The 115,343-nt window shown below is 48.0% G+C and carries 104 protein-coding genes and 2 pseudogenes (1 of these 106 running past the window's edge); 56 read left to right on the top strand and 50 right to left on the bottom strand.

Annotation, left to right across the window (positions count from 1 at the left end; genetic code table 11):
• Positions 1-678, top strand: the 3' portion of a protein-coding gene (locus tag KH703_RS03100) for a hypothetical protein (RefSeq protein WP_304294045.1). It extends 42 nt beyond the left edge of the window; the window shows 678 of its 720 coding nt (coding positions 43-720); the start codon falls outside the window, past its left edge; it ends in the stop codon at positions 676-678.
• Positions 679-831: 153 nt separating this feature from the next.
• Here KH703_RS03100 and KH703_RS03095 read toward each other — a convergent pair whose 3' ends face one another.
• From KH703_RS03095 to galU, 3 genes are all read right to left on the bottom strand, one after another.
• Positions 832-1,230 carry a VOC family protein gene (locus KH703_RS03095; protein WP_304294043.1) on the bottom strand — a complete coding sequence of 133 codons (399 nt, stop codon included), beginning with the start codon at positions 1,228-1,230 and terminating at the stop codon, positions 832-834.
• A gap of 234 nt (positions 1,231-1,464) precedes the next feature.
• Positions 1,465-2,727: a glucose-6-phosphate isomerase gene (locus tag KH703_RS03090; protein WP_304294041.1), complete on the bottom strand. Its 1,263-nt coding sequence runs from the start codon at positions 2,725-2,727 to the stop codon at positions 1,465-1,467.
• A complete protein-coding gene (galU, locus tag KH703_RS03085; protein WP_297948736.1) occupies positions 2,714-3,550 on the bottom strand; it encodes a UTP--glucose-1-phosphate uridylyltransferase GalU in 837 nt (278 codons plus the stop codon). The genes KH703_RS03090 and galU overlap by 14 nt, the downstream gene beginning before the upstream one ends.
• 70 nt (positions 3,551-3,620) lie before the next feature.
• On the opposite strand from galU, the gene KH703_RS03080 reads away from it, so the two are divergent.
• Positions 3,621-4,229: a YigZ family protein gene (locus KH703_RS03080; protein WP_304294039.1), complete on the top strand. Its 609-nt coding sequence runs from the start codon at positions 3,621-3,623 to the stop codon at positions 4,227-4,229.
• 221 nt (positions 4,230-4,450) lie between these two features.
• On the opposite strand, the gene KH703_RS03075 is transcribed toward KH703_RS03080, so the two are convergent.
• Positions 4,451-5,659, bottom strand: a complete 1,209-nt coding sequence (locus tag KH703_RS03075; RefSeq protein ID WP_304294036.1) for an MFS transporter — start codon at positions 5,657-5,659, stop codon at positions 4,451-4,453.
• 162 nt (positions 5,660-5,821) lie between these two features.
• Between KH703_RS03075 and KH703_RS03070 the strand changes: the two genes are divergently transcribed.
• The 3 genes from KH703_RS03070 (at position 5,822) to KH703_RS03060 (ending at position 7,852) form a co-directional block, all read left to right on the top strand.
• Positions 5,822-6,193, top strand: a complete 372-nt coding sequence (locus KH703_RS03070; protein WP_304294034.1) for an HIT family protein — start codon at positions 5,822-5,824, stop codon at positions 6,191-6,193.
• On the top strand, positions 6,190-7,008 hold the full coding sequence (locus KH703_RS03065) for a cache domain-containing protein (protein WP_304294033.1): 819 nt from the start codon (positions 6,190-6,192) through the stop codon (positions 7,006-7,008). The genes KH703_RS03070 and KH703_RS03065 overlap by 4 nt, the downstream gene beginning before the upstream one ends.
• Before the next feature lie 121 nt (positions 7,009-7,129).
• A complete protein-coding gene (locus KH703_RS03060; RefSeq protein ID WP_304294030.1) occupies positions 7,130-7,852 on the top strand; it encodes a hypothetical protein in 723 nt (240 codons plus the stop codon).
• A 91-nt stretch (positions 7,853-7,943) separates the two neighbouring features.
• Here KH703_RS03060 and KH703_RS03055 read toward each other — a convergent pair whose 3' ends face one another.
• From KH703_RS03055 to KH703_RS03030, 6 genes are all read right to left on the bottom strand, one after another.
• A complete protein-coding gene (locus KH703_RS03055) occupies positions 7,944-9,062 on the bottom strand; it encodes a HAMP domain-containing sensor histidine kinase (protein ID WP_304294029.1) in 1,119 nt (372 codons plus the stop codon).
• Complete coding sequence (locus KH703_RS03050) at positions 9,055-9,708, bottom strand: response regulator transcription factor (protein ID WP_304294027.1); 654 nt, start codon at positions 9,706-9,708, stop codon at positions 9,055-9,057. Before KH703_RS03050 ends, KH703_RS03055 begins: the two co-directional genes overlap by 8 nt.
• Positions 9,709-9,734: 26 nt before the next feature.
• On the bottom strand, positions 9,735-10,706 hold the full coding sequence (nrfD, locus tag KH703_RS03045; RefSeq protein ID WP_304294025.1) for an NrfD/PsrC family molybdoenzyme membrane anchor subunit: 972 nt from the start codon (positions 10,704-10,706) through the stop codon (positions 9,735-9,737).
• A complete protein-coding gene (locus KH703_RS03040) occupies positions 10,699-11,265 on the bottom strand; it encodes a 4Fe-4S dicluster domain-containing protein (RefSeq protein WP_304294023.1) in 567 nt (188 codons plus the stop codon). Before KH703_RS03040 ends, nrfD begins: the two co-directional genes overlap by 8 nt.
• An 11-nt stretch (positions 11,266-11,276) precedes the next feature.
• Complete coding sequence (gene phsA / locus KH703_RS03035; protein WP_304294021.1) at positions 11,277-13,541, bottom strand: thiosulfate reductase PhsA; 2,265 nt, start codon at positions 13,539-13,541, stop codon at positions 11,277-11,279.
• Positions 13,542-13,626: 85 nt separating this feature from the next.
• Positions 13,627-14,859 carry an MFS transporter gene (locus tag KH703_RS03030; protein WP_304294019.1) on the bottom strand — a complete coding sequence of 411 codons (1,233 nt, stop codon included), beginning with the start codon at positions 14,857-14,859 and terminating at the stop codon, positions 13,627-13,629.
• 156 nt (positions 14,860-15,015) lie between these two features.
• Here KH703_RS03030 and KH703_RS03025 point away from each other — a divergent pair, with 156 nt between their 5' ends.
• Entirely contained in the window at positions 15,016-15,582 is a 567-nt protein-coding gene (locus KH703_RS03025; RefSeq protein WP_005870765.1) for a PAS domain-containing protein, read from the top strand.
• Positions 15,583-15,751: 169 nt separating this feature from the next.
• On the opposite strand, the gene recO is transcribed toward KH703_RS03025, so the two are convergent.
• Positions 15,752-16,366 carry a recombination protein RecO gene (recO, locus tag KH703_RS03020; RefSeq protein WP_304294013.1) on the bottom strand — a complete coding sequence of 205 codons (615 nt, stop codon included), beginning with the start codon at positions 16,364-16,366 and terminating at the stop codon, positions 15,752-15,754.
• Between the two features lie 93 nt (positions 16,367-16,459).
• On the opposite strand from recO, the gene accD reads away from it, so the two are divergent.
• From accD to KH703_RS02985, 7 genes and pseudogenes are all read left to right on the top strand, one after another.
• The gene (gene accD, locus KH703_RS03015; RefSeq protein ID WP_005872426.1) at positions 16,460-17,359 is read left to right on the top strand and encodes an acetyl-CoA carboxylase, carboxyltransferase subunit beta; all 900 of its coding nucleotides are present in this window, start codon (positions 16,460-16,462) and stop codon (positions 17,357-17,359) included.
• A pseudogene (locus KH703_RS03010) lies at positions 17,359-17,810 on the top strand (23S rRNA (pseudouridine(1915)-N(3))-methyltransferase RlmH). Before accD ends, KH703_RS03010 begins: the two are co-directional and overlap by 1 nt.
• Positions 17,811-17,819: 9 nt before the next feature.
• On the top strand, positions 17,820-18,176 hold the full coding sequence (gene dksA / locus KH703_RS03005) for an RNA polymerase-binding protein DksA (RefSeq protein ID WP_005872423.1): 357 nt from the start codon (positions 17,820-17,822) through the stop codon (positions 18,174-18,176).
• Positions 18,177-18,178: 2 nt separating this feature from the next.
• Entirely contained in the window at positions 18,179-19,180 is a 1,002-nt protein-coding gene (locus KH703_RS03000) for a LapA family protein (RefSeq protein ID WP_304294009.1), read from the top strand.
• Positions 19,181-19,720: 540 nt separating this feature from the next.
• Positions 19,721-20,647, top strand: a complete 927-nt coding sequence (locus tag KH703_RS02995) for a tRNA-dihydrouridine synthase (RefSeq protein ID WP_304294007.1) — start codon at positions 19,721-19,723, stop codon at positions 20,645-20,647.
• 22 nt (positions 20,648-20,669) lie between these two features.
• Complete coding sequence (locus KH703_RS02990) at positions 20,670-21,107, top strand: hypothetical protein (RefSeq protein WP_304294005.1); 438 nt, start codon at positions 20,670-20,672, stop codon at positions 21,105-21,107.
• A 112-nt stretch (positions 21,108-21,219) separates the two neighbouring features.
• Positions 21,220-21,951, top strand: a complete 732-nt coding sequence (locus KH703_RS02985) for a metallophosphoesterase (RefSeq protein WP_304294004.1) — start codon at positions 21,220-21,222, stop codon at positions 21,949-21,951.
• Between the two features lie 122 nt (positions 21,952-22,073).
• Here KH703_RS02985 and KH703_RS02980 read toward each other — a convergent pair whose 3' ends face one another.
• The gene (locus KH703_RS02980; protein WP_304294002.1) at positions 22,074-22,904 is read right to left on the bottom strand and encodes a prephenate dehydrogenase; all 831 of its coding nucleotides are present in this window, start codon (positions 22,902-22,904) and stop codon (positions 22,074-22,076) included.
• Between the two features lie 81 nt (positions 22,905-22,985).
• Between KH703_RS02980 and bamA the strand changes: the two genes are divergently transcribed.
• From bamA to ribD, 11 genes are all read left to right on the top strand, one after another.
• Positions 22,986-25,241 (top strand): outer membrane protein assembly factor BamA, encoded by a 2,256-nt coding sequence (gene bamA / locus KH703_RS02975; protein ID WP_298831607.1) that lies wholly within the window; start codon positions 22,986-22,988, stop codon positions 25,239-25,241.
• 562 nt (positions 25,242-25,803) lie between these two features.
• Positions 25,804-27,183, top strand: a complete 1,380-nt coding sequence (locus KH703_RS02970; RefSeq protein ID WP_304293999.1) for a M23 family metallopeptidase — start codon at positions 25,804-25,806, stop codon at positions 27,181-27,183.
• A 50-nt stretch (positions 27,184-27,233) separates the two neighbouring features.
• Positions 27,234-28,118: a UDP-3-O-acyl-N-acetylglucosamine deacetylase gene (lpxC, locus tag KH703_RS02965; RefSeq protein WP_304293997.1), complete on the top strand. Its 885-nt coding sequence runs from the start codon at positions 27,234-27,236 to the stop codon at positions 28,116-28,118.
• Positions 28,111-28,581, top strand: coding sequence for a glycoprotease (locus KH703_RS02960; RefSeq protein WP_304293996.1), 471 nt, complete (start codon positions 28,111-28,113; stop codon positions 28,579-28,581). Before lpxC ends, KH703_RS02960 begins: the two co-directional genes overlap by 8 nt.
• A gap of 8 nt (positions 28,582-28,589) precedes the next feature.
• Positions 28,590-29,471, top strand: a complete 882-nt coding sequence (thrB, locus tag KH703_RS02955) for a homoserine kinase (RefSeq protein ID WP_304293994.1) — start codon at positions 28,590-28,592, stop codon at positions 29,469-29,471.
• Between the two features lie 21 nt (positions 29,472-29,492).
• Entirely contained in the window at positions 29,493-29,720 is a 228-nt protein-coding gene (locus tag KH703_RS02950; RefSeq protein WP_040304108.1) for a hypothetical protein, read from the top strand.
• Positions 29,704-32,412 carry a translation initiation factor IF-2 gene (gene infB, locus KH703_RS02945; RefSeq protein WP_304293991.1) on the top strand — a complete coding sequence of 903 codons (2,709 nt, stop codon included), beginning with the start codon at positions 29,704-29,706 and terminating at the stop codon, positions 32,410-32,412. The genes KH703_RS02950 and infB overlap by 17 nt, the downstream gene beginning before the upstream one ends.
• 470 nt (positions 32,413-32,882) lie before the next feature.
• On the top strand, positions 32,883-33,047 hold the full coding sequence (locus tag KH703_RS02940) for a hypothetical protein (protein ID WP_304293989.1): 165 nt from the start codon (positions 32,883-32,885) through the stop codon (positions 33,045-33,047).
• 552 nt (positions 33,048-33,599) lie between these two features.
• Positions 33,600-33,965 (top strand): 30S ribosome-binding factor RbfA, encoded by a 366-nt coding sequence (rbfA, locus tag KH703_RS02935; protein ID WP_304293987.1) that lies wholly within the window; start codon positions 33,600-33,602, stop codon positions 33,963-33,965.
• Entirely contained in the window at positions 33,958-34,377 is a 420-nt protein-coding gene (locus KH703_RS02930; RefSeq protein WP_304293985.1) for a ribosome maturation factor RimP, read from the top strand. Before rbfA ends, KH703_RS02930 begins: the two co-directional genes overlap by 8 nt.
• A gap of 548 nt (positions 34,378-34,925) precedes the next feature.
• Positions 34,926-36,083, top strand: coding sequence for a bifunctional diaminohydroxyphosphoribosylaminopyrimidine deaminase/5-amino-6-(5-phosphoribosylamino)uracil reductase RibD (gene ribD, locus KH703_RS02925; RefSeq protein ID WP_304293983.1), 1,158 nt, complete (start codon positions 34,926-34,928; stop codon positions 36,081-36,083).
• A gap of 4 nt (positions 36,084-36,087) precedes the next feature.
• On the opposite strand, the gene KH703_RS02920 is transcribed toward ribD, so the two are convergent.
• The 5 genes from KH703_RS02920 to KH703_RS02900 form a co-directional block, all read right to left on the bottom strand.
• On the bottom strand, positions 36,088-36,618 hold the full coding sequence (locus KH703_RS02920) for a hypothetical protein (protein ID WP_304293981.1): 531 nt from the start codon (positions 36,616-36,618) through the stop codon (positions 36,088-36,090).
• 62 nt (positions 36,619-36,680) lie between these two features.
• Positions 36,681-37,064 (bottom strand): transporter, encoded by a 384-nt coding sequence (locus KH703_RS02915; RefSeq protein ID WP_304293979.1) that lies wholly within the window; start codon positions 37,062-37,064, stop codon positions 36,681-36,683.
• Positions 37,065-37,221: 157 nt separating this feature from the next.
• Positions 37,222-37,578, bottom strand: a complete 357-nt coding sequence (locus tag KH703_RS02910) for a hypothetical protein (RefSeq protein WP_304293977.1) — start codon at positions 37,576-37,578, stop codon at positions 37,222-37,224.
• An 840-nt stretch (positions 37,579-38,418) separates the two neighbouring features.
• Positions 38,419-39,375 carry a cation diffusion facilitator family transporter gene (locus tag KH703_RS02905; protein WP_304293976.1) on the bottom strand — a complete coding sequence of 319 codons (957 nt, stop codon included), beginning with the start codon at positions 39,373-39,375 and terminating at the stop codon, positions 38,419-38,421.
• Between the two features lie 52 nt (positions 39,376-39,427).
• Positions 39,428-40,303, bottom strand: coding sequence for an ABC transporter six-transmembrane domain-containing protein (locus KH703_RS02900; RefSeq protein ID WP_304293974.1), 876 nt, complete (start codon positions 40,301-40,303; stop codon positions 39,428-39,430).
• A 166-nt stretch (positions 40,304-40,469) separates the two neighbouring features.
• On the opposite strand from KH703_RS02900, the gene KH703_RS02895 reads away from it, so the two are divergent.
• The 4 genes from KH703_RS02895 (at position 40,470) to KH703_RS10030 (ending at position 46,633) form a co-directional block, all read left to right on the top strand.
• Positions 40,470-40,844: a cupin domain-containing protein gene (locus KH703_RS02895; RefSeq protein WP_304293972.1), complete on the top strand. Its 375-nt coding sequence runs from the start codon at positions 40,470-40,472 to the stop codon at positions 40,842-40,844.
• A 213-nt stretch (positions 40,845-41,057) separates the two neighbouring features.
• Positions 41,058-41,693 carry an NAD(P)-dependent oxidoreductase gene (locus tag KH703_RS02890; RefSeq protein ID WP_304293970.1) on the top strand — a complete coding sequence of 212 codons (636 nt, stop codon included), beginning with the start codon at positions 41,058-41,060 and terminating at the stop codon, positions 41,691-41,693.
• 962 nt (positions 41,694-42,655) lie between these two features.
• Positions 42,656-43,066, top strand: coding sequence for an Rrf2 family transcriptional regulator (locus tag KH703_RS02885; protein ID WP_304293969.1), 411 nt, complete (start codon positions 42,656-42,658; stop codon positions 43,064-43,066).
• 366 nt (positions 43,067-43,432) lie between these two features.
• Positions 43,433-46,633: an N-6 DNA methylase gene (locus tag KH703_RS10030; RefSeq protein ID WP_369692719.1), complete on the top strand. Its 3,201-nt coding sequence runs from the start codon at positions 43,433-43,435 to the stop codon at positions 46,631-46,633.
• Between the two features lie 282 nt (positions 46,634-46,915).
• Here KH703_RS10030 and KH703_RS02870 read toward each other — a convergent pair whose 3' ends face one another.
• The 8 genes and pseudogenes from KH703_RS02870 to ileS all read right to left on the bottom strand — a co-directional run bounded on the left by KH703_RS02870 (position 46,916) and on the right by ileS (position 55,727).
• Complete coding sequence (locus KH703_RS02870) at positions 46,916-47,581, bottom strand: ThiF family adenylyltransferase (protein ID WP_304293968.1); 666 nt, start codon at positions 47,579-47,581, stop codon at positions 46,916-46,918.
• Positions 47,578-48,084 (bottom strand): carbon-nitrogen hydrolase family protein, encoded by a 507-nt coding sequence (locus KH703_RS10025; protein ID WP_369692720.1) that lies wholly within the window; start codon positions 48,082-48,084, stop codon positions 47,578-47,580. Before KH703_RS10025 ends, KH703_RS02870 begins: the two co-directional genes overlap by 4 nt.
• A gap of 438 nt (positions 48,085-48,522) precedes the next feature.
• Positions 48,523-48,771, bottom strand: a pseudogene (locus KH703_RS10020) (carbon-nitrogen hydrolase family protein); the annotation flags it as partial.
• A gap of 9 nt (positions 48,772-48,780) precedes the next feature.
• Positions 48,781-48,966, bottom strand: a complete 186-nt coding sequence (xseB, locus tag KH703_RS02860; RefSeq protein ID WP_005872361.1) for an exodeoxyribonuclease VII small subunit — start codon at positions 48,964-48,966, stop codon at positions 48,781-48,783.
• Positions 48,956-50,062: a homoserine O-acetyltransferase gene (locus KH703_RS02855; RefSeq protein ID WP_304293963.1), complete on the bottom strand. Its 1,107-nt coding sequence runs from the start codon at positions 50,060-50,062 to the stop codon at positions 48,956-48,958. The genes xseB and KH703_RS02855 overlap by 11 nt, the downstream gene beginning before the upstream one ends.
• A complete protein-coding gene (gene guaB, locus KH703_RS02850; protein ID WP_295152204.1) occupies positions 50,059-51,510 on the bottom strand; it encodes an IMP dehydrogenase in 1,452 nt (483 codons plus the stop codon). The genes KH703_RS02855 and guaB overlap by 4 nt, the downstream gene beginning before the upstream one ends.
• A 2-nt stretch (positions 51,511-51,512) precedes the next feature.
• Entirely contained in the window at positions 51,513-52,871 is a 1,359-nt protein-coding gene (gene gatA / locus KH703_RS02845) for an Asp-tRNA(Asn)/Glu-tRNA(Gln) amidotransferase subunit GatA (RefSeq protein ID WP_304293961.1), read from the bottom strand.
• Positions 52,872-52,967: 96 nt separating this feature from the next.
• The gene (ileS, locus tag KH703_RS02840; protein ID WP_304293957.1) at positions 52,968-55,727 is read right to left on the bottom strand and encodes an isoleucine--tRNA ligase; all 2,760 of its coding nucleotides are present in this window, start codon (positions 55,725-55,727) and stop codon (positions 52,968-52,970) included.
• 118 nt (positions 55,728-55,845) lie between these two features.
• Between ileS and KH703_RS02835 the strand changes: the two genes are divergently transcribed.
• The 7 genes from KH703_RS02835 (at position 55,846) to KH703_RS02805 (ending at position 62,949) form a co-directional block, all read left to right on the top strand.
• Positions 55,846-56,976, top strand: coding sequence for a CinA family protein (locus KH703_RS02835; RefSeq protein WP_297961547.1), 1,131 nt, complete (start codon positions 55,846-55,848; stop codon positions 56,974-56,976).
• A gap of 11 nt (positions 56,977-56,987) precedes the next feature.
• Positions 56,988-57,758 (top strand): hypothetical protein, encoded by a 771-nt coding sequence (locus tag KH703_RS02830; RefSeq protein ID WP_304293954.1) that lies wholly within the window; start codon positions 56,988-56,990, stop codon positions 57,756-57,758.
• Between the two features lie 52 nt (positions 57,759-57,810).
• Positions 57,811-57,939, top strand: a complete 129-nt coding sequence (locus tag KH703_RS02825) for a hypothetical protein (protein ID WP_304293952.1) — start codon at positions 57,811-57,813, stop codon at positions 57,937-57,939.
• Between the two features lie 375 nt (positions 57,940-58,314).
• Complete coding sequence (locus KH703_RS02820) at positions 58,315-58,845, top strand: NAD(P)H-dependent oxidoreductase (protein ID WP_304293950.1); 531 nt, start codon at positions 58,315-58,317, stop codon at positions 58,843-58,845.
• Between the two features lie 279 nt (positions 58,846-59,124).
• A complete protein-coding gene (locus tag KH703_RS02815) occupies positions 59,125-60,054 on the top strand; it encodes an aspartate carbamoyltransferase catalytic subunit (RefSeq protein WP_304293948.1) in 930 nt (309 codons plus the stop codon).
• Complete coding sequence (locus tag KH703_RS02810; RefSeq protein WP_304293946.1) at positions 60,051-61,331, top strand: dihydroorotase family protein; 1,281 nt, start codon at positions 60,051-60,053, stop codon at positions 61,329-61,331. The genes KH703_RS02815 and KH703_RS02810 overlap by 4 nt, the downstream gene beginning before the upstream one ends.
• A gap of 946 nt (positions 61,332-62,277) precedes the next feature.
• A complete protein-coding gene (locus KH703_RS02805) occupies positions 62,278-62,949 on the top strand; it encodes an RNA polymerase subunit sigma (protein WP_304293944.1) in 672 nt (223 codons plus the stop codon).
• A 28-nt stretch (positions 62,950-62,977) separates the two neighbouring features.
• On the opposite strand, the gene KH703_RS02800 is transcribed toward KH703_RS02805, so the two are convergent.
• Both KH703_RS02800 and KH703_RS02795 read right to left on the bottom strand, forming a co-directional pair.
• On the bottom strand, positions 62,978-65,431 hold the full coding sequence (locus KH703_RS02800; protein WP_304293942.1) for a molybdopterin-dependent oxidoreductase: 2,454 nt from the start codon (positions 65,429-65,431) through the stop codon (positions 62,978-62,980).
• Between the two features lie 197 nt (positions 65,432-65,628).
• Positions 65,629-65,991: a diacylglycerol kinase gene (locus tag KH703_RS02795; protein WP_304293940.1), complete on the bottom strand. Its 363-nt coding sequence runs from the start codon at positions 65,989-65,991 to the stop codon at positions 65,629-65,631.
• A gap of 67 nt (positions 65,992-66,058) precedes the next feature.
• Between KH703_RS02795 and KH703_RS02790 the strand changes: the two genes are divergently transcribed.
• The 5 genes from KH703_RS02790 (at position 66,059) to KH703_RS02770 (ending at position 73,886) form a co-directional block, all read left to right on the top strand.
• Positions 66,059-66,817 (top strand): exodeoxyribonuclease III, encoded by a 759-nt coding sequence (locus KH703_RS02790; protein ID WP_304293939.1) that lies wholly within the window; start codon positions 66,059-66,061, stop codon positions 66,815-66,817.
• Between the two features lie 240 nt (positions 66,818-67,057).
• Positions 67,058-68,704 carry a formate--tetrahydrofolate ligase gene (locus KH703_RS02785; protein WP_304293937.1) on the top strand — a complete coding sequence of 549 codons (1,647 nt, stop codon included), beginning with the start codon at positions 67,058-67,060 and terminating at the stop codon, positions 68,702-68,704.
• A gap of 1,433 nt (positions 68,705-70,137) precedes the next feature.
• Complete coding sequence (locus KH703_RS02780) at positions 70,138-72,768, top strand: hypothetical protein (RefSeq protein WP_304293935.1); 2,631 nt, start codon at positions 70,138-70,140, stop codon at positions 72,766-72,768.
• A 37-nt stretch (positions 72,769-72,805) separates the two neighbouring features.
• Positions 72,806-73,438: a tetratricopeptide repeat protein gene (locus tag KH703_RS02775; RefSeq protein WP_304293934.1), complete on the top strand. Its 633-nt coding sequence runs from the start codon at positions 72,806-72,808 to the stop codon at positions 73,436-73,438.
• Between the two features lie 169 nt (positions 73,439-73,607).
• Positions 73,608-73,886 carry a hypothetical protein gene (locus tag KH703_RS02770; protein WP_304293932.1) on the top strand — a complete coding sequence of 93 codons (279 nt, stop codon included), beginning with the start codon at positions 73,608-73,610 and terminating at the stop codon, positions 73,884-73,886.
• 21 nt (positions 73,887-73,907) lie between these two features.
• On the opposite strand, the gene KH703_RS02765 is transcribed toward KH703_RS02770, so the two are convergent.
• From KH703_RS02765 to KH703_RS02745, 5 genes are all read right to left on the bottom strand, one after another.
• Positions 73,908-74,621, bottom strand: coding sequence for a vWA domain-containing protein (locus tag KH703_RS02765; RefSeq protein ID WP_304293930.1), 714 nt, complete (start codon positions 74,619-74,621; stop codon positions 73,908-73,910).
• Positions 74,622-74,961: 340 nt separating this feature from the next.
• Complete coding sequence (locus KH703_RS02760) at positions 74,962-75,855, bottom strand: DMT family transporter (protein ID WP_304293928.1); 894 nt, start codon at positions 75,853-75,855, stop codon at positions 74,962-74,964.
• 356 nt (positions 75,856-76,211) lie between these two features.
• The gene (locus tag KH703_RS02755) at positions 76,212-76,787 is read right to left on the bottom strand and encodes a hypothetical protein (protein ID WP_304293926.1); all 576 of its coding nucleotides are present in this window, start codon (positions 76,785-76,787) and stop codon (positions 76,212-76,214) included.
• Between the two features lie 134 nt (positions 76,788-76,921).
• Positions 76,922-77,617 carry a hypothetical protein gene (locus tag KH703_RS02750; RefSeq protein ID WP_304293925.1) on the bottom strand — a complete coding sequence of 232 codons (696 nt, stop codon included), beginning with the start codon at positions 77,615-77,617 and terminating at the stop codon, positions 76,922-76,924.
• A gap of 178 nt (positions 77,618-77,795) precedes the next feature.
• The gene (locus tag KH703_RS02745; protein WP_304293923.1) at positions 77,796-78,344 is read right to left on the bottom strand and encodes a Crp/Fnr family transcriptional regulator; all 549 of its coding nucleotides are present in this window, start codon (positions 78,342-78,344) and stop codon (positions 77,796-77,798) included.
• Between the two features lie 144 nt (positions 78,345-78,488).
• On the opposite strand from KH703_RS02745, the gene KH703_RS02740 reads away from it, so the two are divergent.
• The 5 genes from KH703_RS02740 to KH703_RS02720 all read left to right on the top strand — a co-directional run bounded on the left by KH703_RS02740 (position 78,489) and on the right by KH703_RS02720 (position 82,681).
• Complete coding sequence (locus KH703_RS02740; RefSeq protein ID WP_304293921.1) at positions 78,489-78,776, top strand: hypothetical protein; 288 nt, start codon at positions 78,489-78,491, stop codon at positions 78,774-78,776.
• A gap of 382 nt (positions 78,777-79,158) precedes the next feature.
• A complete protein-coding gene (locus KH703_RS02735; RefSeq protein ID WP_304293919.1) occupies positions 79,159-80,319 on the top strand; it encodes a PepSY domain-containing protein in 1,161 nt (386 codons plus the stop codon).
• Positions 80,320-80,679: 360 nt separating this feature from the next.
• Positions 80,680-81,471: a hypothetical protein gene (locus tag KH703_RS02730; protein ID WP_304293917.1), complete on the top strand. Its 792-nt coding sequence runs from the start codon at positions 80,680-80,682 to the stop codon at positions 81,469-81,471.
• A 201-nt stretch (positions 81,472-81,672) separates the two neighbouring features.
• Positions 81,673-82,173: a hypothetical protein gene (locus tag KH703_RS02725; protein WP_304293915.1), complete on the top strand. Its 501-nt coding sequence runs from the start codon at positions 81,673-81,675 to the stop codon at positions 82,171-82,173.
• 37 nt (positions 82,174-82,210) lie between these two features.
• Positions 82,211-82,681, top strand: a complete 471-nt coding sequence (locus KH703_RS02720; RefSeq protein WP_304293913.1) for a hypothetical protein — start codon at positions 82,211-82,213, stop codon at positions 82,679-82,681.
• Positions 82,682-82,801: 120 nt separating this feature from the next.
• Here the strand turns inward: KH703_RS02720 and KH703_RS02715 are convergent, their stop codons facing one another.
• The 9 genes from KH703_RS02715 to KH703_RS02675 are packed head-to-tail and all read right to left on the bottom strand — an operon-like array spanning position 82,802 to position 91,346.
• Positions 82,802-83,293 (bottom strand): threonine/serine exporter family protein, encoded by a 492-nt coding sequence (locus tag KH703_RS02715; RefSeq protein WP_304294090.1) that lies wholly within the window; start codon positions 83,291-83,293, stop codon positions 82,802-82,804.
• A 1-nt stretch (position 83,294) separates the two neighbouring features.
• Entirely contained in the window at positions 83,295-84,110 is an 816-nt protein-coding gene (locus tag KH703_RS02710; RefSeq protein WP_304293912.1) for a threonine/serine exporter family protein, read from the bottom strand.
• Between the two features lie 25 nt (positions 84,111-84,135).
• The gene (locus KH703_RS02705) at positions 84,136-84,573 is read right to left on the bottom strand and encodes a hypothetical protein (RefSeq protein WP_304293910.1); all 438 of its coding nucleotides are present in this window, start codon (positions 84,571-84,573) and stop codon (positions 84,136-84,138) included.
• 2 nt (positions 84,574-84,575) lie between these two features.
• Entirely contained in the window at positions 84,576-85,958 is a 1,383-nt protein-coding gene (locus KH703_RS02700; RefSeq protein ID WP_304293909.1) for a murein hydrolase activator EnvC, read from the bottom strand.
• Complete coding sequence (locus tag KH703_RS02695) at positions 85,955-86,770, bottom strand: hypothetical protein (RefSeq protein WP_304293907.1); 816 nt, start codon at positions 86,768-86,770, stop codon at positions 85,955-85,957. The genes KH703_RS02700 and KH703_RS02695 overlap by 4 nt, the downstream gene beginning before the upstream one ends.
• Positions 86,757-87,446, bottom strand: a complete 690-nt coding sequence (locus tag KH703_RS02690) for a cell division ATP-binding protein FtsE (protein WP_295152369.1) — start codon at positions 87,444-87,446, stop codon at positions 86,757-86,759. The genes KH703_RS02695 and KH703_RS02690 overlap by 14 nt, the downstream gene beginning before the upstream one ends.
• The gene (trmB, locus tag KH703_RS02685) at positions 87,434-89,518 is read right to left on the bottom strand and encodes a tRNA (guanosine(46)-N7)-methyltransferase TrmB (protein WP_304293902.1); all 2,085 of its coding nucleotides are present in this window, start codon (positions 89,516-89,518) and stop codon (positions 87,434-87,436) included. Before trmB ends, KH703_RS02690 begins: the two co-directional genes overlap by 13 nt.
• Positions 89,519-89,521: 3 nt before the next feature.
• Positions 89,522-90,187: a fibronectin type III domain-containing protein gene (locus KH703_RS02680; RefSeq protein WP_304293900.1), complete on the bottom strand. Its 666-nt coding sequence runs from the start codon at positions 90,185-90,187 to the stop codon at positions 89,522-89,524.
• A complete protein-coding gene (locus tag KH703_RS02675) occupies positions 90,117-91,346 on the bottom strand; it encodes an RluA family pseudouridine synthase (RefSeq protein WP_304293897.1) in 1,230 nt (409 codons plus the stop codon). Before KH703_RS02675 ends, KH703_RS02680 begins: the two co-directional genes overlap by 71 nt.
• Before the next feature lie 53 nt (positions 91,347-91,399).
• Here KH703_RS02675 and KH703_RS02670 point away from each other — a divergent pair, with 53 nt between their 5' ends.
• Positions 91,400-92,506, top strand: a complete 1,107-nt coding sequence (locus KH703_RS02670) for an FtsW/RodA/SpoVE family cell cycle protein (RefSeq protein ID WP_304293895.1) — start codon at positions 91,400-91,402, stop codon at positions 92,504-92,506.
• 105 nt (positions 92,507-92,611) lie between these two features.
• On the opposite strand, the gene KH703_RS02665 is transcribed toward KH703_RS02670, so the two are convergent.
• From KH703_RS02665 to KH703_RS02625, 9 genes are all read right to left on the bottom strand, one after another.
• The gene (locus KH703_RS02665) at positions 92,612-92,938 is read right to left on the bottom strand and encodes a hypothetical protein (RefSeq protein ID WP_304293893.1); all 327 of its coding nucleotides are present in this window, start codon (positions 92,936-92,938) and stop codon (positions 92,612-92,614) included.
• Positions 92,935-93,627: a hypothetical protein gene (locus KH703_RS02660; RefSeq protein WP_304293891.1), complete on the bottom strand. Its 693-nt coding sequence runs from the start codon at positions 93,625-93,627 to the stop codon at positions 92,935-92,937. Before KH703_RS02660 ends, KH703_RS02665 begins: the two co-directional genes overlap by 4 nt.
• Before the next feature lie 669 nt (positions 93,628-94,296).
• Positions 94,297-96,249 carry an N-acetylmuramoyl-L-alanine amidase gene (locus KH703_RS02655; protein WP_304293889.1) on the bottom strand — a complete coding sequence of 651 codons (1,953 nt, stop codon included), beginning with the start codon at positions 96,247-96,249 and terminating at the stop codon, positions 94,297-94,299.
• A complete protein-coding gene (locus KH703_RS02650; RefSeq protein ID WP_304293888.1) occupies positions 96,233-97,321 on the bottom strand; it encodes a nitronate monooxygenase in 1,089 nt (362 codons plus the stop codon). Before KH703_RS02650 ends, KH703_RS02655 begins: the two co-directional genes overlap by 17 nt.
• Positions 97,321-98,526, bottom strand: coding sequence for a tyrosine--tRNA ligase (gene tyrS / locus KH703_RS02645; RefSeq protein WP_304293886.1), 1,206 nt, complete (start codon positions 98,524-98,526; stop codon positions 97,321-97,323). Before tyrS ends, KH703_RS02650 begins: the two co-directional genes overlap by 1 nt.
• Before the next feature lie 14 nt (positions 98,527-98,540).
• Positions 98,541-100,733, bottom strand: a complete 2,193-nt coding sequence (locus KH703_RS02640; RefSeq protein WP_304293883.1) for a bifunctional (p)ppGpp synthetase/guanosine-3',5'-bis(diphosphate) 3'-pyrophosphohydrolase — start codon at positions 100,731-100,733, stop codon at positions 98,541-98,543.
• Positions 100,711-100,929, bottom strand: coding sequence for a DNA-directed RNA polymerase subunit omega (locus KH703_RS02635; RefSeq protein ID WP_005872285.1), 219 nt, complete (start codon positions 100,927-100,929; stop codon positions 100,711-100,713). The genes KH703_RS02640 and KH703_RS02635 overlap by 23 nt, the downstream gene beginning before the upstream one ends.
• A gap of 23 nt (positions 100,930-100,952) precedes the next feature.
• Complete coding sequence (pyrH, locus tag KH703_RS02630; protein ID WP_005872284.1) at positions 100,953-101,672, bottom strand: UMP kinase; 720 nt, start codon at positions 101,670-101,672, stop codon at positions 100,953-100,955.
• A gap of 64 nt (positions 101,673-101,736) precedes the next feature.
• Positions 101,737-103,080 (bottom strand): apolipoprotein N-acyltransferase, encoded by a 1,344-nt coding sequence (locus KH703_RS02625; RefSeq protein WP_304293881.1) that lies wholly within the window; start codon positions 103,078-103,080, stop codon positions 101,737-101,739.
• Here KH703_RS02625 and yajC point away from each other — a divergent pair.
• The 10 genes from yajC to KH703_RS02575 all read left to right on the top strand — a co-directional run.
• The gene (gene yajC, locus KH703_RS02620; RefSeq protein ID WP_005872282.1) at positions 103,056-103,328 is read left to right on the top strand and encodes a preprotein translocase subunit YajC; all 273 of its coding nucleotides are present in this window, start codon (positions 103,056-103,058) and stop codon (positions 103,326-103,328) included. The two genes, KH703_RS02625 and yajC, sit on opposite strands and share 25 nt — an antisense overlap.
• Complete coding sequence (gene secD, locus KH703_RS02615) at positions 103,318-104,919, top strand: protein translocase subunit SecD (RefSeq protein ID WP_304293879.1); 1,602 nt, start codon at positions 103,318-103,320, stop codon at positions 104,917-104,919. Before yajC ends, secD begins: the two co-directional genes overlap by 11 nt.
• A complete protein-coding gene (gene secF / locus KH703_RS02610) occupies positions 104,906-105,874 on the top strand; it encodes a protein translocase subunit SecF (RefSeq protein ID WP_298979976.1) in 969 nt (322 codons plus the stop codon). Before secD ends, secF begins: the two co-directional genes overlap by 14 nt.
• 9 nt (positions 105,875-105,883) lie before the next feature.
• Positions 105,884-106,225 carry a DUF6394 family protein gene (locus KH703_RS02605; RefSeq protein WP_005872279.1) on the top strand — a complete coding sequence of 114 codons (342 nt, stop codon included), beginning with the start codon at positions 105,884-105,886 and terminating at the stop codon, positions 106,223-106,225.
• 9 nt (positions 106,226-106,234) lie between these two features.
• Positions 106,235-108,682 (top strand): leucine--tRNA ligase, encoded by a 2,448-nt coding sequence (leuS, locus tag KH703_RS02600; protein ID WP_304293876.1) that lies wholly within the window; start codon positions 106,235-106,237, stop codon positions 108,680-108,682.
• Positions 108,683-108,688: 6 nt separating this feature from the next.
• On the top strand, positions 108,689-109,228 hold the full coding sequence (lptE, locus tag KH703_RS02595; RefSeq protein ID WP_304293875.1) for an LPS assembly lipoprotein LptE: 540 nt from the start codon (positions 108,689-108,691) through the stop codon (positions 109,226-109,228).
• Positions 109,209-110,852: a bifunctional folylpolyglutamate synthase/dihydrofolate synthase gene (locus KH703_RS02590; protein ID WP_304293873.1), complete on the top strand. Its 1,644-nt coding sequence runs from the start codon at positions 109,209-109,211 to the stop codon at positions 110,850-110,852. The genes lptE and KH703_RS02590 overlap by 20 nt, the downstream gene beginning before the upstream one ends.
• Positions 110,845-111,738, top strand: a complete 894-nt coding sequence (locus KH703_RS02585; protein ID WP_005872272.1) for a M23 family metallopeptidase — start codon at positions 110,845-110,847, stop codon at positions 111,736-111,738. The genes KH703_RS02590 and KH703_RS02585 overlap by 8 nt, the downstream gene beginning before the upstream one ends.
• Positions 111,738-114,698: a DEAD/DEAH box helicase gene (locus KH703_RS02580; protein WP_304293870.1), complete on the top strand. Its 2,961-nt coding sequence runs from the start codon at positions 111,738-111,740 to the stop codon at positions 114,696-114,698. The genes KH703_RS02585 and KH703_RS02580 overlap by 1 nt, the downstream gene beginning before the upstream one ends.
• Positions 114,682-115,343: DUF815 domain-containing protein (locus tag KH703_RS02575; protein ID WP_304293869.1), on the top strand; the 662-nt coding region annotated here is incomplete at its 3' end. The genes KH703_RS02580 and KH703_RS02575, both read left to right, overlap by 17 nt.

The raw sequence follows: 115,343 nt of genomic DNA, 5'->3' as shown, positions 1-115,343 counted from the left end.
AAAGAGCCGATAGTTATAAAAAAGCTAGACGATCTGTTTTGGCTGATAGCTCTTGGAATTTTGTTAATTTGTTCTTTGATACAGAATTTGGACGGCGAGTATAAATTTAGGTTTTATATGAAAATATTACTAGGTTATGGCACCGCATTTTTCCTTATATACGCGGCAAACTTTATAAATAGCAAAAAAACGATAACCTTTATGAAGGACAAAATAGAATTTAAAAATAAAACAAAATGCGAAAAAGAGATGGCGTTAAAAAATATCTCCGTTTACAGATATGCTTATATGATTCCCAATTTTGCGCCCTTTGATGTGAAAATTGAATTTTGTGTTTTAGTTTTATTTATAATGATCGTCGTGGCATTATACAACTTTAAATTTTATATGTTTATTTTTATAATTATGGGCTTGTCGCTTATGCCTATTATTAAATTTCTCTGCTATATTCTATTTGAAAGAACCGCTAGGTTCTTGCTTTGTGATAAATTACTGATATGCAACGGTTTCGATTCCGAAGTATTTACGATCAATAATAAAAAGGAGTTTGGCAAGCTGCAAAAATATTTCTTGGATACGCTAAATATAGATATTGCAGAGGGATATTTATTTTGGAAACCGCCTTATGATATCGCAAAAATAATAGTGAATAAAATGAACAAATTTATGAAATTCTAAAAACAAAAGATAAGGTTTCAAAAATATATAAACGATACATAATTAGCATGTCGAGGGATAAGTAATTTAATCCGCAGAATATTGATCTTTAATGAAAGATAGAATTTAGAAAATTTAAATTTTAACGTTCCGCTTGAAATTTTATCTCAAAATTTACGCGCTATCATCGCTGCCTTCATATACGCCGAGCTCTACGAGATTGCCGTCAGGATCGCGCAGATAGATACTTTGCATAGCGCCGCGCGCGCCGTTGCGAGGTACGACGCCAAGCTCTATTTGCGCTCCTTTGCTTTCCAGCTCCGTTTTGAGCTGCTGTGCGCTTTGATCTTCGCAGATGAGGCAAAAGTCCGCTGAGCCTGCGCTAGGACGCGCCGCAAACGGCGCGAACTCGCCCGCGCGAGTGTGGATGTTGATCTTTGAGGAGCCGAAACGCAGGCTGTGTTTGTCGCCCTCGCAAACGTGCTCTAGCCCCAGAATTCCTTCGTAAAATTCCACGCATTTTTGCAGATCGCCCGTAACTAGTACAAAGTGATCGATTTCTGTGATTTTCATTTTGCCTCCTTGTGCGCTCGCAAGTCGTAAAATTTTTAAGCCTCGCGGTACAATTTTGGAATTTTACCGTGAAATTTTGCGAAAAAATTCCAAATGCTCGTAGCGCGAAATCAAAATTTCGCGGCGCCAATTTTAAAATTCTAAAATTTAGCCTAAGCAAAATAGGGTGCGAGTAGAGCCTGGCTTTAGTAAAATTTGACCCAGCGAAATTCCGTCTAGCTAGCGCCGCAAATTCTAATCTCGCGATTTCAAAACTAGCGATTTTAAAATTCTCTTACCTACCTCGACGCCCGGCTGATCGTAAGTGGTGACGCCCAGTATCGCTCCAGTAGCGCTGGTTAGCAGCTCGAAGTAGTAAAATAGCTCGCCCACGCTCTGTTCACTAAGCCGCGAAACCTCGATGAGATCGACGCTTATACCCTCATTTAGTACGGCTTGCAGCGTAGCATCGCACTGAAGATTTAGCACCTCATCCAGTCGCATGCCGTTTACGAAGTCACAGCCCTCAAGACCTTGCAGACTGATACCGGGCACCGCATCCGCAGTGCCGTTGTCCGTGAGCTTTAAGAAAGTCACGGTCTTATCCTTTACGCCGTCCATTATGAGCTGAAGGAAGCTGTGCTGATCGCGCGAGCCTACAAGCCCCACAGGAGTAAGCCCCTCGCGGCTAAAGCCGATCTTTTTACCTAGGCTTTCCGCCCATAGCTGCACGTACCACTCGCCCAATGCGCGCAGCGCATCGCCATAGCTAAAAAGGACGTTAATTTTCGCACTTTTGTGCGTGGCGTAGTGATGGGCTTTTCGTAGAATTTTATTCTCCGCGATTTTAGCGGGATCGCCTGCTAAAATTTCATCCAGATACCGCTCTTTTGCGGCGGCAGCTCCGCGTAGCATCGCGCTTGCATCAAGGCCTAGCCCAACTGCGGGCACTAGCCCTACCGCACTTAACACGCTAAAACGACCGCCTACGTTAGCGGGCATATTTATCACGCAGGCGCCGTGCTCGCGCGCGAAGACATCCAGCGGCGAGCCTGCATCGGTGATGAAGATGAAATTTTTTGCTAGCGTCTTTAAATCTGAAATTCCAAAACGCTGCAAAACGACCTTAAAAAGCGAGATCGTCTCAATCGTGCCGCCTGATTTGGACGATACGATAAAGATCGTGCGAGCAAAATTTAGTCCTTCGAGCGCGTGACGCACGCTAAAAGCGTCTAAATTATCTAAAATTTCAAAGCGCAAATTCTTTCTTACGCGCGGACGCAGCATCTCATAAAGCGCCCGCACGCCAACGCTGGAACCCCCGATGCCCAAAAGCACGACCCCGTCGTAGCTTCGCGCGCTAAAAAATTCCTCCGCCCGCGCTATTTCGTCTGCGCCTTGCTGCGGCAGGCGGTAGTAGCCTACCTCGCCGCTTTCGTATTCGGCGCGGATCTTTGCCGCTACCTCTTCTAGCGCGCCCTCTTTTGCCGGCGGGAAAAACAGCTCATTTTTTACCATCGCCGAATTCTCGCTCGTAGAAATATTTGATCGCCTCCACGTAGCCTTTTACCGAGCCGCAGTCGAAGCGAGTGCCTTTAAATTTATACGCGATCACCACGCCGTTTTGAGCCTGTTTTAAAAGCGCGTCAGTGATCTGCACCTCGCCGTTTTTACCCGGCGCCGTCTGCTCGATGAGATCGAAAATATTAGGCGTTAGGATGTAGCGCCCGATGATGGCTAAGCTCGACGGAGCCTCGCTAGCCTCGGGCTTTTCGATCATATCCGAGACCATTATCAGATCGTCGCTGATACTCTTTCCTGCGATGATGCCGTATTTGTTTACGTCTTGCGGCGGCACCTCCATTACCGCAACGACGCTGCAGCGGTATTTTTCGTAAATTTTAACCATCTGCGCAAGCACGCCCTCGCCGTTTTCGTTCACGCATAGATCGTCTGCAAGCACCACACCGAAAGGCTCGTCGCGGATTAAAATTTTACCCGTATAAATCGCGTTACCGAGCCCCTTCATCTGCTCTTGGCGCGTGAAAGAGAAGGTGCAGCGCTTCATAAGCGCTCTGATCTCGTCGAGCAGATACTCCTTGCTACTGCCTGAAATTTGATCCTCCAGCTCGTAGCTGCGGTCAAAATAATCCTCCAGCGCGCGTTTGCCGCGACCCGTGACGAAGGCCATATTGTCCATGCCCGCCTCCAGCGCCTCGTCCACGCCGTAGTGAATGAGCGGCTTGGTAAGGATCGGAAGCATCTCTTTTGGTAGTGATTTGGTCGCGGGCAAAAAGCGCGTGCCGTAGCCCGCCGCGGGAAATAAACAAGTCTGGATCATGAAGCTCCTTTGATCTTTTTTTGAACTTTTATTATAATGCAAAAAAGATAAAATTCCGCAAAGGAAAGCCTTGAAAACGATTGAAAAAGAGATCAGCGCCGCGCAGGAGATCAAAAAATCAAGCTTCATCGCCTATCTCGCGCCGATAGCGAGCTTTGAGGCGCTGCGTGCGCAGTTGCGGCAGCAACACCCCAAGGCGCGGCATATCGTATGGGCGTATCGCGCGCTGAACGAGCCCGGGCAGATCGTAGAAAACTCAAGCGACGACGGCGAGCCCAAATCGACCGCGGGCGCACCGTGTCTAAACGCACTTCGCGGCGCCGAGCTCATTAATGCCGCCGTGCTCGTGGTGCGCTACTTCGGCGGCATCAAGCTGGGTACCGGCGGGCTAGTGCGGGCATACGCTAGTAGCGCGAATGCCGCGATAGACGCCGCTGCGGACGCCGCAGAGCTAGTGGAATTCGTGCTGCGTAAGAAGTGCATATTTTTCGTGCCGTTTGCGGCGGTGGCGAAATTTGAACATTTTTTAAAAAAATCGGGTTTTATTTATGAAGCAAGCTTCGGTGCTGCGGGAGCGGAGTTTAGCACAGAGTTTAGCGTGGAGGAATTTGAAAAATTTAAAGGCTTTGCAGACGCTCTCGCGCCGGCTCTTAAAATGCTGCACGAGCCGAAATTTTAAAATTTCAAAATTCTATAAAATTTAAAAGCTCCTCTCGGCTAAATTTGAAAGCATAAGCGGATTTTGCATTTTATCGTAGCGGAATTTTAAAGCTAAAGTAAAATTTCATAGTGCGAAACATAAAATCCGATAAATTTTAAAATTTCCAAAATTCTGTCGTAATTTAGCTTGCAAAATTTCGCGAAAATTCCGTCCGTAAATTTCAAAATCCCATAAAATTTTTAAAATTTCACGTGCTTCATCTTAGCTTCACGCATAGGCAGGCTTAGCAGAGCTGCAATAGCCGCTAGTGTCATATCCAAATACCACATATAATCATACGCGCCGTATGCTCGCACCGCAAGACCTCCGATATATGCGCCAAAAAATCCGCCGATTTGATGCGAAAGCATCGTAAATCCAAATAGGCTTGCTAAATATCGCGTCCCTAATAGCTTACCGACGGCAGCCGCAGTAGGCGGTACGGTCGCTAACCAGGTAAATCCTAATCCCACGCTGAAGATATAAAACGTAAGGCTATCTTTGGGCGAGAGCACATAAGCACCAATAAGAGCGATACGCAGGGCATATATACAAAATAAAATGACTTTGCAGCGCACTTTGGAAACACACCAGCCTACTAATAAGCTGCCTACGATGTTAGCGATACCGATTAGTGCGAGCGAAAAGGACGCTACCTGCGCGCCATGCCCGCTTAGTGCTACTTCGCTAGGCAGATGCGTCACTAAAAACGCTACGTGAAAACCGCACGTAGCAAAGCTTAAATTTATCAAAATATAGCTTTTATCGCGCAGCGCTAAACGCAGCACTTCGCCTAAGCTGCGTTTATCTTCTTCATGCAGGCTGGTTTGCTCGCCGAATAGAATTTTACCGCCTGCCAAAAGTCTCGCAAGCGGCAGAATTAGCAAGCTAAGCCCTGCGAGCGTAAAAAATGCGCCGCCGTATCCCAAAGCAGGCGTTGCGATACAAAACCCAATCATTGGCGCAAATAAAAACTGCCCGAACGAGCCGCCTGCATTTAGCACTCCGCTAGCAACCGAGCGGATAGAAAATGGCAGGCGCTTCGCCATTAGGCTCATTAGAATTGGAAAACTACCCGCGCCAAGCCCCAGCGCAAGCCCAAAACCCATCGTTAATACAAGCGCGCTTTCGCTGCTAAATAACGGCACAAGAGTGCAGCTAATCGCCAGAAGCACGCTGCCCCAAAACAGCACGACGTAGGCACCGAGCCTGTCTGCAAGTATCCCACTAAGCGGTTGCGAAAAGCCCCATACCAGCTGCGTAGTTGCCATCGCAAAGCTTACTTGCGCGATGGATAGGGAATTTGCTTGCATTATAGGCTGCACGAAAAGACCTAATGACATACGAATGCCCATCGTAATCATCAAAATCGCCGCGGCGCATAGGATCATTACCCAAACTGATTTCATATATATTCCTTTTAAAAGATAGAATTATAACATAAAAATCACGAATATATCGAGATTTTATAGATATATTTAATTATTGTATTTTAGTATATTATTTATATAAGAGGAATTTACCGAGCTTTAATGGGCTTTGCATTAAAATTCCATTTTCAAGGAGAAGCGATGATTTACGAAGATGAGATGATTTATGTGGAGCGCGAGGAGCACGAAGTGCCGTGGGTGAAGGTCTTTACGAAGGCAAAATTTAAAGAGCTCAGCGACTGCGACGAGGCGACGCTGGTGCATCTGTGGCGCGCCGTGCTTCAGTGCGAAAAGAGCCTGCGGGAGTTTTACGCGCCCGATAAGATCAACATCGCAAGCTTCGCCAACTACGTGCCGCGCGTGCATTTTCACGTCCAAGCGCGCTTTAAAAACGACAGTTTTTTTCCAGAGTCCGTTTGGGGTAAAAAGATGCGAAACGGTAAGCTCGATCTGCCGGAATTTAGCGAATTTGCAGAAATTTTAGCGGCAAATTTAAAGATGGAATTCAGATGATAGGCGCGCGATCCAAAAAATACCTAATCCTTTTCGCGCTTGCTTGCTGCGTCGCTACCTTCGCGTTTTACCTGCGCTTTAAAAACGAGGAAAACGAGATAAAAATCAAGCAGCAGTTCGATTTTAGCGCGAGTTTGTTTGAAAAGATCGTGGACGAAGAGAAGCTAAACGCCTTTGCGATCTCGCTGATTTTATCGCAGAACAGCGACGTGGTGCGCTGCTTCGAAAGCGGCAAACATGGCGAGTGTATGGACGTGACGAAAAAATACAAAGACATCTTAAGCGCGGTGCCCTTCTACACGGGCGTGAAGATACATTTTCATACGCAAAACACCAGAAGCCTGGCTAGGAGCTGGAGCGACGAATTTTACGACGACGATCTGAGCTCGTTTCGCCATTCGCTTTTGCAGATCCGCCATAGTCTGCTTCCAAAAGCGCTCGTCGAGATGGGGCGGTGCGGGGTTTTTATGCGCGGAATTTCGCCCGTTTTTAGCGAGGGCAAATTTATCGGAAGCGCCGAGATAATGCTCGATTTCGAGCACGTCATCGCGCAGATCAACCGCATGGGAAACGATATTTTTATCCTCGTAGATAAGAGGTTTGAGACCGACTGCTTTTACGATAAAATAGGCGTTATCAAGGACTTTATCGTCGTAAACAGCGCGCCGGATTACGACGTTTTATCGATTTTGGCGACGCTTGATTTTGGGGCGCAGAGCTTTATCAAAAAGGACGGGCATTATTTTTACGTGAGGGCGTTTTCGGACGAAAACGGCACGAAGCTGGGCTATATAATTCTGCACCGCGAAGGCTAGCGGCAGGATTTAAATTTAGGCGACCGTGGCTTGTCTGCTTTGTAACGGCGGGCGTTTTAAATTTAATCGTAAAATCGCGGAAATTTGCGCTGAAATTTTAAATTTTAAAAGGAGCGTCGGTATGAAATTTTATAAATCCGTTAAATTTAAAGTGCTAGCTGGAGCGCTGCTTCTGGCGGCGATACTCTGTGCCGCATTTATCCGCATCGTACCAGATTACTCCACTTCACGAGGCTTCGTGATAGTTTCTACTTTCGATTACAACAAATACAAGCAAGGATACTGTCTTAAAGAGGATAGAATTTTACCGAAAGAGGAGCTGTATAGGCGCGCCGTCGGAGAATTTTTAGATAAAGAAATTATCGTATTAAAAAAGATAGCGAGTTATAGAGAGAACGATGATATAAAACATAAGTATTCCACTGATTATTATGAAATGCAAGACTTGAACTTTGAGAATTATCTTAAAATTTTAAAAAACAGCAGCAATAAAGTAAAAACTATTGAGGATTTCTATATTACAGAACTAAAGGCGACCGTAACGGATCCGAAACAATATCTGAAAGTTGATTCTGTCGATAAAATAGTCGGTTTTACGAAGCCTTTGATTTTGTGTTTTGAAGATAGCGTGTTTCTTATGTTGGATAAAAATTTTATAATTGGAGATAACTTTTTGCAATCCAAATCTATTTTGTTATTTGATAAAATTCCAACTGAATATAATTTAAGAACATACTATGAAAAATCTAGCAATTCGCCCAAATATTATTTCGATAATTGCGGCAACGTAAAATACGATGTGGAAAAAGAATACCTAGAAGGTAGGGAACTTAAAGGCGGCTGAAAAGTCGCGTTAAAATAAAATTCAAAAAGCCTTAGCCGCGCGAATTCTACTTCTAAATTTTAAAATTTACGCCTAAATTTAACGCGCCTTCTTAGTCTAAGAGCTTCTGCTTAAACAGCGGGATTTTGTAGCAAAAGGTGCTGCCTTCGTTCGGTTTTGAGCTGACGCTTTTTGCGATTCCGTAGCGCTTGCAAATTTTATCGATTATGTTTAGCCCAAGGCCAAAGCCGCCAAGAGCCGCGTTTTCGCGCGCATATCTCGCCCAGATGGCGCTCGTATCCTTTATGCCGATGCCGAAGTCCTGCACGCTAAAGGCCGCTATGCTTATGCCTTTTTCTAAACGAATGATGACGCGACCGCCGGGGCGCGAATATTTTACGGCGTTGCTTAGCGTGTTGTCGATGAGGCGCATTAGCGAAGTCTCGTCCATAAAAACGCTCACGTCCGGCGCAATGCGGGGCTGCAGGCTTATATTTTTGCTTTTTGCGACCAGATAGATGAAATTTATCCTAGCGCTCAAAAACTCGCTCATATCGATGCGCCGGCTTTTTAGGCTCATTTTGCCGCTTTTGATGAAGTACTCCACGTCCTCGTAAGTAATTACCATCTGCTTAAGCGCGGATTTGATACGCGCAGTGTGTTTGTCGCGCAGCCCAAGCATCTCGGTATTGATGAGCGCGACGCCCAGAGGGGTCTTTAGCTCGTGCATCGCGTCGTTGAAAAACGCCTTGATGAGGTTGCTTTGCTGCGCGTAGAAATTTTTTATGATTTTGTAGTTAAACAGCGCGATGATGAGCGCTACAAAAATCGTGATAAAGATCGTAGAGATCGCGATAAATTCTATCTTTGCGTAGCTTATCTTTTTTGAGATGACGAAAAAATGCAGCTTGCCCTCATGCAGAAAGTGGCGCTTAAAAAATACCCGTCCGCCGAATTTCAGCGTGATAAACGCAAAATCGGGCGGCTGCACACTTAGGTTTGATCTTAAAATTTCGCCGTTTGCGTTTAGGATCGCGTAGTCGTAGATGAGCTCGTCTTTTAGATCGGGATATGCGCCGGCTAGAGCTTCGCCACTTTTTTGTATCAGCTCGGCGACGTCGGCGCTCTCCTCGATTTTGGAGTTTAAATAGATGATATAAAGACTCTCGCTTATAAAAGCGCCGATGATGAAGATCGCGCTAAAAAGCGTAAATTTAAACCCTTTAAGCATTGATCTTATATCCGAGTCCGCGGCTGGAGAGGATGAAGTCGTTACTCGTTTTGGAGCGGAGGTTACTGATATGCACGCGCACATCGACGCTGCCCGCATCGCCGTCCCACACGTCAGCGATGAGCTCATCGACGCTTACGAATCTTTTGATATTGGCGAGCAGAAATTCTATGATTTTGATCTCTTTGGCGCTTAGCGATATCTCTTCGTCCGCGCGTTTTAAAATTTTTAAATTTGCGAAGTAGTGAAATTTATCCGCGATCTTGACGGCGCCCTTTTCGTCGCCGAAATACTTTCGCATCAGCTCGCTTACTCTAAATTTAAGCTCGGCTAGGTGGAAGGGTTTTTTTAGATATTCGTTGCAGCCTAGCTCGTAGCACTGGCTCAAATCGTCGATGTCGCCGAGCGAGGTCATCATCATCACGGGAGTGTTGAGTCCGAGGCTTCGCGCGTATCTCAACACCTCTTCGCCCGAAACCTCCGGCACTTTGATGTCTAAAATCAGCAGATGGTAGGCATTCGCGGCGATCTTATCGCAGGCTGCGTCGCCGCTGGCGCATTCGTCCACCTCGTAGCCAAGCTCCTGTAGATACTCGCTTACGCTGCTTCTATATTCAAAATCGTCTTCTAAAAGTAAAATTTTCAAACCCGTTCCCTAAATTGGGAGCGAGACTACGCTCCCGTGCAAATTTGCCCCGCATATACAACGAAGTAGCGAAGCAGAATGACGCCGCAAAGCACGACGAAAGAATTTAAAACTATAAACGCAGGCTTGTAGGCGTGGTTTTTCAGCGCCGTAAAGGCGATGATGATCGGAGCGATGAGCCCCATGCCTAAAACGCCGATCCAGAAAATTTTACCGTAAATTTCGTGCGTCAAAGCCTGCTGTGCCGCAAGCGCGCTAGTGCCGCCCTCAAAATACATCCCGACAAACAGAATGAATAAAAGCGGAATTTCAAAGAGTATCGCGCGCAGATCAAGCATCAAAAGGTATTTTATGCTATCTTTGTTTAACGAGCCTTTAAAAAACAAAAGTCCCACTAAAATGCTCGCCGCGATGCCGCTGGAAAAGCCGGATAGCAGAAATAAAATCGGTAGCACCGGAGTATTCCAAAGCGGAATTTTCATCACCGCGCTTAGCAAAAAGCCCGTATATGCGCCCACGCAAAGAGCAAGGATAAACAAAACTCGCTCGAATAGTTTAGAAGCCTTGGCGAATGAGCTTAGTAAATTTACGATAGGGCGCAGAAAAGCGAGCAGTTTAAATTTGCAAATTTCCTCGCCGAATACGCATAGCGCAAATACAAAGCTAAACGGCACGTAGATCAAAAGCGCCAAAACGCCGAGGCTCATCACCGAGCCGAAGTTAAATTTGATCAGCAAAAGATAAAAGCTAAATGGCTTGCCCAGATCAAAGATCAAAAGCAAAAGCCCCGCGCAGATCGCAAGTGGCGCCGTGATCGCACCCGCTCTAATCATCGCGTCCCAGATGGAATTTTGCTCGCTTTCGTGGCGATTCCATTTAACTAAAAGCGCCACCATCGTCGCTCCCGCGCTAAGACCCGCCAAAAATAGATAAATTGCAATCGGCCAAGGCCAGTAAATTTCAGAGTATTGGCTCATATCGCCCCACATATTATTCATAGCGTCCTCCTTTTTTGTTTTTGATATTTGCTAGACGCGGTTTGGTGTTTAGATACGCTTTTGGATATTCTACGCTTGTTTTGGCTAACAGTTTGTTTACCTCGGAATTTACGTCATTTACGTCGCCGAAAGTTAAAGCATCCGTTGGGCACACGCTTACGCAGGCAGGCTGCAAACCTTTGCTAGTGCGGTTCGTGTAGCAAAAGGTGCATTTGCCGATAGCGTGCGTGACGGGATCTACAAACCTCGCGTCGTAAGGACAGGCCAGGATGCAGTATTTGCAGCTGACGCAAAGCCTCTCGTCTATGAGCGTTACGCCGTCTTTGGTTTTAAAGCTCGCTCCCGTAGGGCAGACGTCCACGCAAGGGCTATTCTCGCACATAACGCAGCTGGCGCGCGAATAATCTAGCTTCAAATTTGGAAAAACGCCGCTTGTTTTGCCGTGCACCTGCAGCCTATAAACGCCGCCAGGTACGCCGTTTTCGTTCCTGCACGCAACCGAACAGGCTTGGCAACCTATACATAAATTTTCGTCGTGAATCATTATGAGTTTTTTCATAACCGCCCCTTTCAAATTTTAACTATATCGACGCCGACGTTGGTTACCATCGTGCTTACCACAGGACCCGCAGCCGGATCGAGAAGGACGCTTTGGTTCGTGCCTATGCCGTTCGTGCGCTTTAGCCCCGGGCTTACGTGCCCAAAGCCGTGGTATAAAAATAGGCAGTCGTCTCTGATGCCTTGCGTGACGAAAATTTTAGCTTTTTGCTCGCCGAATTTATTTTTGAGCTTCACGATATCGCCCGTCTTTAGCCCCTCCGCCTTTGCAGAAGCAGGGCTGATCCAAACCGGCGATTCGCTCATCATATCGTTTAAAATTTTGACATTTTGCGTATGGCCGTTGGTGTGAAGCGCGGTCTTGCCGCTCATCAGGCAGTATTTGTGCCCGCCGAATACGTCCATACCCTCGGTATTTAAGCAGCCGTATCCTGCGAAAAGCTCCTCCACCTTCGGCGCGAAAAGCTCGATCTTGCCGCTCGGGGTTTTAAATTTCATCTGCGAGCTCATTTCGCCGTTTTCGTCCACGAACTCCGCCGCGGCAGGATATTTATCGATAAATTTAGCCACGAGCTTCGGCTCTCGGTAATACAGCTTCGGCACCTTGTAGCTTACGTAGCCGTTTTTGATTAAATTTGCGATTAGCTCGGCGTTGCCTTTGGCTTGCTGCATACGGTATTCGTCGATATTGTTCCAAGTGTAGTCCTTATCGATCTTCATCACCCTTGCAAGCTCTCTAAAAATTTCATAGCCGCACTTCGTATCGCCCACCGGCTCGACGGCTTTATTTCGCATCACAAATCCCGGCGCGGTGCCGCCTTTGTTTTGAATCGACTCGTCGCGCTCCAAATACGTGGATTCGGGCAAGATCACGTCGGCTAAGCACGCGAAGTCGCTCATATACACGTCGATTGCGAGTACGAAGTCCAGCTTTTTGATCGCTTCTACGCTCTTATCCACGCCCGCAACGTTGATGAGGTGGTTAAAGCGCGTGCTGACCCAGCCTTTTACAGGGTAAGGTTTTTCGCTTAAAATCGTAGGCGCGATCTGCATCAAAACGCCGTGTTTGCGCGGCACGAAGAAATTTTCGCTACCTTCCTCGCCGCAGCCGTCGATGCGAGCGGTCTTTGGAATTTTAAACTCCTTATCCGGGTTTGAGATGGTAGGGAATAGATCCTCTTTGCAAAGCGCGTTGAAGGTTTTGGAATCTTTAGAGAAGTAAATTCCGCCTTTTTTCTCGACGTTTCCCATCAGCGCGTTTGCGATCGCGATGGCGCGCGTGCGGATATATTCGGCCTTGGCGGTCGTGGTTTTATGACCCCAATCGATTATGACTGCGGGAGCCACGGCGTAAATTTCATTTGCGATGCGCTCGATCTTGTCTGCCTTGATGCCCGTGATGCCCTCTTGCCAAAGCGGCGTCGTATCCTTCACGGACTGCTTTAGCTCCTCTAGCCCTACGGCGTATTGTTCGATAAATTTTTTGTCGTATTTGTTATCGCGCAGCCAGACATGAATCAGCGCCATCAAAAACGCCGCGTCGGTTCCCGGCTTTATCGGTAGCCACTCGTCGGCTTTGGAAGCTACGACGCTAAAGCGCGGATCGAGGACCAAAAGCTTTACATCCTCTCTGCTCGCGGCTTTTGCGAGCTTTTTTGTTTTTGAGATGTCGATGCCCTCAAAGAGATTGTGGCCGAAATTTACGATATATTTTGCGTCGCCGTAGTCTCTTTGCATATTGGCGCCGAAAGTGTGCGGCACGGCGATATTATAAGTGATCGGGCAACAGGACCAGTGCGAGTAGATGTTTGGGCTGCCGTAGGCACAGGCGAAATTCATCATCTGAGTGTGGTGCTCGCCCGTTTTAGAGGTAAAAACTACGCTCTGCGGGCCGTATTTTTGCGAAATCTCACCGAGCTTCTGCGCGCAAATTTTAAGCGCCTCATCCCAGCTCGCCTCCCTAAATTTGCCTTCGCCGCGCTCGCCCACGCGAATGAGCGGCTTAATGAGCCTTTGATCGTCGTAGAGCTGATTGATGCCCGCGCCTCCGCGAGCGCAGACCGAGGTTTTGTTTGAAAAGCGATGGTTGCCCTCGATGAGAGCGCCGCGACCGTTTTTGACGGTTACCTCGATAGGACAGCGCGAGGAGCACATCTCGCAGACGCTGGCGACTTTCTTTTCCGTCCCGCCGGTGACCGCGCTAGCGTTTAAATTTAGATTCAATGTCGCTAACGTGCCGATTGCGGCGGTGCTTTTTAAGAAATTTCGTCTATTCATAAAAACTCCTTACCTTTAAATTTCGGTAGGAATTCTAAGGCTTCATCGTAAAAATAAGGTTAATTTTGATAATGCAGCTTTTGGCTTAGACTTCATCTCGAAAGATAAAATGCATCCTGCACCGTATTTTAAAGCCGTAAAATAGCGCCAGCAGTAGCAAAATGCTAATTGCGCCGCAGATTGCAAGGGCTACGCGAGCGCCTAATAACTCGGTAAAAAAGCCTGATATGAGCGCTCCAAATGGCGTACTACCTATTAAAAAGAGCGCGTATAAGCTAAGCACGCGTCCGCGGAATTCGTTGCTTACGTGCATCTGCACGGTGGAATTGATGCTGGAGTTTGTGATTACGAAAAGAAATCCAGTTACGGCAAGCCCTACCGCAGCCCATACGAAGGAATTCGCAGCCCCAGTAAGAGCTAAGCTCATCCCCATAGCGATCGCGCACGATCTTATTTTGCGGATGCCAAGTTTATCAAAAACCGCTACGAAAAGCGCGCCGCAAAAGGCCCCCACGCCTAGAGCCGACATCAAATATCCAAAGCTTCTCTCATCCGCGCCGAGGCTAAGCTTAACAAGTGCCGAGATTGTTACGTTGTAATTTGGCACCAGCGTCGCTACGATAAGTACTATTATCATTAGCTCGCTTAGAATTTTTTTGTGCAAGACATACGAAATTCCAGCACCGATCGAGGCAAAAACGCCTCCGCTTCTGCTAGATAGTGTAGTAGCGGATGGCGGAATTTTTATGAAAAACAGCGAAACGATGATGCCTAAAAAGCTAAGTGCATTGAATAAAAAGCAAAAGCCCACGCCCCACAGCGCCATCACGATCCCCGCAAGTGCGGGTCCTGCGATACGAGCGACGTTAAAGGACATAGAATTTAATGCTATGGCGTTGGCTAGATCGCGGGGCGAGTCGATGAGGTCTTTTACCATCGACTGACGGCTCGGGGCATCCATGCTGGTAAAGATGCCGCTTGCAAAAGCGCAAAATAAAATTTTGCCGAAAGAATATAGCTCGCAAAAGCTCATAATTGCGAAAATTGAGGCAGTCACCGCCATGCCTATTTGAGCAAGCAGAAGGATCTTTTTGCGATTAAACTTATCGAGCAGTACACCGGAAAACGGCGTGAAAAGTAGTGCGGGCAAGAACCTCGCCGCAGCTACGAGGCTGACCTTAAAAGCGTCTGCGGTGATGCTTAGCACTAGCCACGGCAGCGCGACGCTTTGCATCCAAGAACCGATCAGTGAGAGGTTCATCCCGATCCAATAAATTCTAAAATTTGAGTATTTAAGCGATAGGAAGGGATTTTTCAACGCACTGCCTTTTGAAATTTTGATTTGAGATTATACATTAAATTTTAAAAATTCACTTAAAGATTTAACATTTATAAAAATTTAACGAAAATTTAATATTTCTGAAAAGAAAAATTTTATATACTCTGCAATAAATTTTTAAGCAAAGGATTAAAAATGCAAAGACCGACTCCGATTAATCAGGAAATTAAACTCGATGAGAAGCGCTATATCGTTTCCAAAACCGATCCGAAGGGCATTATCACGTTTGCAAATCCGTATTTTTGTATGATTTGCGGCTATAGCGAGCTTGAGCTTTTGGGGCAGCCGCATAACATCATACGACATCCGGATATGCCGCGAATAGCGTTTAAGCTTATGTGGGATACGATACAACAAGGCAAGGATTTTACCGCCGTGGTAAAAAATTTAGCCAAAGATGGGCGCTTTTATTGGGTCATTACGGAATTTACTTCTAAAAAAGATCCTGTGACAGGGCAGATCACCGAATACACGGCATTTCGCAAGGCTCCGCCAAGATCTGCGATCGAAACTATAGAGCCTATTTATAGGGCGCTACTGGATGCTGAAAGAAACGGCGGTATGCAGGCTAGCCAAAAGGCGCTCGTGGACTTTCTAAAAAGCAAAGGCGAGACCTACGAGAGCTGGATCGCAAAGGTCTCAGGCAAATCAAATCCGCTCACCGCAATGTTTTTTAAGGCGATGAAAAAGCTTTTTAGCTAGTTTAGTTAAAATTTAATGCAAACTACGCGCAATGCGGGATTATTCGGCTTTGTGTTAGCAAAGCAAATAAAGCGCAAAGCCATCCCTTCATAAAATTTTGAAATTCTACGAAATTTTAAAATTTAGCTTGAGTTTTGAAATTTCACGTCTTCATAAAGTGCGTTGCAGATCAAAGCCCCTCAAGCGTTATGTCGTAGAGCCTCTCGACAGTTTCGTCGTTTAAATTTAGCGTCTTTTTACTTCGTAAAAATTCTAAAATTTCATCCTGCGCGAAGCCCGCTCTTTGCGCACAATGCTCGTGCGCGGGCAAAAAGCCGCGGCATAGCGTGATATCTTCCGAAATTTCTTCGTCGCATAAAAAACAATATGGCTCGTCGTGCAATCGCCCCTCAAATTTTAAAATTTCGGCGTAGCTTTCTACGATTATGCGACGCGGATTTTGTTTGCCGAAGCGCACAGAAGCCCGGCTTAGCAGCTCGTAATAGAATTTATCCAGATGCTCGGCGTCTTTTAGATGCGCGTGTAAAAGCCGCATGAACTGCTGCCAAAACAAGAGCTTCTCGCGGTTTCCGAGCCACGCGTATCCTAGATGCATTACTCCGCTAAGACGCGGCAGGAAGTTTTGATTTTGCGAGAGTTCGAAGTCGATTTTATAGCCCTGGATGATGTTTGAGTGGCGCGCGCCGTAAAAGCGGTACGCACGCACGAGCGCACTTTCGCTTAGCACGTCTACGATGCAGTCCTCATCCCTAACCTTGGTCGTTTTTAATATAAATCCTTGCATTTTCCTATTTTAGCGAAATTCACATATAAATTTAAATAAAGAATTTTAGGTTATAATCAGAAGTTTCATTTCATAGAATTTAAAGGAAATCATATGAATTTTGGAGATCTATTTTCAAAAATACGTAGGACGCAGCCTGCGCCGAGCGAAGCTCCTACGCACTGGATAAAGTGCCCAGGATGCGGCGCGCTGATGTATAGCAAAGAGGTCGAGCAAAATCATAGCGTTTGCCCCAAGTGTAACTATCACCTTCGTTTTGACGCGCAGGCTCGCATCGATCTGATCTGCGACGAAGGCTCTTTCGTGGAGTACGATCAAAATTTGCAGCCCGTCGATCCACTAAAATTCGTCGATAAAAAATCCTACAAAAAGCGCATCTCCGAGAGCAAGGAAAAAACGGGCAGGTTTAGCGCGGTGATCGCGGGCGAGGGCGCTATAAGTCGCCAAAAAATTCAGCTCGTGGTGTTTGATTTTAACTTCATGGGCGGAAGCCTGGGCTCCGTGGAGGGCGAGAAGATCGTGCGCGCCGTAAAACGCAGTCTGGATAAAAACGAGCCGCTAATCATCGTAAGCGCAAGCGGCGGTGCTAGGATGCAAGAAAGCACCTTTTCGCTGATGCAGATGAGCAAAACCTCCGCCGCGCTTAAAATTTTATCCGAGCATAAAATTCCTTTCATCTCCGTTCTTACTGATCCTACGATGGGCGGCGTAAGCGCGTCCTTTGCGTGGCTGGGAGACATTATCATCGCAGAGCCCGGTGCTCTTATCGGCTTTGCCGGACAGCGCGTTATCAAGCAAACCATAGGCGCGGATCTGCCGGAAGGCTTTCAGAGATCGGAATTTCTGCTCGAGCATGGATTAATTGATGCGATCGTGCCTAGAGCTGAGATGAGGCAGTATCTAAGCGATATAATCAACGTGCTTAGCAAAAACGCTGTGCAGATCGATGATACTAGCGATAAGTCGTTGCACGAAGAGGGAAGCGAAGAGTAGTGCAGATAACGGTAAATTCCATCCAAAAGGGCGCGGACGAGTTCGCAGGCGCAATAAGCGATTATAAAAAAATGGCGGCTAAATTTGCCGAAGTGCGAGAGCAGACCTTTTTTAGCGCTAATATCGCTCGCGCCCAAGCAGCGTCCCGCGAGCTCGCACTTAGGGCATACGATGAAGCTTATCTACCGCGCCTTAGCGGATACGTCGTAGCTCTGGATGAGCGCGGGCAGGCACTAGACAGCGTGGAATTTGCGAGTATGCTAAAGGATAAAAGCGCCGTGTCGTTTTTCATCGGCGGCGCTTATGGGCTTAGTGAAAATTTTAAGGCAAAAGCCGATAAAATAATCAGTCTTAGCAGGCTTACGTTAGCGCACAAAATCGCTAAACTTTTGCTTTTTGAGCAAATTTTCGCGCTCTGTGCATTAACGCAAACCATCCATATCACAAATAAAGGGAAGTAATGAAGAAAAACGAGTTGAAATTTTACAAGAAAATTTTAGAAGAAAAAAGAGAGCAACTTATCGCCAATATTAATAGCTCTGTAAATGAAATTTCGGAATTGCGCGAAAATAAAGCTGCGGATGATTTTGACGTAGCGAGTATGAATACGGATTTAAGCATCGAATATTCGCTCAATGTTAATCAACAAAAGGCATTTTTAGAGATCGAAAGCGCGCTTAAGCGCATCGAAAACGGCACTTATGGGCTTTGCGAGAGCTGCGGTGAGCAGATAAGCTTAGAGCGCCTTAAGGTAAATCCGGAGGCGAGATTGTGCATTTCGTGCAAGGAACAGGCGGAAAAGCAAAATAGGAGTTAGCTATGAAAACCAAGCAATTCTTTTTATATTCGATCGTCTATATCGCAATCGTCGCGATTTTGGTCTTTACGCAGCAAAGCAGTAGCTATACGCTAGGGCTTTTCGGTTTTACTCTTACGCTTCCTGTGGCAGTGTGGATCGTACTGCCGTTAATTTTATATATGATTTTAGCGATTTTTCATATCGTTTTTCACAGCTTCGCGTTTTACCGCACAAAAAGGGCGATCGCAAAGGATCTAAGTGCATACGATGCGATGAGTAAAGAGGTTTTGCTGGGTCTTGATACCAATAAAGACTTTAAAACCGAGTATTTTAAAGACCCGAGCGAGCTTACTAAAATTTTATCTCCGTGGTACGATAGCACCGGCATAGACGTCAAAAATGAGGATCTAAAAGAAGTTATAGGCGTTATCGAGAAGGTTAAAAACGGCGAAGTTGCGGATCTGCGAAAATATAAACTTCCTAAAGATAACGGACTATTTTTGCAAAACGAGCTCAATCGCCTCGACGCCGAGCCTGCGTATGCGTATGAAATTTTAAAAACCAAAGGCGTTTATAGCGAAAATATCACTAAAAAAGCCTATGCCGTAGCGCTTGCCAAAGGAAGCTACGATAAGATCAAGGCCTATAAAATTCCTAAAGATATAGCTGAGGTAAATATTTTAGTGGATCGCGCGGTGAATGACGCGAGCTTTGAGATCAGCAGCGAGGAGCTTTTCGATCTCGTAAATAATGAAAAATTTAGCGAGCAGGATTTTATCGGCTTTGCTAAAAAGCTAAAAAATCATCTCGCTCCAGAGCAATACAAAGCCTTTTTCGAGCGGCTCAAAAACGAGAATCAAGAAGCGACGGAGGCATATCTGTACGCGCTATATGAGCTTGGCATGATCGACGAGTTTAGAGAACAGCTAAGCCTTGCCGACGGCGACGAGTTTGAGAAGTTTAAAATTCTGCTATTTTTGCGCGATAACGGCAAAAATGTTCCTGCGTCGCTGTTATTTTAGCTCGGTAATTTTGCGAGTTCGTTTTGTGCAAATAAAGGAAGCCACCTTTTACGCTCTTTGCGGCTATCAAACACAGCCTGCGCGATAAATTTTAAAGTGCGGATAAAATTTTAACTCGCGCAAATTTGAAATTTCAAAATTTATCGAAAGATCAATGCGCACAAGCGGTAAAATTTAAAAGATTTGTTTGTGTAGTGCGCGCGTAAACGGATTTTGTATTTATGCTACGAAATTTAAAATTTAAACGTAAAGCGCAAGACTTGCTAGCCGAATAAAGTGCTGAAATTTTAAAATTTCATGCGGCGTTTTGAAAGCTGCTTGCCAGGTTCGCCGTGCAAATAAAATTTGGTGGCGATCATCTTTGCTGCCGTTTTGCCGCCATGCAAATTAGCCAAGCTTAAAAATAAAATTCGCGCCTAAATGCGAATACGTAGCCTATGAAATTTAAAATTTTAAAGCTCGCGGCAAAACCCGCTGCAAGCATTGCGGTATTAAATTTAAAGGTTTAAATTCGGACGAAATCAAAATGAGAAATTTAAAATGACGGAAGATTTTTTTAAAAGAAACCCTCTATTTTTGGCGCCTTTGGCGGGCTTTTCGGATCCGCCGCTGCGGGGCGTAGTGAAAAAATTCGGCTGCGACGCTACCGTAAGCGAGATGATAAGCACAAACGCCCTTGTTTTCGAGGGCGAAAAGACGCTAAAGATGCTCGAAAAAAACGCCGCCGAAACCCCATTTTTCGTGCAGATCGCAGGCAGCGATGCGGAGATCGTCAAAAAGGCGGTTCTGCTCATCAATAAATTTGACGGCATCGACGGCATCGATCTAAACTGCGGCTGCCCCGTTCCCAAAGTCGTAAAGCAGGGTGCTGGCTCGGCGCTGCTGCTCGATCTACCCCGCCTATCGCGCCTGGTTGAGACGATCAAAAAGTATTCGAATAAAAAATTTACGAGCGCGAAGGTTCGGCTGGGCTTTGGCGCCGTGGATATCGAAAATATCGCGCGCGCTGTACAAAGTGCAGGGACCGATTTTATCGCGATTCACGGCCGCACCAGGGCGGGCGGATACAGCGCGGCGGTGGATTACGGCGCGATCGCAAGAGCTAAACGCGTGCTGCAAATCCCCGTGATCGCAAACGGCGACATAAACTCCTCCAATGCGCCCGCAGTGCGAGACCTTAGCGGCGCAGACGCGCTGATGATCGGTCGCGCGGTCATCGGCAGGCCGTGGATATTTCGCGAGATCAAAACGGGCAAGCAGGCAAGCGACGCGCTAAAAAGGGAGGTCGTGCTCTATCATTTCGCTCAAATGCTAAGCCATTACGGCGTGCGCGGCGTAGCGATATTTCGCAAGCATCTGCACGAATACTCCAAGGGGCGCGAAAATGCCGCGAGCTTTCGCGAGCAGATCAATCACGTCGCCGCCGAGAGTGAGATGGCGCGGCTGATCGAGGAATTTTTTAGTTAAATTTATAATTTTAGGAACTCTGATGATTATTTTAAAAATTATAGCCTGCGCATTTTCGATGAGTTTTTGCTTGATGAATATTTCGAGCTTGGGCGATTTTGTGGTATGGCGGATTTTTGACACGTCTAGCGTCTGGGATGACGATCCCTTAGAATGGCTACAGCAGAAGTGCGTATATTTCCTATTTTTGTGGATATCTTTTTGCGGGGTTTGTGCGGTGCTTGCCGCAAAGCTAAAGGATTTTGGTAAGCTCACGGATTTTTTCGTAAATTTATTTTTGCCTACAGCAGCAGTTTGGATACTATCGCCATTTTTAGGGATGATGATTGTGGCGCTGATTGTTTCAGATTTGCATCTTGCCACGTTTTATTCCTCATTGCTTAGCGCATTAATATTTATCGTTCTTTTTATGATCGTCGTAGCTGAGGTCCTAAAGCGGGTTTATCCGTCCAAGTCCTAGCGCGCGAAATTTTAAAATTTAGCGCAGAGCTTTGCCGCGAAATTCTCGCCTGCCGCCTATAATCACAGCTCGCGCGTTAAAAGGCGATGGCGTTAAAATTTAAGGAGAAATTATGCAAAATATCTACATCATAGGCGATGTGCATGGCTGTTACAGATCGCTTTTGGCGTTAATAGAACAGCTGCCGCGTAAATTTGATAGTAAAATTTGCTTTGTGGGCGATCTGATCGACCGAGGCCCTGCGAGTGCGGATGTGGTGGAGCTAGTGCGCACTCGCGGATATGACGCAGTGATGGGCAATCATGAAAGGCGCTTCATACGCAATGCAAAAACCGCTCTAAGATGCGCAAAAACGGGCAAATTTACTAGCTCAAACGACCCTTACGCATTTTTTAGCTTGGATGAAAGCTGGCTGTTTAATAACGGCGGTAAGGCGACGCTAGCGTCGTATTATCGTCACGGAGGCATGAAGCAATGCAAGGAGCATCTGCGGTTTGTCTCGCGGCTGCCGATTTACCTGGAGTATGATTTGCGTGATGAAAGCGGTCGCGCGCTCGTCGTATTGCACTCCGCAGTGGGTCGCGCGTGGGGGATCAGACACGATGCAGAGCGTACGAAAAGCTTCGCAGCTCACGTGCTAAGCGGGCGTGGCGACGATAGCGCGAATGATGGAATTTTTAACGTCTACGGGCACACGCCGGTGAAAAAGCCCGTCATTGCGGAATTTAGCGCAAATATCGATCTGGGCTGTGTTTATAAAAAGCACTGGGGTGAGAAGGCGAGGCTTTGCGCGCTGGAGTTTCCCTCAAAGAAAATTTTTACGCAAGAATGCATAGATTTTTGAGTTCGTATCCAGGCTCACACGTATTAAAATTTAAATTTACGCAGGCTATTTGAAAGCGAAATTTTAGAATTTAAAAGCGTGCTCTTGCGGCTCCCGTCGCGCAGTCTAGCCGCGCTGAAATTTTAAATAATATCCCTTAGCTTACGCGCTTCATACATCCACGCCTCAAGCTCATCCCAGTGCTCGTCACGAATCATCTGCACGCAAATTTCAAGCTCGTTTTTAAAAGCATCGATCGCGCCCAGCAGGTTCGTGCGGTTTTGCTTAAAAATATCGACCCACATCTGCGGCGAGCTTTTGGCGATACGGCTCATGCCCGAAAAGCTACCGCCGGCTAAATTTATGATGTTGCGGCGATTTTCCTCTTTTAGCACGCTATTTACGAGCGAGTAGCTGATCGCATGCGGCAGGTGTGAGATGAGCGCCACGTGGTGATCGTGGCTTTTTGCGTCCATAAATACGATCTTCATCCCCGCGAACGAAAAAATTTCGACCGCTCGTTTGATATGCACTTCATCCGCGCCGTGATCGTCGCAGATGACGACTACCGCGCCGTTTAAAAGCTCTTTAAACGCCGCTTGCGGGCCGGAATCTTCGGTGCCCGCCATCGGGTGAGCTGCGATGAAATTTCGTCTGATTTGCGGCGGGCAGTTTTGCAAAATTTTAAATTTAGTGCTTCCCAGATCGATGATTGTCGTCTCGCTTCTGCAGTCGCTTAGTTTTTGCAATGTCTCAATAATTGCCTCCACGGGGATTGCGAGAAAGATCGCGTCACAGATTTGCTTCATCTGCTCTAGGCTTAAAATTTCATGCACGAGCCCGAGCCGTAGCGCTTCTTTTTCGTTTTCGCGGCTGATGTCGCAGCCATAGACGGCGCTAATTATTTTGGTGCTTTTTAAACATAGCCCAAGAGAGCCGCCGATGAGACCCAGGCCGATAATTCCTATCTTCATAAAATTCCTTTTTGATATATGCAAGTTTTAATTTTAATGTGGTATTATACGCAAATTATTTTCGTTTTTAGGTAAAATTTTATGAAAAAAAGCGTTTTTTTACTCTTAGTAGGCGGGATTTCCGTGGCGTGCGCCGCACAGATCAAATCCATTAAATTCGAAGGTCTTAGGCATCTTTCTCCACAGGTCGCACAGCAAATTTCAGGACTTAAGGTAGGCGATGAGCTTAACGGCGAAAACACCAATGCTGCGATCTCAAAGCTATTTGAGCAGGGCTATTTCAGCGACGTTTATATCAGCGAACAAGGCGGCGCGGTCACTATCAACGTAACCGAAAAACCAACTATCGCTAAGGTCGAGATCAAAAACGTAGTTACCAACGACCGCGATAAGATAAATGAGCTCATCGGTTTGCGTCCGGGTCAGGTTTACGATGAGGTGGCTGCTAAAAAAGCGGAGACCCGCATCAAGCAATACTACGAAGTCAAGGGCTTTTTCGACACTGTGGTGGAATTTTATCCAAAGCCGATAAACGACGATAAATCGGTCATATTACTAACGATCGAGGTAAATCGCGGCGAAAATATCATCATCGATAAGGTAAATTTAGTAGGTGCGGACAAGCTCGACTATGATGATATAGAGCCATCTGTTGCCAATAAAGAACGCGAGATGTTGGGCTGGATGTGGGGCTTTAACGATGGCAAGGTAAAAACCGCAGAGCTTCCTAACGATGCAAATAGAATTCAAGAAGAATATTATAAAAAAGGCTACTTAGACGCGCAGGTTTCGGCGCCACTACTTAATGCCGATATGGATAATTACACTGCCGATCTTACCTACTACATCAGTGAGGGCGAGCAATACACCGTAAGCTCCGTAGATATCGAGTATCCTGCAGATATAATCAAGCTTGATAAAGAAAAGGTTTTGGACGATTTTAAGCTTCAAAAGGGCGATACGATGAATTCCGAGCGTTTGCGTCGCGATATGAATACGCTAGAAACTTTAGTCGCCGATCAGGGATACGCCTATGTGCGCATCGTGCCTAAGACTAAGCAGGACAAAGAAGCTCGCACAGTCGCTATCACGTATCAGGTTATCCCAGAGGATAAAGTCTATATTAGAAACGTAACGATCTCAGGCAACGATAAGACCGAGGATAAGGTCATCCGCCGCGAGATGTATCTGACCGAAGGAAATTTATATAGCAAAACCGACTACAACGATTCGTTAAATTCTTTAAAACGCACGGGATATTTCGATGAGGTGGAGATTAAAGAAAACCGCGTTTCTAACGATCAGATCGATCTTGAAGTCGCAGTCAAAGAAGCTCCTACGGGCTCTATCACGGGTGGTATTGGATATGGCAGCGAGGATGGAATTTTACTTAGCGGCGGTATCAGCGATCGTAACGTATTTGGCACCGGCCTTCACGGCGCATTCTCGGTCGAAAAGAGCGACGATCAGTTAAGCGGACGTTTGAGCTTAACCAATCCTAGAGTATTTGATTCTGAGTATAGCTTGGGCGGATCTATCTTTGCCAATGACTATGACTGGGACGATTACGATGAGAAATCTTACGGATTTTCAATCACGGGCGGTCGCAAGATCGGGCGCAATACCGATGTAAGCCTTACATATTATCTCGAAAAAAGCGAAATCAAGGGCTTAAATGAATATTACGCCAAAGCAGGCTATCTAGATGGCAAGAATTTAAAAAGCTCGATTATCCCGTCTATTACATATAACAGCACCGATGATTATTACTTGCCAAGAAGCGGTATGATCGCAAGTGCTAGCTTAGAATACGCGGGTCTTGGCGGCGATATGGACTACACCAAGGCGCGAGGATCATTTAACTACTACTTTGGCTTGCGAGATTATATCGATCACGACATTATCTTTAGATACAAAGCTGCAACGGGCTATATGTGGGAAGGTAATAAAAAGATCCCGATCAACGAAAAGCTATTCCTAGGCGGAATGAAAAGCATTAGAGGCTACGAAGGTCGCAGTATCCCGAAAAAAGAGATCTGCTTAAATTCAAATAATTGCCGCTATATTGAGACGGGCGGTATGCAGAGCTTCAATAACTCTTTTGAGCTAAGCTTTCCGGTGGTCGATAGGCTTAAAATGCGCTTTGTAACGTTTTTTGACTACGGAATGATCGGCGATCATGACTGGAACGAGGAGGAGCGCTACAGCACGGGTGCTGGTATCGAGTGGATGACGCCGATGGGGCCTTTGCAGCTATATTTCGTTAAGCCGCTTAATAAAAAGCCGCACGACGACACAAATAGCTTCGAATTTAGTATCGGCGCTAGATTTAATTAAACGCGACGACTTGCGAACGTTAAGGCGTGCGTAGAATTTCTACCGCACGCCTTAAAATTTAATAACGCTCGCGATTTTAGCTTTTTGTGTAGCGCTTATTTGCAGCTATTATAGGCGGTTGGTTTGAGCTAAATTTTAATTGGAATTTCCGCTCGGCTTAGGATGAAATTTAAACGCATAGCTTGTTTTGAATTTTTTAGAATTTTATTTATCAAAATAGTTTAAATTTTCATTCGTCTAGCAAAATTTTAGGTTAAGAGTTCTAAAAAATCAATACAAGCCATTAGCATAATTTAAAGAAATTCTAATATTGAAATTTTAAAGATCACGATATAAACGATTAAACGTCGCTTTGTCGCGCGCAGAATTTCACTGCTTAGTATTTAGCGCGCCACCAAATTTTAAAGCTCATAAATTTTGAGATTATAAAATTGCTAGAATTTAAAATCTGAAATTCGCCTCTTAAATAGCTAAAGATTTGCGTTAAATTTTGCCTCGCTTTACCGATAATTTAAGTTAAGCTTGTAAAATCGCGCTTTAAAATCATATCAAAGGCTCTTTTATGCGTAGAAATGGCAATGGAACGAAGCTTAAAATTTTAATATTTCTTATTATAATATGCGCTTTGGTTTATGGAATTTTTAGAATTTTTACCTCGCCGAAATTTGAAAAAAATCCTCCGCAAATTGCGCTGGAAAATGAAATTTATTGGAATTTAACCTCGCCTTTGAAGATTAAAATTTCAGATGATACCGGCATTAAGCTCGTTCGCGTTAATTTAAACGACGGAGCCAGCACGATACCGCTACTAAATGAGGAGCTGAACGTTCCGCAAACGACGCTAGAGCTTGCCGTGCAATTTCCTAAAAATTTGATGCTTAATAAAGATAAAAACTACAAGCTCGAGGTTTTTGCGAGCGATATTAGCTCGTGGAATTTTGCGCAAGGAAATAAGAGCGTAAAAACGACAAATATAATAATAGACGACAAAAAGCCCGTCATAAATATCATCAATCAATCCTATAAAATCACCAAAGGTGGTAGCGCCGTAGTCGTATTTTCGGCAAAAGACGAGCGCCTAAACGAAGTCTATGTCGAAACCAACTATGGCAAAATTTTTAAAGCGATTCCTTTCGTAAAAGATGGCTATTATGCGTCTCTCGTAGCGTGGCCTGCAAATTTAGAGGAATTTCGCGCAGAAGCGGTCGCCACTGATCGTGCAGGCAACGAAAGCATTTCGCAGATCAAGTATTTTTATCAGGACAAAAAATATAAAGTCTCTACTATCAAGCTGAATTCGGGTTTTATTAACGGTAAGGTAAGTGATCTGGCTAGCCAATATGCGCAGAATTTTAACTCGATGAGTGATCTGGAAAAATTTAAATTCGTAAATGAAACTTTGCGTAAGAAAAACGGGGATGACCTGCACGCTGCCACTAGCGCGGTGCACGAGGATAAAATAAATGGATTTGAGCTAAAGCCTTTTTATCCGCTTGCTAAAGGCGCAGCGGTAGCAAGCTTTGCCGATCATCGTATATTTTTTATGAACGACGAACAAGTAAGCGAGTCATGGCATATGGGGCTCGATCTAGCAAGCGTTGCAAACGCCGATATCAAAGAGAGCAACTATGGCAAGGTAGTTTTTGCGCAGGAAAATGGAATTTTCGGATTAAATTTAGGAATTTACTATGGCTTTGGATTATACGGCATCTACGGACACTGCTCGGCGACGCAGTTAAGTGTGGGCAGCGATGTAAAGCCGGGCGACATTCTAGCACAGACGGGCTCAAGCGGCTTTGCTTTCGGAGATCATCTGCATTTTGGCATCGTAGTTCAGGGCGTGGACGTAAGACCCGAGGAGTGGATGGATCCTAAGTGGATGAAAGATAACATTACCGACGTCTTAGAATCGTCCAAAAAAGTAATAGAAAAAGGTAAGTAAATTTTAAAATTTTCGCTATAATGCGCGGGTTAATGAAAACGAGGATAGAAATGAGACAGACAACGATAGCTAAGAAAGTCCATAACGTCGGCATCGGGCTGCACAAAGGTGAGCCTATCAGACTTACGTTAGAGCCTTTAGAGGCGGGCAGTGGAATCGTATTTTATAGAAGTGATCTTGGCATTAGTTTTAAAGCCGAGCCGGAAAACGTCATAAATACGCAGATGGCAACCGTCGTAGGAAATGAGAAGGGCTATATATCAACGATAGAGCATCTAATGAGCGCCATTAATGCCTACGGTATCGATAATATCCGTATCATCGTCGATGCCAACGAAATTCCTGTAATGGACGGAAGCTCCGCGAGCTTTTGTATGCTTTTGGACGAAGCGGGAGTAAGAGAGCTCGACGCGAATAAAAAAGCCCTCATCATCAAGCGAGCCGTGGAGATTCGCGAGGGAGATAAGCTCGTACGGCTAAGTCCTAGCAAGAGCCCGAAATTTGATTATACAATTAAATTTAGCCATCCGCTCATCGGTACTCAGCACCATGTTTTTGAATTTAGCAAAAAAGCCTATCTTAAAGAAATTTCGCGCGCCAGAACTTTTGGTTTTTTGAAAGACGTACAGGCGCTACGTTCCATGGGTCTAGCTCTAGGCGGTAGTTTAGAAAACGCCGTCGTAATCGATGAGAATAAAATTTTAAATCCGGAGGGATTGCGCTTTGAAAATGAGTTTGTCCGCCATAAAATTTTAGATGCAATCGGCGATCTTGCGCTCGTTGGCGCTCCGATTTTGGGTGATTATACGGCATTTGCGGGAAGCCACGATCTAAATCATAAGCTCACTTTGGCGGTTTTGGCCGATGCGAAAAATTTTGAGCTAGTAGATCTTACCGCCGAGGTTGTGCGCGAATATCAAAAAGTCTTTGCTTAAGGCTGCAAAAATTAAAGAGGTTGAAATTCTAATCGCTGCTCTTAGCGCTCCGTGCCTGCTCGGTGTGTATGAAAACGGCGCCAAGATAGCGGAATTTGCAAGCGTTGAAGGCGAAAAAGCCGATAAATTTCTGATCTGCAAATTTAGAGAAATTCTAAAAACTTATAAAATCAAAGAGCTCATCTACGCAAATACTCCCGGCAGCTTCATGGGTATGAAGGTAAGCTACGTGATATTGCGCACGCTTAGCATCGCTCTTGATGTGCCGCTATACGCAATCAGCGGCTTTGAGCTAAGCGGCTTCGGACCGATCAGAGCAAATAAAAACTTCAGCTACGTTTATGAGAACGGAGAAATCAAAATGAAAAAATGCGCCCCCGCCGTGCTATCTTTGCCGCAGGATTTATCGGTTTTAAATAAAAGCGATGATATACTTCCAAATTACATCATAGAAGCGGTTTAGGAGAGAGCTTGATTATAAGAATTCCTGCGACGAGCGCAAATTTAGGCCCCGGTTTCGACGCGCTCGGCCTTAGCCTAGGGCTATTTAACGAAGTAGAGATTATCGAGCAGAAGTTTTTTTGCGTATCGCTTAGCGGCGAGGGTAGCGACAGAGCGTGGCTTAAGAAGGGCAACGCTTTTTTGAATATTTTCAATGAAATTTACAGAAAACTAGGCGGCGGGCAAGAGATAAATTTTAAATTTGCTTTTCACAATAACATCCCGTTTTCGCGCGGGCTGGGCAGCAGCTCGGCCGTGATCGTAGGCGCCATCGCAAGCGCTTATAAAATTTGCGGTTTTGAGATCGATCGCGCTAAAATTTTAAACATGGCGCTGGAATATGAAAACCACCCGGATAATATCGCGCCAGCAACGCTCGGCGGCTTTGTCAGTAGCGTCGTGGACGGCAAGACGGTTCGCACGCAAAAATGCGAAATTTCGCAAGATCTGCAAGCTGTCGTCGTTATCCCCGATACGCCGATGCCTACGAACGAATCTCGCGGCAAGCTGCCTAAGAGCTTTTCGATCAAAGATTGCGTTAGCAACCTCTCGCACGCGGCGTTTCTGAGTGCTTGCTTTATGCGACGCGACTACGACAGCTTGCGCTACGCCTGTATCGATAAGATGCACGAGCAGATGCGCATGGGCGTGCTTCCGCAGCTTTTTAAGGTGCGAGAGATCGCCTATGATAACGGCGCGCTTATGAGCTCGCTCTCCGGCAGCGGCTCAAGCTTTTTAAATTTAGCCTACAGATCCGACGCCGCAAAGCTTAAAGCCTGCCTTAGCGAAAATTTTAAAAACTTCCGCGTCGAAATTTTAGAGATCGACAACGGCGGCTTTAATATTGACTAAGAAAAATAAAGATATAATCGCATGAGCGAACCGATTAGGATGTGCGTTATTTGCAAGGGGCGCTTCGCCAAGCGCGAGCTCCACGCCTTTTTGCAAAATTTTAAAAATATAAGCTCAAACAGACAATTTTATATTTGCGACGGTTGCATAAATCAAAAAGAGAAAATTTCAAAATATCTATCTAAATTTGCGTCTAGTGCAGATTTGGGACATATCAAGGAGAGGGTTTTAAATGGGTGTTCTGATTAAAGATATCGCGGACGAGCTTGGATACGCAAGCAAAGAGATAATCGAAAAAGCGCAGGAGATGGGCTTTAAGAGGGTAAAAACCGCGTCGAATAAAGTAAGCGAGGAAGAAGCTGCCGCTATTTACGATTATATTCAGACGGGAATTTTGCCGGGGAAAAAGTCAAAGCCCGCAAAGAAAAGCTCTGAAAAAGCGCAAGAAGACGAGAATAAGCCCGCTAAAAAACAGAGCGAAACTAAAAAAACCGCTAAAAAAGAGAGTCCTAAAAAGGCGGAAAGCTTAAAAGCTTCCGGATCCAAAGAGTCTGCGCAGAGCGCCAAAGAGCCTAGCGATGAAAAAGCGCGTACGCAAGAGCCTGGGGTAAAAACCGAAAAATCTCAAAATCAAAAAGAAGAAATTTCCTCCGCCGCGCAGGAGAAAGAGGAGAAGCAAAACACCGCTTCAAAGCCTGCTCCGGTGCAGATAAACAGCGGCGATAGTATCGCTAGCGAGAGCTTGCAAAAGCGCCGCGGTCTAGTCATCGTCAAAAAGAAAAAGGAAGTTCAAGCTCCGGCGGCACAAGATAGAACCGAGCCTAGGCGCGAAAAGATAAGTGCGAGCCTAGAGGCGATCTTTTCAAACGCTGAACTAAATTTGAAAAAGAAAAAGATCGAAAAGAAAAAAGCTCCCGCCGCTAAAAAAGAGGACGCCCTTAAAATTGACATCATTCCTGATCACGAGATGGCGGATATCGTCATTGAGGACGAGGACGTCGTGGTAATGCCCGATTTCACCGTCAAACCGATCCAAACCGAAAACCGCACCAAAAGTAAAAACCAACCTAATATTTATCGCGCCTCGCAGAATCAAATTTTTAGCAGTGAGGGCGGCATAAGTCGCGGCGGTCGCAAAAAGCATAAAAAAGCCCCTCGCGAGCAGGGTAGCGAAATCGTAAGCTCTGTAAATATCCCAAAAGAGATCCGCGTCTATGAGTTCGCCGATAAGATCAAAAAGCAGCCTAGCGAGATCATCGGCAAGTTATTTGCGCTTGGAATGATGACGACGAAAAACGACTTTTTAGACGAGGACGCGATAGAAATTTTAGCAAGCGAATTCGGTATCGAAGTAAATATCATCGATGAGGCGCAGGAGTTTGATTACATCAAGGCCTACGAGGACAGCGAAGGCGAAGAAAATTTAATCGCTAGAGCGCCGGTTATCACCATTATGGGGCATGTCGATCACGGTAAAACGAGCCTGCTTGATTATATCCGAAACTCTCGCGTAGCAAGCGGCGAAGCGGGCGGCATCACGCAGCACGTAGGCGCGTATATGGTCGAGAAAAACGGCAGAAAAATTACTTTCATCGACACTCCGGGTCATGAGGCCTTTACTTCGATGCGCGCGCGCGGAGCCGAGGTTACCGATATCGTAATCATCGTAGTGGCGGCAGACGACGGCGTCAAGCCTCAGACTAAGGAGGCTATAGCGCACGCCAAGGCGGCAAACGTGCCGATCATCATCGCGATAAATAAGATGGACAAGCCTAACGCCAATCCCGATCTCGTAAAAACGGGGCTTGCAGAGCTTGACATCATGCCTACCGAGTGGGGCGGCAGCTACGAGTTTGTGCCAATCTCCGCAAAGACGGGCGAAGGAATCGAAAATTTATTAGAGATCGTGCTTTTACAAGCCGATCTTTTGGAGCTCAAAGCAGATCCTAGCAAGCAGGCTAAAGCAACCATCATCGAAAGCTCCCTTCAAAAAGGGCGTGGTGCCGTTGCTACTGTCATCGTGCAAAACGGCACCCTGCACGTCGGAGACACCGTCGTAGCGGGCATCGCGTACGGTAAGGTGCGCGCACTTAGCGACGATAAAGGCAGGGCGCTAAAGCAAATTTTACCGGGCGAATGCGGCGTCATCATAGGCCTTAGCGAGGTTCCGGGCGCCGGCGAGACGTTGATCGGCGTTTCAAGCGATAAGGAAGCGCGCGAGTACGCGAGTAAAATTTACGAGCATCAGCGCCAAAAAGAGCTTAGCAAATCGACCAAGGTCACTATCGACGAGTTAAGCGCCAAGATCGCCGAAGGCTCGCTAAAAAGCCTACCCGTGATCGTAAAGGCCGATGTTGCGGGCTCGCTGGAGGCTATCAAAGCAAGCCTTGAAAAGCTCCGCAACGACGAAGTCAAGGTCGATATCATCCACAGCGGCATCGGCGGTATCACGCAAAACGACATCGCCTTAGCAAGCGCCAGCGAAAACTGCGTGATCTTGGGCTTCAACGTCCGTCCTACGGGTGAGATCAAAGAGCTTGCCAAGGAGCGCGGCGCGCAGATTAAGACCTACAACGTCATCTACAATCTAATCGACGATATCAAGGCGCTTTTGGGCGGTCTTATGAGCCCGATCATCAGCGAGGAGGCCTTGGGTCAAGCCGAGATCAGGCAGGTTATCAACGTGCCTAAGATCGGGCAGATCGCTGGCTGCATGGTTACCGACGGGCTTATCGCTCGCGGCGCGAAGATCCGCGTCATCAGAGAGGGCGTCATCGTTTTCGAGGGTAATGTCAGCTCGCTCAAGCGCTTCAAAGACGACGCCAAGGAAGTCGCCAAGGGCTTCGAGTGCGGCGTGGGCATCGAGGGCTACGACGATATGCGCGTGGGCGATTTTATCGAAAGCTATAAGCAAAAAGAGGAGCAGGCTACGATCGACTAATGCTCGCGGAATTCCGCGTGAGCATTCGCTTCGTTTGCACGGCTTGCAGCTAAATTTTAAGCCTCAATTGCGCTTTGAAATTTTATGCTCGTAAAATTTGGGCGTGAAATTTCGCCTTTTAAATTTAGCGGCGGAGCGCGCGAGCAAAGCTTTAAATTTTGTCGGTTTCTGCGCGAGGCTTTGCTGCATAGCGTCAGTTTTGAAATTTTAATGTTTAGACTTTTTGCGGCGCGGCTTTGCGATCAAATTTTAAATTTACGCCGTTTGCTGATAGCAGATTTTCCGTGCGACTTAAATTTTAAATTTAATCGCAAAGTTGAAATTTTAAAGCGGCAAAATTTAGATTTCGCGCGGTATCGAAGCGCTTTTAAATTTAAGATAAATTTCACAGCGACGCAGTGTGTGACAAAACGGCGACGCGGAGAATAGCGCGGTGCAGGCGGCGCAAAATAAGGCCGCAACGGCGTGCGGTGTCATTGCGACGCTGCCAAAAGACGGCAGCGGATATCGTAAATAGCGACGCAGTAAGCGAGCGTAGCGCAAAGAGGGTGCCGCCCGCGCTGTATTATTGCGCCGCCAAGACGGGCAGCGCGGCAGCGAATATAACGCGCCGTGGTGAGCAGAATACGGCATAGAGTAGCACCACGCTTTAGCGCGGTAGTATTTCTGCAGTGGCGATACGGCTATGTGATGAGCTTCCGTACTCGAGCCATGTATTTCTCGCGCGATTTGCATTTAAAATTTAATCGCAAAGCGCGCGAGTTAAATTTAAGAGCAAAATTTCAAAGTCAAGCTCACAGCTTTTAAAATTTAAAAGCGAAAGCGAAATTTTAAAAGGCGCAGTCGCTTGCAATACCTGCGCGCAGCAAACCGCTTAGAATTTAAATGGGCGCTCCGGCGCATCGCAAGCCGCGTCAAATTTAAACAGACCGCGTCGCCGCAGAACGGATATTCCGCCGTGCCAAAGCGAGATAGAATTCCGCGTCGCCATAAGATGGATGCGAGATAAAATTCTATGTCGCCGCAAGACGGACGTAAGATAAATTTTATGGCAACGCAATAAAATTTCGCGCCGCCGCAAGACGGACGCTCCGCTGCGACAAAGCAATAAAATTCCGTCATCGCAAGACGCAAAATAAAATTCCATCGCCGCGCAATCTGCGGCGATTTAAGATAGCGAGGTAAAGATGAATCCGACCGAACTCAGAAGACTGCGCACGCAAAGCGTGCTAAAGCAGCTCATCCCCGAAGCGCTCGCGAGCCTTGAGGACGAGCTTTTGCGCGGGCTGTGCGTCACCGACGTGGAGTGCAAGCGCGGGCGCTACGACGCGTTTGTGTATCTGGATAAAAACGCCTTCGACGAGCGCGAGCAGAAATTCGTGCTCGAAAAGCTCGGCCGCGTGGCGAGATATTTGCAAAACTTCTGCGCCGAGGCGGAGGGCTGGTACCGTTGCCCCGCGTTTCACTTCAAATTTGACGACCGCTTGGAGTATCAAAACAAAATGGACGATCTTTTTGACAAAATAGAGGAGGAGCTGCGCAAAAATGGTTGATTTAGAGGCTTTGGCGCGCGAGTGCGGCGTGCGGCTTTACGACGTGGAGACGGTGAGCGAAAACGGCAAAACGATCTATCGCATCAGTATCACGAAAGCGGGCGGCGTGGGCCTAGACGACTGCGAGCGGCTATCACGGCTGCTTTCGCCGATTTACGACGTGGAGCCGCCGCTTGAGGGCGAATGGACGCTGGAGGTCGGCTCGCCCGGGCTTGAGCGCAAGCTAAGCAAGCCGCAGCATCTCGCAAACTCCGTGGGCGAGCTGGTGCGCCTAAGCCGCACGGACGGGCAGAAGCTAAGCGGCGAGGTGCTCGACTGCGAAGGCGGCGTGCTTATACTGCGCACGGACGGCGGCGAGGTGAGCGTGCGACTTGACGAGATCAAAAAGGCGCGAACCTACGTGCAGTGGTAGCGGCGCGGATTTTAAAGCTCTGCGCGCAGCTTTGAAATTTTGCGAATTAGGCTTTAAAATTTGCCGCGCGAGATTTGCTGGTTTGAAATTTTAGCTTGGAATTTTGAGGTTTAAATTTTAAAATCGCTTTTGAAATTTACAGCTCCTAGCTGTTCTTAGCCGCTCTTGATCTCTCGCGCCGCTAAAAGTAATTTTTCACGCCACCGAGCGGTGCTTTGAAGTTTCACGCTGCACCACTAAAAGATAAGTTTTGCGTGACGATTGCGCGTTGCTTTAGAATTTCACGTCGCGTCTGAAAGCGGCTAAATTTAAAATTTACGTGCTGTTTTGGCGCAGTAAAATTTCAAACCTTTTACTGCAAAGTGGAATTTTAAATTTTACACTTTGTCGTAAATTTAGATTTTACCGCCCACGACAAATACTGCCTCTGCGAGTTTTGCAGCACGCACATTGCGATCGCACCCCGGTAACTATTTGCAACGCGGCTTAATCGCAAAATCGGCTAAGCAATCGCGGCGGAGCGGGACGATTTAAATTTTGGATTTTGCATGAACGACGAATTTTACATGGATTTGGCGCTGCGGGCTGCGTGGCGCTATCAGGCTCTGACGCTACCCAACCCCGCCGTGGGCTGCGTGCTTCTAGATAAGAGCGGCAGAGCTCTTGGCATAGGCGCGCACAAAAAGGTGGGCTTTTTACACGCCGAGGCAAACGCCGTTTTCGCCGCGCTGTGCGATCTGGACGCAAATTTCGCGCAGGATTTCGCTCGCGAATACGCCCGTAAATTCGGCGTTAAATTTCAAAATTTAGAAGCCCTAAAAAGCGCGCTTTTGCAGCCGAGTTTTACCTATGATTTCATTTTAAATCGCCACGGCGGGCTTTTGCGCGGCGCTTGCGCCTACGTCACGCTCGAGCCCTGCGCGCACCGCGGCAAGACCCCGTCTTGTGCCGAGCTTTTGGCGGAGCTCGGGCTATCGCGCGTGGTAATCGGCGCGCGCGATACGAACGCGCAGGCTGCGGGCGGCGCGGAAATTTTACGCCGTGGGGGCATAGAGGTAAAATTTGACATTTGCCATGCCGCGGCAGCGGAGCTTGCGGAGCCGTTTTATTTGGCGCGCGAGAGCGGCTTTTGCTTCATCAAAATCAACGCCACGCTAAACGGCGCGGTACATGGGCGGATCGGCAGCGATAAACAGCGCGCGTTCGTGCATGAGCTGCGCAGCGTATGCGATTACGTAGGCGTGGGCGGACAGACCGTGCGCGCCGATAGACCGACACTGGACGTGCGTGCGGCTAAATTTGATGAAATTAGCGCTTTGGTACGCAGTGCTGATATGCTGGCGCTAGATGCGCGCGTTGCGCCGCAAAATCTAAAGCTGCACTCGCCAGATGTTTGGATCCGCTCGCGTCGCGCGCTTTCGGATTTTGATGCGAGCATTCCGCTTTTTGGCGTCGAAGGGCGCAAGGTGGAGGTCTCGCGCTCGCTGCCTGCAGACGCGAAAATCACGATGATAGAGGCGGGGGCGAGTTCGTTTGACGAGTTTGCGCAGTTTGCGAGCCACGCGCTTATTTTTTACAGCGCGCAGATGAAGGACGCGGGAAATTTTAGAGCAAATGCCGCGCTACGGCCGCTTTTCATCTCCAGCGCAGGCGATCTGCACCTAGAAGCGAACGAATTCTACGGCTGGTTTAAAATTTTAAAATGAAAGGTTATATTACTGCCGATATAAAAATCAGCGCAACTACTATTATTATGACGAACAATAGCACTTTATCTATATTATATTTCCTTTTAGGGCTGCAATTTTGCAAGAAAGCCCCAAGCTTGTATTCACTGATATGAAATAGCCAAGCGGTCCAAATCGATCCGAGGGATAGACACATCGCCGCAAATGCCGTATCAGATTTCTGCCATACGATCATGCCGAAAATCAAAAACAAAGACAGAAAAGAAACGATAATCACGCCTATCGTCGAAAAGGCGATAAAAAATATAAAATTTAGCTTGCAATCGATGCCCAAGATGCGAAAATTAATAATTTTATTTGCGATATAAAATGCGGAGATTATCGTTAAGATAGCTTTTGCGAGCTCGGCCTTAAAAGAAGCGTAGGGCGATAGCGGTACGCCAAAAACTGCATTCGATATGATACCTACGTGCGATAAAGTAAAGCCGAGCGAGAACGAGAATATGCCCGTCAGTAAGATGCCTAAAAGCAATTTGTAGAAATATATTTTCATACGCAATCCTTAAAATTCTGCGAAATTATACGCAATAGCAGCTTAAAATTTTGATCGCAAATTTAGCGTAAGTTTTGAAATTTTTCACGTATGCCGCAAGCAACAACGCAGAGCGAGTATAAAAAATAGATATATGCCGCAAGCGGGACAAAAGCGACAAATCCCGAAGCATAAACTAGCGCTACTAATACATATGTCGCATTTGCCAGCGCAGGTATGCTATAAGTCCAAAGCTCTGGCTTTTCAAAAGGGGTGTAGATATTATTCAAATACAAAGCTAAATTTAAGACAAGCAGTAGAAAAAATATATAATTCTTTTTCATAAAAGGAAAAGCGGCGCAAACCAAGACTACTATCAAATTTAATGCGATAAGAAAACCTATGTAATTAATATCTATAAAGGTGCAAAGTAAGCCTAAAATCGCGATTAATATATCTCTTTTCATAACCGATTGCCGTCCTTTTTAATTCCTGCAATTATAATGCATAGGTTTAAATTTTGATAAAAAGTATTTCGTGCTTAAAATTTCGTCGCGCCGTGCGGACAATTCGCACTTATGAAATTTAGCGCAGACGGACGAAATTTAAACTGGGCATTGAGCTTTATCTAGAGGCGAAAAATATAAGACCCAACCAAGTTGCAGATATAATAAGCAGCAAGATAGGGAATAGCTTTTTATCGATCTCCCCGCTTCTTTTTCGGCTGATGATTTGTAAAAATTTACCGAGCTCGTAATTGCTTTTGCGAAATAAATATACCGTTGAGCAGATGCCCATGAATAATGCCGCGGCGGATAAAATCGCTACTAATTTTTTATCTAAATCCATACCATATATCATAAAACCGAACATCGCGATAAGAATGATGGCGGTAAGAGCTAAAATTCCTATCGTCGCAAATGCGATGAAAAATATAATATTAAGCTTGCGATCGATGCCTTTGACGTAAAAATCGCTCAAACTGCTGCTGACGTAAAAGGCGAATAGCTCAAGAATCGCCGTCGTAAAAGGCAGGCGAATATCGCCCGGAAATAAAAAATATCCCTTCAAAAAACCTATTACATCGAGGCCCGAGAGCATTGTAAGGTGCCACGAAGCAACGTAAAATGAAATCAAAAAAACTGCCAAAAAGACATTGCCTAAAAGGAACTTGTAAATTAGGTATTTTATGTTTTTGCGCACCTTGGCTCCCTGAAATTTCGCGAGATTATACGGCAAATTTGCTTTTAACAGGCTCAAATCGGCAGGCAAATAATGAGTGAAATTTAGCCAAAATTTTGATGCGTAGTTTAAATTTATGGCTCAATTTACAGCTCGATTCGCGGCACGGAATTTTAAAATTTAGAGGCGCGATATACCTGGCTAAATTAAAAATGTAGCGCGCGCTGTGTCGTTTCCGCGCTATTAAAATGAAAGGCGTTTAGCTAAATTTAAACCATTCCAAGCTTCTGCAAAATTTTGCTGAAATTGCTAGCCTGCCGCTCTCGTCAAATTAAAATTCTACAAACGCGTATAGGCGCCGTTTTGAATGATACGGCGACCCGCTGCGTAAAATTTGCAATTTTGCGCGCGTGGCGCCTGATTTTGAAATGGCGTCCGCGGGGCGAAATTTTAAAATTCCGCTATGCGAATGGATTTAAAATTTTATAACAGACACAGAATTTTAAAATTTAAAATCTCAAAATTCTAAAATTCCAAAATTCCACAGCGCGGGCAAATTTAAAATTTAAAACTTAAGCCAAATTTTAAATTTTAAACCGAGCGGAATTCTAAATTAAGCGGAATTTCAAATCCAAAAATTTAGTGATGATGCCCCAAATGCCCGCTTGCGTCGTTTGAGCGCACCTCACAGATGAGCTCGTCCGCGCAATCGTTATCGCTGCTTTCAAGCTGTAGCGTCGTGTGCGTGATGCCCAGATGCTCCATTTCGCGCGATATTTCGCGCAAGATCTGCTCCGCCTTGCGCACGCTCGGCTCGCCGCTAACTACGATGTGAGCCGTGAGCGCGTTTGCGCCGCTTGTGATACTCCAGACGTGCAGGTCGTGCACCGAAAGCACGCCGTCCACGCCCCTGATCTGCGCGACGAGCCCGTCCAGGCACACGCCCTTTGGCGAGCCCTCCATCAGGATGTTTAGGCTGTCTTTTAGCACGCCCCAGCCACTTTTTACGATGAGCGCGGCCACGAGCACGCTAGCCGCCGCGTCCGCCCAGCCCCAGCCAAAGCACATCATCAGCAGTGCCGCCGCGATCGCGCCCACAGAGCCCAGGGCGTCGCCCAGTACGTGCACATAGGCGCCGCGCATATTGACGTTTTCTCTCACGTCGCCGCCGCGCAGCATATATAGCGCCACGACGATGTTTACGGCAAGTCCCAGCGTGCTGATAGCGAGCATGCCCGCGGTGGCTACTTCGGGCGGGTTTTGGAAGCGCTGCACCGCCTCGATGACGATCAAAACGGCGATCGCGACGAGGGCGAGCGCGTTTATCGTCGCGGTTAAAATTTCGATCCGCCTGTAGCCGAAGGTCTTTTTCAGATTGCCTTTGCGTTCGCCGAATTTAAACGCAAACAGCGAAAGCCCGAGCGCTGCGGCGTCTGATAGCATGTGCCCGGCGTCCGAGAGCAGGGCGAGCGAGTTTGTCGCGAAGCCGCCCGCGACCTCGACCAGCATAAAAGCGGATATTATAAGGAAGGAATTTCTCAAAACGGTTTTATTTGACGTGTGAGAATGCTCATGATGAGCGTGATTTTCGTGCATTTTGACCTCGTTTTTTGGTAAATTTTAGGTACATTATACCCCAAAAAAGCGATTAAATTTTAGCCAAATCTCCCTCTAACTCGACGTTTACGCGCTTGCCTATATCTTTTAATTTGCTAAACTCTTCCACTAGCCTCGGCGCGTCGTCAAGACTGATCGCAAACGTCCATAGATAGGTAAGCACCGAGTAGATGTGACCCGCATTTGCATGATTGCTTGAGAGTAAAAATATCGCCAAGCTAAAAATCGCCGCCGCACTCGCGCCGATGATAAAAAAACTCATTGCCTCTCTGTTTGAAATGCGGATACGAAGCTTTGAAAGTACGTCGTAGTGGCGATTTAGCGTGTATTCGTCGCCTACGCTTATGCGTCCTGCTTCGCGCTCCAGTTGGTTGTTTAGCTTTAGATACAAGCGGTCGTTTTTAGTGATGTATTTTGGCAGCAAAATGCCAAAGACCGCGAGCAGAGCAAAAACGGCCAAACCTACGTAGAACTCGATAAACAAAAGCATGATCGCCGAGCCGAAAATCGAGACGACCGAGGTGAAAAACACGGGAAAATGCTGTTCGAAAAAATCCACGAATTCGCGAGATAAATTTGCCCTTGCGATTATGACGCTTTCGTCTTTTGCGGCTCTTTTTTCGTTCATTATCACGCTTACGGCAAGTCCTGCATATATCCTAGTAAATACCTGCGTATCCACACGCCGCCTAATCGAGCCGAGTCCCCAGCCGACGAACACTAAGCCCGAGTAGCTAAGCGCCAAAATCGTGTCGCCGGCTACGATGGCGTTTATGGCTATGCCGGCTAGTACGGGATAGACGAGAAATAGCCCGTTTTCCGCCAAAACTAGACTAAACGTTAAAAACAGTTTTTTAAAGTTTTTCTTTGCTATGAGCGTTAGCGTCTTAAATGCGCTATTTTGCATAAAAATCCTTCGGTTAAAATCGCGCGGATTTTAGCTGATTTTAAATTTCGCGTCAAATTTTTTGAAATTTCTGCTGTAACTCTTTACATTACAACAAAATTTGACTATACTTCGCTCATCAGTTGTAAGTTATAACATTACAACAAAAAAATCCAAGGAGACAAAGATGTCAAACTACAAGATCGTTTCAACGAAAAGCGAACCGAGAGTCGAGCTAAAAGAAGCACTAGGCTTAAGCGGCTGTGAGCTTTCTATCAACGAGCTTCCAGCAAACGCGAGCGTGCCGTTCGTGCATTCGCACAAGCAAAACGAGGAGCTTTATTTGGTGCTAAAAGGCGGCGGCACGCTCTTTATTGACGGCGAGGAAAAGGCGGTGGGCGAGGGCGACGCGATCCGCATCGATCCGGCTGGCAAAAGATGCTTCAAAGCGGGCGCGCAGGGGATGAAGTTTATCTGTATCCAAACTAAACGCGGCAGCCTGAAGCAGTACACGATGGATGATGGCGTGATAAACGAGGACGTAAAGCCTAGCTGGCTGTAAAATTTCGCAAGACAAGCGCGCGGCAAAGCGCAGGTGTAAAATTTAAACTGCGCAGCGCGGCAAAATGACGCCCTACGTGGCGGGCGCATCGGCCGCCACAGCGATAGACAGTCGCATGAGAGAGTGCATTGGCCGCGATGGCAAGTGAATTAGCTTGCAGCAGCGATAAGCGGCTGCGTCAGTAAACAAAAATCTAAATTTAAAGGATAGAAAATGAAAAAGGTAGCAATCATCGGAGCAAACGGGAAATCGGGCAGCGCGCTAGTTGCGGAGGCGCTAAGGCAGGGCTATGACGTAACGGGCTTCGCGCGAAACAAAGAGTATAAAAACGGCGCCATCAAGCTCGTGTACAAGGACGTTTTCGAGCTTAGCAAGGCCGATTTGGCGGGCTTTGACGTCGTCATTAGCGCGATCGCTGCATGGACGCCGCAGACCTTCCCGCTTCACGCGAAAATGACGCAGCACATCGCGGAGCTGCTAAGCGGCACGCAGACGAGACTTTTCGTCATTGGCGGCGCGGGTGTGTTATACACAGACGCTTCGCGCAAGACGCGCCTGATGGATACCCCGAGCTTTCCGGCTGAGTATATGGGCGTAGCCGAGGCGACTGCGGCGAGCTACGAGGTGCTAAAAGCGAGCAAAAATTTGATCTGGACCTACGTGATCCCCGCCGCGGAATACGACGCGAACGCCGCTCGCACGGGCTCATACGTCCTCGGAGGCGACGAGCTGATCCTAAACGGCAAGGGCAAAAGCTACATCGGCTATGCAGACCTCGCGCTCGCCGTAATAGATGAGATCAGGGCGCAAAAATTTATCGGTAAGCCGTTTACGGCGGTCGGCGAATAATGCGGCGTTGTCGCGTGTAAATTTTAAACTGCGCGGCACGGCAAAATTCTAATGTAAATTTTAAATCGTTTAGCGCAGTGAAATTCGAGCGCAAATTTAAAATTTAGCAGCAAAGCAAACTTGGGCTTTAATCAAAATTTAGCGCTAGGACAGAGCCTATGTTTGAATTAAAATTTAGAGCTAGAGCGAGCTACGGCTTGAAATTAAAATTTAGCGGCGGGGCAAACTCAAGCTAAAATTTAAAATTTAACGGTGACGGCAACGCCGCTGCGGTGCTAATGACGGCTGCGATTGCATTGCAGAACATCGGTAGCGATTGTATTCGAATAATAGCGGCGGTGGCGATAGCGGCGGATTGTATTCGCGACACCGCAGCAGAGGTAATGAACAGCGGTAGCGGCTGCAACGGCGGCAGTAGGCAGCAGCGGCACGGGTGGCGGTATTAGCGCCAGCCGTAATACAGCGGGCGGTAGCGAGAATATAATGAACGGCGCCGCGGCGACTGCAAACGGCGTAAAGATGATGAGCGATGGTAGCGTAATGGCAAGCAGCAATAGCGTTCGGCTGTAAATATAATGAATGGTAGCAGCGACGGCGACAACAGCGGCAAAAATAATGTAGTAGTAGCGACGATAGCGGCGGCGACGAGACGGGGATGGTCGCGCTATCGGTATCGGCTCGCGCGGCTCGCTATGTCGCGGATAAAATTTAGGCGCGATTAAAATTAATATATAAATTTTAAAAAATCGACTAGCGGATAAAATTTCGGAACGATTAAAATTTAATATCCGAATTTTAGGAAATCATTTAGCGAGTAAAATTTAGACACGATTAAATTTAAGATCAGAATTTTAAGAAAATCGCCTAGCGGATTAAATTTTAGCGCGATCTGAAATTTAGCGGTCGAGTTTAAGGAAAATTTCGCTTAAATTCTAAAACTCAGATCCAAATCAAGGAGCGAAATGCAGGTAGGTATAAAATTTTCACTCGCGGTTCACATCATGCTTTGCGTCGCGTATTTTCGCGAGGAGAAGGTCACGGGCGATTTCGTCGCCGCAAGCTCGGGGATAAACCCTGCCATCGCGCGCAAGCTGATCTCGCAGCTAAAAAATGCGGCCCTAGTGCTCACGACCGCAGGCGTGGGCGGCATCACCCTGGCTCGCGACGCGCGGCTCATCACGCTTTTAGACATTTACGAGGCGGTGAGCGAGGAGGACGCGATGTTTCGCCTGCATAAAGGCTCGCCTAGCGCCTGCCCCGTGGGCGGCAAGATCGAGGCGGTACTCGCGCCGCGCTTTGCTCGCATTCAGAATGATTTTAAAAAATCCCTATCAAGCGTGAGCTTGGCGGATCTGTTGCAAGATTTGGGGTAAAATTTTAATGTAAATTTTAATTTGGGTTTTGCTTAGACTTGGCACTTGCGAGCTAAATTTACACGTAAATTTCAAAAGTCATATTACATAAAATTACGATTTAATTTAACCTAAGCTATAATTCATCCTAAAATTTTAAAGGAAGCAAGCGGAAAAGATGCAATAAATCCAATTTGTGCTTGGCGATAAAGCGCATATACTTTAAGCATAGAATCGGGTAGCGTACTAGAGCTCGGTTATGATGCGATAGGATATGGATTAATACCTTTGAAATTTAAAAATCAAACTTGAAAGTTATCGCAAATTTAAGCGAAGACATAACATAATCTGAACGATTTTGATTTAAACCAATATTATGGAGAAAATATGTCAAAGTGGCAGTATGAAAACGATGTCGATGATTACGTAAAAGCGACTTTTAAAAATTTAGGACTTAAAAAATCGCGTGATTTTAACGAAAAACAAGCGATGACGCGGTATTTAAAAGAAGCGCTAAAGGGCTCGGCAAAGACTAAAACTAAAGAAAATTTCGGAGTTCCGGATTTTAGCTTGGAGATTTATGGCACTCCCGTAATCATAGAAAATAAATTCGGCTCGAAAAAATTAGTCGCCAAAGACAAAGACGAGATGAAATTTGACGACAAATCTATATCCGGTTACGCCGTAAACGGCGCGCTTCACTATGCCCGTTCTATAATCGCAAGCGGCAAATATCATGAAGCCGTTGCGATCGGTATCGCGGGCGATAGCGAAGAAAATCTGCAAATTTACGTGTATTTCGTTTGGGGTAGCAGCGAACTTACGTTTAAATTTATGGACAATTACAAAACGTTAGATTTTCTTGAAAATAAGAAGAGCTTTAAAAATTTTTACAAAGACGCCAAATTAACCGACGAAGACAAGCATAGATTTTTAATTACGTCGCGCGAAATTCTTAAAATTTACGCCAAAAAGTTAAATAAGCTAATGCATAATCACAATATCACCGCTCCGCAGCGCGTCCTTTACGTCTCAGGGATGCTGCTTTCGATGCAAGACATAAAAAATAACTACGGATTGACGCCCGATGATTTGAAAGGTTCTCAGCTAGATAACGAACGCGACGGCGTTTTAATAACTAATCGTATAAGTTCTTTTCTCAAAAATAGAAAAATTCCGCTCGAAAAGCTAAATTTAATGCTGGCCTCCTTTAATGAAATTTCGAAAAATTCGCAACGAGACGAGATAGATGAAACTAAGCCGAACGATAAAGAAGTTGCATATTTGTTGAAAGAAAAATCTAGCACGACCAAGCAAATTTTCACGTTTTTATATAGAAATATTTTTCAAAAAATAGACGGCTCCGGAGGCGAAAGTTTTGGACATATTGATGTTATGGGCGAGATGTATAGCGAGTTTTTAAAATATGCTTTAGGTGACGGCAAAGAGCTTGGCATCGTGCTTACTCCGCCTTATATAACTAAAATGATGGCTGAAATTTTAGATATAGACAAGGATAATCGCGTTATGGATTTGGCTACCGGAAGCGCCGGCTTTCTCATCTCCGCGATGCAAATCATGATAGAAAACGCTAACGAAAATTACGCCAAAGGAAGCTCTAAAGCGATAAAAAAGATAGACGAAATCAAAAGAAATCAGCTTTTAGGCGTGGAATTAAATGCCGAGATGTATACGCTTGCGGCTACTAATATGATATTGCGCGGCGACGGCTCAGCGCGGATAGAACACGGTAGTGCATTTAATCGCCCCGACAAGCTTTACTCAAATTTTAAAGCCGATAGAATTTTGCTAAATCCGCCTTTTACTTTTGAAGAGAACGGAATGCCCTTTATCGCTTATGGTCTAGATCGCATGGCAAAAAGCGGGCTTGGTGCTATTATTATACAAGATAGCGCAGGTAGCGGCAAGGCCGTGAAATCAAATCAGAAAATTTTAAAATCCCACACTTTGCTGGCGAGTATAAAAATGCCCGTTGATCTTTTCGTACCGGTGGCCGGCGTTCAAACCAGTATTTATATCTTTAAAGCGCATGAGCCGCACGACTTCGAGCGTTCCGTTAAATTTATCGATTTTAGAAATGACGGATATAAACGCACTTCTCGTTCTTTGCAAGAGCTAGACGAGCCGACGCAAAGATATGCCGATATAGTTAAAATTTATAAAGCGGGTAGGGCGGCAAAAGTGAGCTCGCAGTTATGGAATTTAGACGAAATTTATGTCGAAGATTTTATTACCGGTAGTGGTATGGATTGGAATTTTGATCAGCATAAAAAGATTGATTCGATGCCTACATTAGCCGATTTTAAAAAGACCGTGAGCGACTATCTAAGCTGGGAAGTGTCGCAAATTTTAAAAAAGGATAGTCCCAAGCAAAGCTTAATTAGCGAAAGGATTGCAAATTTAGAGCGAGAATTTAAAGCGAATGGCGGGAAATTCGAGGAATTTCGGATAGGGGATATTTTCGATATTCAAACGGGTTCGCTTTTAAATTCTAGTATTTTAATAAACGGCGATATAAAGCGAATTTCTGCAAAAAGCGAAGATAACGGCGTGATAGGGTCATATGATACACTGAATATCGGTGAAGCTAGGCATTACGAAAATTTTATCTCTGTAAATTTTTTCGGAGACGTATTTTATCATTCATACTTAGCCAGCGTTGAAATGAAGGTGCACGTGCTAAAATTTAAAAAATGCAAGGAGCTTGATTTTAAAGAAGTTGAATTTACGGGTTATTCCGGGCTTTATATTTCTAGTTGCATTAAAAATATTCTACGCGGCAAATTCGGATACGGTAATCAGCTTTCTAGTTCTAAATTAAGAGATGAAAAATTTGAAATCTTTTTGCCGACGTTAGGCGGCAAGATAAATTTTTCCTTTATGGAAAAATTTATCGAAGAGCTCGAGCGCGAACGCGTCGAAGAGCTCGACGCGTATCTTGCGGTAACCGGACTTAAAGATTATAAACTTACCGATAAAGAGCAAGCCGCGCTGGTTGAATTTGAAGAATTTAGCCAAATGAGGTCAGCTGGTGGATTTGAAAATGTAAAGGTAGGCGATCTGTTTGCGGTTAAGTCAAATCCGCAACTTAATAAAGATAGCTTTAAATTTTGCGATAACGGCGAATATCCATATTTTACAAGAACTGTTTTAAATAACGGCATAGCTGGATATGTGGAGTATTTAGATGATGCGCATAAAATCGCTGGAAATTCTTTAGCGGTCGGAATGCTAGGAATGCAATTTTTTTATATGGATAAAGATTTTTATGCCGGGCAATTTACAAAAACACTTTTTGCAAAATTTGATAAATTTTCACAAGTAGTGGCTCAATACTTCATAGTCTGGCTGAATAAAAATCAAAAAATTTATCAAGGCGGTTTAGTTAGAGATTTTGAAAAATTGTTAAATGCGACCGAAATTTCAATCCCGATCAAAAACGGCGAGATAGATTATGGCTTTATCACAAATTTCATAAAAGCTATCGAAAAGCTAGTCATAAAAGACGTCGTGCTATGGACGGAGCGAAAGATCGCCGCTACAAAACAAGTCGTAGAGGCTAATTAAAATTCCGCGAAAAGTAGCGTACTAAGCGAGAAGCAACGTTTCCAAAACAGGGAAATTCTAGAAATTTTCTATCGCGCTTTGCTACTAAAATGCATCTGGGCGTAAATTTTTAAATTCTATATTATGGGCTTGGACGCGTAAATTAAAATTTTGTCCAAACGCACAGAGAGTTTAAATCCACCGCACTTATTCACCCACGACATAAATCAAGAGAAGATAAAATAAAGTGGCGTTAAGTGTAAGTTGGATCAAGGTAAAATCCACGGAAACCTTCGCGCTAAGCTACAATTTTATCTTCCTAACTTCCAGCTCGCCGCCAAAAAAGTTCGCATAGTAAAGCAGGTCTTTTTCGACCTCAAGCCCCGCTAGGTAGCGCAGAGCGAGGTTTGCCTCAAAGCTTGCCGCAAACATCACAATCGCAGCCGTTATGCCCGCAGGCGTCGCGTTTAGGCTCGGGAAAAATTTAAAATCCGCATTCTGCACGAAGCAGACTTGGCACTGCCAGCTGTCCACCGACGCAAACACCCACGGCACGCCTATTTGCTTAGCAAAGGCATCGATCTGCGCGCGCGTGGCGAGATTATCGGTCGCATCCAAAATCAGATCAAATTTCTCGCCCGCGCCTATCGCGCTAGCAAAAAATTCCTCCGCGCGGATTTTGTGTACCTCCACGCTCACGCCGTCGTAGCGGCTTTCCGTGCGGCTTTTAAAAACGTCCGCTTTAAATTTGCCCTCGTCTGCGAGCGTGAATAAAATTTGCCTGTGGATGTTGTGAAGCGCCACCGTGTCGAAATCCACGACGCTGATCCTCCCGATACCGCTTGCGCCCAGAGCGTAAGAAAGGCTGCTTCCAAGCCCGCCCGCGCCGATGATTAGGATGCGCTTGTCCGCAAGCGCGCGCTGCGTCTGCTCGCCCCAAAGCTGGATCTGTCTGTGAAAGTAGTTCATAAAAGCCCCCTGCCGACTAGATTTTTTCGGAATTTCCACAGCCCGCGCGCTGCAGCGATCTCGTCCGCGTCCACTTCGCACATCAGCACGCCCTCTTCGTTTTTCAGCTCGTTTGCGATCTCGCCGCCGGGAGTTACGACGAAGCTCTCGCCGTAAAATTTAAACTCGCTTTCGCCGAATTTTGCCTCGCCGATGCGGTTGGCGCGGATGACGTAGAGCGAGTTTGTAAACGCGCGCATCTTCAAAAGCTCGCGCCAGCGCCCGCCGCTTTCGAAGGTTGAGGCGCACGGCACGAGCACGCAGCCGACGTTTTTCTGCATAAAATAGCGCCAAAATACGTCAAAATGCGCCTCGTAGCCGAAGCAGATGCCGAATTTCACGCCGCCTTCGCTAAAGATCATCGGCGAAATTTTACCGATTTTGCGGCTTTTGCGGTTGGCGAAAAAGCCCTCCTCGTTCCAGTGCGGATAATCCATCAGGATATTTTGATCGTAAAATTTCACCTCCGAGGGCGAAAATTTCGCGCAGGATTTCACCCAGATAGGCTCGTTTTCGCTCGCGCAAAAGATCTCCTCTTCGCTCGCATCTTTTTGGCTTTCGGCTTTTAAATTTGAAGCGTTCGAGTTACTCGGGATCGAAGCGCTTAAATTTAAACCGTCTGCGGAATTTACGGCTTTGAAATTTAAAGCGTGCGCACCGCAGGAGTTTAAAGCGCCTTCAGAATTTAAGCTGCCTTTGGAACTCTGCTCGCTCTTGGAATTTAAAGCGCCTTTAGAATTTGAACCATCGTTGGAATTTAAATCGCTCTTGGAATTTAGCTCGCCCTTGCAACTAGGCTCGCTTTTAAGGCTTAAGGAATTTTCGCCGCCGCCGCTCACACTTTTTTGAGCCGCGCCGCCGAAAATGCCCGCCTGCCTCAAAATCGCGCCGCTTGCGGCTCTGATTATCGGCGCTACGATATGCAGGTCGTATTTGGCGGCCAGCCGCGCCATCAGCTCCTGCTTGTGCTCGCTCTGTTCGCACGCGATGGAGCGGGGCATCTTTTTAAGCTCGCTAAAGAAGGAATTTAGCTCATATTCGCCCAGCAGCACGATCCGCGCGCCGTTATCTTTGGCGACCTTCATATAGTAATCAATCCGATTTTCGCTCATCGAAAGCGTCGGTAGCTGTAAAACGCATACGTTTATCATCGCCGCCTCCTAAGCCTGCTCGGGTGCGTTTATTTCGGCAACCTCGAGTTTGGCGTTTTCTAAAATTTCCTTCGCCTCCTTTAGCAGCGCGACGCCCTGTTTATACAGCTTCACGCTCTCCTCTAGGCTCAGATCCTTGTCGTTTAGGCTTTTTAAAAGCGCGTTAATTTTTTCCATTTTTTCCTCAAAACTCATCCAAAATCCTTTTTATGATGTAATCAAATTTTTCTATCTCGACCAAAAACGCGTCGTGTCCGTAGTCGCTGTCGATCTGCGCGTAGCTCGCGCGATCCTTTTTGCCCAGATCGCTCATCGCATCGTAAATTTCTTTCATTAGCTCCGGTGGAAAGAGCACGTCGCCTTTGAAAGAGATGAGGTGCAGGCGCGATCTGATCTGTGCGCAGGCGTTTTTGAGATTGCCGTAGTGACGCGTGCAATCAAATATATTCATCATCTTAGCGATGTAGAGATAGCACAGCGGATCGAACCTGCGCGCGAAATTTTCGCCGTTGTATTCAAGGTAGCGATCGACCTGAAAGCGCCCATTAATCTCGTAAAGACCGTCGGTTTCGACGTAGTTGCGCCCAAATTTTTCCTGCATCGAGCTTGGGCTTAAAAAACTTATATGTCCCGCCATGCGCCCCACCGCCATGCCGTCAAGTCCGTGCTCGGCGATCAGATTTTTATCGTAGTTGCCGCCTTTGAAATTTGGATCGCGCAAGATGGCCTCGGTCGCGATCTTATTAAACGAGATCGCCCAAGGCTGCGTAGCGTATGTGCTTGCGAGTACGAAAATTTCATCCGCAAACTCCGGATATTCGATCGCGTAGCACAGCGCCTGCATGCCGCCCAGGCTGCCGCCGATAACGGCGCGCGCGCGAGCGATACCGAGGCGCTTTAAAAGCATCATCTGCGCGCGCACGACGTCCGAGACGACCACTACGGGAAAGCGCAAGCGGTACTCGCGGCCGCTGCTTTCATCGACATCAAGCGGGCATGTCGAGCCGAACGGCGAAGCTAAAATGTTTATGCAGATGACGAAAAATTTTGTCGTATCGACCGCTTTATGATCGCCGATGAGTCCGTCCCACCAGCCGGGCTTAACGTCGCCTTCGTAAAGTCCCGCGGCGTGCGCGGAGCCGGTTAAGGCGTGGCAGATGACGATGACGTTTGATTTGTCCGGGTTTAGCTCGCCGTAGGTTTCATAGGCGAGCTTGAAGTTGGAAAAGACGCGGCCGCTCTCCAGATAGAGCGGCTCGTCGAAATTTTGAATTTTGCTTTGAAGGATCACTGATTTACTCGGTAATTCGGCGCTTCCTGCGTGATGATGACGTCGTGGACGTGGCTTTCTTTAAGACCTGCGCTCGTGATCTCGACGAATTCCGCCTTTTGCTGAAAGGTCGCGATATCCTTGCTGCCGCAGTATCCCATCGAGCTTCGCAAGCCGCCTAGCAGCTGAAAGATCACGTCTTTTAGCATGCCCGCGTAAGGTACGCGCCCCTCGACGCCCTCGGGTACGAGCTTTTCTTTTGCGGTGCCGTCTTGAAAGTAGCGATCCGAGCTTCCCTTTTGCATCGCCGCTAAGGAACCCATGCCGCGGTAGGTTTTGTACTGGCGACCCTGAAACGTAATGAGCTCGCCCGGCGTTTCGTAGCAGCCTGCAAGCAGGCTTCCCATCATCACCGAGCTTGCGCCCGCGGCTAGAGCTTTGGCGATGTCACCCGAGTATTTGATGCCGCCGTCTGCGATGATCGGAATTCCAAATTTAGCCGCTTCGATCGCGCAATCGTTGATCGCGGTAAACTGCGGCACGCCCACGCCCGCTACGATACGCGTAGTGCAGATCGAGCCCGGGCCGATGCCTACTTTAATCGCGTCCGCTCCTGCGTTTGCGATATCCTTTATGCTGGCGGGGTTTGCGACGTTTCCGACCACTACGTCGACGTCAAAATTTCGCTTCAGCTCCTTAAGCGTATCGATAATGCCTTTGGAGTGTCCGTGCGCAGAGTCCATCACAAGCGCATCGACGCCCGCTTTGACGAGAGCTTCGGCTCTTTGCAGATGGCCTACGCTGATTGCCGCGGCAACGCGAAGGCGGCCGAATTTGTCTTTATTGGCGCTTGGGTATTCGATGCGCTTTTTAAGGTCTTTAATCGTAATAAGCCCCTCTAAATGACCGTTTGCGTCGATTATCGGAAGCTTTTCTACCTTATTATTTCTAAAAATTTTCTCCGCATCATCAAGCGTGCAGCCTTTTGGGGCGGTAATTAGCGGAGCTTTGGTCATCTTCTCGCCTACTAGCGCGGCGGTGTCTGTTTCAAAGCGCAGATCGCGATTGGTCAAAATTCCAATCAACACGCCGTTGTCGTCGATAACGGGAATGCCGCTGATGTGGTACTCACCCATCAGATCGAGAGCGTCTTTGATCGTGGCGTCTGCCTTGATCGAGATAGGGTCTATAATGACGCCGCTTTCGCTCTTTTTTACGCGGCGAACCATCTTGGCTTGGGAGTCCTCGTCCATATTTTTATGGATCACGCCGATGCCGCCGAGGCGTGCCATCATTATCGCCGTGCGGTACTCGGTGACCGTATCCATCGCAGCGCTCACAAGAGGGGTATTTAGCGTGATATTTTTCGTAAAACTCGTGCTGATATCGACCTCTTTGGGTAAAATTTCAGAGTATTGCGGTACCAACAAAACATCCTCGAAGGTCAGAGCCTTTTTGACGATCTTCATACTTATCCTTTCACGATTTTTTCTAAACTCAAGCCGCCGTCCAGCACCGTTTGTTCGTCGTAAGCACGCCCGATGAGCTGCGCGCTGATATTAAGAGCCTCTTTGTTTTTCGCTACCGGCACGGAGATTGCGGGAAGCCCTGCTAAATTTACGCCGATCGTGTATATGTCGCTAAGATACGCGCGAAGCGGATCGCTAAGCTCGCCGAATTTATACGCCACGCCCGGCGCGATCGGCATAAAGATCAAATCGGCGTCTTTTAAAATTTCCTCATATTCGCTTTTGATGAAGGCCCTTGCCTTCTGTGCCTTGATGTAATACGCGTCGTAATAGCCGCTGCTTAGCACGAAGGTGCCTAGAAGCATCCTTCTTTTGACCTCGTCGCCAAATCCTTCGCCGCGGGTGTTGGCGTAGAGCTCTTTTAAATTTAAAGCCTTCGCGCGGTTTCCGTAGCGCACGCCGTCGTAGCGGCTTAAATTTGCGCTAGCCTCGGCGGTTGCGATGATGTAGTAGGTCGCGATGTCGTATTTGGAGCTGCAAAGATCGCGGTAAACGATCTCGTGCCCGAAGGATTTTAGCTTTTCTATAGCCGAATTTAGAGCCTCTTTGACCTGCTGCGAGGCTTCGTCGATATAATTTTTTATAACGGCGATCTTAAGCTTGCGATCCGCGTTTAGCTTATCCGCGGTGCTTTCGTAAGCGCCCGCGTAGCTCGTGCTGTCCATCTCGTCGCGGCCTGCGATGATGTCGTATAAAATCGCCGCATCTTCGACGCTGCGCGTGATCGGTCCTATCTGATCGAGGCTGCTCGAATACGCCGCAAGCCCGTAGCGACTGACCCTGCCGTAGCTCGGCTTAAAGCCTACGCAGCCGCAAAATGCCGCCGGCTGGCGGATCGAGCCGCCCGTATCGCTTCCGAGTGCGGCTATGGCGATATTTGCCGCTACGGCAGCCGCGCTTCCGCCGCTACTGCCGCCGGGTACGCGCGAGTGATCGGTCGGATTGAGAGTTTTGCCGTAGAATGAGCTTTCGGTCGTGCTTCCCATCGCAAACTCATCCATATTCGTTCGCCCAAATGGCGCCAAACCGCGCTCGCGTAGCTTTTTAATCACCGTCGCGTCGTACGGCGCAACGTAGCCTTGCAAAATTTTGCTCGCTGAAGTGACGCTCCAATCTTTTACCTGGATGTTATCTTTGATCGCGATCGGCACGCCCTCGCCGCTGACGTTTAAAGCCTCGCCCGTAAGCTGCTCGACGTAGGCGCCGAGCTCTTCGGTTTTTAAAATTTTATCCTTTAGCTCCGCTCTGAGCGTCGAAATTTCATCCGCGCTCAGCTTTAGAGCCTCTTTCAAACTTATCATCTGCCATCCTTAAATTTATTCACGAAATAGATCCCCACGCCCGTTGCTACGCAGATCAGCGCGATCGTAAAAAATACGAAGCCGAGACTTATGGGGCTAGCGAGCATGCATGACCTTCGCGCAGCGCGGGCAGAGCTCATCAGGCTCTTTTGCGTTAAATTTCCAGCATCTCGGGCATTTATGTTTAGAGGATTTTACGAGGCGGAAAATTTCGTCGTTTATCTTAAATTCCGCCAGAGCAGGCCCGCTTTGCAGAGTGTCCACGTCGCTTACCATGAACCAATCCGCCACGCCTAGGATGTCGTTTGATAAAATTTCGTTCGAGCTCGTCTGCAAAACCAGCTCAAGCGTCGATTTGATGATCTTGTCCTTTTTAAGCGCGTCGATAAGCTCGAAAAACTTCTCTCTCGATTTGATTAAAATTTCGTCGAATTCTAGAAAATCGTCAAATTCTATCGGCTTATATGTCAGATCGAAAACGTCTTCTTTGCCCTCTTTAATGATTTGCGGCGCAAATTCCATCACTTCGTCGATCGTGTAAGTTAGCGTAGGCGCGATTAAAGGTATCAGCGCTCGCGTAATCAGAGCGATCGCGCTTTGTGCGCTTCTGCGGCGCGGCTCGTCGGGTGCGTCGCAGTAGAGCCTATCTTTGCAGATATCAAGATAAATTCCGCTCAGATCGGCGCTTAAGAAATTTAGTAAGGCGTTGAAGCCTTTTGAAAAATCATAGTTTCTAAACGCCGCTTCCGCGCTCGAAAAGGCGTTTGTAGCGCGCGTTAGGATCCAGCGGTCAAGCCGCGTAAAATTGCTCGTCTCGATCTCATTTAAATCACTGGTGCTTGCGAGCAGAAATCTTATCGTATTTCGGATTTTGCGGTACTGCTCGCTTACCTGCTTTAGGATATTGTCACTGATCTTTAGATCGGTCGAGTAATCGCTCATCGCGACCCAAAGGCGTAAAATTTCCACGCCGTGGCTCTTTGCGACCTCTTGCGGATAGACGACGTTTCCGACGGACTTGCTCATCTTCTGGCCCTTCTCATCGACGGTAAATCCGTGCGTGAGGATGCTTTTGTACGGTGCGCATTCGTTGATCGCGCAGCTTAGAAGCAGTGAGCTCTGAAACCAGCCGCGGTGTTGGTCGCTGCCCTCAAGATACATATCCGCAGGGAATTTACCCGCATCATAGGCGCCGCTTTGCAGCACCGCTTTCCATGTAGAGCCGCTATCGAACCAAACGTCTAAGATATCCATCACCTTTTCTAAATTTTCAGCCTTATAGCCGATGTCCTGCGGCAAAAGCTCCGAAATTTCCATCTGCCACCAAGCATCCGCGCCCTTAGCCTTAAAAATTTCGTAGATATTATTTAAAATTTTCTCATCAAAGATCGGCTCTTTGGTGCTTTTATCGCGGAAAAATGCGATCGGCACGCCCCAATCTCTTTGGCGCGAGATACACCAATCGGGGCGGTTTTCTATCATCGAAGTAAGGCGGTTGATGCCGCTTTGCGGATAAAATTTAACCCCTCCGATCTGCTCTAGCGCCACCTGACGCAGCGTCTTGCCGCTAGGCATTGGCTCGTCCATCGCGATAAACCACTGCTTTGTCGCGCGGTAGATCACCGGCTTGTGCGTGCGCCAGCAGTGTGGATAGGAGTGGACGAATTTGCCGGATTTGATAAGCGCGGGGCCTAGAAGCTCTAAAATTTTCTCGTTTGCTTTGAAAATATGCATCCCCACGAGCTCATCTACGACGTCTGCGCGGAAGAGTTTTTTGGTTTTAAGTGTCTCGTCGAAACAGCCGCCCTCATCCACGGGCATAATCACCTCGATGCCGTATTTAAGCCCTACGAAATAATCGTCCTCGCCGTGTCCCGGAGCCGTATGCACGAGCCCAGTACCGCCGTCCATCAGGACGTGCTCGCCGAGGATAAATTTCGAAGCCCTATCGTTTAGCGGGTTGATCGCGTTTAAGCCTTCAAGCTCGGTAGCCTTAAATTCTTTTACGATCTTGCCCTTGGTGATGCCTAGGCTTACGAGGCTTTCGACCAAAGGTTTTGCAAGGATTAAATTTTCGCTCGTCAGCGCATAAATTTCATTCGGGTTCAAAGATATCGCGCCGTTTGCGGGCAGCGTCCAAGGCGTGGTCGTCCAGATGACCGCTTTGGCGCCTTTCGCGCCGATTTTAGCGTTCGCTTCATCGCTTAGATCGAACGCCACGAAGATCGAGTAGTCCTCTTTGTCTTTGTATTCGACCTCGGCTTCTGCGAGCGCGCTTTTTGCCGCCCAGCTCCAAAACACGGGCTTTGAGCGCTCGATCAGAATTCCTTTTTTTGCGATTTGGCAGAGCGCCTTGTAAATTTCAGCCTCAAACTCAAATTTTAGCGTCAGATACGGATCGTCCCAGTCGCCCAAAATCCCCATATCTTTAAATTCATTGCGCTGCACGTCGATAAATTCTTTGGCGTGCTGTCTGCAAAGCTCGCGGATCTGCACTTTTGAAAGCGATTTTTTCCGCTCGCCTAGCTTGATCTCTACTTGCTGCTCGATCGGCAGACCGTGGCAGTCCCAGCCCGGCACGTAGCGGATATCCTCGCCGAAGAAATAATGGGTTTTGGTGATGATGTCTTTTAAAATTTTATTCAGCGCGTGGCCGATGTGGAGGTGTCCGTTAGCGTACGGCGGGCCGTCGTGGATATTGAAGCTGACGCTTGCGCCCTTGCGCCTAGCTTTCATCTTTTCGTAAATTTTACGCTCGTCGTACCATGCCTTAAACCGCGCAGGTTCGTTTTGCGGTAGCGCGCCTCGCATCGCAAAGTCCGTCGTAGGAAGAAAGAGAGTATCTTTGTAGTCCATATTTGTACCTTTTCGTGTCTTAAAAAATTTGTGAAGTTTATCCAAAACGCCATTAAAAAGCTCTGAAAGAGCAGCCTGCGTTTATGCTATAATGTGCGAAAATTTAATGAGGGTCTTTATGAAAAATATCATCCTTGTAATCGGCGAGGAGATCCGCTACGACGCGGCTTTGATGAGCTATATTTCTCGCAGCTACGAACGAGTTTTCGGGCGGATGGACGATCTGAAATTCTTAAGCGAAAACGATAAGGTTTTACCCTTCGCGCTTGAAAAGATGATCGATTCGTACGATTTCATCACGATCTTTGCGGCAAACTCCGCTTACGCGGTCGTCGGTAAAATTTTATCGACGCTCTCTTTCGATTCACTTGAGCTGAAAAACGGAGAAACCCTAGCTCCCTCGATGGCGCGCACGGTGGCGAAAAACAGCTTCCTGCTAAACGTCAGAGGCTGCTCGGTAAACGTGATCAAGGCGCTTTGCTTGCAGAGCTTGCCGCCGATCCTTCAAGACGCGCCGAGCGCGGGCGAGAGCTTTTATCTCTTCGATTGCGAATACGAAAGCGTAAAGCAGCGCCTAGAAAGCCTCGCGATCAGTTATAAAATTTCGCTTACGATCAGCAGGCCCTGCTCCTTTTTGCTACTCGTGCGCGCCAGTGCGATGAAATTCGGAGCGCTGGACGCGTTTTTGCAAAGCGTCGGCAAGTATTATGAGAGCTGCTACATCGAAGGCGGCGATTTTATGGGCTTTGTGGTGGATAGACTGCGCGAAATAGGCGCTAAGATCACCTTTGCCGAAAGCTGCACCGCAGGGCTAATCGCCGCAAAATTCGGCGCGGTCGCGGGCGTGAGCGACGTTTTTGACGGCTCGCTCGTAAGCTACGCCAACGAGATAAAAAATCTCTGGCTCAACGTAGGCGAAGATACGCTCGCTCGCTACGGCGCGGTCAGCGCGCAGACCGTGGGCGAGATGCTGGAGGGCGCGCTACAAAGCAGCGGGGCGAGCTTCGCTCTTGCGGTAAGCGGTATCGCGGGCCCCGGCGGCGGAAGCGCGCAAAAGCCCGTAGGGACGGTCTTCATCGGCGCGAAGGAGCAGGGCGGCAAACAGATCGTCGGGGAATTTCATCTAAAGGGCGATCGAAACTACATCCGCGAACAAAGCGCCGATATCGCTATCTGCTTGCTTTTGAAGCTTAGAAGCGATCTGTTTTTCGGGCGGCTTCCGAGCGCGCCTGCGAGAGATGAAATTTAAAGGAGCGGATTTTGAAAAGACGAATTTTGAAAGAGTGCGGACGCGATTTAGCGCAGAATTTTATCCGAGCTAGCGGCGAGCCGGGCTTTAAACGGCTGCGAAATTTCATTTCGACGGGCAGCGGGCAAAATTTTATATCGGCGGATCGCGCTAGAAATTTTAGCTTTATAAGCGCGGTGCGAAATTTCACTTTGGCGCTAGCCGCGGCGTGTGTTTTGAGCGGCTGCGACGGCGGATCGGACGCGCAAGATCGTGAACAAAACGCACGCTCGGAGCAGAATTTTAGCGCGGGCAATCAAGGGCAAAATTTTAATAAAAGCGCGGATAGCTCGGAGCAAAATTCCGCTCAAAGCCCCGTGCAAAATTCTACGCAAGGCTCCGTGCAAAATTCCGTGCCGCATGGCTTTGAGAGCAAGCAAAAATCCGATCTAAACTCCACGATAGACGAGCTTGCAAACGATGCTAAAGTTTTGGGCGAGGCCTTGCAAAATTTACAGAAAAAGGCGCCTGAAGCCTTGAGCGATTTCGCCGCTCGCAACGCAGATAGGATCGAGGATCTGTTAAAGCAGGGCGAGGCGGCGGCACGCGAGGCGGGCAAAAATCTTGATCAGATGGGGCAAAGCCTGCAAGGAATTATAAAAGATGCGAACGAGAGCCTAGGCAAGGTCTTGGAGGGCTTTGGCGTGCAGCTCAGACAGGAGCCGCACGGCGGGCGCTCGCAGGAGCGTGATGAGCATCCGCAGCCCGATGACGGGAGCGGCAGACAAAGCTTTAGAATTTAAATTACGCTAAATTTTACTCAAAATTTTTGTTGCAACTACCACTCGCAAGGAAGTGGCAAGTCTTCGCAGGAGCGTGACGAGCCTGCACGAAAGCGTGACGGACACTCATAAGAGCGCGATGATAGCTTGGAGTCTGATGACGAAAGCGGTGGACAAAGCTTTAGAATTTAAACGTGGCTAAATTTAGCTTAAATTTGTTTGTTATGGCGAATGCTCGCAGAGAAACGGCGCTAAATTTTATTAAAATTTCCCCTGCGCGGCGGTTTCGTTAAAATTTTACTCGCGCGAGCCTCCGCAATGGAATATGAATATTTGCAAAGAAGTGGTAAATCTCTTTAAAATGCAACGAGTGCCCCAAGGGCGAGCATTTCTAAAATAAAGCGCGAGTATTGGATGAAGTTTGGAATTCAAAGCTCCGCTCTTTGACGCTGCTGTAAAGATAAGCGAGTGGCGGTCGGTAAAGCTTTAGAATTTAAGGCTGCTTGCGATAAAACAAGAAAAATTTTACGAAGTAGGGCTATAATGCGCCCCGCAATTTCAAATTTAAAGGATAGAAATGAAAACTCTCATTATTTTAGCCCACCCAAATATCGCAAACTCGCTTGTAAACCGCCACTGGAGGGATGCTGTGCTAGCCCATCCTGATAAGTTCGAGCTTCACGATCTTTATGCGCTTTATGCGGACTTTAAAATCGATGTGGAAAAGGAGCAAAAACTGCTCGAAAGCCACGATAAAATCGTGCTTCAGTTTCCGTTTCGTTTTTCAAACTGCACACCGCTTCTTAAGCAGTGGTTTGAGGATGTTTTTACGCGTGGCTGGGCTTATGGCGCAGAGAGCGGCGGCAAGCTTAAAGGCAAAAAATTCGCGCTTGCGATCTCGCTTGGCGCGACCGAGGCAAACTACTCTAAAAACGGCATCGTGGGCTTTAGCGTAGATGAGGTGCTAGCGCCATTTAAAGCTACATTTAATTTCGTCGGCGCGATTGCGCTACCAAATTTCGTCTCATACGGCTTTACTTACGATAAAAGCGAGCAAGCCGTAGAAAATAGTGCGAAAAATTATATAGAGTATTTAAATAAGCTTTAAATTCTTTGCTTTTCTAGCCGCCCGCTGCGCGTAAAGCTTTAAAATTTTACGTAAGCGGCGCGGCGGATTTTTTAAAATTTTCGCTCAAGAAGCCTAAATTTAATCTCAAAATTTTTAAATTTTACCCCGAAATTCCGCTCGCGCTTCGTATGCGAACTCAAATGAAATTACAAGCAAAATCCCGCGTCTAAATTTGAGCTCCGCTCTTAAATTTTAAAATTTTATCAGAGATTTTTTTATACAATTACGGCTGAAATTCGGCCCAAAAAAGGAGAGGGAATGTATAAGCTAAAGCATCTTCTTAGCGCGCAGGATCTGAGCCGCGAGGACATCTACGACTTTATAGATCTGGCGCGCGAGTTTAAAGCGCTCAACCGCAGCGATATCAAAAAATCCGACTCGCTTCGCGGCAAGACGGTCATCAACGCGTTTTTTGAAAACTCCACCCGCACACGCACTAGCTTTGAGATCGCAGCCAAGCGTCTGGGCGCAGACAGCATAAATTTCAACGCCGCAGATAGCAGCACGAAAAAGGGCGAGACGCTGATCGACACCATCAGAAATATGCAGGCGATGCGCACCGATATCTTCGTGTTGCGCCACAGCTGCTCGGGCGCGGCGAAATTCGTCGCGGCCAACTGCGATGCATCGATCGTAAATGCGGGCGACGGGCTGAACGAGCACCCGAGCCAGGCGCTGCTTGATCTTTTTACGATAAGCGAGCACAAGGGCAGGATCGAGAATTTAAACGTCGCGATCATCGGCGATATATTTCGCTCGCGCGTAGCTAGAAGCGACATCTGGGCGATGAAAAAGCTCGGCATAAACGTGCGGCTCTTCGGCCCTCCGATGATGTTGCGCGACTGCGACGCGTTCGGCTGCCCGATATGCAAAAGCGTAGAGGAGGCGATCGAGGGCGCCGACGTCATCATCATGCTTAGAATTCAGCTTGAGCGGCAGGACGGCGAGCCGAGTTTCCCAAGCGTGCGCGAGTACTCGAAATTTTTCGGACTTACCGCTAAGCGGATGCAAGCGGCGAAAGAGGGCGTCATGATAATGCACCCGGGCCCGATCAACCGCGGCGTGGAGATCAACTCCGACGTAGCCGACGATCCGCGCTATAGCTGCGTTTTAGATCAGGTAGAAAACGGCGAGGCGATGCGAATGGCGATACTTCATACGATAAATTTAAACAGGAGCGCACGATGAAAATTTTGATAAAAAACGGCACGATCGTTAATTGGGGCGGCAGCGAGGAAGCAAACGTCCTGATCGAAGGCGATAAAATTTCAAAGATCACGCGCGAGTGTCCCGCCGCAGATCGCGTCATAGACGCTGCGGGCAAGCTCGTGATGCCGGGGCTTATCGATATGCACGTGCATTTTAGAGACCCAGGGCTCGAATACAAAGACGACGTCATCAGCGGCAGCGAAACCGCGGTCGCAGGCGGCGTGACGACCTGCCTCCCGATGGCAAATACCAAGCCCGTGAACGATAACTCAAGCATCACGCGCGCGATGATCGCCAAGGCTAAGGCGCGCGGGCTTATCGATCTATTGCCCATAGGCGCGATCTCGCAGGACTGCAAGGGCGCAAAGATCGTCGAGATGGGCGATATGCTTGAGGCAGGCTGCGTGGCTTTCAGCGACGACGGGCTGCCCGTGACTGACAGCTCCGTGATGCGACAGGCGCTCGAATACTCCGCGCACTTCGGCTCGTTCGTGATAAATCACAGCGAGGATTGCTCGCTTTGCCACGGCGGCGTGATGAACGAGGGCAAGATAAGCGCGATCCTCGGTCTAAAGGGGATGGCGAGCGAAAAAGAGGAGATCATGATCGCGCGCGATCTGCTACTTGCCAAAAAGACGGGCGGGCACATCCACATCGCGCACGTAAGCTCGGCGTGGTCGCTAAAGCTCATAAAGCAGGCTAAACGCGAGGGCATCCGCGTCACCTGCGAGGCTACGCCGCATCATTTTACCTTCGACGAGCGCGAGCTGATGGGATACGATACAAATTTTAAAATGTCGCCGCCGCTTCGCACCCAAAGCGACGTGCAGGCGATCAGAGAGGCGCTTAAAAGCGGTCTGATCGACGCCATCGTGACCGATCACGCGCCGCACAACACCGACGATAAATTTGTCGAATTCGACCATGCGCCGTTTGGAATTTTGGGGCTTCAAACCCTCGTGCCGCTTACGCTGCGGCTCGTAAACGAAGGCGTCATCGGCCTTGAAGACATGGTGCGACTGTGCTCGTTTAACCCGGCTAAAATTCTAAATTTAAAAGACAAAGGCGAGATCAAAGAGGGCTTTTTGGCCGACATCACGATCATCGATCCGCAGATTTCTTACGTTTACGACGAGGCGCTAAATAAGTCCAAATCGCGCAACTCGCCGCTTTTCGGCAAGCAGCTTACGGGCGCTGCGGTATGCACGATCAAAGGCGGTCGCGTGGTCTATGAGTTTCCAAACGTCGTAGCGTAGGGCGCTTTCGGCGTGGGGATTGCGATCGGCGGCTTGCGGGCAGAGCTTGCGAGTGGTAGCTTGCCGACGAGCGGTATTCGTAGCGCAAATGGCGCTATTGCTTAATTTTAAATTTAGCTAGTTTGGACGCAACGGCTCGCTTTTAAAATTTCATAGCGCGAGCTTGCTTGGGATAGGCGCGATCCTCGATCCCGCAGTGCGACCGCCCTGGTTAAATTTAGTGACAGCTCACTTTTAAAATTTCATAACGCGAGCGCGATTGAAATTTCTTTAAAGCGGTTTGTCATTTTTAAAGTGCGCGTAAATTTAACGCACGTCGCCTTGTTTGTGGCATTTGTAGATTTCGGCTTCGGAATTTTATCCGTGCTCATGCGCGAGCTGCTCTAAATTTATAACGGCACCTCTTTCGATGCGGCGGCTTTTAAATTTATGTTCGCGGCGGTTGAGAATTCTATCTTTTCGCAGATTTGTTTTTGCTTCACGCGCAAATTTTATCGTGATTAAATTTGTCGCTAAGGCGCAAAATTTTAAAATTTTGCCGCCGCTAGCTTTTGGTGCGGAGCATAAATAATCCGCTGCATGAATGTAAGCGTCTAAATTTAAAGATATCTATAAATGGCGAATTATATTTCTCGTGCGCGCTGTGCGTCGCGCTAAAATCGGCTCTGCGCGGCAATCCTAAGCCGCCGCTGCAAGATCAAAAATATATAAAATATTTAAATTTTGAGTTTACAAAGGAGCATTTCCGCACCGCAGAGGGTGTGAGCCGCGCAGCGCATGGCGGCGTAAACGACGCAAGTAAAGCTGCGGAGCAAAAAGATGCGTACGGCGCAGTGCAGAGCAGTGTGACGGAGGCAGTGAAACAAAAGCGCGCGAACAGCAAAGAAGCGGCAAATGAAAAAGCGGCGAGAAAAAAGGCGCCGACGAAAGCACGGGCTCGCCACTTTTGCAAAAAGCGTGCGAGTTTTTCACCGGACGGCTCGCGCAAAAAGGACGCGAAGACGAGCCGATCTACGCGCAGCGGTGTTGGATAGAGCAGTGCCTAAAGCTCGGTCTGAAGGACGCGGGGCTTAGTATTCCAACTTTCGCAAAAGATAGAGCGCTTTTGGGCTTTTCGGGGATGAACGTAAACGGCATCGTCTGCCGCTTTGAGGACTTTGACGGCGTTTTTACGCCTGATTGGAAATACGATCGCGACAAAAAGGCTTGGTATGTGAAATACGTCGAGCGCCTTTGGCGCGGGATGCCGCGGTATGCGCTAAACGCACGCGATAACAGCGCAGAATTCGAGAATGTTTTAGTGCAAATCAGGGATTTTGCGAGTAAGATAGGCTGCGAAAACTTCGCGCAGACGTTTGATAATGCGCTTAAGACGCTGCGGGGCGAAGTCCCCGTAGGCGAGTATTACGCCGTTTCGTTTGCAGCGCTGCCGCAGCCGAGCTTGAGGGCGTTTGCCGCAGCGGGGATCGCCGATGTATTCGGTGCGATGGGTTCTTGGGACGATGAGCCGCCGTCTATGGCGCAAGAAATGGGGCTCGGGGACGAATACGACCGCCTCTCGGACGAGCTCTTGGCGCAGAAAAACTTAGCGATTTTGTTTGCGATAAACGGCTGGTAGGGCTTTGGCACAAGAGCTAGAAAGCGCGCTAAGCCTCTATCGTCGCGGGTCTATCAAACGCCGTTACGCTCGGCAGTTCGCCTTTAAATTTCTCGATCTGCACCATGCTCGTGTGCGCGGTGTTGCTTTGCGATAGCTGCGAGCTCGGTACGTCCCTCGTTAGCACGTTTATGTTGCCGTGTTTGCAAAGACTTTTCTCACCCCAGACGGCAGGATCGTACCACGCGCCCTCGCTTACGATCACGACGTTATCTTGCGCTGTATCGCTTACCAGCGCGCCGCAGAGGATCTCGCCTCGGTCGTTATAGATCCTTACTACGTCGCCCGTTTTGATGTCGCGCGCCTTTGCCGTGGCGGGGCTAATTAGCGCGGGTTCGCGGCCCGCAATCTCGGCGTAGTTGCGGATGAGCGAGCTGTTTAGCTGCGAGTGGAGTCTAAATTTAGAGTGCGCGCCGCTGATGGCGATAGGATACTTGCTCACGTCGCCGCCCAGCCACTCAAACGGCTCCATCCACGTCGCGTGCGGCGGGCAGTCGGCATAGCCTAGTTTTTCGACCGCTTCGGAGTGGAGCTCGATCTTGCCCGACGGGGTTTTTAGCGCGTTTTTCTCGGGATCGGCGCGGAAGTCCGCGTAGTTTGTGAAGTACCGCTTTTTCTCGTCTACTTGATCAAATTTAACGTAACCTTTTTGCCAAAACTCCTCAAATTTAGGCATCGCTATGCCCATGCCTTCGGCTTTTTGGACTGCATCGGCGTAGATTTCCTTCACCCACTCAAGCTCCGTTTTGCCCTCGCTAAAGGCCTGCTCGTACTCCTCGCCCCACTGCGCGCAGATGAGCCGCGCGATCTCAAAGTCGCTCTTGCTCTCGCCCGCGGGCTTTACTAGCGGCTTAATCGCAAAAAGATATTCGCTAGTCGAGTTTGCAAACTCGATATCCGTGCGCTCGCACTCAAGAGCCGACGGCAACACGATGTCGCTGAGCCTCGCCGTACTAGTCCAAAAGGGCTCGGTTGTGATGATCGCTTCTATCTTACGCATCGCTTCGACCGCGCGGTTGGTGTCGGGATGGCGGGTGAAGGTCGAGCCGTTGGCGTTAAACATCACGCGGATGTGCGGCATGACGTATTTTTTGCCATTGCGCTCGATTTCTTTGCCCGGCTCCATGATCGCGTCTATGAGCCTGCTGTTTGGTATCTCGTGGTATTTGGCCTTGGCTAGCTTGCCTTGCGGGGCGATGTATTTTTCGTTTACCGCGGGATTAAAGGCCTGAAGCTTTGGCGCGATGAAGCTAATATCGGCGTTTTTATGCATCTGATCGTTCATCACGTATCCGCGCCCCGTCTTGCCGATATCGCCTAGCATCGCAGCCAGCGTGATGAGCGCCCAGTACGCCATCTCGCCGTGGTGCTGTCGCTGTATCGCGTAGCCCGTGACTATGAGCGTGTCTTTTTTAGCTAGCGTGTCGGCTAGGCTTTTTAGCTCCTTTTCGCTCACGCCGCAAATTTTACTCGCCCATTTTAGATCCTTTTTCACGCCGTCTTTTGCGCCGGTGAAATACTCCTTAAATTTATCGAACCCGACCGTGTAGCGCTCAATAAATTCTTTGTCGTAAAGCCCGTTTTCGTAAAGATATTCGCAAAGCCCGATTAGCATCGCCGTATCGGTGCAAGGGCGCACGGCGAGATAGTGCGCGCCAAAATACTCCGCCGTTTCGTTGCGATAAACGTCGATGCTGTAAATTTTCATCTCGCCTTTTTTAAATTTCTCTTTCATAATCTCGTAGTAGGCGTAGGAGTTGTGCATCGGCACGCCGATAGCGATCTTGTTTGAGACGACGGGGTTCGTGCCCCAAAACACGATCGTTTTAGCCTCCTTTACCACGCCCTCCCAGCGCGTAGGATTATGCGTCGGATCGATTGATCCCGTCACGTGAGGCAAAAACGCCGTCGCCGCACCGTATGAGTAGCCGCCAAGCTCGCTCACGTAGCCTCCTAGCGCGTTTAGCATGCGCTTTGCGGTGCGCTGCGAGTGACCTACCTTGCCTAGGCTGCCCCACTGATAAAGCTGCCCGTAAATGGCCTGCGAGCCGTATTTATCGAAGTTTTCTTTTAAAATTTTAGCGCTTAGCTTTATCGCCTCGTCCCAGCTAACGCGCACGAAGGGCTCTTTGCCGCGAAGCTCGGGTTTTGGATCTGCGGGATCGGCAAGGAAGCTTTTGCGCACGTAGGGGTATTTCACGCGCGTTTCGTTTTGGATGTGATCGCTTAGGGCGTTGTTTAGCACCGTTGGCATCGCGTCGCCCTCGAACGGCTCGGTGCCCACGACCCTACCGCCGATGGTTTGGACGTAAAATGCGCCAAATTTATTCGCGCAAAGCCCCATCTGCTCGTCAAATATCGCCTGCGCCGCCGCGTCAAATTGTTTTGCCTGCGCTGAAGCCGCAGCTAGCGCACCTAGTTTTAGAAAGTCTCGTCTTTTCATGATTCTGCCTTAAATTTAAATTTGTTTGTTGGTTTGGTTTAAATTTAGCGGGATTTATGAGGTTGAACTTTGCATCGTTTGCCTTTATAACGTATTACGCGACCTCGCGTCTTGGCGGCGATTTTACGAAATTTAGGCTTAATTTGCCATTTATCTATGGCGCTGCGGCGAAATTAAATTTTTATACGCAGTTGCCGCTAAAATAGCTTATCTATCAGCGCGTAGCCCCACAGCGCGGCGTTGAGAAATAGGCTCATCATCACCGCCGTGCTTGCGGTGTCTTTGGCGCCCTTGGCTAGCGGGTGGATTTCGCTCGTGGCAAGATCGACCGCGCGCTCAATAGCGGAGTTTACGCACTCAAGAGCTATAGTAAAGATCGCACCGAAGATCAAAAATAGATTTAGTACTGCGCCGAAATTCCAAAAAAATAGCGACAGCAGAAGCGGCACGAACACGCAAAGCTCGAGTCTAAAGCTACGCTCGCTGCGAAGCATCTCGGCAAGACCCGCCATCGCGTAGCCCCAGTTGGCAAAAAATCGGTATTTGGGCTGATTGCGCATAATTTTCCTTTAAATTTAGTCAAAATTTCGTATAATCATACCAAAATTTTTAGGCCAAAGGCTAAATTTGAAACTGATTAGTTGGAACGTAAACGGGCTGCGCGCAGTGCTCGGCAAAGACGGCTTTGCGTGGCTTTCGGAGCAAAACCCCGATTTTTTGGGCTTGCAAGAGATCAAGGTGAGCGAAAAGGACGCTCCAAAAGGGCTTTATGAGCTTGGATTTTCTCAGATCGATCTAAATTCCGCCGCTCGCGCAGGCTATTCGGGTGTGGCGAGCCTAGCGAAATTTAAAAGCGAGACGAGCAAGGCGCTGTTTTTCCCCGACGACGAGGGGCGCGTGCTGCAGCACCGCTTCGGCGATGTCGTGCTTTTTAATATCTACTTTCCCAACGGACAAAAGGACGAGGCGCGGCTAGCCTACAAGATGGAATTTTACGCGAAATTCCTAGCCTACGCGCGCAGCCTTGCGGAGCAGGGACTCGGGGTGATATTTTGCGGCGACGTGAATACCGCGCACCGCGAGATCGATCTTGCAAACCCCAAAGCAAACTCCAAAACCTCGGGCTTTTTGCCGATCGAGCGGGCGTGGCTCGATGAGGTGGAGGCGGCGGGCTTCATCGATACTTTCCGTGCCGTGCGCGGCGAGCTGCGGGATGCCTACTCGTGGTGGAGCTACCGCTTTAACGCGCGCGCCAAAAACGTAGGCTGGCGGATCGATTATTTTTTCATCTCGGCAAATTTGCGCTCGCAGCTAAAGGACGCTTTCATCCTAAGCGACGTGATGGGCAGCGATCACTGCCCCGTGGGTATCGAGATCGAAATTTAGCGGGGCGAATTTTGCGCCGCGAGCTTTGATCTTGCGCGGCTCGCGGATAAGGTGCGCGTCCGCAAGGGCGGGCGGATTGCGATATCTGCGCGGTATCCGGACGACTTTCGGCTCGGCTTGCGGATTTGTCGCTCGCAGGCGGAGGGTTTTCGTAGAAATTTAGCGCTAGAGAGCCCGCGAGAGCCTAAGTAGGCAGCGAATAAACGCTGCGCGATAAAATTTTAAATTTAAGGAGAGAAAATGTTGAGCGATATCGAAATAGCAAATGCGGCGAAGCCGGATAAAATTTCAAACGTTGCGAAAAATTTGGGGCTTAGTGAGGATGAGATCGAGCTGTACGGCCACTACAAAGCCAAGCTAAATATCAAGCCGCGCTCGCGCGCTTCGAAGCTTATTTTGGTCACGGCGACCAATCCGACGCCGTTTGGCGAGGGCAAAACTACGACCTCCATCGGTCTAGCCGACGCGCTAAAACGTCTGGGCAAAAGCGTTTGCCTTGCGCTGCGCGAACCGTCGCTGGGGCCAGTTTTTGGTATCAAAGGCGGCGCCGCGGGCGGCGGGTACTCGCAGCTGGTGCCGATGGACGATCTAAATTTACACTTCAACGGCGATTTTCACGCGATCACCTCTGCAAATAACCTAATTTCGGCGGTCATCGACAACTCACTATATCAAGAAAACCCGCTAAAGATCGATAAAATTTTATGGAAGCGCTGCATGGATATGAACGATCGCGCGCTGCGCCACATCACCATAGGTCAGGGCGGACGTACCGACGGAGTAGAGCGTGAGGACGGCTTTAATATCACCGCGGCTAGCGAGATAATGGCGGTTCTGTGCCTCTCAAACGATCTTGCCGAGCTTAAGGAAAACATCGCAAACATCATGGTCGCCTACGATATGCAGGGAGAGCCGATATACGTGCGCGATCTGGGCTGCGCGGATGCCGTGGCGATCCTGCTAAAAGACGCGATGAAGCCTAATCTCATCCAAAGCCTTGAGCACACGCCCGCGCTCGTGCACGGAGGACCCTTTGCAAATATCGCGCACGGCTGCAACTCCATAATGGCGAGCAAGCTTGCGCTCTCGCTAGCAGATTACGCCGTGACGGAGGCGGGCTTCGGAAGCGAGCTCGGGGCTGAAAAATTTATCGACATCAAGTGCCGCCGCGCGGGTATCGCTCCAGATGCTGCGGTTCTGGTTAGCACGATCCGCTCGCTTAAATACAACGGCGGCGCGGATAAAGAAAGTATCGCGAGCCCTGATCTTGCCGCGCTTCAAAAAGGCATCGTAAATTTAGGCGGGCATATTGAAATTTTACAAAATTTCGGGCTAAATCCGGTCGTGGCGCTTAATCGCTTTAGCTTCGATAGCGACGGCGAGATCGCCTTCGTGCGCGATTATTGCAAGCAGCGCGGCGTGCAGATGGCGATTTGCGAAAATTTCGCCAAAGGAGGCGAGGGCGCGCTTGAGCTAGCCCGTCTCGTAGTAGATGAGTGCGAGCGCGCCAAGGAGCTTAAATTCGCCTACGAGCTTAGCGACGATACGGCGAGCAAGATCGAAAAGATCGCTACTAAAATTTACGGCGCGAGCGAGGTCGTTTTCGAGCCAGAAGCGCAAAAGGCGCTGCAGCACATCAAGGCCTTGGGACTTGAGCGGCTAAACGTCTGCATTGCAAAGACGCAGTATAGCTTCAGCGACGATGCCAAGGCGCTTGGGCGGGCGCGCGGCTTTAAGCTCAGCGTCAAAGATCTTCAAATTCGCACGGGAGCGGGATTCATCGTCGCCGTCTGTGGCAAGATAATGCTTATGCCGGGGCTACCGAAGGTCCCTAACGCGCTAAATATGAGGATCACGGACGATGGCGTAATAAGCGGACTGGCGTGATTTGGGATTTATTTTCGGCGCTCAAAACCAAAGCCGAGAATTCCGCGCTTGGGCGGTAAAATTTAGCTGCGGGCTTCGGCGGCGATAAATTTTGCTTGCAGGTTGCGGCGAGTTTATCGCGCCTCGGTTTTAATGCGTCATAGTTTTACTACGCTCGAGCTTTATCGCGCCGGATTTTAGCCGGTCGAGTTTTGGTTAGTCGGATTAGTCGGATTTTGGCGCGCCGAGCTCAGCCCGCGGAATTTCATTAAATTTCGCGCAATATCTACGCAGAAATTCGGCGCGAAACCCGCGCGGGTTTGCATTTGAAATTCCGCTCGCAAAATTCCACGCAAAAACCGAGCGCAAGATCTTAAGCCTAGCCGCCCGCGAGCTTGTGAGCTCACTCGCGGCAAGATTTAAAATTTCATAACGCGTGGGCTCGCCGTGAAATTTAAAATTTCACGCGGCTGCGCACAGCGCCATGTGTCGCTACGAGATTTTAAATTTCATGTCGAGCGCACCGTGAAATTAATCTGTCGGTCGTGCAGCAGATCGCCGCACGATCTAAAATTCGCGCTTGTGCCGCGACATACGCCGCGGCAAGTTAAATTATGCGGCAGGCAAGCTAAATTTTACGCTCGTACGATCAAGTCATGTTGGCGGAGGTTTGCAGTGCCCGGATTAAATTTTACGCACTGCCGTGCATCGCCTGCGGTGGGCACGGATGCTTGATCCGCTCTGCTTGCAAAGGCGCAGGCGGCTATAGCTGCGCGGTAACAGGATTAAATTTTACGAGCCGATGCGTCGCGGCAATGAAATTTTGCGCCGTGCTACCCGCTGCGACTAAATTTGTGCGATGATATGTCGGCTATGCGCTCGTAAATTAAATTGTACTCCACGCACCCGTCGTCTGATTGTCGCGCGGGATTGAAATTTGCGCGCCGCTTATCGCAGAATTTTAGGCCGCTGCACGCCGCGCCATAGCTGTCGTGAAATTTTAAATTGCATGTCGTACGCACGAGCTAGCCGTGAAATTTAAAATTTTATGCAGGCGTGAAATTTGCTTCGCGTTACGCTGTGTCGTACATCGTCGCGAGCCAAATTATGCGCTGTTGCGAAATTAAAAGTCTTGCATGCCCGCTGCTACCGCTCGCGCGCCGTATGCTTGGCGGCTCCGTTTTGCGATCCGTTCGCGCCGTATTTGTTGCGATCAGTTACGCGCGTCGCCGTCGCAGTGCGAAATTCCGCGTCGAGCTCTATTTTATTTGCAGCGAGATTTTACGGCGTGCAATGAATGGCGCTAAATTCCATCCTGCGTGAGATTTTGGAATTTTAAAATTCCCTTTCGCGGTATAATTATATGAAATGCTAAAATTTGCAGGATTTCAATAAAGGAATTTTAAAATTTATGCGGCGCGGCTTTGTGGCGCGCCCGCAAGAAAGGAGCGATCATGGACAAGCTGGATAAAGAGGAGCTTGCAGAGGCGTTTGTTGCTAGACTCAAAGCCTTAGCGCGTAGTGGCGGCGCCGATCTGCGCGAGCTTGATCGCGAGTTTTACGGATTTAGCGTGAGGCTTGGCGTGCGATATGACTTTGCCGGCAAGTTTAGCGTCTCGCAGATAAGTGGCGGTGAGCGTGCTCAGCTGCATTTCGCTGGCATCGAGCAGTTCGAAGCTCATGCGCGCGAGTGCCTGCGCGCGGCAAGTGCAGATGCGGAGCTAAGCGAGGCCTTTATGCTGCGTCTGCGCGCAGACCCCCAAAAAGCCGCTACGAATGCGGATCAAATCATAAAATTCCACGATTTTAAGCCCTTTAGCGTTCATCTGCGTTGCGAGCATTGCGGCGGATCTGGTAGGAGACGCTGCAAAGGCTGCGAAAGCGCAGGCAAGACGCCGTGCGCTAACTGCGGCGGGCGCGGGCGCTTGATCTGCCCCGATTGCAAGGGTACCGGCGGCTATAGCCGCGCGGCATTAAGCTCTACGAACGCTCATGCGCGCAGCCTTTCTGGAGGCGATTCTGCAGGCTCTGCGTCAAATTCTATGGGCTATCGCTTCATCCCCTGCGCTAGCTGCGGCGGTAGCGGCTCGCGCATTTGTCCCGCTTGCGGCGGCGCAGGTAGATTGCGCTGCGAAAAGTGCGGTGGTACGGGTGATTTTCGCTGCGAACACTGCGATGGGCGCGGGTATTTCACTCGCACCGGCAAAGTATCCGTTTATGCTCGCCCGAGCGTCAGCATAGGCGCTAGCTCGCAGGTTTTCGGGCGCGAGCTGCTGGAGTTTTTATGCAGCAAGGGCGTAGGTTTTGCAGCACGCAGACTTTTGTTTCGTCTAAGCTCGCTGCGAGCGGTGCAGGGCGGCTGCGAAGCGGTATTTAGCGCGGAGGATGATTTTTTGCGCTTGAGTTTTGCTGTCTGCGGCAAGGCTTACGATGCGGCGTGCTTTGGTGGCGCGACATTCGTAAGACCTAACTTTTTGGACGAAGTTTTTGCGTCGGAGCTTGCGGCGGTGCACGGCGTGCCCGCTAGGCTAGGGCAGAACGATGCGCAAAGCCTTTTTGCGCTATTTCGCGCAAAGCCTGTGCTGGATGTGGCGATGCGCCTAGCTAGTGCTAAGCTGCGCGGCGAGACGCTAAATCTCGAGCAGTTGCGCAGCGCGGATGGACATTTTAACTCTGTAAATTCTACTTGCGGCACGGCCGATTGCGATGCTTTGAGCCTTGCAAAAGACGCTTCGCGCAAAGAAAATCTCAAGGGCAGCGCAAGCATAAAATTCGCGGGCACGAAATTTGCTAGCGCTTCGGCAAATTCTATGGGCTTGGAAGATAATCGCTTGGAGTTGCGCGGAGAGCAAGGCAGGTTTGCAGGCGCCGTGAGCGGTGGCGTAAAATTTACAGGGGCAGATCTTTTGGAAGGTGGAGAGAATTCTGCCGGCGATTTTGAGGCTAGGCAGCAAAGCAGCGAAGCTCTCACGCAGAATGGATCTAATTTTGCAGGTTCGCAAGAGGGCTTAGGCGGCACTTCTGATCGCGCCGCGGAGGGTCTTTGCGAATTATACGGCGAGCGAGATTACCGAGATTTAAGCGCCTTGGGTGCTGAAAATTCCACAAATTTCATAGACTCCGCCGCAATAAATTCCGAAAATCTAGCCGCTGCAAAATTTAAAAATTGCGCGAATACGCGAGATCCTGCCGCGTCAAATTCTAAAATTTCGCCTTTTGCTCGATTAAAGAAATTATTTTTCCCGCATTCTTTGCGCGAGGATTGCGCGCAAAGTTTTGCCGCGGCGATTATGCGCGTTTGTGAGGGCTTTATTTCGCAGCAATGCGCTCGTGATTTGGGCGGAGCGATGGCTGGGGCGCTTGGCGTGCTAAGTCCGCGATATGACCGCGCGGTGTGGTGCATAGGCGGAGGCGCGCTCATCGCAGCGGCTATACTGGCGTGCGAGGGCTGCTTCGAGATGATCTTTGCGGAGCATTATTTTTGGGCACTTGCATGTGGCGTGGCAATCGCTGCTGCGGGGCTGTTAGGCGGTGTGGCGCTGTGGCTGGCAAGCGCAGTGCGGTGCGTCGTAAAAGCTCGTAAAATTCCGCGAGAGTATCGCTGCGGCAGGGGCGGCGCGGCGTTTGCTCGCTTTTGCAAAGCTCTGCTCTGCGCCGTTTTGGTTAGCGCAATCTACGGAGGTGCGGCAAATACGGGCTACGTACCGAAAACCGGCGCAGCAGGGCTGCTGCGAGGGTGGATGCCTGCATTTTTTGAGGACGAAAATTCCGCTTCCGCGAGTAATGGCGTAAATTCTGCAGACAAAAATTCTACGAGTGCAAGCTCTAGCGGCTCTGAAAGCCCTGCTTCAAATTCCGTTTCCGGGGCGACTAAGGATTCCGCTGCTATGCAAAAGGATAAAATTTTATATATCCAAAAAAGCATCGGAGTGAAGCAAGATGGGATTTTTGGCGCACGCACGCTAAAAAAGGCGAGAGAGGTTTTGGATCAAAATCTAAGCGGCGTCGATGAAATTTACGAGGCGCTAAAAAGCAAAGAGCAGGCGACGACAAATCTACGCCAATGCAATAAATCCGCACCTTAGGCTTAGCGCGCGATCTTAAAAAACGAAAAGGATGAAAATGAAAAATAAAATTTCAGTTCTAGCGCTTATCGCGACGTTTGCTGCAAATTTCGCGCTTGCCGAAAATTTTGAAATCACCGCAGACGATATAAGCTGGGCTACAAAATCCTGCGATAAGGGCGATGTGAAGGCGTGCGGGGCCTTGGCGCAGATTTATAATTATGGCTGGGGCGTGCCGCAAGATCTGCTAAAGGCTGCGCCGTTATACGTCAAAGCTTGCAAAGGCGGCGATGCGGAGTCGTGCGTAAATTTAGGCATTTTGTATCAAAGCGGAGAGGGGATGCCGTGCGATGAGGTGAAGGCGGCAGAGCTGTTCGACAAAGCCTGCGATGACGGGCACGCGATAGGCTGCAGTAACGCAGGCTCTGCGTATATCAAAGGCAGAGGCGTGCGCAAAGACGCTATAAAGGGCGTAGGTTACTATGTGCGCGGTTGCGATATGGATATCGCGGACAGCTGGCTTGCGTGCTTAAATTTAGCGCGTCTTTACGAGGGTGCAGATAATGCAAAAGCCGCACAGTACTATAAAAAAGCCTGCGAGCTGGGCGGCAAGGATAGATTTATGAGCTCGGTAGCGGAGCATGAAAGGGCATGGCAAAGCTCATGCGAAAGCTACGAAAGGCTTAAATAGCCGCGCAAATCCATGCTTTGAAGCAGACCCCCGCGCTCGCCGTGGCTACGGAGTAAGAACCATAGCAGATTTCGCATAAATAGTGCAAATCTAAACATTAAGTATCCTGTGGGAGCGGAAATATAACGGCGCAAGTTCTTAGCGGGCTCGTATTTTAGGAGACAAAATCATGACGTTAGCGCTGATCCGCCACGTTACGCCGCTGATCGATCGCGGCGTATGCGACGCCGCAGAAGCGGCACGGCGCGCGATCCTGTATGACGCTACGCAAAGCTTAGCTTTGTGGCAAACCGATAAATTTAAAAGCAGTGTCGCATACGAAAAGCTCGCCCGCGTAAGCCGAGTATGCTCGTCGCCGCTGCCGCGCGCCGCACTTATGGCGCACATTTTCACATCGCCGCCTATTTTAGTGCCGCCGCTCGTTTCCGAAGCGGCACTTCATTTCTAGCGCGCCTCGCCTCGCGATTTGCTATTTTTTGTCTTTAAGCACCTTGTCGCGCCATTTTGAGTTTGCTTTGTTGTCGGTCGCTACGTCTTTGGATATCTCGGCCGCCGCTTCGAAATTTTTACTCACGCCCTCTTTGGAATTCTCGTATTTTAAGGCGTTTTCGCTTTTGATGCCGATGCTTCGCGCTTCGCTTGCGGCGTCGATATTAGCGCCCAAAAAGATAAATTCCCAGTCGTATTTTTCCTGCTTGTCGCTAATCATCCTTTTAATCTGCGCTTTGGAGTATTCGCGGCTTGAGTTTTCCTGCCCGTCGGTGATGATGACGAAAAGCACGCGATTGTTTTTGGCATAGATGTCAGGCACTCGCTCGATACGCGCTATCGTGCTGCCGACGGCGTCTAATAGCGCGGTGTTGCCACCGGCGTAGTACTCTTTGGACGTTAGGTTTTCGACCTTTTTAAGCGGCGTGCGGTCGTGGATGACGTTAAATTTCGTATCGAAAAGCACGGTCGTGACGCTAGCGTCGATGCCCTCTTTGCGCTCCTTTTCTATCATCGAGTTAAATCCGCCGATCGTGTCGCTCTCAAGCCCGCTCATCGAGCCCGATTTATCTAGGATCAGCACCAATTCCAGGTGATTTACGCCGTCTTTATGATCGGGTGGTGTGGCGAGCTCTACACTTTTGGCAAACATTATGCCCGCAAGCGCGGCAACAAGAAGGATGATTTTTTTCATAGGGGCTCCTTTGTTAAAATTTCATTATTTTACTATTGTATCGCTTAATCAATGAAATTTTTGTATCGCTTAATCAATGAAATTTTATCGCTAAAGCTTCGCCGCACGCCCCAGCTACGTAAATTTTAATACGAAATTTTGTCGTGGAATTTTAACGTATCCTTGCGCACGGCGCCGCAAAATTCTGCGCGACATAGAATTTTGCATGGCGCGGAATTTCGCTGTGGAATTTTAAGGCGCAGAATTTTATGCAGCACGGAATTTTGCATGTAAATTTTATGCGGCACGGAATTTTATGGCGCAAAATTCCACGTGGCATGGAATTTATGGCGCCGTAAAATCAAACATCTGCGGATCTGCTACGTTTCGCGCTGAGGTAGCTTCCGATCTCGCTTATCAAAACGCCTGCGAGGATGAGTGCCGCGCCTAAAATTTGCATCGCGCTTAGCCTTTCGCCGCCCACAAATACGCCCATAATGCCCGCCGTTACGGGCTCTAGCGTGAAAAATAGAGCGGTTTTTACGGGCGTCGTGTATTTTTGCATCAAGGCCTGCGCAAAAAAGCCGAAAACCGTTCCCAGCAGGCAGATCACCGCCATCGCGACAAAAAAGCTTCTATCCATCACCGGCACGATGCTGACCCTCTCGAAAAAGATCGCCGCAAAGCAGCAAAGCACGCTTAAGCAGAGGATCTGTACGTAGGCGATGCCCGCTACGTCGCAGCTTTGCACGAAGCGGTTGGTCAGCACGATGTGAAACGAATATGCGCACGCGCAAACTAGCGCCAGCGCTTCGCCCTTGCCGAGCCCAAGCTGCGTATCGCCGATGAGATAGAGCCCAGCGATCGCGAGCGCGATGCCCGCGTAGGCGTAGGAGTAAATTTTATGCCTAAACAGCGCCGCGGCGATGAAGGGTACGAGCGCGACGTTTAGGCCGATGATGAACGCCACGGAGGAGCTTTGCGCAAATTTAAAAGCGAAGGTCTGCGACGTAAAACCCGCGAATAAAAACAGGCTAAGCACCGCGCCGTGCTTGATCTCGCGCGAAGTTATGGCTTTGAGCTTGGGAAAAAATATCGCGCCTGCGATGATGCTCGCGGCAAAAAAGCGCCAAAATAGCAGCACAAAGACGTTGTTGCTCGCAAGCGCCTGCGAGGTGGGCAGATACCCGAGCCCAAAAGCGATCGCCACGAAGAGCATTCCGATGTCGGCTCTGAATTCCAAACTTTTATTCATCTGCGTCCTTTTTTTGAAAATTTAAAGTCGTAATTTTACGAAATTTTAGGTAAAAAATAGGCTAAATTTAGGCGGAGCGGTTTGGAATTTTGGTTTTTAAAATCGCGAGTTAAATTTAAACGCCGCGCTCATTTTTTTTGAGCTTGCGTTGGGCTTATGCACACTTACTTGTACGCGCGATCATTGCGTCGCTTCGCCGCAACTTGTCATAAATACAGCTGCTACTCGCGCGATTATTATGCTGCTTTGCTACGGCTTGTCATAAATTTCATAGCTATTGCTCGCGCGTGGCTAAATTTAAAATTTAATCGCCCGCGCCCTCTTTGTCGTTTTTTAGAATTTCTATGTTTGCGCGCTCATTCGCGCCTTTTAAGCTTATAGTTTTTTTGAGCGCGGATTTTAAAAGGGGGAGTCTTTGCCTCTTTTGATTTCATCATCTTATAGCGCCTCTTTCTTATCTCTGCTTCGATAAATTTTATATCTTGCTGTGCGTATGGGAATGAGAGCATAAAATTTTTGCCGCTTTGCCCGTCTTCTACTATCAAAATCGGCATCTCGCCCCTCATCCCTTTCTCCGTAAGGGCGTTTTCTATATCGATCTTTGTGCTAAATTTAAACGATAAAAATCTACACTCTTTCCTTACGGTGCGGCTATCTATGATGACGCCCTTTTCGGATAACGGCAGTATGGCAATTAGCATCATTGCAAGACCCATCACGATCACAAGTGTGGTCTCGCCGCCGCCTCTTTGCATATACCCGCCTACGCATAGAGGATCGTTTGTATCAAAGCATGCAACTTTATCTCCGCCTCTTGTTGTTTTTATCCAAGGCTCATCAAACGCTACCAGCGAACCCCAGGATAAAAATAGCACGATAAGCATAGTTTTTGCTATGGGACTAGGAGGTATGAGCCAGGCGCCCTTTTGCACGGTTTTATAAGAGGCTTTGCTTATAAAAACCATGCTTTTAAAATGGCAAGCCCAAACAGTAAAAGATTTATGCCAAATACCAAATATAAAAATATCATGCCGCCGCCTTAAATTTAGATATTTTTAGCGTTAAATTAAGCCCAGGCATCTTGCTCGCTCGCTTTGGTCTTTGAAATTTCAGCTAGCTTTTCTAATATAAAATTTTGCAAAAAATCTATATCCCTTCGTGCATACAAAAATCCCGCCCCGAATTTAACGCCGCTAATTTTGCCGCGTATGCTGATTATTTTTACGCCTCTTATAAACCCTACGGCGCATATCATTTCGTCAAAGCCTATCTTTTCCGTATGCCTAAACGGCAGAACCTCCCATTCTTTGCAGATGCCGCTTTTATCTATTCTAATCCCTTTTTGAATTAGTACGATAAAAGAAAAAATTATGGCGCAGACAGATATGATTTTGCTAAGTATTAGTCTGGGCTTGCTTATTTGCAGATATCCATCCACGCATCTGGGATCGTCTTCTTCGAAGCATCTTAAATTTATGCCCGCCGCTTTGTATTCCTGCGAGCAAACTTTATCGTGGGTGTAAAAGCAGGGTATCGGCTCGCCGTTATGTTTTGCTACGTGCGGGCTGGATAGAGTGACTACGCCGAAGCTTAGGCATATTATAAATATAGGTATCTTTAAAAGCGGATCGGTTTGGATAAATAATGTCCCGCGATACACGGTTTTATACGATCTGTTTGTCTGAAGCAATGAAACAAGAAGGCAAAAGCCTATCGTAACATAAAGGATTATCGTAGCAAACTCGACTATACTTTGCGACATAATAATAACCTCGTTTTTTGGATTGCGGAAGCTCGCGTCTTTGGCAATTTTAGCGCAAAATTTCTAAATTTACGAGATTTTGATTGCGCTTTACGAAAGGGGCGCGTTAATTAAAGCTTTACTTTACCAGCGTGATCTTGCCGCGCGAAAGGCGGATCAAATTTTTAGCTTTGAGATCCTAAAGTACGCGGTTTATCACGTTGCGCGAAGTGCCTAGGCGCTCCGCTATCTCGGCATTTTTGATCGTGATCTCATCGGTGCCGAACGAGCGTAAAAGATCTAAAATTCTACTATCCAGACGCTTAAATTTTATATCCTCTATAAGCGTCGTAAGCGCGCCGTAGCGCAGCGTAAATAGCGAAAAGATCATCTTTTGATACTCTTTGTTGCGCACGATGAGCTCTTGAATGACGCTAGCGGGGATGAGCCAGCCGCTTATATCGGTGATCGCTTCAGCAGTAGCGACTGCGGGTGTTTGCGAGATCGCGCTTGCGATATTTACGACGCATTGCTCGCCGCCGCAAAAGTCGTAAAGCGGGATCTCGCTAGTGCCTTCGCCGCTGACGCAGAGCCTGATTTTGCCCTGCAGCAGATATAAAATTTCATTGCAAATCTCACCCTCGTAAAAAAGCACCGCACCCTTTTGCAGCCGCACGAGCTTGGATTTAGCCTTTAGCGCCTCCACTTCGTCCCGGCTCAAAACGCCGAAAAAATCAAAATTTTGCATAACCGCCTTCGTTTTTTCGTGATTATATCTTAAAATTTGCGCTACCTATGTTGTTTAAAAAATTTTTGCTTTTGCGTATAATCCGCCCGATTTAAGCTTACGAAGCCGCGAGTTTAAGTTGAAATTTTTCATAAGGAGAAAGAGATGATTAAGGCGTATTTACAGATAACTATGTTTATCGCAGATGCGAACAGGGCCGCCGCGGCGGGGGTTTATACAAAATACAAGGGGCCGTTTTTAAGCGGCGTCGCGGGCGCGAAATCAAAGGAGCTTTTGGTGCGTGATAGCGATGTGCAGGTGCTCCACGGCTTCGATAGCGTGGAGAGCGCAAACGCCTATCTTAGCAGCGAGCTTTTCAAAAACGACGTCGCGCGCGAGCTAAGCCCGTTTTTCGAAAAAGATCCCGACGTTAGAATTTACGCCGTAGCGTAGCGGCTCGCCGTTTAGCTCGCACAAGATGCGGGCTAGGCGCTTTGAAATACGGTGCGCGCGGGATAAAGCACTTTGAATGTGCGCCTCGCTACGGGTTAAAGCGCCCTAAGATACGGCGCGACGCAGATTTAAATTTTTAAATTTCACAAGATTTTGCGGTATCTTGCCGCGCAAAAGGCAGATTAAATTTTTAGCTTTTAGATCTTGCAGCACGCGGTTTATTACGTTTCGTGAAGTGCCTAGGCGCTCTTGCTATGCCATAGCGCGCCTTAAAATTTCGCAGCCTAAATCTTAATGATAATTATCTAAATATTTAAAATTGCACAATATAATTGCGAACCTCAATCAAATAAAGATTAAATTTATCTCGCAAGGATCTGCAATGAGCTCGCTTTTGAAGCGCAATAAAATTTTGTTTAACGTCCATCTTATTTTATCGATCGTTTTTTCTATACCGCTGCTTATCGTTGGCACTACGGGCGCGATTTTGTCGTATCAGCACGAGCTTGAGGCGCTAATAAACGCGGACTCTAAAAAGGTCGAAAAAACGGGCGAAATGCAAAGCGTAGAGAAAATTCTGCAAAGCTTTAGCGAGCAAATAGGCGCTAAGCAGCCCGTAAGGCTCGTCGTGCCCAAAAGCGATGATGAAGCCTTCGTCATTTACGCAAACAGAAATGATGCGTATCTGGTCGATCCATACACTGCGCAGATCATTGGCAAGGATCGCGGCACGGGCTTTGTGCTAACGGTGATGGCGTTGCATCGAAATTTGGGCCTAGCGCTAAGCGGCAACAAAACCGCAGCTGAGGTCGGTAAACAGATCGTAGGCGCGAGCGCCGTGGCGATGATACTGCTCGTAATAAGCGGCGTCTGGCTGCATTTCCCAAGGCTTAGGCGTAAATTTATCGAAGCTATAAGGCCAAATTTTAAACTCAAAAAATACGCTCTTTTTTATAACCTACACACGAGCCTAGGCTCGCTAAGTGCGGTGATTTACCTGCTTATCTGCCTAACCGGGCTTAACTGGTCGTACGGCTGGTATAACGATGCTGTGATGAAGCTTTTTGTAAGCTCGCAAAATTTGCCGCAAGCTAGCGCACCTAAAGCCGCCACTTCTAAAGATCACGCCGCCGCACCTGCTAAAGAGGAGGGCAAAAAGCCCGCTACGTATAAATTTAGCGACGCGCAGAGGGCTTATGAGATATTCAGATCAAGTGGCATAGAGTATAAAGAATTTACCCTAATGCTCGCATCCGGAGATAAGATCGGCGTCAGGTATTATGAGCCCGACGCGCCCGCTACCGCCCGTCCAAAAGGCGCGAGCGTGAAGCTAAAGGAGGGCAAAGTCGCACAGCAGAAGCAGACGGACGGTATCACCGTGGGCGAGTTTAAAGACGCGAACTATCAGCTACATACGGGCTATTTTTTCGGGCTAGCGGGTAAAATTTTATGGTCGATTGTCTCGCTTTGTATGGCGCTTTTTATCTTTAGTGGCTTTTATATGACGGCAAGAAGGGCGTTTAAGTCAGAAAAGCTCAGCTAAATTTACCCTCACAGCAAGAGGCGCGACGAGCGGAGCAAGAGAGCCCAATACCTACGAAGCATTGAGATGAAATTTGCCGAAGCGGATCAAGAAAAGCTCTGATTTAACTATATTTGAGACATGCTAAAATTATCGCAGATTAAGTCTATGTGAGGTATATTGCGGAAAATTTTAGGAGCGAAATTTGAAAACGAGATATTATCTGTGCTTGGCTTTCATCATAATAATATGCGCTTCCGGCATAATATTTTATTTGGTCGAAAAAGAAGAAGCCGATCCATATGAATGGGTATGCGATCTAGATGGTAATCTTACGGATATACAGCTTAAAGATAGGGCGCTAAAGTGCATGCTTAAAGATTGGCACTTTTTTATAACTTTAATAAAAGAGAATATGATAGACGAATTAAAGCAGTTAAAAAGGAATATGGCGATACGGCCAACGAAATCGGCGGCGGCGTAGAGATCCGTTATTCAGAATGCCATAGCGATAAACGCCCCGATGATAAATGCGAATTTTACAAGATAGATAAAAGGCTAAATTTAGATTATCTTATGGATTTGGGCTCAAAAATTTGCGGAAACGGCAAAGCGATACAAGATGCCGAAACCCATATAGATAAAGAAATTTTTAATACTGAAGTCGTATATCCTTGGGAAGATAAGGAAAATTTGGTTTTGGAAGATGGCTCCTTAAAGTACGGAATATTTTTTAATGATATTGATGAGGATAGTTATAGGGATAGGGAATCTAGGGAAATTATATTAACAGAAAAAATTTTTAACAATTCATTAGAGATTGATAAGAGTTTTGGTTTTGACCATACGGATATTGTATTTGTTATACCAATAAATTCGATATTTTTGAGTCTTTATGCATATATTGAGCCGAGTAATCCAAATTATGATATTTTTTGCCATAGGTATGAACTATTTAAAAATAGAATAAAAATTGATGAAGCGAGTTATAAAATAGATGATTTTAAGACGCCTATAGAATATCTACCGCTCCATGTTAATTATAGCTTCCTATTTATAGTAATAGATAAAAATATGAAATTTAACAAAAGCCTAGAATACAACTTGTTGTATAAATACTACTACGATGAAAAAGAGAAAACAATAAAACAAATATCGAATAATGAGCGATAAATGGAGGATATAATTAAATTTTACCTTCGCGGCAAGAGGCGAGATGAGCGGCGCAAGAGAGCCGAATACCTACAAAGCATTGAGATGAAATTTGCCGAAGCGGATCAAGAAAAGCCCTGATTTAACGATATTGAGGCATACTAAAATTATCGCAGATTAAGTCTATGTGAGGTATATTGCGGAAAATTTTAGGAGCGAAATTTGAAAACGAGATATTATCTGTGCTTGGTCTGCATCATAATAATATGCGCTTTGTGCGCGATACTTTCGATTATCGCGGAGTATAAATACCCAAATTCAGCCGAAAAAATTAAAACCGATCCGTATGAGTGGGTATGCGATCTGGATAGAAATCTTACCGATATACAGCTTAAGGATAAGGCGTTAAAGTGTATGCTTAAAAAGATGCATGAGAGCGAAAACTTTTCTAAAGAAAAAATCGCTAAAAAAATAGATGATATCAGAACAGAATATAAAAATATTCACATCAAAGAAGATATTAAAGATATAGAATTAAAAGATTATTTAACACGCATCTATAATAAATGTCATGGGAATAAACGCCCCGATGATAAATGCGAATTTTACAAGATAGATAAAAGATTAAATTTAGATTATCTTATGAATTTGGGCTCAAAAATTTGTAGAAACGGCAAAGCGATACAAGATGCCGAGACCTATATAGATAAAAAAAATTTTTAATACCGAAGTCGTATATCCTTGGGAAGACAAGGAAAGTTTGGTTTCGGAAAACGGGGATTTAAGATACAATCTATATTTTGCTAGCGAAAGCGATATGGATAAAGCAATAATAAATTATGGAGTTTATAAGTATAAGATAGATCTACAAGATCCAAATATAGATATTAATAATATCGAAGCATCGCTCATAATCCCTATAAATTTATTATTTCTTAATTTATATAAACCACTTAATCGCGAAGAAAATGGAAATTTTAAAAATAATTTGGAAGAATTTTGCATGACTTATAAAATTTATGAAAATAGCGATATAGACACTAGCCGTCCATTCAATAAAATAGCTTTCAAATATAGAGATAATTATGCAACATATGATTTTTATATCATATTGATAGATAAGAGCTTTAAATATATCTTGGGCTACAGAAATATGCTTTTGAGCTATATGGGATATTACTACGATGAAAAAGAGAAAACAATAAAACAAATATCGAATAATGGGCGATAAATGGAGAATATAACTAAATTTTACATTCGCAGAAAGGGCGGTAAATTTATAAAATTTTACCTCGCTAGCGAAGAATTTAAATTTACCCGCCCGCGTCTGCTTAAAATTTCTTGCTTAGCGTTATTTGCCTCTTGCTCCGCGAGTGATCATCAAGGACTGCTCGTAGAAAATTAGCAGCGTTATTGAAACGCCCGTGCCGAGCGCCAGCGAGATCGAGACCGTGGCGAGGGCGTTGTCGAAAAACGAGATGAGATGGGCGAGCTTCTGCTGTGCGCCCGCGGCTTTGATATAAGAAAACAGCGCCAAAACCGTCTTGTAAGCGTAGATGCCTGGGATCATCGGAAGCAGTGCGGGGAAGGCGATGATCTCTGCGGGCACCTTGAGGCGCTTGGCACAGAGCATCCCCAAAATGCCGATCAGAAACGACGCAAAAAGCGTCGCGGCGGCGATCGAAAAAATTTGGCTTTGAATCAGCAAAAACCTGCACGAATGCGCAACCGCTGCAAGCAGTGCCGAGAAAATGAGCGTCTTTTTAGGCGGCATGCACGCATACGCAAACCCCAGCCCCGCCGCAGCGGCAAAGCAGGCGTCCTTAAATACCGAAAGCGCTATATCAAACATTTACGAGCCCCAAATTTGAGATGCTAAGCGTTAGAAAAAGCCCGATCGCGATGCAGATGATCAAAAGCCCCGTATTTAGCCCTCTGCTGATGCCTACGAGCATATTTTCGTTTAGGATGTCAAATACCGAGTTGATCAGCCAGACGCCGGGGATCAAAAACAATATGCTCGATCCCACGGCTACGTCGGGCGTGGCGCTAAGCCCGTAGCGAGCGCCTAGCGAGACGATGAAGGAGACTGCGAACGAAACCGCGATGTATTGGATTTTTAGGTTGATTTTAAGTTTGCTAAGCAGATAACGAGCGCAAATTCCAAAAGCGGTAGCCGCAAAAACTAATGCCATCGCGCCGCCGTCACCGCCAAACAGCTCGCAGAATGCGGCGTTTGCGACGCTGAGCAGAACGAGAGTTTTGGCAAAGCTTTTCTTCTGCGAGGTTAAAATTTGAGTAAATGCGGCTTTAGCGCGCGCAAGGGGAATTTTCTCATCGTAAATTTCCCAGCTAAGCGCGCTTAGCTCCGAGATCAGATCGAAGCTGATCTGCGCCGCAGCGCCCGTTTTGACGTAGGTGCGGCGGATAGAGTTGTCCGCAGGATCCATCACGCTGATGATGAAGTGGCGCACAAAGATCATCAGGCTAGCCTCATAGTCGTAAGCGTCCGCTATCCTGCGCACGCAGTGCTCTATACGCGCGGTGTAAGTACCGATACTAAGCATCTTGGCGGTGTATTCACTAAGAAAATTGGTAAGCTCTTGGATTTGCGGTCTCACCGCTTCTGCTTCTTTTGTCGGTGCCATCTCTGCTATCATTATTTCCTCCGCTACCCTTGTAATCTCAATATCGTTTTGCGCTGTTTTCGTCGTTTTTACTTCTACGACGCTCGTTGTAGCTTCCTGTTTTTGCGGCGCCCGCCATCGTTTTTGATGTCGCTATGACGTCCGTTATCGCGGAATTTTTATTTTTAAAATTTAATGCAGCGGCTCCCGTGGCGGAATTCTCGCTATCTAAATTTGACGCGGCGACAATACCTGCGGCGGCAGAGCTTTGACTGCTTAAATTTTGATCGTTTAAATTTAACGCCGCTTTGGAATTTTCGTCATTCAAATTTAACGCCGAGGTTGAATTCTCGCCGCTAGAATTTCTTGTCACAGCAGCGGAGCTTTCATCGTTCAAATTTGAAGCGGCGGAATTTTGCTCTTTTAAAGAATTCTGCTCGCTTAAATTTAAACTTTCGGCATCCTCGCAAGATCCGCTAAATTTAGAATTTTTCACGCTTACCTCAGGCTGATGAGATCGAGCGGGTTGATGTGGTAGTTCTGCTGCGTCACCTCAAAGGTCAGATCCGAGCCGATGCGCCCGATGATGTAGCCCTTTTTGACATTGGAGCCGACGCGCACGGTAGGCGGGATCTGATTTAGATGCGCGTAGATCGTGTGGATGCCGCCGCTGTGCTCTAGGATCACGACCTTATCGAGTACGGCGGTTTCTTTGGCAAAGACCACTTTGCCCGGCAGCACCGCCTTAACCTGCGTGTCGCCGCTGTTTGAGCCCAGCACGATATTTTCGTTGAAAAGCTTGATGTTATACACGGGATCGTTGTAGTTGCCGAATTTTCGCTTCAAATACGCGCCGTTTAAAGGCGCTGCGGTCTTGGCTCCGCTGTATTTTTTAACGCGCGAGGACTGATAGCTAGAGCCGTACTGCTTGACCTTTTGGTTGATCTTGCTTACGCGCTCATCCGCGGGCTCGCTTACTTCTGGCTCGGGCTCGCTAGGAGGCGCAGGCTCGGGCTTGCCCGCCTTTTTGGCAGCTGCCTTTGCTTTGGCGTACTCTTTTTCGCGCGCCTGGCGCTCCTTTTGCTTCTGCGCTTCAAGCTTTGCTTGGCGTGCCGCTTCCTCCTTCTGAGCTTTGGCTTTCTCCTCGGCGTCGTCGATGATCTTAAGCTCCTGTAGGGTCTTAGATATGGCGTCTTGCTCGTCGTTTATCTTCTCCAGCTTCGCGATGTAGTCCTCTTTGTCCTTTTTCATCTGCGCGAGCTTTTCTTTTTGGGTGGTTTGCTTGGCATTAAGATCGGTTTTTTTCTTGTCGTAGCCCGCCATGCTCGCCTGGATCGATTTTATCTTTTTGTTCTGCTCGTTGATAAAATTTTGATTATTTTCGTAGTCTTTGATCAGCCCTTTCAGCTCGTCGTTCATAACGACGCCGAGCCCCTCCAAAATTTCGCTAGCCATGATAGAATCGGGCGTGGTGGTGGAATTTACGTCGGTGATGAGATCAAACGATAGCTCTTGTGAGATCACGCTTGCGATCTTGCTCTCCAGATCGTTTTGCACGCTAAGAAGCGTGACGTTTTGGCTATTAAGCTTTTCAAGCTCCTGCGCTTCGGCGGCGTATTGATCTTTTAAGCCCTCTATCGCGTCGCTTAGCTGCTTGATCTCGCCCTCGCGCTTTTTAAATCCCTCCTGCTCCTTTACGATTTGGCCTGCGATCTCATCGATCTTTTGCGAGAGCTGCATCCCCTCCTTTTGTGAGCTTTTGAGCTCTTGACCCGCTTTGGCGATCTTATCTTTCGTGCTTTGTCCCTTTGCGGGCGCGGCATAAGTAAGAGCCGCGGCGAGCCCCAGCGCAAGAAGCGGCGCTAAAAAAGCCCTTTTCATGCTCGTTTATTTCCGATTTGCAGCATCACAAAACTTACCGCGATGATAGATAGCGCTAAAGCCACGCCTAAAAGGATCAGCGCGTCGTAAGGCAGCACTATGGCGGTGCGTAGATCGCCGATACCTTTAAGCGTGGTCGAAAACACCTCCCAGCCTGGAAGCACTATGTAAAAGCAGGTCACGATCAGCGTAGCGATGAAAGAGTCTATTATCGCCATTCGGTAGAGCTTGCCGCTTTTTATCAAAAACGACGCGCCGAAAAGCTCCATGATCTCGATGCGCTCTTTGTGTTCGTAAACCCAGATACGCATCTGGCGGTGAATTAGCATCACGCCTAAAAGCACGATGAGAAACGCAAAGCCGTAAACAAGGCTTTTGATAAGCAATAAAATTTTAAAAATTTCATCATGGGTCTTTTTAAAAATTTCAACCCGCGTGAGCGAGCCTATGGATTTTAGATCCTGCTCGATCTTGGCAAGCTGCGCGGCGTCGGGGAAGCTTTCGAGCTTGACGCTATAAAATTTAGGCAAATTTTTACTCAGCTCGGCAAAGGCGTTTTGTGAAATTTTACCCTTCAGGCGCTCGGTGATGCCCGCGGTCGAAATTTCGCTAATCGAGCTGATTTTCGGTACCGCTTTTTGCGCGTCTTGCAGGCTGAGCGAGGTTTTGGAGACTAGCACGATGTTGTATTCGTTTTGGATCGAGCGCTCGTAGCTTTTGGTTAGGTTACTCATAAAAATTCCAAACTGCACGGAGAAAAGCAGCGCGACGAGCGAAAAGATCACGCCGAAATGGGTTTTAATCGATTTCATTTACTTTAGCGTCCTTAATCTCAAAATGTCGGTGCCTAAAACGCAGCGTGGCGGGCATTTTGTGCGTCACGATGACGACGCAGGCGTTCCACGACTCGCACGCCGAGCGCAGCAAATTCCAAATAATGGCGCTGGAGTAGTCGTCCAAATTTCCCGTAGGCTCGTCGCACAGCAGCAGGCGCGGATTATGCGCCATCGCGCGCGCCAAAGCCACGCGCTGTTGCTCGCCGCCGCTAAGCTCGAGCGGATACTTACCCATCTTATGCCCGAGCTCGACGTGGCGCAGTAGCTTTTTGGCTTGGTCTTGGCAGACCTGCTGATTGTAGCCCATTATCATTAACGGAAGCATTATATTGCGCTCGATCGTCCATTCGTTGATCAGGCGGTAGTTTTGAAATATAATGCCGATGCGCTGGCGCAGGGTGCGCAGATCGGAGTTTGTAATGCCTTTTAGATCGCACAGGCAGACATTCAGCTCGCCGCCGATGATGTCGATGCCGCCGTAGAAGGACTTAAGCAGCGTGGATTTGCCGCTGCCGCTCTTGCCCGTGATGATGACGAAGTCCTTCGCGCCGATGCCGAAGCTCGCGTCTTGGATGACCGCGCCCGCCTTTTCGTAGCCTAGCGTGAGGCCCGCTGCGGTGATGATGTTGTAATCGTCCGTTATCTCTGCCATTGTGAAAATATCTCCGAAATTTTTTGATGTGCCGCGTGGTTTTCGCGCGTAGGAAGCGGGCGGCGGATGAAGTAGCTCGTGCCACTTGCGTTTGCGCGGATGAAACACTGCTGCGGAAAGTCGAATGCCCCGAGCGAAAGCAGGATTAGCACATCTTGCGGCTCGGCATGTTTTAATTTGCCCTGGTGTTCGGCTTGCAACTCGTCATTGCTTGGCTCGCTTTGGTGACCGATTTGCGACTTGATAGAGTTTGACTTATTTTGTAATTCAGCTTGCTGTTCGACGGCGTGGTTTAGCTCGTTTTTTAGTTCGGCTTGCGGCTCATTTTTGCAAGGCGCGGCGCTTGCTTTTTTTAGAATTTTCGTAACGTTTGCTTTGTCTGTGCGGATCACATTTGATGCGGCGCTTGCTTTTGCTGCACGGGTCGCCGCGAATGAGCCGTCTAAATTCGGCGCATTGTTTGCATCTATTGTGCCGATCGCTGCGGGTGTAGTGCTCGTACCTGTCGCGTCGATAGCTGCAAGCGCACCCTCCGTGCCGCTAGCATTTAGCGCGCTGCTTGTTGCGATCTGCTCGCAGGCTAAAGCGCGCTTTTCGCTCGGGGCGGGGCGGCTAAATTTAGCGCTTACTGCGACAGAAACGTCGCTCGTTAAATCTATGCCGTTTGCGCTCAAGTGATCCTTGTTTAAATTTGTGTCGTCTTTTGCGCACGTTTCATCCGCGCGGTTTGTATTCAGTGCGCCGCTTGCTTTTTTTAGAATTTGCGTAGCGTTCGCGCAAGCTGAAATTTTATCTGCGGGTATCGCAGCTGAAATTTTACCGCAGTCTGTCGAAATTTCATCCATGCTCGCGCGCTTAGTTAAATTTTTTCCTCGCATTGCGTTTAAATTTATGGCTTCGGACATGCCGTCGGCGCCTGCTTCGTACGAGATAAAACCGCCATCTAAGTTTGCACAAGGATTTGAGTTCGTTTTTGAGGTAAAATTTGAGCCACTGCCTGCATAAAAATTTACGCCACCACCCGCGGTGCAAGCCCAGTCCGCGTCCAAGCTTTTTTGCGCGTCAAAGTAAAAAATTTCCTCAAAATGCACGAAAAAATCCTCGCCTTTGAAGGTGAAATTTTTAAAATTTCGCGCGATTGCCGCCGCGTCAAATTTTAAAAATTCCATCTCAAACCGCTGCGGCTCGCCACGGCCCGCGGTTTTGTTCTCGTAGATCAGATCGTAGATGTCTTTATCCATTTTGCGCCATCTATCCTCGTATTTGCTCGCTACGGCGGCGTCGCGGTTTTTGAAGTGCGAAATTTCGCCCGCTTTGCGCTGCACGTAGGGCGAGAGCTTTTGCATCGCGTAGAGGAAGTACTCCTCGCTGTCGGTGCGAAGCTCAAAGCGGCCGCTGCGCCCGAGCGTGCGTGCGATCTGTGAGGCGAACTCGTCGCTTATGACGCGGCGGTGCGGCGCGTCATCCCACGGCACGGGGAAGTGCAAAAACACGCGCTGCAGGCAGCCCGCGGAAAGCAGGCTTAGCAAAACCCGCGCGTCGGTGGCTATGAGAGCGATGTTTTGCAGCCCCTCGCGGATCGCTAGCTTTGCGACCTGTTCGATCGCGGGCTTGTAAATTTCGATACCGATTAGCAGCGCGTCTTGATTTGAGCGCGCTTGATGAAGCAGGTGTCTGCCCGAGCCGAAGCCGATCTCGATAAAAATTTTATTAAATTTAGAGCTTTTTACGAGGGATAAAATTTCATTTTCGTCCAAAATCAGCGGTGTTTTTTCGGTGAGCGAGCTGTCTTTGTAAGCAAACGCCTGCGAGATGATCCGTCCGCAGAAGCGTTCTTTAAAAATTTCGAGTGCTCGTTGCAGATGACCGATTTTGGCGGGCTTGGTGATCTTTTCGCCCTTTACTATCACTTTGCCGCCGCCGGGCTTTAGGGTGATAAAAAACTCGCTATCAAAGCTTCTGGTTCGCACGAGCGTTAAATTTCTGCCGCGTGCCGTTTCTAAAAATTCGGTCTCGCCGAGCTTAATCGGCAGCGGCGGCAGGCTCACGCTTTGGGTTATGAAATTCGGCAAACTTTATTCTGCCTGCGCTGCGGCAATGACTGCACTAGGCTTGGACAGCTCTCCGTTTTCGGTTTTGACGGTGATACGGTATTCATATCCTTCGCCGTAATCGATATTGTCGATATATTCGGCGCTAAGTCTGCCGCGAACCTCTTTAATCGTGCTCCATGACTCGCCTCCCTTAGGACGGCGCTCGATTAGATAAGAGCTTACTCGAAGATCCGGATGCGGACGCCAGATGATCTTAACGCGGCCCGGAAGCCCGTAGATCGCCTGCGCAAACGGCACGGATTCTAGCATCTTTGCTGTGCTTGCGATAGCGACTGGAGAAGGAGCCGAAACGCCCTTGGCGCCGTATGTGCGCACCGTATATTTATACGAAGTGCCCGGCTGCAGCCTCGTATCTACGTAGTGAGTGGAGTATGGATCTGCGATGGTGGCGATCTTTTTGGCTTCGCCGCCGCTTGCAGGCGCTCGGTAAACGACAAAGCCCAGTACGGCGGTATTGCTGTCATATCTAGGCCACTCAAGCCCAATCTCATTGTCGCTCGTGATTGTCCTAATGCCCTCTACGCGCGGCAGGCTCTCGTCGCTTGCGCTAGGCGCGCTATACGTAGCGCAGCCAGCCGCTAGTATCGCTAAAGTAGCGCTCAACATTAGTCGGTAAAATTTTTTCATAAATTTCATCCTTTACCTTTTGATTTGTCGTAAAATTTAGAAATTCGCTCGGCAAGCCCGCGCATATTTTCACCTCTTTGCCGCTTCGCGGATGGATGAAATAGAGCAAATAGGCATGGAGCAAAATTCTGCTAATTTTAGCGTTTTCGCTCTTAAATCCGTATAAATGATCGCCCAAAATGTGCCGATTTATCGAGCTTAAATGCACGCGGATCTGATGCGTGCGGCCCGTAAAGAGCTTTGCCGCGACGAGATTAAAGCTCTTTAGGTTTATCGGCGGCAGCTTATAGTTTTGAGCGGGATTTTTAAAATTTAAAAATTTATTCTCGGCGAGACGGGCGGCTCTGGTTTCATTTGCGCTCATTTTGGCGGTTAAAATTTTATCTGCGTTGTCCGCGCGGTTATTTAAAATTTCATCCGCCCCCGCGCTCTTGCCCGCAGCTGTACTATCGCTCGCGCTCGTACTTAAAATTTTATCGCACCTCTCGGCGGAGTTTTGAAGCTCGCTTAGTTCCGCTCCGCTTAAAATTTCATAAAACGCGCTCTTTGCGCTGCGTCCGCCGGGTACGATCCCCATTTTTAGACGGTTTGCAGGGTTGCGAGAGATCGGGCGCTCGATCACGCAGGGCTCTTTCAGCGGTAGGTCGATGAGCGCGAGGTATATCCGCCCCATGCTTTTATCGCTTAGTTGCGCCGAGAGCACGGCGTGCGCGGCGTTGTTTTTGGCGACGAGCAGGGCGCCGCTGGTGAGTTTATCCAGGCGGTGCACGATGCCCGCGCGAAGCTCGCCGCCGAGCGTGGAAAGCAGATAGCCGCGAGACTTGAGCCAGTCCACGAGCGTGGGTTCTTTGACGCTTGCGGCGGGGTGGACGGTAAGGCCCGCGGGCTTATTTACCACGAGCAGATCATCGTCCTCGTATAAAATTTCAACGTCGAAGTTTAGCCTATCCGCGCTTGTTTGCTGCGGCGCGGGCGCGGGGTAGTCGATGTGCACGAGCTCGCCCACAGATAGCTTGTAGCCGGGCTTAGTTTGCACGGCTCCGTCCACTCTGACCGCTGTGGATTTGATTAAGTTTGATATTTGGTTGCGCGAAATTCCAAGCTGCGAGCTTAAAAAAACGTCGAGCCTTTGGCTGCATTGTGCTATTAGATTATCCAAATTTATACCTTTTTTGGCTATTCTTACGTCAAAATTTTAATTAGGATTAAGCGTTGTTTAAAATTGACAAAAAGATTTTAGCATATTTTGATTTCATTCAACCTTTTTTGATCGTGCCGATAGTGGTTTTTTCATACGTTTTAATAAGCGAGGCAAACGACGTACTATCCTCGAAGCAGGTCGTTTATTTTGGCGTCGGATTTGCCGTTTTTACGCTGTTTTTTCTCTTTCCGATACGCAAATTTTTATATCTGATCCCGATATTTTATTGGATCAACACCATATTGCTGCTAAGCGTCGATTTTTTCGGCGTTAGCAAGCTAGGAGCGAGGCGCTGGCTGGAGATTCCTTTCGTGCATTTTACGCTGCAGCCCAGCGAGGTGATGAAGCCCGCGTTTATCCTGATGCTGATGTATCTGATACACAAAAATCCGCCGCCGAAAAACGGCTACGGGCTGAAGGATTTTTTGCGCCTTAGCTTCTACATACTTCTGCCCTTCGTTCTGATCGCGAAAGAGCCCGACCTAGGCACCGCCGCGATACTTTTTTTGACGGGATTTGCAATCCTTTTCATCATCGGCGTCGATAAAAAAATTTGGCTCACGCTGATCATCGTTTTTGTGGCCTGCTCGCCGATTTTGTACGAAAACATGCACGATTATCAAAAAAAGCGCATCGCCGATTTCATCAGCGAGGAGCCCAATTACCAGGTCAAGCAGGCGATCATCGCTATCGGAAACGGCGGCATCTACGGCAAAGATAGAGACGAAGCGACGCAGACGCACTTTAAATTTTTGCCGATTGCGACGAGCGATTTTATCTTCGCTTATACAATCGAGCGCTTCGGCTTCGTGGGGGCTGCCGCGCTGATCGCGCTGTATGCGTTGCTGATACTGCATCTGCTGAGCCTGAACTACGATTTTAAAAGCGACTATCTGATACGGGTCTTTACGAGCGCGCTTGCCTCGCTCATTTTCATTTATACGGGCGTTAATATCTCGATGGTGGTGGGTTTCGCGCCCGTCGTAGGCGTGCCGCTGCCGTTTTTCAGCTACGGCGGCAGCAGCTTCATCACCTTTATGATCCTCTTTGGAATTTTACAAAATTTGCTGACGTTTAGGATGAAGGATAACTACAAGACCTATAAGATCAGGATGTAAATTTAGCGTTCGCACGGGTAAATTTTGAAATTCTACAAAATCGAGCGAGACTTGTTTTTAAGTCGGCGGTGAAATTTGAAGCAGCGGGCTAAATTTTAAAGCTCGCTACAAAATCACGCCGATGCCGAGCGTAAAAACCACCGCGAAAAAGGCGTATGTAAAGGCAAATTCCAAAGTTTGCGAATTAAAAAATCCGTAGTACAAAACGCTCGTGAAAAATCCGCCCACGAAGGCTACGGCAAAGATCCCGATCCGCGCCGCGACTGGCTTTGTGCCGCAAAATTTGTATAGATAAAAAACCCCGCAGAAGCTGATCGCAAACCAGATCATCGCAGGCACCGGTCCGCTTAGGCCTATTATGCCGAAAAGATTGGCTAAATTTAAAAGCAGTAAAAATATCACCGCAAGCGCGATCAGCGCGGATCTGATCATCTATCGCGCCTTGCGTCGGGCGCGGAATTTTCAGCGCCCTGATTGAAATTTTGCGCAGAATTTTCACCCGCGCCGCCTTCGCCCGCGCTACCATTTGAAATTTTAAAATTTTCGTCGGAATTTTCTTCGGCGCCGCTCGCGAAATTTTCACCGAGATCGCCACTAGAGTTTAAAATTTCATCCTTGCTTTGAGAATTTGAAATTTCGTTGCCGCTTTTAAAGTTTAAAATTTCATCCGCCGCAGCGTCTTTGCTTTGCGGCTCCTGCGCATCTTTTGCGCCGCCGAAATCTGCGTCTTTTAAATTTGCGCCCTTATCATTTCTAGAGCCTTCGTCCGCAGAATTTTTATAAGCTTTATTTGAAAATCTTTTGTGCCTGATCTGTAGATAAAAGACGAAAGCGACGAACGCCGCCGCCGTGATCGCGATGTAGTAGCGGTTTTCGAAGAGCAGCACGCCCTCCACTAGCCCCGAAAACAGCGCCAGTAGCGAGGCGGTAAGAAACGGGAAGTGCACTACATCCTTTTCGCCGATCGCTAAGGCGATGAGCGCGACGCCGAAGATCGTGGCGTTTAGCAGCGCGCCTAGGATTTTGATTTCGGCGAAAAGATTTGGATTGACGCGCGAAGTGACGTAGAGTGCGAGCGCAACGGCTGCGAAAAGCAGGATCAAAAATACGATTTTTTTCATTTTGGACCTTTTAAAATTTATCTTTAAATTTACGATTCAGCTGCACCTTTAATGCACATAGAGCGCAGGCATCGACGCATCGCAACTGCCGTGTTCGCAGCATTACGCAAATATTGCGCGTCCTGCGGACATAGCGCGAAATTTCAGGACGCGACCGCGCTATTTTAAACGCGACTGGCGCAATATACACGCTCATAACTTAAACGCAATCCTAATTGCGCGGACGCGGTTTGAAACACGACTTGCGTTAGTGCGACAAAATCGCTATTTTCGTGCGGCTTAAATGCGATTCTGTCGGTAAATTTTACCGCTAGTCGCACTCTGCTGAGCACAAGTGGCGCCAAGTCTGTGCTTTAAAATTTTACGCCGAGCCGCGTTAAAATTCCGCATCTAAGCCGTATACGTCCCTAGCTCGTGGCGCCACAAGACGCCCCGCAAAATTTACCTGCCCGTAGTAAATATTTGACATGCGAGCGAAATTTGCATGCAAGCGCCCGCGCGTTTTGCTTTAAATTTAGCGCGGCGGGTTTTAAATTTTAAATTTACCGCCTTCGCGCTGTGTTTATCCGCAAGATCTATGCCGCTCGCCAAACTTATATCTGCGGAGCAAATCTCGCGCCTAAATAAAATTTCATCTAGCTCGCAAAATGCGTAGCGCGTAAAATTTCATCACTTGTTTTTCTGAAAGTACGCGTCCACGCCGTTTGCGATACCCTGAGCGATGCGGTCTTGATAGGCGCTTTTGCCTAAATTTTTACCTTCCTGCGGGTGCGTGATGTAGCCCATCTCCACGAGCACCGCGGGCATCGTAGCGCCTACGAGCACCCAAAATGGCGCCTCGCGTACGCCGCCGTCTCTGCTTGAAAAGCTCTTTTTGACCGAGCTTAGCATATAGCTTTGAATGTCGATGGCAAGCTTGTTTGAGGATATTATCTTCTCGCGATTTAAGAAATTTAAAAAGGTCTGCTTTGAGAAGGTGTTCATATCCTCCAGATCGCCCTTGTTTTCGAGTGCGGCGGCGTTTTTACTGCGCTCGCTTCTAGCCGGGCTTAAGAAAAAGGTCTCCACGCCGCTCATTTTAAGTGCTGAGCTAGCGTTAGGAGCGGCATTTGCGTGGATCGAAATAAACATATCGGCGTTTTTTTTAGCGGCGAAAGCGGTGCGCGATCGTAGATTTATAAAAACGTCGGTGCTGCGCGTATAAAGTACCTTGTATCCGCGCTTGGTAAGCAGCGCGCCGAGCTTTTTGGATGTGGCCAGCACGACATTTTTTTCTTTTAGCCCGTTTCCTACCGCGCCCGAATCGCTGCCGCCGTGACCCGGATCGATTACGATGAGTTTGCCCTTAGTGGATTTGTAAATTTTACCGGCGGCCACGGAGACCGATTTGGCGCCTTGAGATTCATCTATCGTGCTGATTTGCGGCTCGCTATCTTGCTCGCGTTCGCGCTTGCGCCCCGATTTTTGATCCTTGTTTTTTTCTGCGCGCGCAGATTTTGTGGCTTTTAAGCCTTCAGCCGTACTTAAAATCATCATATTGCCGTTAATTTCAACGTTTGCGTTGAATTCTTTCGGGTCGCTAAGTACGATACGCACGGTCTTGTCGTTGTATTGCGAGACGCGTACATCGCTAACGAAGCTATTTTTAAGCCGCGTTTTTTGTGACTTTTGCCGCGCGCTAAAATCAATCACGAAGCGAAAATTATCGCTACTTGCGATCGTAAAATCTTTATAATCGCCGCGCTTTAGATCGCGGTTAAACTCAAGCACGATCTCATCCCCATCACCGCGCAGCGATGCTAGAGCGAGTTTGGCATCGGAGGAGGATTTTTTTACACTGCTTTTGCGAAGTTCAGAATCTAGTCGCTCGGTTGCAGTGCTACTTGCGGAATTCTGCGCTTGTAAGGAGTCGTCGGCTCCCGCGGGATTTTCGCTTGTGTTGCTGCTATGCGCATCGTCTGTTGAATTTTTTGCGTCGTCCGCACCGCGGGGCCTAGTGGAGCGTAAAAACTCCAAATCCTCACTAGATAGCGAGCTTAGATCGGCGTTTTTTGCAGCTTGCGTTTTTTTAGCTGATGAGTTTTTGGATGTGGAGGCTTTAGAATTTTCCGAGGCGGAAGCTTTGGCGCTTTTATTCGCTAAATTTGAGGAGCTTTTGGAATTTTCCGCTTTGGAGCTTTTCTCGCTTTTTGCGGATTTTATTTTGGAGCTGCTCGAAGCTCGGGAGTCTTCATCGCTAGCAGAGCTTGCTTTTTTGGAATTTTTAGAGCTTTTCTTTTCGGCGGAGCTTGAAGCTTGTTTGTTCTCGTCGCTAGAGCTTTTGGATTTTGTTTTATCCGCGCCCTTTGTGTTTATGCGCGCGAGCTCCTTTTCATAGGCGGAGGAATCGAGCCCTAAATTTTTCGAGCTATAAACCAGCCTCTTTAGCGCTTTGATGCGAACTTCTTTATCGGACGCGCCTTGGTAGAGCGATTTTAGCTCCTTGTGTAGCGAGCGCTTGTAATTTGGTGTTGCTACGATGAAATCCTTGTCGAATTTCGCAAAAAACGCCTCGCTGGAAGCTCCAAACGCCAATACGCAGCTAAAAGCCGCGATTAGAAAAATTTTAACTATCTTCGCCATTTACAAGTTTTTCTATCAATTCCTTTACGGATATTATCTCGTTTAATCGCCATCCGTTCGCGCCAGTAAAAAACAGACCGCTTTGCGTTTTGCCCAAATATGCATCGCTTAGACGGTCGGCGATGCAGTATCCTACGGCGTTAGCGCCTTTGCCGCGCTCGCAGGGGCTTACGCAGTTGCTGATACAGCGGATTTTAGGCGCGCTGCCTGCGGCGATCATATCTTGCAGATTTGTATGAATTCCGCGCGCGGGATAGCCTACGGGCGATTTTAGGAGTTGGATGTCCTCTTTTTTGGCGTTAAGAAGCACTTGCTTAAATTCCTCCGCGGCGTCGCATTCAAAGGTGCCGATGAAGCGCGTACCCATCTGCACGCCATCCGCGCCCAAAGATTTCACGCGATCGATGTCGCTCTTATCCCAGATTCCGCCTGCGACAAAGAGCGGGAAGCTGCCCCATTGCGCAATTTCCGCTTTTACTTGCGGAATCAGATTATCCAGCGCAAACGCGGGATCGCCGCACTGCTCGTAGGTAAAGCCCTGATGTCCGCCGCTAAGAGGACCCTCCAGCACTACGGCGTCGGGAATTCTATCGTAGCGCTGCTTCCAGCGTTTGGCGATGATCTTAAGAGCCTTAGCTGAGGAGACGATAGGCACGAGCGCGACGTCCGGGAAATCTGCCGTAAATTCCGGCAGATTGGTAGGAAGCCCCGCACCGCTTATGATGATGTCGATACCTGCCTTGCACGAATCTCTTACAATGCGCTCGTAGTCGTTCGCCGCACACATTACATTCATCCCCAAAGGTGCATTGCCACAAATTTTACGGGCGTTTTGCACGATGGCAAAAAGCGCCTCTTTGCTATAAAAATTCTCGCTTTGATAGGGTCTGCCATCGAGCGATTTTTTGGCAAATTTAAGATTTTCGTAGTAGCCGGTGCCGACCGAGCTAATGACGCCTAGACAGCCGTTTAGGCTGACATTACCGGCTAGCTTATCCCAGCTGATACCAAGTCCCATGCCGCCTTGAATTATCGGGTGCGCAATCTCGTGTTTGCCTATTTTTATACTCATTAATCCACCTTTAATTTAGCGAATTTTTTCTTTCCTACTTGGAGTGTATATTCGCCCGAGCTAAGCTGAAGCTGCTCATCTAAAATTTTATTTTGATCGATACTGACGGCGTTTGATTTTATCAACCTGCGCGCATCCGAGCTGGATACGGCGAGCTTGCAGCTGATGAGCGCCTTTACGATCCATGCAGGCGAGCTTACGTGATATTGCTTGATCTCGCTAGGAAGCTCGCCGGCGCCGTGGACGCGGTCAAATTCCTGCTTGGCCTCAAAGGCGGTGTTTTCGTCATAAAATTGCGTGACGATCTCAGAGGCAAGCTCCTCCTTAACCGCCTTAGGATGGATCGAGCCATCCGCTACGAAGCCTTTTATTAGCTCAATATCTTCGCTGCTCTTTTGGCTTAGCAGATTATACCAATCCCACATTAACGCATCGCTGATACTCATCACCTTGCCGTACATATCATGAGGCGTATCGGTTACGCCGATATAGTTACCAAGGCTTTTGCTCATTTTGTTTGTGCCGTCGGTACCTACTAAAAGCGGCATCATCACGACGCTTTGCTCTTTACCGACATCATAAATTCTTTGTAGCTGGCGACCCATTAAAAGATTAAATTTCTGATCGGTGCCGCCGAATTCTATATCGCATTTCATGCAAACGCTATCGTATCCTTGCAGTAGCGGATACATAAACTCGCTGATGCTGATCGGCTGCTCTGCCTTGTAGCGCTTCTCGAAGTCGTCGCGCTCGAGCATCCTGGCAACATTAAAAGTGCTTGATAGCTCGATCATACCGCTAGCACCCAGGCGGTTGGTCCATTCGGAGTTAAACATCACCTTGGTTTTGGCGGGATTTAGAATTTTAAAGACCTGCTGCTCGTAGGTTTTGGCGTTTTGAAGCACGACTTCGCGCGCTAGTTTTTTGCGAGTCTCGCTCTTGCCCGTAGGATCGCCGATTTGAGCGGTAAAATCGCCGATTAGAAACTGCACGATCGCGCCATGGTTTTGCAAAAACGCAAGTTTATTTAGCACGACGGCGTGCCCTAGGTGCAGATCCGCAGCAGTGGGATCCATGCCGATTTTGACGTAAAAGACCTCGCCGCTGTCGTAATAGCGCCTAATCAGTGCCTCGATCTGCTCTTCGCCGATGATCTCGGCGACGCCGCGCTTAAAATTTTCCATAATGCCTTGAATGTCAGCCATTTGCTCTCCCTTATTTAGTTTTTATATACGTCCGTAAGCGATACGAAATCCACGATTTTAAAGCGGTTTTTGAGTTTATCTTTAATCTCCGTGGAGTCTAAATTTTCGTTTAGCTCGATGATGATCTCAAAATAATCCGACGTCGTTTCGCTATTTTCGTTGAGGCTTATCGACACTAGATCGACCTCGAGCTTGACTAAATAGTTCAAAAACGTCGCCAGCGAGCCGCGCTTGTTTTCTAAATTTAATATGATCTTGTAGCGGTGCGGCGCATTACGCGTCCATTTCACGAAGATCATCTCATCGGTTTTGATTAGCTCGCTTGCACGTTCGCACAGCTTATGATGCACCGTCACGCCGTGCCCGTTGCGAAAGCCGATGATGTCGTCGCCGCGCTTTGGGTTGCAGCAGTAATCAAACTCGACCTCGTCGATTTTAAAATTTGAATACACCACGATGTTGTCAAATTTTTGCTTCTCGATCTCATACTTGCTGCGAAATTTCATATTGAAGAATTTCTCTTTGAGCGGGTATTTTTTCAGCGCGTTTACGACGTCTTTTAAAAATACCGAGTCGTAGGCAGCTTTGCCGATCTTTTTGCTTAAATTTTCTTTTTCAAGCCAGCTTAGAATGCTCTCCTTGCTCGTCGTAAAGATCGCGCATAAAATTTTAATCGCTACTTCAAAATTTATATCTCTGATCTTTTGCTTGCAAAACGCTTTTATCGTCGCGCGCGCCTTGCCGGTTTTGACCGAGCTTAGCCAGCTGCAGCGGTAGTGTGGCTCGCTTCCGGTGATGATATGAACGATATCTCCGTTTTTAAGCTCCGTAAGAAGCGGCACCTTGACGCGGTTTATAAAGGCCTCGGTTGCTTTTAAGCCCACTTGAGAGTGTATCTCGTAGGCGTAATCAAGCGCCGTAGCGCCGCGCGGCAATGTAAAAATTCCGCCCTTTGGCGAATACACGGCGATATCTTCTACGTAGAGGCTGTCTTTAGCGTATTCGTAAAGATCCTCGGCGTTGGCGTCGTCCTCTTCCTGCATGCCGATGTCGTTTAGCCAATCAAGCTTCGGATTGATTGAGCCGCTATATTTATATTTCCAGTGAGCGGCGACGCCGAATTCTGCGGTGTTATGCATATCAAAGGTGCGGATCTGTACCTCTACGATCATACTTTCGTTAAAGACGGTCGTGTGGATCGTCTGGTAGCCGTTTTGCTTCGGAAGCGCAATATAATCCTTAAAGCGTGAGATCAGAGGATTAAATTTAGTATGGATTATACCCAAAGCCAAGTAGCAATCCATCGGCTTTTGCACGATGATGCGGATAGCCAAAAGATCAAGCACCTCCTCGATCGAAATTCCTTTGCGCTGCATCTTTAAAAAGATCGAATAGTAGTGCTTCATTCGCTTTTGGATCTCAAAGCTGCCCTCACTAAAGCCGTTTGAGAGCATATACTCCTTGATCTTTTCGCTAAATTTGCTCAAGCTCATCTGAAGCTGCTGCTTGTGCTCCTCGACGTAATCGGCGATCGCCGAGTACTCCTTGGGCATGACGTATTTGAAGCTAAGATCCTCAAGCACGTTTTTGATCGATGAAATTCCAAGCCTGTGCGCGATCGGCGCGTAAACCAAAAGCGTCTCCTCGCCGATGCGTTTTTGCTTATCGGGGCGAAGTGCGTCTAGGGTTAGCATATTGTGTAGCCTGTCGCAGAGCTTTACGACTAGGACGCGCTGATCGTTAATGGAGATCATCAGCATCCTGCGGAAGGTAAGTGCGGTGGTGCGAAGCTTGGCGTTGCTATCGCCAGATGGAGCCAGTTTATCCTCCCTGATGTTTACGATTTTAGTAAGCCCTTCTACGATTTTGGCTACTTCGTCGCCGAATCTTTGTCTAACCTGCTTGATGCTGTAATCTGTATCCTCTACTACGTCGTGTAGTAGCGCAGATATCACCATCGCGTCGTCTCCGCCCATAAAAGATACGAAGCAAGCTACCAAAATCGGATGGATTGCATACGGCTCGCCGCTTTTGCGAAACTGCCCGTTGTGCTGAGCGATGCATAAATTTATAGCATCCACCAGCAGTGGAGTGGGCTCTTTTAGATTATAAAGCAGCTGCTTGGCGCTTTGAATGTCTTTGGTATCGACGACATCGTCGATAAGACTTTCTAAGAAGTTATCATTAATCCTTGTCAACGATTCCATCTAATGCGATCTTACCTTCGGCTAGTTCCAAGATTGCTATATCGGCAAATTTCATCCTGCGAGTATCTACGTTATCTATTAACGGCGGTTCGCCCGCAGCTAGCTGCTCGGCGCGTTTGCTTATCATCAAAGATAGCTTATATCTATCTCCGCCCGTTACTTTTAAAGCCTTGGCTACAATTTGTTCGGTTCTCATCAATTCTCCTTAAATTTAAAATTTCAGTTTTTTACGATCGAGCAGGAGCTTAGATCTCCGCCATCGACGATTTTGTATAAATTTCCGCTCTTAAACATATTGCACACGATGATCGGGAGCGCATTGTCTTTAGCAAGCGCGATAGCCGTATCGTCCATCACCCTGATGTTGTCGTGCAGGGCTTGATCGTAAGTGACTTTGGAAAGCAATTTAGCGTCTTTAAATTTTTGCGGATCCTTGTCGTAGATCCCCATCACTTTGGTTGCTTTTATGATAGCATCGGCTCCGATTTCGATCGCGCGGAGAGTGCCCGCAGTATCGGTAGTAAAGAATGGATTTCCCGTGCCCGCGGCAAATATCACGACGCGACCTTTTTCGAGGTGCCTTTTAGCGCGGCCGATAATGAAGGTCTCGCAGATCGCTTCCATCTTTATCGCGCTTTGCACGCGCACGTCCATACCTGCGTATTCTAGCGCTTCTCTCATCGCGATTGCGTTGATGACGGTCGCTAGCATGCCCATATGATCGCCGCTGGTGCGTTTGATGATACCGCTAGCTGCGGCGCTTACGCCTCTTATGATGTTGCCGCCGCCGATTACGATGCCTACTTCGATGCCGCCCTCTACGAGCTGCTTGATCTCTTTAGCGATAAATTTTAAAATTTCGCTATCGATCCCAAAACCGTTCTCTCCCGCTAGCGCTTCACCCGAAAATTTTACGAGTATGCGATTGTATTTAGCCATAAATTTAGCTCCTAATAAAATTTTAAAATATTACCCAAAAGTCGTTTAAAAATAACTTTTTAGGCTATTTTAGATGATCTTTAAGGCGGTTTATCCAGATCTTTTTCGGAGCGATTATCTCGCTAGCGCTGCCGTTTACGGCGTGATAGATCAACGTGCCGTGCAAACTCGCGTAGTAGCGGATTATGAGGCGCTGCAAATAGGGCTCGTAGCTCGGCACGAACCAGCCGTTATTGCTGATCGCTACGACGTATTTGGGCGAGCCTTCGTAAAGCTCTGCGCGCGTAGCCTCGTAGCAAACGGCGCTTCTTACGCTTCGCCCGCCAAGCTCGTAGTCGCTAAAACCGCTAGCTGTGGAAAAATCGGTCGCGCCGCCCAGTAGCACGCGGTTGATGAAATTTCGCGCAAATTCCGGTAGCGGAACCATTTCGCCAAACGGCACCAAAATGTGCTTATCGAAGCGCTTCATTTCCCCGTTTGCAAAAAGATAGGCGCTGTTGTAAAATTTCCCGTCCTCATACGCTTCCGCGCCCGCTACGATAGTAATTGCGCGCGATTTTTCCTTTAGAGCTTCAACTAGCACGTTTTCTAAATTTAGCGGCATCGCAAAGGCGCTCTCGGGCAAGATTATCGCGTCCAGTCCCTCTGCGATCGCATCGTCTATTCGAGCTAAATTTGCCAACGCGGCGGATAAAATTTTATCTTTCGCCCAGATGTCGTGCTGCGAAATGTCGGTGTTTGCGAGTGAAATTTTAATCGGTAGCGGCGTGGGCTCTTTTTGGCTGAATTGCAATGCGCAGATCAAAAACGCCGTGAAAATTAGGGCGTTGAGCCTAGCCGCAACGCCACGCTTGCGTAGATATAAAATCGCGCAAAGCCCAGCTAAAATCAGAGCCAGCGCGCTAAGATCGGCTCTGAAAATTCCATGACTTAGCAGCAGTTCAAAATTTAGCCAATCAAAGCCGAAAGGATGGATAAATTTTAGAATTAAAAGGCACACGGCGCGCAAAACCGGCGCGTCAAAGATCGCAAAGATGCGAAAAATAAAGGCGTAAACGAGGCAAATTCCAAGAATTTCAATCGGGATCAAAAACGCAAGATCGAAATAGATCAGACTGAAGCTGATCCAGTGCATCCACAGCGCGCCGATAAAAAATCCGCACCAAAACCACTCCGCCTTGCTTGCTTTTAGCAGATAAAAAAGTGCTGCTATCGCAATTAGAGGCGAGAAAAATTCTGCCACCAAAGCGCCTAAGCCGTCAAATTTAGAGCTTAAAATTTCTACGAAAATAAAATTTGAAAGCGCAAGGGCAAGAACAAAGCCTTTATTTATGTAACTTAATGTAAAATAGCTACTTTTTAAATTTCTAATGAAGGAAACACATGGAACAAGGAAACTTCTTTGCATCAATCCTGCCTATCGTCGTAATCTTTGCGATTATGTATTTTTTGATTATCAGACCGCAGCAAAAGCAGGCCAAGGATCATAAAGCGATGGTCGATGCGCTCGGCAAAGGCGATAAGATCATAACTAGCGGTGGCATAAAATGCACGGTCGTGAAAACAAACAATGATTTTATCACAGTTAAGCTTAACGATGAGGTCATGGTTGAGCTGGATAAACAATTTGTGGCAAGAAAATTAGATGAGCAGTAAAATTTCATACCGCCTGCTGATCTTTTTAGCTGCGGTTATTTTTTCGGCGATTTTTGCCGCGCCTTCGATCTTTCAGACCGAAAAGGGAAGCAAGATAAACTTGGGTCTGGATCTGCAAGGCGGGCTTCACATGCTGCTTGAGGTTCAAAGCGACGAGGCTGTCGTTTCAAAGATCAAATCGATCGCCGCGAGCGTCAATTACGCCGCCAAGCGCGATGATCTGCTGATGGATGGGCTAAAATTGGAAGGCGATTCGTTTGAGTTTGAAATTTTAGACGCAGACGAGGCTTCTAAATTTGATGCGATTTTGCATAGCGCCGCAAGCGGATTAGACATTCAAAAATCTGGCGAAAAATACCGCGTCACGCTAACGCCTGAGGAGGTCGAAGCGACTAAAAAGTACGCGATCGAACAGGCCGTAGAAACTATCCGCAACCGCTTGGATCAATTCGGACTTGCGGAGCCAACGGTAGCAAAGCAGGGCGAGAGTTATATTTTGGTTGAGCTTCCGGGCGTTAAAAGTGCAGCGGATGAGCAGCGCGCCAAGGATCTGATCGCCAAAGCGGCTCACTTGCAGCTTATGGCGGTGGACGATGTGCGCCAAGACCGCGCACAGACTATCAGCGCAGCGGATGCCAGAGCTTACGGCGACGTGATCTACCCAGATGTTAAAAATCCGAATTACAAGTATCTCATAAACGAAATTCCGGTGCTTGATGGCGCGATGCTAGTTGATGCGAAGGTTGCTTTCGATCAACACACCAACCAGCCGATCATAAATTTTACGCTGAACTCTCAAGGCGCTCAAATTTTCGGCGATTTTACCGGTAAAAACGTCGGCAAACGCCTAGCTATCGTGCTTGACGGTAAGGTTTATTCCGCGCCGCGCATTAACGAGCGTATCGGCGGCGGCAGCGGTCAGATCAGCGGCGGATTCACCGTCGAGGAGGCGCATGACGTAGCGATCGCGCTTAGAAGCGGCGCGCTTTTGGCCCCGGTCAAAGTCTCAGAAACGCGCAGCATCGGTCCTAGCCTCGGACAAGATAGCATCGATAAAAGTATGGCGGCGCTTAGTTTGGCGGCGGTTGCGATTTTGATCTTTATGATTTTATACTATGGCGTAGCGGGGCTTTTTGCTGACATCGCGCTTGTAGTAAATATTTTATTTTTGATCGCTTGTATGGCGCTTTTTGGTGCAACATTAACGCTTCCTGGAATGGCGGGAATTGTGCTAACTATCGGAATGGCGGTAGATGCGAACGTTATCATTAATGAGCGCGTTAGAGAGGTGCTAAGGACGGGAGTTTCAATCCGCCAAAGTATAAATAAAGGCTATGAAAATGCGATGAGCGCGATCGTGGATTCAAATATCACTACGCTAATTACTTCTGCTGCGCTTTATGCTTACGGTACCGGCCCGGTAAAGGGCTTTGCCGTCACGATGAGTATCGGTATCGTAGCGTCGATGATAACGGCGATTTTGGGCACGCACGGAATGTTTGAGCTAGTAATGGATAAGATGGAAAAGAGCAAAAATACCGCGCTTTGGCTCGGTTATAAAGTAAGAGGAGGCGCAAATGCAAGTGTTTGATAAGGGCAAAATTTATGATTTTATGAAATTTAGATATTTTACCTTTGCGCTTTCTGCTGTTTTGATAATAGGCTCTATTGCGCTGTTTTTCATTAAGGGCATTAATTACGGCATCGATTTTAGCGGCGGTACGCTCATTCAGGTTAAATACGACGCCAAAGCACCGCTTGATGAGATCAGAAAGCGCTTCGAAGCGGCGAATTTAGGCAATATCAACGTTACGGAATTCGGTAGCGATCAAGAAGTTACGATTAGATATTCAGGCGCTGCGAGCGAACTGGGCGACAATCCCGCTTTAGCGGCGCAAAAAATTTTGCAAGGCAGCGGAAACTTCGACATTCGCAAGGTCGATATCGTAGGACCTAAAGTCGGCGAAGAGCTTCGCACAAACGGAATTTTAGCGGTATGTGTGTCGTTTGCGCTCATTTTGGTTTATATCACCCTGCGGTTTGAGTGGAGATTTGCGATTGCAGCCGTACTATCGGATCTGCACGACGTCGTAGTTGCCGTAGGTGCGATGATTTTAGCTGGCGTGGATTTCAACCTTGAAATTCTAGCCGCACTGCTAACTATAATGGGCTATTCGCTAAACGATACCATCGTTGTTTTCGATAGAATTCGAGAAGGAGTAAAAGATAGTAAATCGATTAAGCTTGACGAGGTTATAAACGAATCAATCTCTCACACGCTATCGCGCACGCTGCTTACTTCGCTTACGACTCTCATCGTCATTGTGATTTTATTCGTCTGGGGCGGCGAGATGATCCACGGCTTTAGCTTCGTGATGCTTGTAGGCGTCATAGCAGGAACCTTCAGCTCCGTGTTTGTAGCTGCTCCGATGCTGATTTTGTTTAAATTTAATGTCGAGAAATACCGCGCGTTTTTAGCCGAAAAACAGCGTCGTATCAAAGAGAAAGAAAAGAATCGCGCCATGTATGAAAAAGGCACGGTGTAAGGATAGAATATGAACTGGGGAAGGGTAATTTACATATTTTTTGCGCTTATGAGTATGACTACGATAGGCGGGTTTTTGTATGAGAAGAATGAAATTTTACTTTTCATAGCAACCAGCGTGAATGCAGTCTCGACGCTTTTGAAAGTAGGCGTGCGAAATATGCTAGCAGCTGAGCTTTTTGCAAGCTCGCTCGTAGCGGATTTGCATCTCATACCGGCGTTCGTTTTGATTGTAGTAGCGCCGGGGGATCTGTCGATCGTGACCTCGCTTGCCATCGGCGCGCTACTTGCAAACTTTTTCTCGCTAATTTTAATAGCGATTGAGTCGGCAAAAACTAAAGACGAATTCTAGGAGCGCAAAATGCCTTACGATAGTAAAAGTATTGAGCTTAAATGGCAGAAAATTTGGAACGAAGAGGGAGTTTTCGAGCCTAAGGACGATTATAGCCTGCCTAAAAAATATATCCTTTCGATGTTTCCTTATCCAAGCGGTCGCATCCACATGGGGCACGTGCGAAACTACAGCATCGGCGACGCTTTGAGTCGATATTATAGACTACGCGGATACAACGTGCTTCAGCCGATCGGCTTTGATAGCTTCGGTATGCCTGCGGAAAATGCGGCGATCAAACACGGCATTCACCCTAAAACTTGGACTTACGAAAATATCGATTATATGAAAAATGAGCTGCACCGCCTGGGCTTTAGCTTTTCGGCTCGCCGCATGCTCGCCACCTCCGATCCGCTTTATACGCGCTGGGAGCAGGAATTTTTCATCAAACTTTTTGAAAAAGGGCTTATCTATAGAAAAAGCGCCGTGGTAAATTGGTGCGAACACGATCAGACGGTGCTTGCTAACGAGCAGGTCGAAGAGGGCAGGTGCTGGCGCTGCGGCAACGAGGTCGTGCAAAAACAGATGCCGGGATATTATCTAAAAATCACCGCTTACGCGCAGGAGCTTTTGGATTGCCTAAAACAGCTTGAGGGCAAGTGGCCCGCTCAGGTGCTTACGATGCAGGAAAACTGGATCGGGCGCAGCGAGGGTTTGGAATTTAGCTTTAAATTTGACGAGCAAAGCAGCGCCAAACTTGGCGGCATCGAGGGCTTTAAGGTTTTTACGACGCGCCCCGATACGATTTACGGCATGAGCTACGCGGCGGTCGCGCCGGAGCACGAGGTCGTAAAGAGACTTTTGGATAATAATTTACTAGGCGCCGAAGCTGCGGCGAAGGTGAGAGAAATTTTAAATCAAAGCCCGCGCGAGCGCCAAGCAAGCGATAAAGACGGCGTGAGCCTCGGAATCAGCGTGCTTCATCCGCTAAGCGGCAAAAAAATCCCCGTTTGGACTGCAAATTTCGTCCTAGCAGAATACGGCGGCGGCGCGGTTATGGCGGTGCCTGCGCACGATGAGAGAGACTTTGAGTTTGCGAAGAAATTTAACCTGCCGATCATTCAAAGCATCGCTCCAAAAAGTGGCGATTACGACGCCGACAAAGCCTACGCAGAGAGCGGAGTTTTGGTAAATTCCGAAGAGTTTAGCGGCATGGATAGCGAGAAGGCAAAAAGCGCCGTCATTTCAAAATTTGAGGAGCTAGGGCTCGGACGCCGCGTGGTAAATTTTAAACTGCGCGATTGGGGAGTGAGCCGCCAGCGCTACTGGGGCGCGCCGATTCCGATGATCCACTGCCCAAAATGCGGGCTCGTAAGCGAAGAAATTTCAAATCTACCCGTAGAGCTTCCGCAGGATATTAAGATCACCGGCAAAGGAAATCCACTCGATACGCATCCTAGCTGGAAGTTTTGCAAATGCCCTAAATGCGGCGGCGACGGGGTGCGCGAAACCGACACGCTCGATACATTTTTTGAAAGCTCGTGGTATTTCGCGCGCTACGCAAGCGACGAGCGGACGTGGCAGCAGCGGGCGTTTGACGAGCAAAGCGTGAACTATTGGATGAACGTCGATCAGTATATCGGCGGCATTGAGCACGCGATTTTGCACCTTTTGTATGCGAGATTTTTCCAAAAGGCTCTTCGCGACATAGGCTATCTGCGCGATAGCGAGCCGTTTGAGCGGCTGCTAACCCAGGGTATGGTGCTAAAAGACGGCGCGAAGATGAGCAAAAGCAAGGGCAACACCGTCGATCCGGACGACATTATCGAGACCTACGGCGCTGATACGGCGAGACTTTTTATACTTTTTGCAGCACCGCCGCAAAAGGAGCTTGAGTGGAATGACAGCGCGGTGGAGGGCGCGTATAAATTTTTAAACCGCCTCTACGATCGCGCCGAAAATGCTTATGCTACGGATAAAATTCCGCAGATCGACCACGCAGCTTTAAATAAAGAGGAAAAATACGCCCGCCTTAAAGTTTACGAGGCGCTTAAGAAATCGCAACAGGTTTATGAGAGCAGTTTTGCTTTTAATACCCTAATCGCTGCGTGTATGGAGGCGCTAAACGCGCTAAATGCGCAGAGTAACAAAGACGTATTTACCGAGGGTTACTTTGTGATTTTAAACCTGCTCGAGCCTATTGTGCCGCACATCTGCGCCGAGCTTAGCGAGAAGCTGTTTAAGAGGCGTAATTTCGGCGAGCTGAGAGTTTGCGAAGAGGTATTCGAAAGCGATACTATTAAACTTGCCGTCACGATTAACGGCAAAAAGCGCGCCGAGTTCGAAGCGGGCGCGAGCCTAAGCGAGGGCGAAATTTTAAGCCTTGCAAAGCAAAATTGCGCCAAATGGCTAGAGGGCAAGAGCGTCGTAAAAGAAATTTACGTCAAAAACAAGCTCGTAAATTTTGTGATAAAGTAGGCGAAGATGAGAAAAGCTTTAACCGTTTTTTGTTTGATTTTTTTGATCGGCTGCGGCTACAAGCCCGTTTCAAGGATTGCAAAAGAGACGATGAGCGGAAGCGTATTTGTGGATGTGATGATGAGCAAGACCGATCCGCAAAACACCGTCGCGATCAAAGATGCGATCAGACAGGGTATGCTCCAGCGCCTAGGAATGAGCCTTACGGATAAAAACTCGGCGCAGACGATCGTAGTAGCGAGCATAAAAAGCCTAAGCTTTAGCGAGCTTTCATACGATCAGTTCGGCTACGTCACTAGCTACCGTGCAAATCTTGTCGTAAATTTTAGCACCAAGCTTAAAAACGGCGAGGTTTTCAGCAAGGATTGCGTGGGCGATTACGATTTTAAAGTTAGCCGCCTAGTCAAAAATAGCTACGATACGAGCTCGATCATTAGCGATAAGGACCGCTACAAGGCGATCGAAAATGCCTCCGCGCAGGCGTTTGACGAGTTTATTTCGGCGCTTGCGATTAGGGGATTCAGACTTGAGCGGGCGCAGCATTAAAGAATTTTTGCAAAATCGCCCGATTTATTACAAAAAAATCGACTACGAGCGCTTCCCGCGGGCGTATGCCGCTATTAAAGATAAAATTCCGCTCAAAAACGTCATTCAGATTATCGGCACCAATGGCAAGGGCAGCACCGGGCGATTTTTGGCTAACGCGATCGCCGCAGCAGGCTTTAACGTCGGGCACTACACCAGTCCGCACGTTTTTAAGCTCAACGAGCGCATCTATCTAGGCGGACGCATCGCGCAAAGTCCCGTTTCTGCGTTGAATTCCGACGCTTCAAATTTTAAAAACGAGCAAAATTCTGCTTCGGCATCAAATTTTACGGAAAGACAAAATTCCGAAAAAATGCAAAATTTTGTGAACAGAGAAAATTCCACCTCTCAAATTTCTATTTCTAATTTGCAAAATTCCACCACGCAGAATTTTATCGCTATGCAGAATTCGCACGACGAGCAGAATTCCGCCCTGCAAAACTCCGTTTATACCACGCAAAATTTTTATAGCGAGCAGAATTTTATCGCGCGAAATTCCATAGATACGCGGAATTCTGCTTCTACGCAAAATTTATGGAATTCGCAAGATCTCAAATCGCCGTCTGAGCAAAATTTAAAAATCTCGTCTGAGCAAAATTTTAAATCTCCGCTAAGATCAAATTTTAAATCCGCTCAAAGCTCGCTCCCTATTTCGCTAGGTCGCGATGCTACGGATGAGGAGCTTGATTTCGCGCATGAGTTTTTGCAAGAGAGCTTGCCCGCGGAGTTTAAAGATAGCCTGTCGTATTTCGAGTATCTCACGCTTGCGGCAGCAGTGCTTTTTAGGGATTGCGATTACTGCGTGATCGAGGCTGGGATGGGCGGCGAGTTTGATGCTACATCGAGCTTTGGTCGCATGCTTTCGCTTTTTACACCGATCGGCACCGATCATTTGGGCATGCTAGGACAAAATCTAGAGCAGATCGCCCACACTAAGCTCATTACGATGGATAAGGAAGCGATTTTAAGCGACGAGATGAGCGAGGTTCCGTTTCGTATCGCGCAGCAGATCGCAGAGCAAAAAGGAACTCATTTAAGATTTGCAGCAGAGCTTTTAAGCAAGAGCGAGCGAGCGCAGATCGTGGAGTTTTGCGCGCGCAATAATCTGCCTAAATTTCAAATTTCAAATTTAGCTCTAGCGCTTACCGCGATGAAATTCTTAAATCTGAAATTTGAAATTTCGCAGCTGCCGCCTCTAAATTTACGCGGCAGGATGGAAGTTTTGGCGCATAATTTACGCGTGGATGTCGGACACAACGAGCTTGCGGCACAGCAAGTCGCCCGCGAAATTACCGAAATCTACGGGAGCAAAAAAATCGTGCTGATTTACAACGCCTTTGCCGATAAGGACGTAGCTGCTGTGCTGCGGACTTTGGCGCCCGTAGTGGAGCGCGTGGAGATCTTTAACTACGAGGTTGCGGATCGCGAAATGGCGGCAGAGGCAATAACCCGTGCGCTTGACGCGCTTAAAATTCCGCATTCACCGTTTCGCGGCGAGCTTAGAGCGAATGAGGAGTATTTGGTTTTCGGCTCGTTTCATTTGGTAGAAAATTTTATTTTATGGCTTGAGGCGCGCCGTGGCTAAAACTAAACTCACCCTAAGCGATCACTTTGGTACCAAGACGCTGTATTTTGGCGAAAATTTTAGATTTCAACTTAAAATTTTATCCGCGTTTTTCGTAATTTTTCTGCTCGTTTTGTTTTTTGCGATCTTTAAACTCGCTAGCGACCGCTCAAATTTAAAGGAGCTAAACAAAACCCTCTACGCCGAAAATCTCGCGCTTAAAGAGCAAAATATCGCGCTTGAGGGCAAAAATGAGGAGGTACTTGCCAAGCTGGACGGACGCGAAGACGATGGAGGTGGGCTGGATAGTGATATCCAGGTAATGCTTGCGATGAATGAGATGAAAAAGGAGCGTAAAAAGGGCTCTGGCGCGCACATCGCAGCTAGCGAAAAAACGGCGAGCGCGATTCTTAGCGCTGTGCCTAATGGACTTCCGATGCAGTATCGCGGCGTAACTAGCCCTTTTGGGATGCGCACTCATCCGATCAGCGGCGTTATGAGGATGCACCACGGCATCGACTTGCGAGCAAGCGAGGGCACTCCGGTGTTTGCGACGGCAGAGGGCTTCGTGCAGTTTGCAGGTGGCAGCGGTAGCGGATATGGAATTTTAGTGATTCTATCGCACAATTATGGCTTTGAAACCCGCTACGGCCACCTTAGCTCCGCGGTCGTAACGCCCGGTTCTTGGGTTAAAAAAGGCGATCTCATCGGCTATAGCGGTAACACCGGCTACAGCACCGGCCCGCACCTGCATTACGAAGTTAGGTTTTTGGCTCAAAGCGTCGATCCTGCAAATTTTATGAGCTGGAACGCGCAGAATTTCAAAAATATCTCGACCTTGGAACCTAATGTTTCGTGGCAGGAGATCGCAAATGTCGTGCAGCACCAGATCGAAAGGTTTAAATAATGCAAGCCGAGGTTTACGAATACTTTTTGCAAAACCAAAAAGAGCTTTTGATATGCGAGGACGATAAAGAGGCTGCGGCGTGCGAGCAGGTGCTTAAATTTATGGGCTACGCGGCTTTTTGCCTGCCCGATTTTAGAGCTAGCTTCGGCGAGGATCTGCGCAGCTACATGGGCGAGCTAGCGGGCATCAGCACCGCTCTTAGCGCGTTTTATAAAGCAAGCGGCAAAAAAATTTTAATCTCGCCCGTCCGCACGATCCTAAATAAACTCCCTGCTGCAAGCCATCTGCGCCCGTTAAATATAAAATTTGGAAGCGAATTAAGCCTAAGCGAGCTAAAAGAGGAAATTTTACGCCTTGGATACGACGTTCGCGATATCGTCGAAAGCATGGGCGAGGTGAGCTTCCGTAGCGAGATCATCGATGTTTTTTCGGTAGGAAGCGAAAGCGCGGTTAGAATTCTGCTCGACGGCGAGACGGTCGAGAGTATCAGGCGCTTTGACGTCGCGACGCAAAAAAGCGAAAAAGATGAGCTCGCGCAAGCCGAGATAGCGCCGTTTTTGGCAAATTTAAGCGAGGACGAGTTTGAGAGCGTGAGCGAAAAGATATCGCGCGCGGATAGCGACGCGCTAGCGCGCGATCTGGGCTCGCTCGGCTTTTGGTTCATCGAGGGTTTCGTCGATTACGCGGAGGCGTTTGATTGCGTCTTGCTGCACGAGATCAAAAAGGATGAAATTTTTTCCGAGCGCAATTTGGATTTTTTAGACGCGATCGAGATACTGCCCGCGGCGCGTAAATTTAAAGACCTCGCCATGACGCCGTCGCAGGAATTTTTTGAATTTCACCGCAGCGAGGCTATCACGCTGATCGCGCGAAACGACGCTCTGCTCGCGCCGTTTGATCTTGGCGGATTTAGCAATATCGAAATTTTACGCGAGGATTTCGTCGTAAATTTAATAAGCGCCGAGCGGATCATCCTTTCGCTAAACAAAGCGGCGCCTAAAAAGCGCGTGCGAAGATCGAGCCTAGCTCTGGATGAGCTAAACGTGGGCGATTTTGTCGTTCACGAAGATCACGGTATCGCTAAATTTAACGGGCTTGAGCTCATAGAGGTGATGGGGCGCAGCAAGGAGTTCGTATCTCTGCTCTACGAGGGCGGCGACAAGCTGCTGCTGCCGGTCGAGTATCTAAATAAGATCGATCGCTACGTCGCAAGCGGCGGCACGGTGAGCTTGGATCATCTGGGCAGGGCGAGCTTTTCAAAAATTAAAGAGCGAGTGCGCGAAAAGCTCTTTGCGATCGCTTCAAAGATCATTGCGCTGGCGGCCAAGCGCGAGCTGGTGCGAGGGATCGTCATCAAAAACGAAAGCGCGGATTATGCGAAATTTTTAAGCGCAAGCGGCTTTAGCTACACAAGCGATCAGCAAAAGGCTGTGAGCGCGATTTTAGCGGATCTGCAAAGCGGCAAGGTGATGGACCGCCTACTTAGCGGCGACGTGGGCTTTGGAAAGACCGAGGTTGCGATGAATGCGATCTTTGCCTGCATCCGAAGTGGGCATTCGGTGCTGTTTTTCGTGCCTACGACGCTGCTTAGCTCTCAGCATTACGCCACGCTTAGCGAGCGCTTTAAGGAGTTTGAAATTCCTGTTTTCAAGCTCGATCGCTTCAGTAGCGCGAGGCAAAAGAGCGAAATTTTAAAGCGCTTGCAAAGCGGCGAGGCGATCGTCGTGGTCGGTACGCACTCGCTTTTAAATTTAAACCCCGCAAATTTAGGGCTCATAATCATCGATGAGGAGCATAAATTCGGCGTTAAGCAAAAAGAGCGGCTCAAAGAGAAAAGCGCCGCCTCGCACCTGCTTAGTATGTCCGCCACGCCGATACCGCGCAGTCTAAATATGGCGCTAAGCTCGATTAAAAGCTACTCCACGCTGCTTAGCCCGCCGCAGGACCGCCTGGATGTGCGCACCTTCGTCAAGCAGTGGGACGAAAAGATCGTAAAAGAGGCGATCTCGCGCGAGCTGCGACGTGGCGGTCAGATTTTTTACGTCCACAACCACATCGCGACGATGCAAAGCGCCAAAAAGAAGCTGCTTGAAATTTTGCCAAGTCTTAAAATTTTAATTTTGCACTCCAAGATTGACGCTAAAACTACGGAGGATGAAATTTTAAAATTTGTATCGGGCGGATACGATCTGCTGCTTTGTACCAGCATCGTAGAAAGCGGCATTCATATGCCGCGCGTAAATACGATAATCGTCGAAAACGCGGATAAATTCGGTATTGCCGATCTGCACCAGCTGCGCGGTCGCGTCGGGCGCAGTAACAAACAGGGCTTTTGCTACTTTTTGATCGAGGATAAAACCGCTCTTGCGCAGGACGCGCTAAAACGGCTCGTAGCGCTTGAGAGCAACTCGTTTTTGGGCAGCGGCTCGGTGCTAGCGTATCACGATCTTGAAATTCGCGGCGGCGGAAACCTGCTCGGAGAGGCACAGAGCGGGCATATCGAAGCGATCGGCTACTCGCTTTATCTAAAGATGCTCGAAGAAGAGATCGGCAAGCTACTAAGCAGAAAGAGCGCCGCTGCGAGCGTGGAGCTTAAAATTTCGGTAAACGCCTTTTTAAACTCGGAATTTATCAGAGAGGATCGCCTGCGTCTGGATCTTTACAGGCGGCTTAGCAAGTGCGCCGAGGCGAGCGAAGTGCTTGAAATTTTCGGCGAGATCGAGGATCGCTTCGGGCGCGCGGATATCTACACCAAGCAATTCATCGACGTGATGATAATTAAGGTTTTGGCTACGAAGCTTGGCTTGCGCGTGATTTCGAGCATGGACGAAAATATCTTGATCACCCTTGCAAACGGCGATAAGGTGCGATTAAAGGCGCAGACGCGCGACGATGACGACGTGATAAATGAAATTTTAATCTATCTGCGAAGGGAGCTAAAAAATGCGAACTTGCGATGAAAATATCAAAAAAAATGCGAGCAAAAGCAGGAACGAAGGGCTAAATTTAGACGCGGCGAGCGGTTTAAATTTAGCGGGGCAAGCCGTCCTAAAAAGCGCGCAAAGCGGCGCCGGCGAGCAAATTTATTTCAGCGATTTTAGAGCGATTGATTGGCGTGCTGTGCAGGTCGCCGTCTTTCGCGCGAGCAAAAAGGCGCTAAAGATCGTCCGTGACATCGATTTTACCGATCTTGACGCGCTCGTGGGGCTAGAGAGCCAAAAATCGGCTCTAATAAAAAACACTGACGCCTTTCTGCGCAGTGCGAGTGCCAACCACGCGCTTTTGTGGGGCGAGAGCGGCTGCGGCAAATCAAGCCTTGCAAAAGCGGTTTTTTCTAAATTTATCCCGCAAGACCTTAAGATTATCGAGATCGGCAGGGACGATCTGGGCTATCTCGTGGATATAATCGACGCGATCCGCGAAACGAACTTTAAATTTATCATCTTTTGCGATGATTTGAGCTTTGAGCTCGGCGAGAGCGGCTACAAGCACCTTAAGCCGCTACTTGAAGGCTCACTAGAGCGCGCGCCGCGCAACGTGCTGATGTATGCGACATCCAATCGTCGCCACATCGTAGGCGAATGCGCAAGCGATAACGAGGCCGC

The organism is Campylobacter gracilis, assembly GCF_018374135.1.
GTDB lineage: Bacteria > Campylobacterota > Campylobacteria > Campylobacterales > Campylobacteraceae > Campylobacter_B > Campylobacter_B gracilis_A.
This window is presented reverse-complemented; position numbering and strand designations above follow the sequence as displayed.

What these genes read in the sequence shown, in the direction of transcription:
- KH703_RS02660 (WP_304293891.1), bottom strand. Translation starts at nt 93,627, where the DNA reads ATGAAAAAAATCGTATTTTTGATCCTGCTTTTCGCAGCCGTTGCGCTC.
- KH703_RS02775 (WP_304293934.1), top strand. Translation starts at nt 72,806, where the DNA reads ATGAAAAATAAAATTTCAGTTCTAGCGCTTATCGCGACGTTTGCTGCA.
- KH703_RS02605 (WP_005872279.1), top strand. Translation starts at nt 105,884, where the DNA reads ATGAACTGGGGAAGGGTAATTTACATATTTTTTGCGCTTATGAGTATG.
- KH703_RS02870 (WP_304293968.1), bottom strand. Translation starts at nt 47,581, where the DNA reads ATGAACTACTTTCACAGACAGATCCAGCTTTGGGGCGAGCAGACGCAG.
- KH703_RS02750 (WP_304293925.1), bottom strand. Translation starts at nt 77,617, where the DNA reads ATGTCGCAAAGTATAGTCGAGTTTGCTACGATAATCCTTTATGTTACG.
- KH703_RS02950 (WP_040304108.1), top strand. Translation starts at nt 29,493, where the DNA reads ATGAGCGAACCGATTAGGATGTGCGTTATTTGCAAGGGGCGCTTCGCC.
- phsA (WP_304294021.1), bottom strand. Translation starts at nt 13,541, where the DNA reads ATGAATAGACGAAATTTCTTAAAAAGCACCGCCGCAATCGGCACGTTA.
- KH703_RS02835 (WP_297961547.1), top strand. Translation starts at nt 55,846, where the DNA reads ATGAAAAATATCATCCTTGTAATCGGCGAGGAGATCCGCTACGACGCG.
- KH703_RS02800 (WP_304293942.1), bottom strand. Translation starts at nt 65,431, where the DNA reads ATGAAAAGACGAGACTTTCTAAAACTAGGTGCGCTAGCTGCGGCTTCA.
- galU (WP_297948736.1), bottom strand. Translation starts at nt 3,550, where the DNA reads ATGATCCAGACTTGTTTATTTCCCGCGGCGGGCTACGGCACGCGCTTT.
- KH703_RS03040 (WP_304294023.1), bottom strand. Translation starts at nt 11,265, where the DNA reads ATGAAAAAACTCATAATGATTCACGACGAAAATTTATGTATAGGTTGC.
- KH703_RS02905 (WP_304293976.1), bottom strand. Translation starts at nt 39,375, where the DNA reads ATGCACGAAAATCACGCTCATCATGAGCATTCTCACACGTCAAATAAA.
- bamA (WP_298831607.1), top strand. Translation starts at nt 22,986, where the DNA reads ATGAAAAAAAGCGTTTTTTTACTCTTAGTAGGCGGGATTTCCGTGGCG.
- tyrS (WP_304293886.1), bottom strand. Translation starts at nt 98,526, where the DNA reads ATGGCTGACATTCAAGGCATTATGGAAAATTTTAAGCGCGGCGTCGCC.
- KH703_RS02665 (WP_304293893.1), bottom strand. Translation starts at nt 92,938, where the DNA reads ATGATCAGATCCGCGCTGATCGCGCTTGCGGTGATATTTTTACTGCTT.
- KH703_RS02765 (WP_304293930.1), bottom strand. Translation starts at nt 74,621, where the DNA reads ATGAAAAAAATCATCCTTCTTGTTGCCGCGCTTGCGGGCATAATGTTT.
- ileS (WP_304293957.1), bottom strand. Translation starts at nt 55,727, where the DNA reads ATGGACTACAAAGATACTCTCTTTCTTCCTACGACGGACTTTGCGATG.
- KH703_RS03065 (WP_304294033.1), top strand. Translation starts at nt 6,190, where the DNA reads ATGATAGGCGCGCGATCCAAAAAATACCTAATCCTTTTCGCGCTTGCT.
- guaB (WP_295152204.1), bottom strand. Translation starts at nt 51,510, where the DNA reads ATGAAGATCGTCAAAAAGGCTCTGACCTTCGAGGATGTTTTGTTGGTA.
- KH703_RS02625 (WP_304293881.1), bottom strand. Translation starts at nt 103,080, where the DNA reads ATGCAAAGAAGTTTCCTTGTTCCATGTGTTTCCTTCATTAGAAATTTA.
- KH703_RS02695 (WP_304293907.1), bottom strand. Translation starts at nt 86,770, where the DNA reads ATGAAATCGATTAAAACCCATTTCGGCGTGATCTTTTCGCTCGTCGCG.
- KH703_RS02980 (WP_304294002.1), bottom strand. Translation starts at nt 22,904, where the DNA reads ATGAAGATAGGAATTATCGGCCTGGGTCTCATCGGCGGCTCTCTTGGG.
- KH703_RS03025 (WP_005870765.1), top strand. Translation starts at nt 15,016, where the DNA reads ATGCAAAGACCGACTCCGATTAATCAGGAAATTAAACTCGATGAGAAG.
- KH703_RS02795 (WP_304293940.1), bottom strand. Translation starts at nt 65,991, where the DNA reads ATGCGCAATCAGCCCAAATACCGATTTTTTGCCAACTGGGGCTACGCG.
- yajC (WP_005872282.1), top strand. Translation starts at nt 103,056, where the DNA reads ATGGAACAAGGAAACTTCTTTGCATCAATCCTGCCTATCGTCGTAATC.
- KH703_RS02990 (WP_304294005.1), top strand. Translation starts at nt 20,670, where the DNA reads ATGATTATTTTAAAAATTATAGCCTGCGCATTTTCGATGAGTTTTTGC.
- lptE (WP_304293875.1), top strand. Translation starts at nt 108,689, where the DNA reads ATGAGAAAAGCTTTAACCGTTTTTTGTTTGATTTTTTTGATCGGCTGC.
- KH703_RS02650 (WP_304293888.1), bottom strand. Translation starts at nt 97,321, where the DNA reads ATGAGTATAAAAATAGGCAAACACGAGATTGCGCACCCGATAATTCAA.
- KH703_RS02635 (WP_005872285.1), bottom strand. Translation starts at nt 100,929, where the DNA reads ATGAGAACCGAACAAATTGTAGCCAAGGCTTTAAAAGTAACGGGCGGA.
- KH703_RS02700 (WP_304293909.1), bottom strand. Translation starts at nt 85,958, where the DNA reads ATGAAAAGGGCTTTTTTAGCGCCGCTTCTTGCGCTGGGGCTCGCCGCG.
- KH703_RS02655 (WP_304293889.1), bottom strand. Translation starts at nt 96,249, where the DNA reads ATGGCGAAGATAGTTAAAATTTTTCTAATCGCGGCTTTTAGCTGCGTA.
- KH703_RS02885 (WP_304293969.1), top strand. Translation starts at nt 42,656, where the DNA reads ATGCAGGTAGGTATAAAATTTTCACTCGCGGTTCACATCATGCTTTGC.
- accD (WP_005872426.1), top strand. Translation starts at nt 16,460, where the DNA reads ATGAATTTTGGAGATCTATTTTCAAAAATACGTAGGACGCAGCCTGCG.
- rbfA (WP_304293987.1), top strand. Translation starts at nt 33,600, where the DNA reads ATGAATCCGACCGAACTCAGAAGACTGCGCACGCAAAGCGTGCTAAAG.
- KH703_RS02985 (WP_304294004.1), top strand. Translation starts at nt 21,220, where the DNA reads ATGCAAAATATCTACATCATAGGCGATGTGCATGGCTGTTACAGATCG.
- KH703_RS02815 (WP_304293948.1), top strand. Translation starts at nt 59,125, where the DNA reads ATGTATAAGCTAAAGCATCTTCTTAGCGCGCAGGATCTGAGCCGCGAG.
- KH703_RS03095 (WP_304294043.1), bottom strand. Translation starts at nt 1,230, where the DNA reads ATGAAAATCACAGAAATCGATCACTTTGTACTAGTTACGGGCGATCTG.
- KH703_RS03055 (WP_304294029.1), bottom strand. Translation starts at nt 9,062, where the DNA reads ATGCTTAAAGGGTTTAAATTTACGCTTTTTAGCGCGATCTTCATCATC.
- KH703_RS10030 (WP_369692719.1), top strand. Translation starts at nt 43,433, where the DNA reads ATGTCAAAGTGGCAGTATGAAAACGATGTCGATGATTACGTAAAAGCG.
- KH703_RS02970 (WP_304293999.1), top strand. Translation starts at nt 25,804, where the DNA reads ATGCGTAGAAATGGCAATGGAACGAAGCTTAAAATTTTAATATTTCTT.
- KH703_RS02915 (WP_304293979.1), bottom strand. Translation starts at nt 37,064, where the DNA reads ATGAAAAGAGATATATTAATCGCGATTTTAGGCTTACTTTGCACCTTT.
- KH703_RS02710 (WP_304293912.1), bottom strand. Translation starts at nt 84,110, where the DNA reads ATGATAGCAGAGATGGCACCGACAAAAGAAGCAGAAGCGGTGAGACCG.
- KH703_RS03060 (WP_304294030.1), top strand. Translation starts at nt 7,130, where the DNA reads ATGAAATTTTATAAATCCGTTAAATTTAAAGTGCTAGCTGGAGCGCTG.
- KH703_RS02640 (WP_304293883.1), bottom strand. Translation starts at nt 100,733, where the DNA reads ATGGAATCGTTGACAAGGATTAATGATAACTTCTTAGAAAGTCTTATC.
- xseB (WP_005872361.1), bottom strand. Translation starts at nt 48,966, where the DNA reads ATGAGTTTTGAGGAAAAAATGGAAAAAATTAACGCGCTTTTAAAAAGC.
- KH703_RS02930 (WP_304293985.1), top strand. Translation starts at nt 33,958, where the DNA reads ATGGTTGATTTAGAGGCTTTGGCGCGCGAGTGCGGCGTGCGGCTTTAC.
- KH703_RS02735 (WP_304293919.1), top strand. Translation starts at nt 79,159, where the DNA reads ATGAGCTCGCTTTTGAAGCGCAATAAAATTTTGTTTAACGTCCATCTT.
- KH703_RS02690 (WP_295152369.1), bottom strand. Translation starts at nt 87,446, where the DNA reads ATGGCAGAGATAACGGACGATTACAACATCATCACCGCAGCGGGCCTC.
- KH703_RS03070 (WP_304294034.1), top strand. Translation starts at nt 5,822, where the DNA reads ATGATTTACGAAGATGAGATGATTTATGTGGAGCGCGAGGAGCACGAA.
- KH703_RS03000 (WP_304294009.1), top strand. Translation starts at nt 18,179, where the DNA reads ATGAAAACCAAGCAATTCTTTTTATATTCGATCGTCTATATCGCAATC.
- KH703_RS02820 (WP_304293950.1), top strand. Translation starts at nt 58,315, where the DNA reads ATGAAAACTCTCATTATTTTAGCCCACCCAAATATCGCAAACTCGCTT.
- KH703_RS02770 (WP_304293932.1), top strand. Translation starts at nt 73,608, where the DNA reads ATGACGTTAGCGCTGATCCGCCACGTTACGCCGCTGATCGATCGCGGC.
- infB (WP_304293991.1), top strand. Translation starts at nt 29,704, where the DNA reads ATGGGTGTTCTGATTAAAGATATCGCGGACGAGCTTGGATACGCAAGC.
- leuS (WP_304293876.1), top strand. Translation starts at nt 106,235, where the DNA reads ATGCCTTACGATAGTAAAAGTATTGAGCTTAAATGGCAGAAAATTTGG.
- recO (WP_304294013.1), bottom strand. Translation starts at nt 16,366, where the DNA reads ATGCAAGGATTTATATTAAAAACGACCAAGGTTAGGGATGAGGACTGC.
- KH703_RS02785 (WP_304293937.1), top strand. Translation starts at nt 67,058, where the DNA reads ATGTTGAGCGATATCGAAATAGCAAATGCGGCGAAGCCGGATAAAATT.
- KH703_RS02920 (WP_304293981.1), bottom strand. Translation starts at nt 36,618, where the DNA reads ATGAAAATATATTTCTACAAATTGCTTTTAGGCATCTTACTGACGGGC.
- KH703_RS02900 (WP_304293974.1), bottom strand. Translation starts at nt 40,303, where the DNA reads ATGCAAAATAGCGCATTTAAGACGCTAACGCTCATAGCAAAGAAAAAC.
- KH703_RS02810 (WP_304293946.1), top strand. Translation starts at nt 60,051, where the DNA reads ATGAAAATTTTGATAAAAAACGGCACGATCGTTAATTGGGGCGGCAGC.
- ribD (WP_304293983.1), top strand. Translation starts at nt 34,926, where the DNA reads ATGAACGACGAATTTTACATGGATTTGGCGCTGCGGGCTGCGTGGCGC.
- nrfD (WP_304294025.1), bottom strand. Translation starts at nt 10,706, where the DNA reads ATGAATAATATGTGGGGCGATATGAGCCAATACTCTGAAATTTACTGG.
- KH703_RS02895 (WP_304293972.1), top strand. Translation starts at nt 40,470, where the DNA reads ATGTCAAACTACAAGATCGTTTCAACGAAAAGCGAACCGAGAGTCGAG.
- secF (WP_298979976.1), top strand. Translation starts at nt 104,906, where the DNA reads ATGCAAGTGTTTGATAAGGGCAAAATTTATGATTTTATGAAATTTAGA.
- KH703_RS02680 (WP_304293900.1), bottom strand. Translation starts at nt 90,187, where the DNA reads ATGAAAAAATTTTACCGACTAATGTTGAGCGCTACTTTAGCGATACTA.
- KH703_RS03075 (WP_304294036.1), bottom strand. Translation starts at nt 5,659, where the DNA reads ATGAAATCAGTTTGGGTAATGATCCTATGCGCCGCGGCGATTTTGATG.
- lpxC (WP_304293997.1), top strand. Translation starts at nt 27,234, where the DNA reads ATGAGACAGACAACGATAGCTAAGAAAGTCCATAACGTCGGCATCGGG.
- gatA (WP_304293961.1), bottom strand. Translation starts at nt 52,871, where the DNA reads ATGATAAGTTTGAAAGAGGCTCTAAAGCTGAGCGCGGATGAAATTTCG.
- KH703_RS02740 (WP_304293921.1), top strand. Translation starts at nt 78,489, where the DNA reads ATGATTAAGGCGTATTTACAGATAACTATGTTTATCGCAGATGCGAAC.
- dksA (WP_005872423.1), top strand. Translation starts at nt 17,820, where the DNA reads ATGAAGAAAAACGAGTTGAAATTTTACAAGAAAATTTTAGAAGAAAAA.
- KH703_RS02580 (WP_304293870.1), top strand. Translation starts at nt 111,738, where the DNA reads ATGCAAGCCGAGGTTTACGAATACTTTTTGCAAAACCAAAAAGAGCTT.
- KH703_RS02995 (WP_304294007.1), top strand. Translation starts at nt 19,721, where the DNA reads ATGACGGAAGATTTTTTTAAAAGAAACCCTCTATTTTTGGCGCCTTTG.
- KH703_RS02760 (WP_304293928.1), bottom strand. Translation starts at nt 75,855, where the DNA reads ATGAATAAAAGTTTGGAATTCAGAGCCGACATCGGAATGCTCTTCGTG.
- KH703_RS03090 (WP_304294041.1), bottom strand. Translation starts at nt 2,727, where the DNA reads ATGGTAAAAAATGAGCTGTTTTTCCCGCCGGCAAAAGAGGGCGCGCTA.
- KH703_RS02890 (WP_304293970.1), top strand. Translation starts at nt 41,058, where the DNA reads ATGAAAAAGGTAGCAATCATCGGAGCAAACGGGAAATCGGGCAGCGCG.
- secD (WP_304293879.1), top strand. Translation starts at nt 103,318, where the DNA reads ATGAGCAGTAAAATTTCATACCGCCTGCTGATCTTTTTAGCTGCGGTT.
- pyrH (WP_005872284.1), bottom strand. Translation starts at nt 101,672, where the DNA reads ATGGCTAAATACAATCGCATACTCGTAAAATTTTCGGGTGAAGCGCTA.
- KH703_RS02745 (WP_304293923.1), bottom strand. Translation starts at nt 78,344, where the DNA reads ATGCAAAATTTTGATTTTTTCGGCGTTTTGAGCCGGGACGAAGTGGAG.
- KH703_RS02780 (WP_304293935.1), top strand. Translation starts at nt 70,138, where the DNA reads ATGGACAAGCTGGATAAAGAGGAGCTTGCAGAGGCGTTTGTTGCTAGA.